The sequence below is a fragment of the Pseudoalteromonas sp. SCSIO 43201 genome (assembly GCF_023716725.1).
Classification (GTDB): domain Bacteria; phylum Pseudomonadota; class Gammaproteobacteria; order Enterobacterales; family Alteromonadaceae; genus Pseudoalteromonas; species Pseudoalteromonas peptidolytica.
Genome location: NZ_CP072683.1, coordinates 1,598,432 through 1,713,774 on the forward strand (window position 1 = coordinate 1,598,432; position 115,343 = coordinate 1,713,774).

A 115,343-nucleotide genomic window follows, 5' to 3' on the forward strand; every position below is an offset into this window, starting at 1 on the left:
ATAGCAAAACCTGATTTCAAATAATAAGTACAACACTTATAGAAATACGCATTTTTCGCTAAAAATCAAGCAATATTACTGCGACTTGTCAACATGTAAAGTACCATCGTGAGACTGTTTAGCTTGAGTTAAAAAAGAAACCAAATAAGCAGGCGTTATTATCTTCAAAAAGCGATTATTGAAATTGTGCGCTTGTCGCATAATATCAATTGGAGGGGGCGCATTAGTTGCGAGGGAGAGTGTATCGATTGCTATGTTACGAAGGATAAACGCTAAGTGGCCGGCTCTATACTCACAGCAAGTTACATACCTAAAAGAGGTCAACACGCTAATTCTGCACTGAGGAACATGGATTTTTTATGCAGGTAATATCTTAGGTTACGGTTGAGGCTTGCAGTAGCTTTTTATACTTTGCAGGGGTTATTTGCATGATTGATTTAAACTCTCGGATGAGATGGGCTTGATCGGCGTAGTCACACTCAAGGGCAAGTTGGGCAAGATTTATGTTTGGGTTTTCTTTTAATCTCTGTCTTGCTTGTCGCGCTCTATAGATGCGTGCGAGATGCTTTGGGGTGATCCCACAGTGGAGCTTAACTTTTCTTTCTAATTGACGTTTACCGATTGGAGTTTGAGTATATGCTTCATCGAGAGGTGTTAATTTTGCGATATGACTGAGTAGAGTTTGTGTGTACAAGGCTGAGTGATGTTGGGGTACTTGCACTGAAAGCATTGGATGTAGCAGCGTCAAAAGTAACTCAAAACTAGCATGAGATTGCAGGCTTTCGACCATAGTTGCTATTTTACAGGGGTCAACTAGAGGATGGTTAACTGCTTCTAAAAATGCAAACCCAGCAGGCTTGAAACGGATACCGCAGAAGCATGTCGCTTCCGAATAAAATACTTTTACTGACTTTGTTGCTGTTGGCTGAATATAAAAAGGAGCAGTGACTCTGTTATTATTTAGCCATACTTCACCACTAATGGGGATGATGATGCCATTAGCACCATCACTTGGTAGCCATGCTTCGCCCTGAAGCGATGTTTGTGCAAACCAAACAGCTTGCACATAATTTGCTATTTCACCCTCTGGGCGATACATACTAAGACATAAATCAGTTATCATTAAACTCAACTGTTGGTTTAAACATCTTAACTATGCGATTCCAGCTGTTGATAGCGTTGATCGCAATAGTTAGTGTTACTAGGCTCTTGTCGTCAAACTCAGACGCTAACTCTTGGTAGAAAGTATCTTCAATTACCTCTGCGTTTGTCAACTTTTCGCATAGCGAAAGCGCTAATCTCTCTTTAGTCGTGTAAAATGTCATGTCTTTCCATGCACTAAGACCGATAATACGGTTTGTTGACTCACCGCTATCAGTAGCTTGAGTTGTGTGCATTGCGATACAAAATGCGCATTGATTTAGCTGTGATGCTCTAAGTTTTACAAGCTCCCAAATTTTAAGTCCGAAAGTGGCTTCGGCTTGTTGTTTAAGTAGCTCTTCCTGACCTAATAAATGTTGAATTAATTGTGGTGCTTGATTGAAATAATCTGCTCTTTTCATTTTTTGTTTCCCTCTGAATTGGTTATGCGGCCAGTGTAGTGACCAATAAGAGGAAAAAATTGAAAAAAAACGTCTTTGTGTAAAATAAAAAGCAGTTCGCAAACAATGTAATTTCTTTACCTCATCCATGTTTTCATTACGTCTAAGGTAAATTAAAGTAGGGTAAATCAGAGCAATGTGCCAGATGAGTCTATATTTAGGATCATTAATGGTATTGATATATATCAGAATAAAAAGGATGTAGTTGTTGTAATGCGAGAATCCACACCAAATCAGAAGCTGTATCGGTTGCCAATTTTAGACAGGATATGGAGCGAAGCAAATTGCCAAGTTATGAACAAAGAGCAGCGTTTTGTGCCAGTTGATTTTGCGCTTGCTAAAACCGTTTTTGACATCATAGGTATTAGTCAGGATCAAGCACATAAGTTAAAGTATCAGTATGCGCATAACTATACACAGTTTGTCGAAGCGATTATAAAATTAGCACCACAAACTACGGAAAAAGTCGAATTACTACAGCATATTACGTGTGGAGCTTCGTGTCCGCAAAGTTACCATAATAAACTAAATACGGTAAAACAGATGGCTGATGTATTGTCTGCCGACGATCTAGCATGCTGGAATACAAACGGCTATGTTGTCGTCAAAAATGCGATTAGTCCATCAAACTGCCAGCGTGCCCTAAGCGTGATTTGCGATTTTTTAGACGTTGATATAAATAATCCCGATACTTGGTATAACTTGGATGGTGATAAGATCAGTAAAACGATGGTACACCTAGTACAACATAGTGCTCTAGAAGAAAACAGAAACGCGGCAAGAATACATAAAGCCTTTAGTCAATTATGGCAAACTGAACGCCTACAAGTATCTGCTGATAGATGCGGTTTTAACCCACCTGAAACCGTAAATGATGTTTATCAGGGGACTGACCTTCATTGGGATCTCGATTTTTCTCAGCCGCTCTCTTTTGGCACCCAGGGTATTTTGTACTTATCAGATACATCTAAAGACCAAGGTGCCACTACGGTTGTACCAGGGTTTCATCATAGACTTGCCAATTGGCTCGATGATATGCCATTTGATCCCAATCAACCTCGTCCAGATTATTTTCACCAACAAGGTTCTCAAGCAATTGCTGCTAATGCAGGTGACTTGGTAATTTGGCATCATTTTTTGCCCCATGGCGGCAGCCCGAACAAAGCCACCATGCCAAGGATCGTACAATACATTAATATGCAACCGTTACCGACGGTTTAAGAGGTGAAAAAATCTAAATTTAACAGTTTTTACTCTGAGTGAACTTAGTGTTAACATCACTGATGTAATGAGCGTTGCAGTTAACGTCATAAATAGTTGATATAACACAAGGATCTCCGATGCGACTTGCTTTTTTTAGTATATTTACAACTAAAAGTCCAACAAATGGCGCGTTGCGTAAACTAGATAGGAATAGCCTTAAGCAGCTCAACTCACTGGCAGAGAGTAGTCCGGGTTTTGTGTGGTACATGGGTGAAGATTGCGAGTCTGTGGCAGCGACAGATTTATTTGGTTGTACTGATGTGCTTGTTATTTTGGCTGTCTGGCGCTCAGAGAGAGCCTTGAGGGAATTTATGTCTCACTCTCTTTGCCAAAAGGTGTTTAGCCGTTCAACCGTCTTTTTAGATGGCTCAGATCCAGAACATTACGTTGTTTGGCGCCTAGAAAATGATACGCTACCTACTTTACATGAAGCTAAGGCGAGACTTGATTATTTACGTCGTTTTGGTAGTTCAGACTATGCGTTCAATTGTAATGGATATAGCGAATATCAACTATCATCGCAACAGGATCTGTTGGCGTGACATCTTGAAGCCATAAAGCGCATTGCGCTTTTTATGCCGTATAGTTGTAGGGATATATTAGGGCTTGTTGGCCCACAAGGATGTGGGGTAAGGTGATTTTGCTGGAGCACAGAGTCTTTATCGCCTGACTCACACAGCATAACAATGCTACGCAGGTGCTGCCTTCTATAAATACTAGTCAAACTGCTGCAAAAACAAATTTGAGGGATCAACAGGCCCTAGTATTGACCAGAGTAAGTGCCGTAGCTTACTTACTCTGGTTGGCTTAATACTATTTCTAGTAGACTTTACAAATCAGTCCTTTTAGATAAAAGCCCTCGGGATAGTTACCTGCAATAGGGTGATCAGCTGCTTGGTTTAAACGCTCCATGATAAGTAACTCTCTTCCTGCATCCAAAGCGGCATCTGCAACGACTTTTTGAAACAGGTTTTGTTCCATTAAGCCCGAGCACGAAAATGTTAACAAAGTCCCGCCTGGCTTTAGAATTTGCATCGCAATCATATTGATATCTTTATAACCACGACATGCTCCAGTAAGTTGTGCTTTGCTCTCTGCAAATTTGGGTGGATCCATTACGATGGTATCAAATTGACGGCCTTCATCTCGATATTGTCGCAGCAATTTGAACACATCTTGTTTAACAAACTCTGCCCGTGAAATATCTAACGCGTTGTGTTCGACATTTCGTTTTGCGGTGTCTAGCGCTGGTTGTGATACATCGACGTTAATGACCTTAGCACAGCCACCACGTAGCGCATACAGGCCAAAAGTGCCCGTGTAGCAAAAGCAATTTAGCACTTCTTTGTCTTTAACAAATCGCTCAAGGGCTGCTCTACTATCTCGCTGGTCTAAATAAAACCCAGTTTTGTGTCCAGAAATAATATCGACTTCAATTTTTAGGCCATTTTCATTGATGGTAACTGGATTTTTGGGCGCATCCCCTAGAAGGGGCCCGGTGATTTTGTCTAAGCCTTCTTTTTTGCGTACATCTACATCAGAACGCTCATAGACATGGCATTCAGGGAACAATGACTTAAGCGCCATGACAATTTCGCCTTTGTGACGCTCTGCACCAGCACTGAGTAATTGACAAACCAAGTAGTTATCAAATTTGTCAATTGTTACTCCAGGAAGGCCATCTGATTCTGCTGCACATAGACGAAATCCAGTTAACTCACCTTCATCGATGACGTACTTGCGTGCGTCTAGCGCTCGAGAAAGTTTTTGCTCAAAGAAGGCTTGGTCAATATTTTGTGATTCATCAAAAGTCCAAACTCTGGCTCTGATCTGTGAATCAGGGCTGTAAGCTGCAGTTGCAAGGTATTTACCATCACTGCTGTAAATTTTGACGATATCGCCAAGTGCTGGCTTACCTTTGACTTTTTTAATAGCCTTAGAAAAAACCCAAGGGTGCTTTCTGTTCAAGGATTTTTCTCTGCCAGGTTGCAGGTATAACGCGCAAGTCATAAATTTTCTCTAATCTTTCTTGATACCTGCCATTTTAGAGAAGGGTGTGGCAACATACAATGAGTAATCTCCACTCACCTAATTGAATGCTTGTACTTAGCAAATTGATATAGCGTATGATTTACTTCATGAGTCAAACCAAATATAAGGCTTGAAAAGCAAAACCGTTTTGATAGAAAGTAGATAAAAGTTGAGCTTAATGACACTGAAAATACCAGAACTAGAACAAGCATGTGAAGCGTTCATGCTGACAACGCCTTGTGCAGATACAGCGCACGATCTCTCCCATATCAAGCGTGTAGTGCACGTGGCTAAATTAATTTGTGACGGTGAAAAAGCCGATCCTGCTGTAGTGATCCCAGCAGCTTGGCTGCATGATTGTGTCGCAGTTGCAAAAAATCATCCTGATAGACCGCTTGCCTCAAAGCTGGCGGCGGACAAGGCGATACAGTTTTTGGCCTCATTGAATTATGATCCATCTAAACTCGACGCAATTCATCATGCAATTGTCGCGCATAGTTTTAGCGCGGGCGTTGCGCCCACAACACTCGAAGCAAAAGTGGTTCAAGATGCTGATCGTATGGATGCACTGGGTGCTATCGGTATTAGCCGCTGTATGAAAGTGGGTGGTGCAATCGCTAGAAATCTTTATCATATTGATGATCCGTTTTGCACACAAAGAGTGGCGGATGACAGTAAATACACCTTAGATCACTTTTTCATTAAGTTGTTACACATCAAAGATAATATGCATACAAAATCTGCATATCAAGAAGCTGAGCGTCGAACTCAATACATGTTAGATTTCCTAGCGCAGCTTCAATCAGAAATCACTCGCTAGCTAAGCGCTTAAGCGGCAGTAGCCTCTGATTCTATTAACTATATCTGATAACCAGCCAATTATTGTATTGGCTGGCATACCATTATACTAATGGGGTCGTAAAGACCACCTATCTGGTCATTTTTTTAACAAAGACCACCACAAATAATGCAAGTGAAAAGCTTCCAGTAAATGCCTCGATTGCAGCGATCAGCCTAGAAATTCCCACAGGTGTGATATCGCCATAGCCTAATGTAGTAAAAGTGACGACGCTAAAATAAAAACTATTGAGTAGTGCTGTGACATTATCTGATAAACTGTTGGTTAAATTTAACTGCATGATTTGATCTTGGAAAGAAACACCGAACAAGAAATAACAAAACGCACAGGTGATTATCATCCCAAGGCTAAAGCGGATAACGTTCTCTGGCTTTTCACCATAGCCACACAATAGATCAACGAAACTAGATATTAGGTGACGCTTTGAATATCTAGGGTATTGCGCATGGCGCATACGTAGCTCTTTATACGTAAAGCGCCCAACCATCTCAAAAAGCCCTTGGTTTTCGGCACCTTTGCGCAGCAAGCGATAGATTTCTTCAGACTGTAAAAACAAATCTTCAGCCTCCTCCGTTGCTCGGTTTTTACGGGCTTCTAACGCTTGCTGTTCTTGTAATAATTGCTCTCCAAGCTCCATATTATCTATGCGTGTATTTTCTAGTTTTACGCCCAGCAGGTTAGTGTTCTCTAGGTTGCAGCAGTGGAGACTTGCTTCTCTAAGATCAGCTTTCATGAGAGAAGCATTCTTCATGGTGTTATTGAAAAGGTGAGCACCTTTTAAGTTGGCTCGGTAAAAGTTGCTGTAAGATAAATCATAGCCGTGATGATGCTCGAAGTTTACTAAGTTGAGTCCTTCTAAATTTGCTCGCTTCAGTTCCAAGCCTTGCAGCAGTCCGCCACGCTTTGCATAACGCTCAAGCTTTTGACTCAGCTCTAAGCCGCTTTTATCAAACTTATTATCATGCCAAAAGCAGTAACCTGAGCCCATATCTATTTCACTGCACTTCTTTCCCTCAGGTGACACATATTGGCAAGTAGGTTTTTCAGCCATTGGTTGCCTAATCTAAAGTACCTTTTCACTAAGCGTAGCAGCAAAAAATAATATTTACGGTGATTTGACTAAAAATCTTTCCAATTTCTAGTGTGTTAGAAATTTATAGATAACCATAAGAGCTGAATAAGCGAAGCGTTGTTGTGTCAATTAGGTCAGTGAAATGACTTTAGTGACTAACTCATACTATACTACGCGCTTTCAACAGCAGAGAGTCTAATTTCTTGCAATATCTGTTAAAAAAAAGCCGAAAACGTAAGACCGTGGCCATAAAAATAAAGTCAGGTAAGGTCATAGTTTATGCACCAGAGCACATATGTGAACAATGGCTTTATAGCTGGGTAAACAGTAAATCAGATTGGATTGCATCAAAATTGGCGCAGGGCGTTGAGCATACAAAGAATAGGCCTCTTACTACGAACAAAATAGCAATATTTGGTGATAAGTTTACGATCATCAAACAAGCGCAGGCGCTTTCATTTATCGACTTTGATAAAAAGACATTGAATTTAGATGAGAGCAAAGATAGTTGGGGTGAGCTTTTAAAGTTATTGGAAATGACATTAAGTGACTATCTCGATATGGCTATCGCTAAGTACCAACCTGATATTAATGCTCAATTTGATACTTTAAAAATAAGACTATACAAAAGCCGTTGGGGAAGCTTTTCCTCAAAAGGAGTAATTGCATTTAATACCTTATTGGTTGGTGCACCCAAATGGGTCATTGAATATGTCGTGGTACATGAACTGTGTCACTATCATGTCATGGCGCATAACTCCTCGTTCTGGAGTTTGGTAAATATCCACTACGGTGAAAAGTACCAAGATGCACGTAAATACCTTAAGGAGCATGGCAGAGCATTAATGATTGAAAATTAACTTGTTCATATCAATCTCGTCTTTTTGGTCTAACTTTTCCGGCTCTTGCTAATAGCTTTTTGAATGTCGGGCACTCGAAGTGACTGGGAGCTGGACACTTTGCTGCGTGGTAAAGTCCATCCCTAACAGCGCTTAAATGCTTGATGGTATTATCCAGCTCTTCTGCTTTCTTTTGTAACTTTACGCGGTCTATATCGATGTCGCCTTGTGGCGTAAACATTGTTGCGATTTCATCTAACGAGAAGCCTGCATTACGGGCTAAGGTGATTAATGCTAGACGCTCAACAGTTGAAGGTGCAAAAACACGTTTTAAACCTTGCCGTCCAATAGAGCGGATCAAGCCTTTTTCTTCATAATACCTAAGTGTAGACGCAGGTAGCCCTGACTCTTTTACAACCGCACTGATATCCATCAATTACCTTGACTTAAAGTTAGCTTTAACTTGTAGGATAGCGTGGAAAGATCAAAATAAGGAGTGAAAACGTGGAAAAACTAGAAATTTTGTTACTCGCATCCGTTATTGGCATTGGCGCTACAATTGTTATGGACATATACGGTGCTCTGTTAATGCGAATATTTGCGATTGCGCGATTGGACTATGCCTTGCTCGGTCGATGGGTTGGGCACTTTTTAAAAGGAAAAGTGAGCCATAATGGAATTGCTCGAAGTGCGCCTATTGCAAGAGAAACCATACTGGGATGGTTGGTTCATTATGTAACTGGGGTGGTTTTTGTATTTTTATTTCTTGTATATCAAGGAAAGGCTTGGGTTTATAATCCAGACCTTTGGTCTGTTCTGGCTTTTGGTGCGTTAACAACTGTTTTTCCCTATTTCATTATGCAGCCATGCTTTGGAATGGGGATCGCGGCATCTAAATTACCTAACCCACAAAAAGCGAGAGTAAAAACGTTAGCTACGCATCTAGTTTTTGGTGCTGGGATGTATTTCAGTACAATTGCTCTTACTTCATTCTGAAGTTATGCAATATATTCTTAATTTTGCTAAGGCTTTTTTGAATGGATGGTGGAGGGAGCTGGATTCGAACCAGCGAAGGCAGAGCCGTCAGATTTACAGTCTGATCCCTTTGGCCGCTCGGGAACCCCTCCTAGATGGAGATATGCTTTGAAAAATGGTGGAGGGAGCTGGATTCGAACCAGCGAAGGCAGAGCCGTCAGATTTACAGTCTGATCCCTTTGGCCGCTCGGGAACCCCTCCATATTTTTAAAGCGTTACAATTTGTCAATGGTGGAGGGAGCTGGATTCGAACCAGCGAAGGCAGAGCCGTCAGATTTACAGTCTGATCCCTTTGGCCGCTCGGGAACCCCTCCTGAACAAATTGTAGGTGTTGTTTGATGGTGGAGGGAGCTGGATTCGAACCAGCGAAGGCAGAGCCGTCAGATTTACAGTCTGATCCCTTTGGCCGCTCGGGAACCCCTCCTAAACAACGGCGGTGATAATAACAAAGTTTTTTTCGAAGTAAAGAAAAGTACTAAAGTTTTTCTGAAAAATGTCGATATATTCTTAAACGGTAAAATAATCGGTTGGAATACATGCAAATTGATGGCATTTTAATCTCAGAGTCGCAACTAGGATCAGCGTTGAACGTTTGTGTTCATGAAACGCGTTCAGCTGACTTTGCAATGCTGTTGTCTATGTTATCAACAGACGCACTAGATTTTAGCCAATTTCATTTACCAAAATCCGAACAAAGTGAGAAAGACAGCTCCGAGGCAGCGTTAAAAAGGCAATTTGAAATTGGCCCTCAAAAACCCCTTGCTTCTGAACAGTACAATATGCTTATTGGGCAGCATAATGCACAGCTCATTGCTTCTGGTGCGATGACAACATTCAGGCTGAAAGAAAACTTACACCCCGAGCCTCTTGCAGCGCGAAATGACAAAAAACATATTCCACTGGAAGTTGTTGAAAACCTTGAACCTGCAGCTAAAAATAGGCTTGCTAAATCGTTGGGTAAGCTCACGCTTGTGGCAGACAAACAACTAGATGCTGCGGCATTTTATGATCAGGTCGCAGCGGGGGGAATGCAAGAAATGCTGCGTACTAGTGCCTAAGCTCTGTGAAATCTCGCGGATCTGTTCACACCACCTTGTACATTTTGCCCTTATTTTACCGCACCAGCATCAATACCAATAAAATAGCCTAGTTATCGACAATATTTCCTTACTTTAAAATAGCTTTCTTGATTAAGACAATTGGTGTGCGTCCACTATTTTTAACTCAAATAGGTCAGCTTGAGCATGCAATAAGACTCATCATTATAGGGTTATGGCAAGCTGAGGCAAATACGCGGGGCTGAGATTGCTCAAGTGGCATGGCACTTTTTGTACTTCTTATTACTACCACACGGACAAAGGTCATTCCTCCCAACTTTAGTAACTGGTGTGTCATAAAGCTCACCGTCAACGTATTTCCATGCTCCTTGTTCAACGATAAAGTTTGACCTTTCATGTAAGGTATAGAGACAATTTTCAGCAATATAATATGCTTTGAACTCAACAACTCCCGATGGTTCATTTGCTATTTCTTCGAGCACCTCAAGTTTGATGAACTTGGCATAGTCTGCAAAAGCAGCAATATCTCCAACACTATTATCAGGCCGTTTTGCGGAACTATATGTATTATGGATGTAATCTGCATCTTTAACACAATACGCACTGTAGCGAGAGCGCATTAATTTTTGAGGTGTTTCTGCGGTTTTTACACCAGTTATATAGGGTTCACAACATTGTGAATATGAAGTAGAAGAGTTGCAATAGCAAAACATAGTGACATTTTATCTGAGGTTATGTCTCGCTATTGTAGCGTTTTACATACCTTGAAAACAATGGATTATGACATCAGAAGCCGGAAGCTGCATCTCTTTGATTGCCTTCGCTGATGAAAAGTCTTTCCACAATACGACCGACGCAAAGTTTCCGTTGCTGATAGCACTTTTAAGCACGTACTCAAGGTCATAAATATGTTTTTTCCTAATCACTAGTAGCTTACTCGTATCAACAGAACCACTCTCTAGTAAAGATTTGTTAGGTACGTTGTCCGGAGCGATGAGCAATGTCCAAGCATGCTTGTTTTGGCATGTATGTAAGACTTTTAGTAGCGCAAGACTTGCGGTAATTTCATCTTCTACCCACACTTCATTTATGCGATTTGCTGCATTGTACGTAGTAGGTGTTGCGATGAGAGATGCGTCGGTACGTAACATAGTTAACTTACTGGCTATTTATACAGTATATGTATACAGTAGTTTATACAGTTGTTTAATGCAAGAACAATTGTGAATTTTTTAGACAACTCTACCCAGGCAGCACCAAGTTCAATGCGTCGAACGCAAGCTTTTTTATTTAACCTTAGATTATTTCAATAATCAGTGGTTTGGATATGCAAAGAGGTAACTTATAGTTTTTAAATAACTCTTAATTGACTCTCTTGTTTCAGCTGTTGAAGTATTAACCATCTGAAAATAAAGATATAATAAGTCTATTGTGTTTTACATTGCTAATGTTTGTGGATGCCAAAATATCAATTAAGTCAGTCAAATTGTTTCTACGGACGTGTAATAACGGTGGGTGTACGACAGACAACATAGGTTAAAGTGTTAGATATTTTGCAGTGACTGTTTCTTAGTATGACGCATTTGAAACCGTCACTGTGGCGCGTGAGTCAGTGAGTTCGTTTGCAATAGCTAGCGGCTTATATGCTGAAGTTGATGAATTTGTTCGTAAAGCGTTGCCGCGTAACATTGGGCATCGCGATAGCGTTTAGTTGTCAGAAACCTTCTCACATCCTGTAGTACTTGCTCAGCCCCTTTATGACCTTGGCTACTTGCCAGAGTAAGCCATGCTGCTGCATGAAACGGACTAGGTGGAACGCCTTGACCTTTCATAAATAGTAATCCCAAAAAGAACTGTGCTTTTAATTCTCCCGACATGGCTGCTAAACGTAGCCACTTTGCTGCAAGTGGAAAGGACTTTTCTTTTAAATAATATAAACCTTTCTTCAGCGCTTGTGCATTATCAAGGGTATCTGGAAATTTTGCATCTGCTGTTAATGGTGAAGTGACAAATTCAAGCACATTCAGCAGCTGCTGCTCTAAATCATGATTTGCTGAGTTATCAGTGCTGTTTTGATCCATATCTATATTCGCAATAATATTTATAAGCAGAGTGTAGCTGAATTTTAACTAATTTGTCCGAGTTTTAAAGTGATTCGTGTTAAAATCCAACCACTTGTTCCTCTAAACCGTAAATTATACTTATGCTCGAACGCTTATTTTCACTACAAGCCATGCACACCAATGTAAAAACGGAGGTGATCGCAGGCTTAACGACATTTGTCACCATGGTTTATATTGTCTTTGTTAACCCAGCAATGCTTGCAGAAGCAGGTATGGATCATGGCGCTGCTTTTGTGGCAACTTGTATCGCAGCTGCAATTGGTTGCTTTATCATGGGGTTATGGGCTAATTACCCATTGGCATTAGCGCCAGGTATGGGGTTAAATGCTTTTTTCACTTATGGTGTAGTACTTGGCATGGGATACACGTGGCAAAGTGCCTTAGGTGCCGTTTTCATGTCTGGCTGCCTTTTTTTGTTATTGAGTATATTCAAAATAAGAGAATGGGTAATTCAAGCAATACCTCTCGTTTTAAAACGCGCGATTGCAGCTGGTATTGGCGCATTTTTGGCCTTGATAGCGCTTAAAAATGCGCAAATTATTGTGGCCAGTCCTGCCACCTTAGTGCAACTTGGTGATATTACCTCTCCTGGACCTTTATTAGCCATTGCGAGTTTCTTTGTTATCGCAGCGTTGATGTATCGCGAAGTTAAAAGCGGCGTTTTGATTAGCATTTTGCTAGTAACCGTTATTGCATGGTGGATGGGCTTGGTTGACTACCATGGAGTCGTAGATATACCACCAAGTATAGCGCCCACTTATATGCAGTTAGAGTTAAGCGGAATTTTTGAGCTCTCAATGCTAAGTGTTGTTTTTGCATTCTTATTCGTAGATTTATTTGATACCAGTGGCACACTTGTGGCAGTTACTCAAAAAGCGGGGTTGTCTGATGAACATGGCAGAATGCCGCGTTTAGGTCGAGCGCTTTCTGCCGATAGCACGGCAACAATAGCCGGCTCGGTTCTTGGTACGTCAACGACAACATCGTATATTGAGTCGGTCTCGGGAGTCTCAGTAGGCGGGCGTACAGGCTTAACTGCCGTTGTTGTTGGTTTATGCTTTTTGTTAATGATGTTTTTTGCGCCTTTAGCTCAAATGGTTCCTGCTTATGCGACTGCCGGGGCAATATTGTATGTTTCTGTCTTGATGCTGCAAAACTTAAAGCTGATTAACTGGGATGAAATGAGTGATGCTATACCTGTGAGTGTCGTGTTGTTAATGACGCCGCTGACGTTTTCTATTGCTCATGGCATCGCATTGGGCTTTATTTCCTATACAGCGGTAAAATTGATGTGTAATAAAGCCAATGAAATAAGTATCAGTGTCTGGATATTGACCTTTTTGTTTATTATCAAGTTTGCAGTGACATAACCAACACGCAATATATAACTAATTAACTTGAGGTTAGGATAAGGAATGAGCTAATTCATTGTTGCTAGAGCACAGCTTAGTTTTGTTCCTTGTCTAGACCTGAGAGTTTTAGGGAAAACATCGCTTCCGCTAAGGTAGCTACATTATATAGACAAGGCGAGTTTACGCACCACTAGTTGGCTGTTAGAAGTGAATTTAACGCAGTCAGCGCTAACTGGCTGCTAGAAAGGTATTAATTATCAGAAGCTCAGGTTTATTAGTAAAAGGCTGGATTGCCAACCTTTTACTTAAAACTCTGGGATCACCACTTCTTCTTAGGCGCAAACAAAACGTCTAAATCATCTTGTTCTTGTTCTGCTTTCTTTTTCACAGCCGATGCGTTAGAGGCTCTAAGCTCGCTACTTATCTCTTCCAAATAGCTTTCAAGCTGTGCTTTTTTTTCTTTTACATATTCGTCGTTATGTGAAACTGCACATATTGTCGCGTATGCTTTTTCAAAGTATTGCCTAGCAGAACCGACCATGTTTGCAGTACGTGCTGAGAGGCCTCGTTTGATTTGACTTTCTACATTTATTCTCAGTTGAAAGCGCTCAAGCCTCCGATCTTCATTTACAAATAGCTGCGTATCAACTTTACCTTTACTGTGCTCAGAGCGAAGTAACTGACGCAGCTTTTTTATCCCTTGGACTAAAGAGATAATTTGTTTGTCGTTATCGGGTAGGGCAATAGTATCAGAGTCTGCGGTCTTTTCAGGTGTAGAGTTTAAACGCTCTTGAGACTCGTGTAATCGACTTTTTAACTCTTTTGATGTTGGCGACAACTCCACCATCGCCGCAAGTGCATCGTGCACTCGACGCTGAATAATCCGAATCATCGCTTCAGACATCGGGATATTACTGCCATTCATAATGACGTCTTCGGCTTCTTCTATTACGCGCTTTTGCTTAGCAAGCTCCTTGCGCCTCTCTGCTTCTTGTTTCTCTTTATGTTGCTGGATTGCGCTCACCCACACAGCTATGACGATAAGTGCAACAATCAACATTATTATAATCGAAACAAACATACTGAAATCTCTTTCATGCAAACAACCAGTCTAATTTTTTTATCTTACATGAATTCTTACTATTCTGAACAGGTTTACGACAATTCAACGAAAAAAAAGATAAGGAATTCATCATTTTTTAGTATAGCTGATGCTAACGCGCATGCTTAATTTTAGTAAAATATAGTTGAACACTAAACAAAGGGCGTTTGAAGACTCTGAGCGTGCCCAGAAAACGAAAAGCAAAATTGAACAGGAAAATAAAGATATTTACACCTCCTCGTCTACCTCATTATAAGCAAATATGCTAGCCTAGAGCTTAAGTGTTTAAAATGTTAACGTGTCGTTTTATCCTAATAGCATTTGATTTCGTTACATTAAATGTTCATGCAATGACTTGGTATCAAAGCCCAATAAGGTAAAACAGTATATTTTCTAAACCGACGCAGAGGTGATATCCGCTTTAAAACTACTAGCCGTTTTCAGTTTGTGAATTAACACCTTACGTAGTTATGACAAAGCAATGGTCCTTACGACTGACCGAAAAGCCAAGCACGTGCACTGTGTTGTTGTGGGCGAACAACAATACTATACGCTAAACTTAGCAAACTTATATAAGTCAGCCATTGGCTGATACCCGACTTAATAGAGATCATAAGAATAAAAGCAATATGAAATTACAACAATTGAGATACATCGTCGAAGTGTTGAATCACAACCTAAATGTGTCAGCAACGGCGGAAAGCTTATATACTTCTCAACCAGGTATTTCGAAGCAAGTACGTATGCTCGAGGATGAGTTGGGTGTACAAATTTTTGGCCGCAGTGGCAAACATCTAACACATGTAACTGGGGCGGGAAATGAAATAATTAATATTGCGCGCGAAATTTTGAGTAAAGTTGAGGGAATTAAGGCGGTCGCAAACGAACATACTTTGCCGGATCAAGGAAAGTTAAATATCGCGACAACGCACACTCAGGCTCGCTATGCGTTGCCTCCGGTTATACAGGGGTTTATGCAAAAATACCCAGCGGTATCTTTACACATGCATCAAGGCACACCTCAGCAAATTTCTGATGCAGCGGCCCGGGGCGATGCTGATTTTGCGATTGCGACGGAAGCTTTGCACTTATATAGCGACTTGGTCATGTTACCCTGTTACCATTGGAATCGAAGTATTGTGGTCGCTAAAGATCACCCATTGGCACAAAAAGGTAAAGCATTGACGGTTCAAGATGTAGCGAAGTACCCGTTGATCACCTATGTTTTCGGTTTTACAGGTCGCTCTGAGCTTGATAAAGCATTTAATGCACATGGATTAGAGCCACATATCGTGTTTACTGCGACAGACGCTGATGTAATAAAAACCTATGTTCGTTTGGGGTTGGGGGTAGGTGTATTGGCCTCTATGGCATTGGATGAAAAGTCAGACAGCGATTTAGTTTGTATCGATGCCAGTCACCTCTTTGAAGCTAGTACCACAAAAATTGGCTTTAGAAAGGGAAGTTTTTTAAGGGGGTACATGTATGACTTTATTGAGCGGTTTGCTCCACATTTAACAAAGGATGTTGTTGAGCGGGCAAGTTTACTACGCAATCAGGATGATATTGATAAGCTATTTGAAGGCGTTACATTACCGGTTAAGTAATGCACCTGACCTTGCATAAAAGCTTATACTTGGCTGCAGGATCTGTAATTAGCGCAAATAAGGTATGCTCGTGCTCATTTATACCAATTGTCTTAATTAAGTGATGTATTTTGAGGCGAGAAAGCCTTGTCGATAACTTCGCTTCCGCGTCTTGCTCACGCCAAGGTATAGGTAAGGTCAAAATTTTGCTACTTAGTTGTTCTAAAAAGAAATTTTTAACGTAGTCAGCGTCAGATTTGACCCTTCAAATTGAACAAGTATTAAGACTAATCGGTATAACACTGAACACTGCTTTTCAACTTACGAGTAAAACAGGGAAGGGCAGTGTTTTTCGTATTGTTTTTGAAAATACGAAGCAAGCTTTTTTATTATAGTTGCGTGTAGCGAAGGGGGGCTCAAGTCACTTAAATACTTTGTGCTTCCCCTTCATAAAGATGGTTACTCGTACGGGAGAGGATCCGTAGCATTGTTAAGCTCAAACGCTTCAAGGCGCTCTTGACATGCTCCACACTTTCCGCAGGCTTTCTCACGTCCATTGTAACATGTCCAAGTGTCAGCGTAATCTAATCCCATCTCTAGTCCGTCTGTTAAAATATCAATCTTCGAGTTGTTAAGGTACGGGCTCACGATTTCAACAGCGTCGTAGTTTGCGATGCGGCAAACATCATCCATTTTTTTGACAAACTCAGGACGGCAGTCCGGGTAAATAGCATGATCACCAGAATGCGCACCGTAAAATACTTTACTCGCCTGTAAAGAAACCGCATATCCAACAGCAAGAGAGAGTAAAATCATATTCCTATTAGGCACAATTGTGCTCTTCATGCTTTCCTCTTCATAGTGTCCCTCGGGGACTTCTATGTCATCGGTTAAGCTCGAGCCTGCTAGCAATTGGTTTATCGCTGAAATATCAACAACCTTATGAGCGACGCCAAGCTTTTTACAAACATTCGCGGCGACTCGTAGCTCTTTTACATGTCGTTGACCATAATTGAAAGATAATGCGTAGACTTCATGCCCCTCGTTGACGGCCTTGTTTAATACGGTGTAAGAATCCATTCCGCCAGAATAAATTACGACAACTTTTTCGCTCATAGGTGTTTTGCCTCGATTTTGATAGAGGTTTACTTCAGGGCGCGATATACTACACGGCCGCTGGGTAAATAACAATTTTCTAGCGGTAATTTTCGACAATTTTATCTTAAACACGGGGCCATTTTGTACAAGGTTAACGAAATATTCGAAACAATTCAGGGGGAGGCTAGCTTTACAGGTACACCTTCGATCTTTCTCCGTTTACAGGGATGTCCCGTAGGTTGCTCATGGTGCGATACAAAACAAACATGGGAAACAAACGATACGTTCATCGTTTCCTTAAGCGAAACAGTTGAAAAAAAGGCAGATTCAGAGTTTTGGGCAAATGCCAGCGCCGATGATATTTTGGCTACATTCGAATCGCGAGGCTATCAAGCAAAGCATGTTGTTATCACCGGTGGTGAGCCTTGCATGTTTGATTTGAGGCCATTGTGTACCTTGCTTCATGATAAAGGGTATAGCACACAAATCGAGACCAGTGGCACTTTCGAAATTTTAGCCCCTAAAGAGACATGGGTGACAGTATCGCCAAAGATTAATATGCGTGGCGGTTATAAAGTGTTGCCAAGCGCGATGGCTCGAGCAGATGAGATTAAACATCCTGTCGCGATGCAAAAGCACATTGAAGAGTTAGAGCGATTATTTAAAGACACTAATATTGAGCCTAAGTTAGTTTATCTTCAACCTATTAGTCAAAAAGCAAAAGCGACTAAGTTGGCGATTGACAACTGTAAGGCAAAAAACTGGCGTCTGTCTGTTCAAGTTCATAAATACCTTGGTATTAACTAACTAATTACCCCGAGTACAGGTTAACTAGCAGCAATCCATAACAGTCAGTTTGACACATATCACGTGAATATACTTCTAATTAGGCATTTATTGGTGTTGATTTGACTACAAAATGTGTAGGCTCTTTGGTATGAGCAAAGTGATTAAAAGACTTTGGCTTCAAATTTACGATGATAATCAACTGTTTTTTGATAGCACGGAAGCTGCTAGTTAGCTAAGTCTCCATACCAATGACTTTGCTTTTAATAAATTACTAGTATTAATAGCATTCACTACTAACCATATCGATCATCCTTTGTGTTTCACCACTATTTTCGAATTGATAAAGGTTGCGATTTATGTCCTTAAGTAATTCACGCCAATGGGGTTTTTGCTTACTCAATGCAAAATAGAGATGGTTGTACTGAATTGGGGGAGTAACATTTTCGATATTTCGCAATAACTCTATTTTTTCTGAACGCGGTAAATCAGAATAGTTAACCGTAAATCTAAGGACTTTAGGATCTCCGATCACCAAGTTAACACGCTTTCCAACTAGCAGCTTTACAAGCTGTAAGTCGTTTACAGCTTCAACAGTAATAAACTCACCATTGTCCATCATAGCATCAAACTCAGGGGTATTTTGATAACCTCTGACCACCCCGATGAGCTCATTCTTGACTGAATTTAAGTTACCATCAAATCTATCTTCTTCACCACGGCGTTTAAGAAACCCAATCTCACCGCCAGGAAATGCGTTAGATAATGCGAGTAACTCTCGACGAGTTTTGTCTTTGTGATTATCCGATGGCGCTGAATCTTCAATATAATACTCAGGAAAGAGAATATCGGCTTTGCCTGTTTCAACGGCTCTTACTGCTCGTGCCCAAGGTAAAAACTCAACAAAAACTTGATAGTCTAAATCTGTCAGAACGGCCACCGCAAATTGAAAAGCCCATCCTTTATTACACAGATCCGCACCGATGTATGGTGGCCAATCGAGTGTAACAAGGTGAATGAGAGGTTTTTTGGCTTTTTTATTATATAGATAGCCACCTTGATATTTCTCACCTGCAACAATTCTAAACTGTCCCTCTTTAAAGTAGGCTACATTCAAATTCTCGGCGTAGCTGCTGTTGTTTAGAAAGAAAAGAAATACAAGAATGAAGGCTCTAACCATGATCTAAACCGTAAAAGTAAAAGATAGCTAAAGTGTAGTGAAGGGAATTAAAAGGAACAACTTAAAAAATAAAAGGGCACCTAGGCCCCTTTATTTTGATATATACCGCTGTTTACCTATTGCACTAGTTCTTGCTCAGAGAATGTATCTGCAAATAGAGGACTGGTAAGGTAGCGCTCTGCGGCACTTGGTAATATAACAACAATATTCTTATCTGCATTTTCAGGTAATTCAGCAATGCGCTTGGCGGCAACAAGTGCAGCGCCAGAAGAAATACCAACAAGGATCCCTTCATCTCTCATTAGCTGATGAGCCATGGCAATAGCGTCTTCGTTAGAAACCAACTCGACTCCGTCGATAAGCTCAAGGTCAAGGTTGCCAGGTATGAAACCTGCGCCAATACCTTGGATTTTATGAGGACCGGGTTTAACTTCTTCGCCTGCCAATGTCTGTGTTATCACAGGTGAGTCAGAAGGCTCGACTGCAATTGATTTAACATGTAAGCCCTTTTCATTTTTAAGGTAGCGAGAAACCCCCGTGATTGTACCACCAGTACCAACGCCTGCGACGAAGTAGTCAATATTGCCCTCTAGCGCTTCAAAAATCTCTGGACCTGTCGTCTCAAAGTGGATTTTAGGGTTTGCTGGGTTTTCAAATTGTTGAAGCAGAATGTACTTATCAGGGTCACTTGCTTGGATTTCATTTGCTTTTTCGATAGCACCTTTCATGCCTTTTGCACCCTCAGTGAGTACTAAGTTTGCGCCAAGTGCTTTTAACAGTTTACGACGTTCAAGGCTCATTGTATTTGGCATCGTTAATGTTAACTTATAGCCTCGTGAAGCAGCAACAAAAGCCAATGCAATACCTGTGTTGCCTGAAGTAGGCTCAATTAGCTCTTTACCTTCCGTTAATAGTCCAGATTTTTCAGCTTCCCAGATCATAGAAGCACCAATACGACACTTTACGCTGAAGCTTGGGTTTCGCGCTTCAACTTTTGCGTAAACGTTACCACCAGAAACGCGGTTAATTTTTACTAAAGGCGTATTACCGATAGTGAGACTGTTATCTGAGTATACTTTAGTCATTTGTGTTCCCTAATCTAGGTTTGCTTGTATTCCATCACTTTACTGCGCATTTCACAAAATAAAAGGAAAGATTGGCTATAAGATATATCAATTTTGCTTATAGCCAATTGTTATTTAAGAGTGCTTTTTTACATCAACCAGGCATAACTAAACTTCATGAAAATACGCTTATCGTCTTTAATGATTTTAGATAAATCATCATCTTGGAACCCATGATCAGAATAACCTGCAAAGAATACCGTTTGAGGATTTAACTTGTACGAGTACAGTAGCTGCGTACTTAGACTCTTATAGGTTGCGTCAACTTCATTGATATAATTATTGGGGTTTCTCGATATGTTAGTGTTGACGATGGCCAACCGTAAGTAGCTATTTCTATTAAATTGATAAGTTAATCTGACATCGGTTAAGTTGGCTGAATATACATCAGCACCTTCAGCATTCATTTTCTCATAGGTATGTCGAAACCTAAGTTCGAAGTGCTTGCCAATATTGAGGTTAATAACGGGTCGAACAAAAGTTAGATCGCCAAGTCTGTTATTCGCTAAATCAACGCGATTACTTTTACTTAGCTTTAACCCTGCAAAGATACCAGCCATTGGCTTTAGCTCCAAATAAGTCCATTGCGAGTTTTCGGTGAATAAGCTGGTGTTACCATCAATCGCTATGCGGGTTTCGTCATGTCTTAATCCAGTACGCTTTCTATGTTCCACACCGAAATCAATAAAGCTTTGGAGTGGTCCATTAATTGAAAAATTAGTTTGCACTTCCTTTTCTAGTAGTTCACCGTTCTCATTATGAGAAATATCCCAATCACCATACCATTTTGCTCGATTCCACCAGTTTTGCTCAGTGCCATACCAGCGATACTCTCCTCCAAATACAAACTTATTGAAATCTACTTGAGTGATAAACCCCATGTCTGTTCTTACGGCAGCATCGCGTGACTGATAACTTGAGAATGCTTTCCAGTGTTTTTGGTTATGTTCATAATTTAGGTAGTAGCCTACACCACGCGCATCATCATCTGTTACGCGTAGTACGCTTTCTGTTAAATCACAGTTAGCAAGAGTGCTGTCACATAGGTAATCTACAAATTGTTGGTCATATTGGGTATCAGAACCAAACAGTTGTAACTCAAATAAGTCACTTTTCGTTGGTTTATATTTTGCGTCAAAACTTGCCACTTGGTTCTTGTATGTTTCACTCTGCCTCGTTGTTGATGTAAGCCCAAATGAAAAAGCTTTATTTACGTCACGACGATATCTAAGTGCCATGTTTTCGCTTTTGCGTTCCAATGAGACCACACGAGAGCCCAGATTTCCGGGAATGACAACATTGAGTTGCTCGTCATTCGTAATAAAGCCAGCAAAAGTGTGGCCGCTTTTGTTGCCAGTTAACTTTACTCCGTAGTCAGGTGCTGAAATGTTACGTGTATGGATCAGGTTTAGGTGTGATGAGAAATAGTCTGAGTTATCCAAAAAGAAAGCGCGTTTTTCGGGAAAAAATAAGCTAAAACTATTGTTAACACTTAATTGACCAGTGTCAGCTTCAACTTGGGAAAAGTCAGGATTTAGCGTTGCATTGAGAGTAGTGTCGGGGGTGATTGCCCACTTTATGTCTAGGCCAGGCTCAATATTGTGCTCTTTTTGCCATGGTTTTGCTTTGCCTTGTTCAATATCGCGAGTTTCTTGGCTATTACCGACTAAAGTGGGAATGATCGCGATATCACTGCTTTGCTTCGCTTTGGCTAGCCCTTGATATTTAGGCATTTGGCAAATCCAACAGGGATTTGCATGTTGCAGTGTCATGCTAGAGATCCGTAGTCGTTCATTTCTAGGAAAAAATCGTAGAAACTCCATCGCCATGGTTTTGTTACCAGTTGAATTACTAAAATTAAGTACACGCAGTGGTATCTCAATTTCTACTATAAAACCATCTTCGTTTATTGTACCAGCACTATCCCATATACCATTCCAAGAGCCGTTCTCACTTTTTGTCAGCTCATTTTCAATTGAATCTTGCTGTACTCCAAGAGGGTTGATAAAAAACTGATAAGCGCTTTGTGCGTTATTGAAGGAGTCTATTTTGATCCCGACTAAGTCGTCTTCCCACGCCCTGTCTCTATCCCTGTAAAATGCCCTGATCAAGTTTGGGTTTGGATCTTTTGCATCATAAGCAACGAATAGTGATTGACCGTTTTCATAGATATAGGCTCTTGTCTTTACTGGACTCTTTTCATTTTCATACGGCCAAGTGACGTTGTTGATATCAATTTTTAGCGCTTGATGCCAGACATTATCATCAATGAGCCCATCGATTTTGGCAGCCTGTTGAATAAATGGGATTTGATTGGTGTTCAAGGCGGATACTGGCATAGACAACAAAAGTGCAGCGAATGAGCAGGTTACAGCTTTTAACATAAGGACAAAAGTAGATTACAGAGACTGAATACTGCTTATTAGATGATATGCAATAAAGAGAAACAATTTGTTTTCGTTGGGTTGCAATTATTTACGTTAGATAGCTACTCAGTATACATAAAATGTACAAATTAGTTTATCTCTATCGAATTAATAGCAAAATGGGTCAAAAACATGTTAAAACAGCGTCTTTAAAAATATGCTAGGAAGTAATCTATGTCTCTCGTATTAAAGCTAGTGGCGGGTATCGTTGCTGGTATGTTGGCAGGGCTTTACATGCCAACAGTGTTGGTCGAGCTGTTATACACTTTTAAAGTCATCATAGGGCAACTCATTAATTTTACAATTCCTCTGATAATCCTGTTTTTTATCGCCTCTGGCATAGCAGGCTTACCAAAGGGATCGGGTCATCTTCTGGGTAAAACAGTAGGTTTTGCATATAGCTCTACTGTTATTGCCGGAACTTTGGCATTTTTACTCGTTAATGCCTTTATCCCATTTTTTGAAGGTGGAGTTGCTTATCAAGTTGTTGAGGAGTCTCATCTTACGAGCTTCATCAATATAGAAATCCCACCGCTGATGGGGGTAATGACTGCTCTGGCTAGCGCTTTTATTTTTGGTATCGCGATGAGCCAGTGTGGCTTGAGTAATTTAAAGCAGGTCACTGACGAAGCAAGGGATGTTATTGACATGTTGCTTGCCAAAGTGATTATCCCTGTTTTGCCATTCTATATTGCTGGGGTGTTTGCTGAAATGGCGGTAGCAGGAACTGTTTTCGATACCTTAAGCACTTTCGGTATTGTGCTGTTAGCAGCAATCGTGATGCACTGGTTATGGCTTAGCGTGCTGTTTTTGGCAAGTGGTGTCTTGCTGGGTAAAAACCCCATAGAGCTAATAAAAAATATGCTGCCTGCGTATTTTACAGCGATAGGAACCATGTCGAGTGCTGCGACAATTCCTGTATCACTGCGTGCGAGTAAAGCAAATAACGTGAATGATGAAGTAGCAAATTTTACTGTACCATTGTGTGCGACTATCCACCTGTCAGGCTCTACAATTACGATAGTGACCTGTGCCATGGCTGTGATGCTGCTATCACCTGAGATGGTTGTGCCGTCAATTACTGAAATTTTGCCGTTTATTTTTATGTTAGGGATCGTCATGATAGCTGCTCCTGGGGCACCGGGCGGCGCTGTTATGTCTGCTTTAGGACTATTAACATCGATGCTTGGATTCGATGAAGGGGCTGTCGCATTAATGATTGCTTTGTATTTAGCTCAAGACAGCTTCGGTACTGCATGTAATGTGACTGGTGACGGCGTTATTGCGCTTTGGGTCGACAAATTTTCCAAAAAAGATTAATCAAAAACACCGCTATCGCTATTAAAATCGATAGCGGTGTTTAAATTATATGCAAACATTTCTTCAGCTCTTAACAATTTAGTTATTTCATATCAAAATTGTATTTTTCTCTTGTTTCTATCGTTATGCTTTTAAAAAATATGTGGTAACCTCATGCTTCAGGAAGTGAAGTAATAGGTTGCTTTGCTCCGTTTATTAAAATATATGTAGAGGGTGTGCCATTGATTAATGTGCTTTTAGTTGATGATCATGAACTTGTCAGGACTGGCATAAAACGCATTTTAGATGATGTGCGTGGTTTTAAAGTTGTCGGAGAGGCTAAAACAGGTGAAGAAGCTGTAACTTTTTGCCGCCAAAGCGAGCCTGATATAGTACTTATGGACATGAACATGCCCGGTATTGGTGGATTGGAAGCGACTAAAAAGATTTGCCGTTATTGTCCAGATGTCAAAGTGATTGTGCTGACTGTACATTGTGAGGATCCATTTCCAAGTAAAGTGATGCAAATAGGTGCGCACGGCTACCTGACCAAAGGAGCTGGGCCAGATGAAATGATTAACGCCATTCGTGCTGTTAATGCAGGACAGCGTTATATCGCACCTGAAATCGCGCAACAAATAGCACTTGCTCAATTTAGTGGTCGAAATGATGAAAATCCGTTCCAATCATTATCTGAAAGAGAATTACAGATAATGCTTATGATCACAAAAGGTGAAAAAGCGCAAAATATAGCAGACCGTTTAAACCTAAGTTCTAAAACAGTAAATAGTTATAGATATAGAATGTTTGAAAAACTCAATGTTAACGGTGATGTAGAGTTAACCCACCTAGCGATCCGCCATAAAATGATAGATATTGACAGCAATCACTAAGTTCATTTTTTAAATGACAGTATTTGACTCTCAATCTTTTCTAAAGACATTAACGACAGAGCCTGGCGTATACCGCATGTATGATGTGGATGGTCAGGTTATTTATGTTGGCAAAGCAAAAAACCTAAAAAAGCGTGTTTCAAGTTATTTTCGGGCGAATATCATCGACAGTAAAACGAGGGTATTGGTCGGAAATATAGCGAGTATCGAAGTTACCCTGACAAACACAGAAACAGAGGCGCTATTACTAGAAAACAACCTAATCAAAAAATATCAGCCTCGATATAATATCTTACTAAGAGACGATAAAAGCTATCCTTATATCTTTTTGAGTGCTCACCAGCATCCAAGGTTGGCCTTCCACCGGGGGAGTAGAAAGTTAAAAGGTGAGTACTTCGGGCCATTCCCCAGCAGCTCTGCGGTATCTGAAAGTCTTCGGCTAATGCAAAAAATTTTCCCAGTAAGACAATGTGAAGATGCTTATTATCGCGCTCGGAGTAGGCCTTGTCTGCAGTACCAACTAAAAAGGTGTTCTGGTCCATGTGTCGGCAAAGTCAAGGATAGTGAATATCAAGAGCAAGTATCCATGGTACGCCAATTTTTAACTGGTCGCTCGCAAGATGTGATAGCTGCACTTGTAGAGAAAATGGAGCAAGCAAGTATTTCACTTGACTTTGAAATGGCTGCTAAATATCGAGACCAAATCGTATTGCTTCGGCAAATGCAAGAGCAGCAGTCTATTGCTGGCAATTTTGCAGAGCTGGATGTTATTGGTTTTGAGCAAAAAAATGGCTTAGTTGCAATTCATGTACTTATGATCCGAGAACACAAAGTGCTAGGCACTAAAACGCATTTTCCCAAGGTGCCTAAAGATTCAGGTGCAAATGAGGTTCTCACTGCATTTTTAGGACAATACTATATTTCATCTGGCAATCAATCGCGAATTGCAAAAGAAATTGTTTTGCCGTTTAAGGTTGATGATTACGTTGCACTAGAAGCTGCTTTAGGTCAGGTATCGGAACGCAAAGTAAGCTTTAAGTTTAATGTGCGTGGTGAGCGCGCCCAGTATCTTGCATTGGCAAATAAAAATGCTCAAAACAGCATTGAAGTAAAACAAAGTGCACAGGATTCGATCACAAAGCGCTATGCAAAACTAAAAGAGGCAATAGGGCTATCTGACATTCAAAGAATGGAGTGTTTTGATATCAGTCATACCATGGGAGAAAATACCGTAGCATCTTGCGTAGTGTTTGACGGTCAAGGGCCAAACAATAAAGAATATCGCCGTTATAATGTCACAGGGATTACGCCAGGTGATGATTATGCAGCTATGGATTTTGCGTTAAAAAAACGCTACGGCAAAATGGCTGATGAGAGCAAAGTCCCTGATATTATCTTTATTGATGGTGGTAAGGGGCAATTAGGTAGGGCTGAATCATTTTTTGCAAGTTGGCAACTTGATAAAATGCCTATTTTAATCGGTGTTGCAAAAGGCACGAGTAGAAAACCCGGTTTGGAGACGCTACTGATTGATGGTGGCCGTAAAACTATCAATGTAGCCAGTGACTCTCCGGCATTACACTTGATACAACATATCCGCGACGAGTCTCATAGGTTTGCAATTGCAGGACACCGTAACAAAAGACAAAAGCAAAGAACACAGTCAATGCTGGAAGAGATAGAAGGAATTGGTCAAAAACGACGTCAAGCACTACTTAAATTTTTAGGAGGCATGCAGGGAGTTAAATCTGCAAATATACATCAATTAAAGCAAGTTCCTGGGATCAGCCCTGACATGGCTGAAAAGATATTTAATCATTTGCATGACAAAGCTTAAGCAATCATGCGAACATAGAAAAAAAGACAATACCAAGTAGTTATGTGGAATATTCCAAATACGCTCACAGCATTTCGGTTGCTGCTCATTCCTGTATTCGCAGTCGTTTTTTATTTACCATATTCATGGGCATTTTTTGCCGCCGCGTTTATTTTTTGGTTAGCTTCAGTTACTGATATCCTTGATGGATATCTGGCGAGAAAGCTTGAACAGTCAACACCGTTTGGTGCTTTTCTTGATCCAGTTGCTGATAAAGTGATGGTCAGTGTTGCACTTGTTATTCTTGCCACACACTATAATGATTACTTTATTACAATATCAACGCTGGTGATAATTAGTAGAGAAATCGTTATATCTGCATTGCGAGAGTGGATGGCGGAACAAGGCAAGAGGGGAAGTGTTGCAGTGTCCTGGTTAGGTAAATTCAAGACAGCTGCGCAGATGCTCGCAATCATCGGGCTAATTTGGCAATTCTCTGATTGGATGACAATGCTAAGTTATGCGCTTTTAGCTATTGCTACCATACTAACTTTAGTTTCTATGGTGCAGTATCTATATGCTGCGAAAGGAGAATTGACTAATTCTTGACTGTTATAGTCTATTAACTCATCGGTTTAGATAAAAATTGAGCAAACGATTAAAAACATTCATTTTTTATGTTGACGCGTACAAGAACTTCTGTAGAATGCGTCCGTGTTGAGAGGGCAGTGTGTCATCGAAATGAAATTTTGATAACACTTCCTAATGATAAAAGTTTAAAGCTAGATAAATAATTTAAATAGTTTTAAATGTTGGAATGCGAGTATAGCTCAGCTGGTAGAGCGCGACCTTGCCAAGGTCGAGGTCACGAGTTCGAACCTCGTTACTCGCTCCAAACTTGGCGGAATGGCAGAGTGGCCATGCAGCGGATTGCAAATCCGTCTACCTCGGTTCGACTCCGGGTTCCGCCTCCATTTTCTCAACACTCCACGTGCGAAAGCAAGCCCGATGCCCGGGTGGTGGAATTGGTAGACACAAGGGATTTAAAATCCCTCGCTGGTAACAGCGTGCCGGTTCAAGTCCGGCCCCGGGCACCATTTATAGTAAAGCTACTATAAATGATTTATGGAACGCGAGTATAGCTCAGCTGGTAGAGCGCGACCTTGCCAAGGTCGAGGTCACGAGTTCGAACCTCGTTACTCGCTCCAAATTTGTTTTCGAATGCCCGATGCCCGGGTGGTGGAATTGGTAGACACAAGGGATTTAAAATCCCTCGCTGGTAACAGCGTGCCGGTTCAAGTCCGGCCCCGGGCACCATTTATAGTAAAATTGCTATAAATAATTTATGAAATGCGAGTATAGCTCAGCTGGTAGAGCGCGACCTTGCCAAGGTCGAGGTCACGAGTTCGAACCTCGTTACTCGCTCCAAATTTGGCGGAATGGCAGAGTGGCCATGCAGCGGATTGCAAATCCGTCTACCTCGGTTCGACTCCGGGTTCCGCCTCCATTTTCTTATATCCACATGCGAAAGCAAACCCGATGCCCGGGTGGTGGAATTGGTAGACACAAGGGATTTAAAATCCCTCGCTGGTAACAGCGTGCCGGTTCAAGTCCGGCCCCGGGCACCATTTATAGTAAAAATACTATAAATGATTCATGGAACGCGAGTATAGCTCAGCTGGTAGAGCGCGACCTTGCCAAGGTCGAGGTCACGAGTTCGAACCTCGTTACTCGCTCCAAATCTAATCACATCGTTTACTTTTTACCTGATTTCCTTACTTTAGTGCTAATTCATACCAAATAATCATCCCTGGTTTATCTTTAAAGGGATTAATCTTGATGGTGGTTTGAGGTAATACTAACCCGTTTAATTATTGCTCAATATAAGACACTTCTAACGTAGTTAGCATCAAATTGACCAATTATAAATGCCGATTCTTTGACTGTGTTGCGTCTCCTAGACTTATATTAGCTTTTTACATCTTGAGACCTGCCAAAAAATGTGGTTTGGCCGTTTTGGCTAATTTACCCATTAGCGCTTTTTAACTTGTTTCAGATCCACCGGTTTCTTCATTCACCCCGTATTTAAAACTTGTCTATCGCTAATGAATGAGTACTAGAGCAGTTTCAACTGGGAAATATATTTTTAAGGACAGCAAATAAAGTTGCTGTCATTAAGAAAGTGCTTTGAAATTCACTAGCCAAGTAGATGAAGCATTGTCTTATAAGGTGCTCAAGTTAACTCTAAAGCCAACGCTTAAACAATTAAGTAGCTCAGGACTTATTTAAGAAGGGCTTTTGCATTGATAACTCACTATTTGCAAGCGGATAAAGTGAAAAAATGCTTATAAGCAATAATAATGACTTCCTTTTAGCCCTTTTTTGTATATTAAAGTGTCAAAAATAGACGTTTCGCTTTATTTTTGCTCGAACAAACGTTTTTTCGCAATTTTCTTTAAAAAAAGGGTTGCACTTAAATCGGATCTCCCTATAATGCGCATCCACCGACACGGGGAGCAACGCTGAAAAGCAACGAGCCAACGAGTCGGGAGTCAAATAAAACTTGAGTTTGAATGCTTCGAAAGAAAATCAAAATTAAGTGTTGACAACAAGTGGGAAATGCTTAGAATGCACAACCCTCAGCGCTAACGGCGCAGCGATGATAAGTCATCGTACCGGGTAACCGGAACTGTTCTTTAACAATATGAAGCAATCATCTGTGTGGGCACTCGTACAGATTGAGTTCTAACAGCAGAGTCTAGTTCGCTAGATGACGCAAACAAATTTAGAGTCTCAATTGAGCTGAGTGACCAACAGAATAAACATAGTTTATTCAGCGCAGTCAATTCGATACCGAAAGGTATCAAAATCAGAATTCAATGAGCATGAAACTTAGTTTTCAAAAAAACTTTTAATTGAAGAGTTTGATCATGGCTCAGATTGAACGCTGGCGGCAGGCCTAACACATGCAAGTCGAGCGGTAACATTTCTAGCTTGCTAGAAGATGACGAGCGGCGGACGGGTGAGTAATGCTTGGGAACATGCCTTGAGGTGGGGGACAACCATTGGAAACGATGGCTAATACCGCATAATGTCTACGGACCAAAGGGGGCTTCGGCTCTCGCCTTTAGATTGGCCCAAGTGGGATTAGCTAGTTGGTGAGGTAACGGCTCACCAAGGCGACGATCCCTAGCTGGTTTGAGAGGATGATCAGCCACACTGGAACTGAGACACGGTCCAGACTCCTACGGGAGGCAGCAGTGGGGAATATTGCACAATGGGCGCAAGCCTGATGCAGCCATGCCGCGTGTGTGAAGAAGGCCTTAGGGTTGTAAAGCACTTTCAGTCAGGAGGAAAGGTTAGTAGTTAATACCTGCTAGCTGTGACGTTACTGACAGAAGAAGCACCGGCTAACTCCGTGCCAGCAGCCGCGGTAATACGGAGGGTGCGAGCGTTAATCGGAATTACTGGGCGTAAAGCGTACGCAGGCGGTTTGTTAAGCGAGATGTGAAAGCCCCGGGCTTAACCTGGGAACTGCATTTCGAACTGGCAAACTAGAGTGTGATAGAGGGTGGTAGAATTTCAGGTGTAGCGGTGAAATGCGTAGAGATCTGAAGGAATACCGATGGCGAAGGCAGCCACCTGGGTCAACACTGACGCTCATGTACGAAAGCGTGGGGAGCAAACAGGATTAGATACCCTGGTAGTCCACGCCGTAAACGATGTCTACTAGGAGCTGGGGTCTTCGGACAACTTTTCCAAAGCTAACGCATTAAGTAGACCGCCTGGGGAGTACGGCCGCAAGGTTAAAACTCAAATGAATTGACGGGGGCCCGCACAAGCGGTGGAGCATGTGGTTTAATTCGATGCAACGCGAAGAACCTTACCTACACTTGACATACAGAGAACTTACCAGAGATGGTTTGGTGCCTTCGGGAGCTCTGATACAGGTGCTGCATGGCTGTCGTCAGCTCGTGTTGTGAGATGTTGGGTTAAGTCCCGCAACGAGCGCAACCCCTATCCTTAGTTGCCAGCGATTCGGTCGGGAACTCTAAGGAGACTGCCGGTGATAAACCGGAGGAAGGTGGGGACGACGTCAAGTCATCATGGCCCTTACGTGTAGGGCTACACACGTGCTACAATGGCAGGTACAGAGAGCAGCGAGCTAGCGATAGTAAGCGAATCCCTTAAAGCCTGTCGTAGTCCGGATTGGAGTCTGCAACTCGACTCCATGAAGTCGGAATCGCTAGTAATCGCGAATCAGAATGTCGCGGTGAATACGTTCCCGGGCCTTGTACACACCGCCCGTCACACCATGGGAGTGGGTTGCTCCAGAAGTGGATAGTCTAACCTTCGGGGGGACGTTCACCACGGAGTGATTCATGACTGGGGTGAAGTCGTAACAAGGTAGCCCTAGGGGAACCTGGGGCTGGATCACCTCCTTATACGATTTAGAACTTATTTGTTCGAAGTGTCCACACAGATGATTGTTGCTTGGCCTGATGGCTAAGTAATATTTGCTCTTTAAAAATTTGGAAAAGCTGAAAAATTAAATTCTGATAGATAACGTAAAGTTATTTATCGAGTTTTCGAAAGAAAATGCCGATTAATCATTTAGTTGATTAATTAGCGTCTACTTTAGTATTCAATATTAACTTCTGGCGAAGTTAAACTGTCTTTAGCAGTACAACTTAAAACTATTTTGGGTTGTATGGTTAAGTGACTAAGCGTACACGGTGGATGCCTTGGCAGTTGGAGGCGATGAAGGACGTACTAACTTGCGATAAGCCTAGTCAAGCCAGTAAGAGGCGCTTGAGACTAGGATTTCCGAATGGGGAAACCCACCTGCTTGCAGGTATCGTTAACTGAATACATAGGTTAACGAGGCGAACGCGGAGAACTGAAACATCTAAGTACCCGTAGGAAAAGAAATCAACCGAGATTCCGAAAGTAGCGGCGAGCGAAATCGGAGCAGCCCTTAAGCTTTAGTGTAGTTAGTGGAACATGTTGGAAAGCATGACGAAACAGGGTGATAGTCCCGTACACGACAACTTATCAAAAGTGAAATCGAGTAGGTCGGAGCACGTGAAACTTTGACTGAATATGGGGGGACCATCCTCCAAGGCTAAATACTCCCAACTGACCGATAGTGAACCAGTACCGTGAGGGAAAGGCGAAAAGAACCCCTGTGAGGGGAGTGAAATAGAACCTGAAACCGTGTACGTACAAGCAGTAGGAGCCTACTTGTTGGGTGACTGCGTACCTTTTGTATAATGGGTCAGCGACTTATATTCTGTAGCGAGGTTAACCATTTAGGGGAGCCGTAGCGAAAGCGAGTCTTAACTGGGCGCTTAAGTTGCAGGGTATAGACCCGAAACCCGGTGATCTAGCCATGGGCAGGTTGAAGGTCAGGTAACACTGACTGGAGGACCGAACCCACTAACGTTGAAAAGTTAGGGGATGACCTGTGGCTAGGAGTGAAAGGCTAATCAAACCGGGAGATAGCTGGTTCTCCCCGAAATCTATTTAGGTAGAGCCTCGGACGAATACTTACGGGGGTAGAGCACTGTTAAGGCTAGGGGGTCATCCCGACTTACCAACCCTTTGCAAACTCCGAATACCGTAAAGTACTATCCGGGAGACACACGGCGGGTGCTAACGTCCGTCGTGGAGAGGGAAACAACCCAGACCGTCAGCTAAGGTCCCAAAGTGTATGTTAAGTGGGAAACGATGTGGGAAGGCTAAAACAGCTAGGAGGTTGGCTTAGAAGCAGCCACCCTTTAAAGAAAGCGTAATAGCTCACTAGTCGAGTCGGCCTGCGCGGAAGATGTAACGGGGCTAAACATACCACCGAAGCTACGGCTGCGTACGTAAGTATGCGGGGTAGGGGAGCGTTCTGTAAGTGGCTGAAGGTGTGCCGGGAGGCATGCTGGACATATCAGAAGTGCGAATGCTGACATGAGTAACGATAATGCGGGTGAAAAACCCGCACGCCGGAAGACCAAGGGTTCCTATCCCATGTTAATCAGGGTAGGGTGAGTCGACCCCTAAGGCGAGGCTGAAGAGCGTAGTCGATGGGAAACGGGTTAATATTCCCGTACTTGGTATGAATGCGATGGGGGGACGGAGCAGGCTAGGCAAGCATGGCGTTGGTTGTCCATGTGAAAGGCTGTAGGCTGGCGACTTAGGAAAATCCGGGTTGCCAAGGCTGAGAGTCGAGACGAGCCACTAAGGTGGTGAAGTTGTTGATGCCCTACTTCCAGGAAAAGCCTCTAAGCTTCAGTTCATACTGAATCGTACCCTAAACCGACACAGGTGGTCAGGTAGAGAATACTAAGGCGCTTGAGAGAACTCGGGTGAAGGAACTAGGCAAAATTGTACCGTAACTTCGGGAGAAGGTACGCTCTTACTTGTGAAGACTTCGCGTCGTAAGCAGGCGAGAGCCGCAGTGACCAGGTGGCTGGGACTGTTTATTAAAAACACAGCACTGTGCAAAATCGTAAGATGACGTATACGGTGTGACACCTGCCCGGTGCCGGAAGGTTAATTGATGGGGTTAGCTTAGGCGAAGCTCTTGATCGAAGCCCCGGTAAACGGCGGCCGTAACTATAACGGTCCTAAGGTAGCGAAATTCCTTGTCGGGTAAGTTCCGACCTGCACGAATGGTGTAACCATGGCCACGCTGTCTCCACCCGAGACTCAGTGAAATTGAAATCGCAGTGAAGATGCTGTGTACCCGCGGCTAGACGGAAAGACCCCGTGAACCTTTACTACAGCTTGGCACTGAACATTGACCCTACATGTGTAGGATAGGTGGGAGGCTTTGAAGCGCAGACGCTAGTTTGTGTGGAGCCGACCTTGAAATACCACCCTTGTAGTGTTGATGTTCTAACTTAGGCCCCTGAATCGGGGTTGAGGACAGTGCCTGGTGGGTAGTTTGACTGGGGCGGTCTCCTCCCAAAGAGTAACGGAGGAGCACGAAGGTTTGCTAAGTACGGTCGGACATCGTACGGTTAGTGTAATGGTAGAAGCAAGCTTAACTGCGAGACAGACACGTCGAGCAGGTACGAAAGTAGGTCATAGTGATCCGGTGGTTCTGAATGGAAGGGCCATCGCTCAACGGATAAAAGGTACTCCGGGGATAACAGGCTGATACCGCCCAAGAGTTCATATCGACGGCGGTGTTTGGCACCTCGATGTCGGCTCATCACATCCTGGGGCTGAAGTCGGTCCCAAGGGTATGGCTGTTCGCCATTTAAAGTGGTACGCGAGCTGGGTTTAGAACGTCGTGAGACAGTTCGGTCCCTATCTGCCGTGGGCGTTTGAGAATTGAGAGGGGCTGCTCCTAGTACGAGAGGACCGGAGTGGACGAACCGCTGGTGTTCGGGTTGTGATGCCAATTGCATTGCCCGGTAGCTACGTTCGGAATCGATAACCGCTGAAAGCATCTAAGCGGGAAGCGAGCCTCGAGATGAGTTCTCACTTTGACTTAGAGTCAACTGAAGGGCCGTTGAAGACTACAACGTTGATAGGCGAGATGTGGAAGTGCTGTGAGGCATTAAGCTAACTCGTACTAATTACCCGTGAGGCTTAACCATACAACGCCAAAGTGGTTTAGCGACAGAAGTTAATAGACTGAAGTAGACAAAGAATTTAATAAGCTTTTTCCAGATTTATATTAATGAAGGATACTTCATTAATGAACAGAATTTCCTGATGACCATAGCGTTTTGGAACCACCTGACCCCATGCCGAACTCAGAAGTGAAACAAAACAGCGTCGATGATAGTGTGGGCTTCCCATGTGAAAGTAGAACATCGTCAGGGCCTTATTAGAGAAACCCGTTGCAGCAATGCGACGGGTTTTTTTCATTTGTAGTAAAGTACTTCCATGTAGTATTTCCCCTTCGCGTATCCATGCGCTCACTTCCTCGAACTGGAAGCGTTACTTCGGTTTCTTGTCACCCAAACTCAGAAGTGAAACAAAACAGCTCGAAGGCGAGCCCCGCGAAGGGTCGGTCCCGGTCAATGATAGTGTGGGCTTCCCATGTGAAAGTAGAACATCCTACTTCGTAGCGAGCCAGGGCCTTATTAGAGAAACCCGTTGCAGCAATGCGACGGGTTTTTTTGCTATGTGGGATTTGAAAAGAAAACCTCACAAGATAATCAACACCTCGCGAGGTAAACTCGCTCCCACCACGACACCAACAAAGTGCTGCACTGGTAGGAGGCGGTTTACCCGCCGAGCTGTTGGGTCTCTCAAACAAAAAGAATAAAACAGTCTACTCTGTAACATCGCGAAGTAAACTCGCGCTCACCACAATATCGACAAAGTGTTGTATTGTTAGGAGGCGGTTTACCCGCCGAGCTGTTGAGTCTCTCAAACAAAAAGAATAAAACAGTCTACTCTGTAACATCGCGAGGTAAACTCGCTCCCACCACGACACTAACAAAGTGCAGCACTGGTAGGAGGCGGTTTACCCGCCGAGCTGTTGGGTCTCTCAAACAAAAAGAATAAAACAGTCTACTCTGTAACATCGCGAGATAAACTCGCTCCCACCACGATATCAACAAGGTGCTGTACTTTGTAGGAGGCGGTTTACCCGCCGAGCTGTTAGGTCTCTCAAACAAAAAGAATAAAAACATCCTACTTTGTAACATCGCGAGGTAAATTCGCTCCCACTACAATATCAACTTCATTGTCGAGTCAGATTTTTACTCTTTTATGTGATAAGTTTGATGTAAACTACTAAGCTTCATTATGATTGTTTAAGCTGGCGCGATAGGAGTATTTGTGTGCTACAGGTTGCATTATTGCTTTCTGCATTTGTTGTGTTAACGCCTAACGAGCTATTCAAGACACTACAGGCTATTCAGGGAGCAAACGCGTCTAATCCGAGCGAAGCTTTGGAAATATATACCAAGGTACAGCCAGTCCTGCCTAAAACCCCTTCAAAAGGGTTATACGAAATTCATTTAGCCGGCCTCAAGTCAGGAATTAGAGCAAACGATGTTGGGTTAATCAAAAGTATTATTAACCTTTTCTCAGAAAATAAAGATTGGTTACATTATTTAAACTATGAGAAAGGTGAAATAGCCACTTATCTTGCTATTTATTTTAGAAGGACCGGTAAGTTTGAGCTGGCAGAGAAGAGCTATGAATGTGCAATTCGATTTTCGACAAATGAACAAAAGCAAAAGATCATAAATAACTTAGCTGTACTATATCGGACAGCGGGTCAGTTGGATGAAGCTGAAGAGATTCTTGATAGAGCTCTTATCGAGTATAGGGAAGAGGAACACATTAAAGCAGCGTTACATAATAATTTAGCGAACGTATATTTTGATCGGGCAAATTATGAAAAAGCGGCTGAGTTGTATCGGCTGGCGTTTCTACACCATCAAAAGTCGGGGGAGAACTACGAGGCCAGCTATGTTGGCCTGAACCTACTCAATAGCTATATTGCGTCAAAACAATGGCAGGGCTATCAGCGTTATGTCAATACAGTGAAAATGCGCGTTGATCAAACCCAAGACAGCGAGTTAATAACAGTATTAATGTGGCAAGAACTTACTGTTAAAAGAGCAGAGCAGGTTGCTGAGTTGAATCAAGAACAGCAAGTTTTTTTATTAGACTCCCTTCCTATGCTTATGAAAACAGAGTATCACCACAACATAACAAGGTATGTGTCACTGCTACAGTTGCCGAAACTAACTACGCTATATCAAGATTTCGCCACTTATAAGAACCTAAGTGTCAGAAAACTAGATGATAATAAGCAGTCTCTAGATCTCGTTTTGTCTTGGTGCCAAGAGGGAATTTAGTTCAGTGTCGGCTACAAGAAGCATAAACGCTAGTAGCCGCTGCATCATGGGTACTGGGTTTAGAAAGTCCATGCAAGGTGTAATTGTGGAACGGATTCGTTGGTATCTGTACCAAGTTTGTTGTGCCAATACTGCCATTCCACACCTAACATCAGCTGATTATCTGGCATCCCTAACGCATAGCCGAGATCCCATTGAAGAATTGGTTGTGCGAGCAGCCAGCCTTTAACATCATTACCAAGCTCGTTTTCTCGCTCGCCAATATATTCTACATGGCCAGTAAGATAGAACTTTTGTTCGCCTATTTTGAAAGGATAGCCCCATGCAAGATCTATCATCCAACTATCACTTTCCTTAGGAGCGCCGCCATGACTGATCCCTTGGCTATCGTCTTGATAGAGAGTAAATGTAGATGAGAAAAAGTTGAACCCTTCAAAGTTCCAGTTCACTTTGACACCAGGTAAGTATTTCATCACTTTAGCATCTCCAGCTGCATTGAAGCCCATTGTTAGGCTAACGTCAGCTATAGCGTCAAAAGAAGACTTAAAATCAGCAATCTTTGACATGGAGAAGCTTGAATACCACTCCCCATAAAAGTCACCATCTTGATAGTCATCAGTGAGATCATCTTTACTGTAATCGATAAAAAAGAAGTTATCACCATAGCGATAGCCTGAAGCATGTTGAAGCGAATAAACGGTTGTGGTTGCTTCATTTTTGCTAAAGGGATTTTTAAAGTCGCCGTGGTTGACGTGCAGCTGTGTAGTGCTCCAATCAGCGGCATAGCTAAGTGAGCTAACAGCAAGTGAGGATAAAGTAATGAGCGTATTGAGTTTCATTTATTAATTCGGATAACATTAAAAATGAAAGTATAACAAAAGCGCCCTAAGTTGGGCGCTTAAAGTAAATAAATTATGCTTTATTTCTTCTTAGGCAAATAACACAAATGGCAGTGAGCGCTAGAATAAAACAGTAATAAGATGAACTAGATACATCCCACGGGCTGATTTTAAAAGTAGCACCGAGTAACAGTGCCTGTGCACCATAGGGTAAAGAACCCTGCATAACGCACGCAAAAATATCGAGTAAGCTTGCAGAGCGCTTAGCTGAAATGTTTCCGTCTTCAGCTAGCTTTTTAGCAACAGGGCCAGCAACAATAATACTTACAGTGTTATTTGCAATACATAGATTACTGGTTAATACAAGCGCTGCAATACCGAGTTGATCAGCGACTTGGCGGTGCCATTTAGCAATGATACTGGTAATTTTTTGGATTTGCTTTGCTAAAAAATCGAGGCCGCCATTGATACGAATAAACTCGGATAGGCCACCAATGAATATAGATAGTAAGAAAATCTCCTGCATATCACTGAAGCCTTTGTAGACGTCATTTAGGAACGCTGCGCCTTGGTAGTCACCCACAAAACCTATGCAGCCAGCAAACACAATACCACTAAAAAGAACAACAAAAACATTAATCCCAATCACAGCCAAGACCAAGATAAACGCATAGGGTAAAACTAATAGCCAATCAAACGGTTTGGTTTCTACAACCTGCGGCTCTGGGGTTAAAAATACTAATAGCAAGACAGTCAACAACGCAGCAGGTAGGGCTATCTTTAGATTCTCTCTAAATTTATCTTTCATTTCACAGCCTTGGGTTCGTGTGGCTGCAATTGTGGTGTCAGAAATAATAGATAAGTTATCGCCAAACATTGCACCCGATACTATAGTGCCGGCCATCAGTGCAGGGTCGATCCCCGTTTTCATCGCCACTGCAACAGCAATAGGGCCAATCGCACCAATTGTGCCCATGGAAGTTCCCATTGCAGTAGAGACGACAGCGGAAATAAGGAAAAGGCCAGGTAATAGGAACGCTGGAGGAATAAGTGACAAACCTGCGTTAACCACAGCATCGACACCACCTGTTGCACTTGCAACGGCTGAGAAAGCACCTGCCAATAAATAGATGAGGCACATGGTGATGATGTTGCTGTGTCCAGCGCCTCGAATAAACGTTTCGACACTGCGGTTTATGGTATCTTTATTGAGTAAAAAAGCCAAAACAATGGCGGGTAGAATAGCAACGGGCGCTTTTAATTGATAAAACGCATAGTCGACGCCCTGTGATTGTAAATACAATCCTGCGCCAAGAAAAATCCCTACAAAGGTCAGCAGTGGCAATAATGATAGTTTTGCCTTTGTTTGATTGTAATTTGGTTGCATAGCACTCCCCAACATAAAGCACAGCCAATAATTGGCTGTAAAACCGCAAAACACGCCTAATAAGATGAAGTTTTTTCAACCCTAATAGGTTAGCGAGCGCGGCAGTTTATATGTTTAGACGTCTAAAGTCTAATGTTTTATTATTTTCAACTTGACTGACTATGACATACAGATACGGTAAACTCTACTCCTGCAAAAACGCATTTCTACATATCCGGTTAGCCATAATTGCTACCATTCGGATAATTAATATCGTAAAAATAAGGGTGACACATGACAAGAATAGGTATTTATGGTGCGAATGGCAGAATGGGACTTGCATTAATTGAAGCTTGTTATTTATCGCAACAAGCTGAGCTGATCTGCGCTTTCGTTCGAGAAAGTTCACAATACCTTGATAAAGCAATTAATCAATTGCAGCCAAAGGCAGACACAAATATTCGTTTTAGCTCTGAACAAGATACGCTTGAAAATGTTGATGTATTAATCGACTTCACTTTACCTGAGGGAATGAAGCAACACCTATCAGCCGCGATTGCTGCTAAAAAGCCAATGGTGATCGGTACCACAGGTCTTACTACAACTGAAATGGAACTGCTAGTTGAGGCTGCAAAGGAAATACCTATTGTCTTTTCTCGTAATTATAGTGTGGGTATTAATCTTCTCCTTAATTTAGTGCAAACAGCGGCACAGAAGCTTGCTGACGAGATGGACATTGAAATCTTTGAGGCACACCACCGCCACAAAATCGACGCTCCGTCAGGTACCGCACTGGCTATTGGTGAAGCGATAGCTGAAGCTAAAGGCTGGCAGCATGACGATGTTGCGGTTTATGACCGAAGTCACAGCCATGAAGCGAAATCACAACATGAGATTGGTTATTCGGTGCTTAGAGCGGGTGATATAGTAGGTGAACATACCGCTTACTTTGCAACAATGGGGGAAAGACTCGAATTAACACATAAAGCTGCATCGAGATTGACCTTTGCATCAGGCGCTGTAAGGGCTGCGCAATGGTTAAAAGATAAACCTGCAGGCCTTTACGATATGCAAGATGTCCTAGATTTAAAGAAGTAAGCATATCATTTTGCGGCTTTAAAGTAAAAAAAGAGTTTAAAGGCTTATTTTTGTAATTTTGGTGATTTTAATTAGACGAAATGTGATTCATGCTGTAGACTATAACGAATTTGCCAAAATTTTAATAACTGCGTGTTACCAAGCGCTTTGTAGACGGGATGTTGAGCGTTTTGCTTTCGCCCGTTTTTTACTATCTAGGAGGTTAACTTGACTAAATCCGCTCTGTTAGTCCTTGAAGACGGCACGGTTTTTCGTGGTACTGCTATCGGTGCTGACGGTATGTCAGTCGGTGAAGTAGTATTCAATACGTCAATGACGGGGTATCAAGAGATCTTAACGGATCCTTCATACGCGGAACAAATCGTTACGCTCACTTACCCACATATCGGCAACACCGGTACTAACAGCGAAGATGAGGAAGCGGACAAAATCTGGGCAAAAGGCCTAGTGATCCGTGACTTACCACTGCTTGCGAGTAATTTCCGTAATGAACAGTCATTAAGTGACTACTTAAAAGAACGCAATATCTTAGGGATAGCAGATATTGATACTCGTAAACTCACTCGCATTCTTCGTGATAAAGGAGCCCAAAATGGTTGTATTATCGCAGGTGATGAAGTTGACGAGCAACAAGCGCTAGAAGCTGCGCAAGCATTCCCTGGCTTAAAAGGGATGGATTTAGCAAAAGTAGTGACAACAGAAACTCAGTTTGAATGGCGTGAATCAAGCTGGACTCTGGGCGAAGGTTTTAAAACACTTCGCGCTGAAGATGAAAAGTTTCATGTTGTTGCCTATGACTTTGGTGTGAAAAAGAACATTCTCAGAATGCTAGTTGACAGAGGCTGTAAACTAACAGTTGTTCCAGCAGAAACCTCCGCTGCTGATGTCCTAGCACTCAACCCTGATGGCATCTTCCTATCAAACGGTCCTGGTGACCCTGAGCCATGTACTTATGCCATTGACGCGATAAAAGCATTTTTAGAAACAGACACACCTATTTTCGGTATTTGCTTAGGCCACCAGTTATTAGCACTCGCTTCTGGTGCAAAAACAGTGAAAATGAAGTTTGGTCACCATGGTGGCAACCACCCGGTTAAAGACTTAGATCGTGACGTTGTGATGATCACAGCACAAAACCATGGCTTCGCTGCTGACGAAGCAACGCTTCCTGATAACCTACGTGCAACGCATAAGTCTTTGTTTGATGGCACACTGCAAGGGATCCATCGTACTGATAAGCCTGCGTTTAGCTTCCAAGGTCACCCTGAAGCAAGCCCAGGTCCACATGATGCAGCACCGTTATTCGACCATTTCATTGAATTAATGCAATCTCGCAACGCTTAATTAGACCGGAGTAATAATGCCAAAACGTACTGACATAAAAAGCATTCTGATTTTGGGCGCAGGCCCAATTGTTATCGGCCAAGCCTGTGAATTTGACTACTCTGGTGCTCAGGCCTGTAAAGCGCTGAGAGAAGAAGGATATCGAGTCATTCTTGTAAACTCGAACCCTGCAACGATCATGACTGACCCTGAAATGGCTGATGCAACGTACATCGAACCAATTCACTGGGAAGTTGTTGAAAAAATCATCGAAAAAGAAAAGCCAGATGCTGTCCTTCCTACGATGGGTGGTCAGACAGCACTAAACTGTGCGCTTGATTTAGACAAGCATGGTGTACTTGCTAAGCACGGTGTAGAGTTAATTGGTGCGACGGCAGATGCAATCGACAAAGCAGAAAACCGCGAGCGTTTTGATATCGCGATGAAAAACATTGGCCTTGAGTGCCCTCGCGCAGAGATTGCACACTCAATGGATGAAGCAAAAGACGTGCTAACGCGTATCGGCTTCCCATGTATCATCCGTCCTTCTTTCACCATGGGTGGTACCGGTGGCGGTGTTGCTTACAACATGGAAGAATTTGAAGAAATCTGTACACGTGGTTTAGACCTTTCACCAACTAATGAGCTTCTAATTGATGAGAGCTTACTAGGTTGGAAAGAATATGAGATGGAAGTTGTTCGTGACAAAAACGACAACTGCATCATTGTATGTTCTATTGAAAACTTTGACCCCATGGGTGTTCACACAGGTGACTCAATCACTGTTGCACCAGCACAAACATTAACTGACAAAGAATACCAGCTAATGCGTAATGCTTCGATGGCGGTACTACGTGAAATTGGTGTTGAAACAGGTGGTTCAAACGTTCAATTTGGTGTGAATCCAAAGGATGGCCGTATGGTTATCATTGAGATGAACCCTCGTGTATCTCGTTCATCTGCACTAGCCTCAAAAGCAACGGGTTTCCCAATCGCGAAAATTGCAGCAAAATTGGCTGTGGGCTACACGCTTGATGAGCTACAAAACGACATCACTGGTGGCGCGACACCGGCGTCATTCGAGCCTTCAATTGACTACGTTGTTACCAAAATCCCTCGTTTTAACTTTGAGAAGTTCGCTGGTGCAAATGACCGTCTAACGACTCAGATGAAGTCTGTTGGTGAGGTTATGGCGATTGGTCGTAACCAGCAAGAGTCTCTTCACAAAGCACTTCGTGGTTTAGAAGTGGGTGCAACAGGTTTCAACCCGATTATTGCACTTGATGCGCCAAACGCAAAAGAAACCATCATTCGTGAGTTACGTGAGCCAGGTGCTGAGCGTATTTGGTACATTGCAGATGCAATGCGTCACGGTATGAGCGTTGAAGATGTATTTGAGTTAACCAAGATTGATCGCTGGTACTTAGTGCAGATTGAAGACATCATTAAAGATGAAACTAAGATCGCAGAAGCGGGTCTTGCTGGTCTTAACAAAGATTTCCTTCGTCGCCTCAAGCGCAAAGGTTTCGCTGATGCGCGCATCGCTGAGATTGCAGGTGTTTCTGAAAAAGAAATCCGCAAGAAGCGTCATCAGTTAGAAATTCTACCTGTGTATAAGCGTGTTGATACATGTGCAGCAGAATTCAGCTCAGACACAGCTTACATGTACTCAACTTACGATGAAGAATGTGAAGCAGCACCTTCTGAAAAAGACAAGATCATGGTTATCGGCGGCGGCCCTAACCGTATCGGTCAAGGCATCGAATTTGATTACTGTTGTGTTCATGCTGCACTTGCAATGCGTGAAGATGGCTATGAAACTATCATGGTTAACTGTAACCCTGAAACCGTTTCAACCGACTACGATACGTCTGACCGTCTATTCTTCGAGCCAATCACGCTTGAAGATGTACTAGAAATCGTACGTGTTGAGAAGCCAAAAGGTGTTATCGTTCAGTACGGTGGTCAAACACCACTTAAACTAGCACGTGACCTTGAAGCGAATGGTGTGCCAGTAATTGGTACTTCTCCAGATGCAATCGACCGTGCAGAAGACCGTGAGCGTTTCCAGCAACTTGTTGAGCGCCTTGACCTTCTTCAACCTGAGAACGCGACAGTAACTTCTCTAGAAGAAGCGGTTGCTAAGTCTCAAGAGATCGGTTTCCCATTAGTTGTTCGTCCATCATACGTATTAGGTGGTCGTGCTATGGAAATCGTATATGACGAAGATGACTTACGTCGTTACATGACTGAGGCGGTATCTGTATCTAACGAAGCACCAGTTCTTCTTGACCGCTTCTTAGATGATGCAATCGAAGTTGACGTTGATGCTATCTGTGATGGTGAAAACGTGATTATTGGCGGTATTATGGAGCACATCGAGCAGGCGGGTGTTCACTCAGGTGACTCAGCATGTTCATTACCAGCACACTCTCTATCGCAAGATATTCAAGACGTTATGCGCAAGCAAGTACGTGACATGGCGCTAGAGCTTGGTGTTGTGGGTCTAATGAATACTCAGTTTGCTGTGAAAGATGGCAAAGTATACCTAATCGAGGTTAACCCTCGTGCAGCACGTACAGTACCGTTTGTTTCGAAGGCAACGGGTGTTGCACTGGCAAAAGTAGCAGCGCGTTGTATGGTTGGGCAGTCTCTTGAAAGCCAAGGTGTAACAAAAGAAGTTATCCCTCCTTATTATAGCGTGAAGGAAGTTGTACTCCCATTCGCTAAATTCTTAGGTGTTGACCCAATGCGTGGTCCAGAGATGCGCTCTACGGGTGAAGTGATGGGTGTTGGTGAAAACTTCGCCGAAGCATTCGCAAAAGCCCAATTAGGTGCATCAAACACTTTACCACGTGGCGGCCGCGCGCTACTATCTGTGCGTAATGGTGATAAGGCACGCGTCGTTGAACTGGCTAAGACAATGAAAGCCATTGGTTTTGAGCTAGATGCAACGAATGGTACGGCGAAAGCGCTTGAAGAAGCGGGTATTGAAGTACGTCGCGTAAACAAAGTATTCGAAGGCCGTCCTCATATTCTTGACCGTATCAAGAATGGTGAGTACAGCTATATCGTTAATACGACCGAAGGTCGCCAAGCTATTGAAGACTCGAAGGTGTTACGTCGTGGTGCACTACAGCATAAGACTAACTACACCACTACGCTAAATGCAGCGTTTGCAAACTGTACAGCGAATGCAGCTGACGACAGAAGCTCTGTAAACTCTGTTCAAGAATTACACCAGCGTTTGAACTAAAAAGAACAAAGCCAGAGCATATGCTCTGGCGATGAGTGAGATACTTATGCAATCAATTCCGATGACAGTGCGAGGCGAAGAATTGCTTCGTGAAGAACTGAATCATTTAAAAAAAGTTGTTCGCCCAAAAATTGTTGCAGACATTGCAGAAGCACGTGAACACGGCGATTTGAAAGAAAACGCTGAATATCATGCAGCAAGAGAGCAGCAAGGTTTTTGTGAAGGCCGTATTCAAGAAATTGAAGCGAAACTTTCAACTGCACAAATAATTGATGTAACTAAAATGCAAAATAACGGCAAGGTTATTTTTGGCAGTACGGTTACTATCGTTAATGTGGATACGGACGAAGAAGTTAGCTACCGCATTGTTGGTGATGATGAAGCAGATATTAAAAATAACTTAATTTCTGTTAACTCTCCAATTGCGCGTGGATTAATTGGCAAAGAGCTAGATGATACAGTGAATATTCAAACGCCAAATGGCCTAGTTGAGTATGAAATCATCGAGGTTGAATACAAGTAATCCTTTTCAATTAAAAGTCCGTATTTTGAAAAATACGGGCTTTTTTGTTACCCACCTTGTCATACCTCTTCCTCACCTCTATGAATATGGATGCACAGGTGTTCACTTAATACTATGTTATCAACAACCTCTTCTCGTTTATTAAGATTAATTGGTATTAATCCAGTTAATTGATGTAGCTTCTTACCCCGTGTCTCAGTCACTGAACTTAAACGAGTCTGAACGCTCACTCAGAACTTAGCTGTAATGTCATGTAATTGCTAATTATGCAAAACCTTCTAGGGTTTGTGTTAATCCTTGACACGGAACAAAAATGAGGAGGTACATGTGCCATTTGAAATGGAACAGTTTAAAACTGAAGGATTTGAGCTTTTTATATCAAGTTGGAAAGAGAGGCTAGCAAGCACAGGAATTCATCAAGAGTTACCCAGTCAAAAGCATGAGTTTTGGCGCACTCTACGACTAAGATCCACAGTGGATCTCAGCAAGCATAGCGCACTTCTCCAAGGGGTTAGCTTGGCTAGGTACGACACATACCTCGTTCTTACTGCTTTGTTGTACACCAATAGCTTGTTTGAGAGTAAAGACCTAATTATCGGCCATAACTTGCCAGGACACTTTTTTAATGACGCTAATCCAGCTCAGCAGTGTTTTTCTCGAGAATTGCTTGATTCTCTTAATCTCAACCAGCCGCTTTGCTTAATCGATGAATACTTCGAGAATTTTGAGATAAATACAATATGCTATGAGCAATTACGCAAGGCCGTTCCGACATGGCACGATGCGTTTCATGAGCTGGAAGCCGTAACAAATTTCACTTCGGCGCCACGCTCAGCATCCCAGCTTCCTAGTAGTTTATTATATTTTATACCGCAGCTATTTTCTGAAAAGCAGATTATTGAGCAGTGTAATCATTTATCCGCGCTTTATTGACTCAAACTTTAGGTAGAGAGTGTTAATACCAATTTGACTTAATACTTGCTCAATTTGAAGGAGTAAATCTGACGCTAACTGCGTTAAAAAATTTCTCATTTAGAACAACTAAATATCAAAATTTTTGCCTTGCCTACACGGATGTAGGTACCTTGGCGATAGCAGGACGCGGTAGCGGAGTTATCGACAGGATTTTCTCGCCTCAAAATAGACTACTTAATTAAGCAAATTGGTATAAAGGCCACATAAAACTTGCGGCTAAAAAAGTATAAGTTATTCGAAGTCCGGTTTGATGAATATGAGGCATTTTAGCTTTTTGGCGATAGTTGAGTACCTAGCCACAGAGTGTGAATAGGGGGATAAACTTGCATGCAAATTAATTAGCCGATGATGTAACAATTGACACAGTTTGAAACGAATTTACTTTAGACTTTTTTGCTGTGCTTGCTACACTTTATTTGTTCCCAAAACCAATTAGACACCGATCCCTAAGCATTGTGATATGGATCGGTATCTTTATTTATAGGATTAGCATGAGTTTATTAAAAAGTGCACTTATTAAGACTTTAAAAAGTAAATCTACTCAGCAGGTCGCTTCGGTCGTGCTTGATAAAGCATTGAAGCAGGGAAAGGAGTTCATAGACTCACGAAACACGCAAATGAAAAGTGAGACTGATGAGTTAGTATTGGGACTTCAGCACCTATTAGTGCAGAAGCCAACGGATGGTATTTATTCCATTTCGCTTTCAAACTGTAAAATTAGAGTTAAAATATCATCAGGTGCCATCGCCCAAATAGATAAAATTTAAAATATTCTCCTTTTCTGTAAATTTCTATTCCTCACCACCGTCAGTTAACCGATTTATCTTTATTTAACCAAGGGTTGGGTTTAAATGCTCGAAACTTGATATGTACTGTAATCTGGTAGTCTCAATGACAAATTATGACTGAGCTTATGCTCAAACTTTAGGTCGGGATAAGCAGTTAGTTAGTCAACTTAGGTGCCTCAGCGCAATATTGCTCTAGCCAGAAGTGATTTCTTAATATATGGCAAATTTGTACATCAAAAGCAGCTCTATTCAAGCAAAACTAACGCTGTAGTACGCGATAATGGTTTCCTTTTTGGAAACAGTGGAGGTGGTATTGTGATTTCTACTTCGCGCATTTGAGCCCCTCCAACCAAGATATAAATCACCTCACTATTCCATAATGTTATATAAAATATATTGTATACATTGTGTATTTAATGTTAGAAAAATAAAACCCAATCGGATAGACCCGTTGGGTTTGGATACACAACATAAAGGTAACTTATGAAAACAACAAAATTTACGTCAGTCATGGTCGCGTTAGCAATGGCAGGAGCGGTAAACGCCCATCAAGAGTCAGAGCGATTATTTAAGCCATTAGAGGCGTCGAGCCAGGCAAAAATTAATATCTCGCATGGTCATGAACACAACGCCAAACGGGATAAAGCGCCGGTCGCCGAGAGTGAAGCTATGCAAGTTAGCCCATTACTCGCCGCACAAACTTCTCAAGTCAATACATTTAATGCTGACCGCAGCGAGCAGTCAAGCGTTTGCGACTTAGCTAGTCTGGCAAATGCCAACAGCAGTCAAATTGTTGCTGAAGTCAAGCTGCAAGGGGCAAGTTGTATCAATGCGCTATTTTCGGCTGAAAGCAGTACTCAATCAAAAGTGTTTACTTCTGATAAAATGTATGCCGCTGCGCAAAGCACAAAAGCGCTTTCTCAGAGCTACGCTGGCAACGGTAGCTCTGATCTAGAAGCTTTATACTTATTTATTCGTGCGGGCTTCTACGTCGAGTTTTACAACGACCAAGTGAGTTTTGCAACTTGGGTAAAGCCAGCTGTGAAAGAGGCTTTGGATGCGTTTGTAAATAATAGCCACTTTTACGATGACAATGATGCACATGGCAAAGTCTTAAGCGAAGCAATAATCACCATGGACTCGTCTGAGTTGCAAGACAGCTACCTGCCAGTAGTGAAGGCTTGGCTAGCAAAATGGAATGAAAGCTATGGGCAGAAATGGAATATGCGAAGCGCGGTAAATGGCATTTTTACGATTTTATATCGTGGACAATGGAATAGTAACTTCGTAGCCCAGGTAAAAAATGATCAAGAGCTAGTCCAATTATTAGGTAACTTTACGGCGCAAACTTGGATGATAAACTCTGATTCACAATACCTCATTATCAATGCTGCAAGCGAACTGGCAAGACTAAAGCTATATGATGGTGCAGCAATACAAGACAACGTAGACAATCAACTAGTGTCACTATTTTCACGCTATGAGAGCTATGGCTTTGGGGATGGAGTATGGTTGGCTGCGGCTGATGTTGCAACGTATTACTCGGATTGTAGTAAGTTTGATATTTGTGACTTTGACAAAGAGCTAGAAGCGAAAGTTTTGTCACAGCAGCATAGCTGTAGCGACACCATTAAAATACGTGCACAAGAGTTAACACCCGTACAGCTGACATCTGCTTGTGAAAAAATGGAAGCAGAGGAAGTGCGTTTCCACGATATGCTTGAGACAGGTCGTTCACCCGTAGCAGACGATAACAATGATTTTCTTCAGGTTAATATCTTTAACAGTAGTTCAGACTATAAAAAATATGCTAAAGCCATTTTTAAAATAAGCACAGACAATGGTGGTATGTATCTGGAAGGGGATCCAAGCGATGTGAATAATATTGCTAACTTTGTTGCTTACGAGGCAAGCTATGCTAAACCCGATCACTACATCTGGAACTTAGAGCATGAGTATGTGCATTACCTTGATGGTCGTTTTGACTTGTATGGAGGATTTAATGCCCCAACCAAACCAATCGTGTGGTGGAGTGAAGGGGTTGCTGAATACATCGCAAACCTTAACGACAATCTAGCTGCTATCGATACGATTCAAGATGGCTCCACCTATACGCTAGCTGAAATCTTTAGCACCACTTACGATGGATTTGACCAAGATAGGATCTATCGTTGGGGATATTTAGGTGTCAGATTTATGTACGAAAGACACTTTGATGAAGTAAAGGCAATGCGACAAGAAACCAGAACCGCAAATTGGGATGGTTATCAAGAGCGTGTCAATCGTTGGGCGTCTCAGTATCAGTCTGAATTTGTGCAATGGTGTAATAGTTTGGTTGATGGCGGACAAAATAACGCGCCGACATCACAAATTAATGGCCCATATACAGGGACTGCTGATCAAGACATTCAGTTTTCGAGTCAAGGAAGCATAGATCCAGATGGTGACACATTAACGTATCTTTGGAGTTTTGGAGACGGTAGTGAGAGCAACATCGCTAATCCCACACATCACTATACTCAACCTGGTGAGTATCAAGTAAGTCTTACGGTTATGGATCCTGCCGGTTTAAGTCATGTAAGTAATACGATTGCTTCCATAAGTGCAGCGTCATCAGAAAAGTTACGTTCAGGAAGTCCAGTAATTATTTCAGGTGAACAAGATGAACAACTTGCCTTTTCCATTGACGTTGCTGCGGGTGTAGACAAATTAATTTTGACGACATCTGGAGGAACAGGAGATGTTGATTTGTATGTAAAAGCGGGAACAGCGCCAACATTCAATGAATTTGATTGCCGGCCTTATAAATCTGGTAACGAAGAAATATGCGAAATTGCTACCCCGGAAGCCGGCACTTATTACCTTATGCTACATGGTTACAATCGCTTTGAAAATGTTCAGTTATTAGGAGAGATCCAAACTAAGTCAACGGTTGAGGATATGTGCAAGTCTCAAGGTAGTATATCCAATGGCAGATTAACAGCCGGTAAAACGGTGTGTCTAGGTAGCCAAGATCCGATGTGGTTTAGCCTTGAAAATGTAAGTGCACAGCAATCAATTGTAATACAAACTGTCCATGGCAGCGGTGACTTGGGGCTTGAGTACAGTAATGGGGGATGGCCAAATGGTAGCAATGTGGAGGCTAGCTCTTTTAATCAAGGTAATGTTGAATGTATCGAGCTCGATGCACAATCTTCGTATTGGGGATATATAAAAGTATCAGGTGCCCCAGCTGGTGCATCAATCAAAGTATCGTATAACGCGGGGAGCTGCAATTAGCTATAAAAGGGTAATCGACTATAATGTTTGAGGAGCTTTATGAGCTCCTTTTTCGTTACCCAGAGAATGATGTGACAGTTTTACTCAAAAGAGGCTAGGCTGTATTGATAATATAATACCAATTAGACTTAATACTTGCTCAATTTGAAAGTGTAAATCTGACGCTAACCGCGTTAAAAATGTCTTATTTAGAACAACTAAATAAGACATTTTCCTTGCTTACTTGGATGTAGATACCTGAGCGAGAATAGAACGCGGTAGCGGAGTTATCGACAAGATTTTCCCGCCTCAAAATAGATCACGTAATTAAGATAATTGGTATAAGTGCTGTGTGAGTGATGAGGCCTGTGGTGTTAAAGATAGCTTTTCTTTCTATTTTTCTATTTCTGTTAGGGTCGTTTCCAGCATATAGCGCTCTGCAACAGACACTATATGTGTATCATAATAAGCCGCCATACATCACAGACTTAGACGCTCGTGAAGGCCTCTATTTTGATATTGTCAGGCTGATAAATAGCCATGCGACTGAGCTACAGTTTGACTTGCGATTTATTCCCCGCAAGCGTCTGGATAAACTGCTTCAAGAAGCACAGTTACCAGGCTTTATATTAGGGGTTAACCCAGCTTGGTTTGGGGACATAAAAAAACAGAAGTACCTTTGGAGCAGCCCATTAATGTATGACACGGATGAATTCGTATCGCATATTGAACATCCGTTTGAATATTATCATCCAAGCTCGTTGTCTGGCAATTTGGTCGGTACAATCGCTGGTTACTATTATCGATACCTTGATCAAAAAAATGAATATTCAAAAGTGCAAAGAGTAGATGTTAATTCTGAGGAAGCCTTGCTTGAAATGGTGTTGAAAAAACGGGTTAATGTTGCCATTGTCAGCCGCTCGACCACAGAGTATTTAGCCACTAAAAATGGTTGGAAAGAGGTGTTTTACTTTTCTCAAAATCCACATGAGACATATTACCGAGCGATTATGGCACCAGAGTCACTCAAAGCAGAATTTACGTTACTACAAGATGCACTAGACTCTGAGTTATTTAAAAAGCAACTTGTGACATTGCTAAAAAGTTATCATTTAGTCTACTGAAAAATCAAACTACAGTGGTGCCAAGTGCATGCTAACGTGCAACATCAATTTTAACTACAACATGAGCGCTAATCGTTGAGTGTATAACGGGCGGCATTAACGCTATTTTTCGAATCACGACAGCTGGGCGTTACGTTACCAGCTACCTGTATTTTCCATCGATTTCCACGGCTCTTGTGGTGGTAGTGCATCACCCTGTTGCAGTAATTCGATCGATATACCATCAGGTGACTTGATAAAGGCCATGTGGCCGCACCGAGGAGGCCTATTTATAATTACGCCGGCTTCTTGCAGTTTATGGCAAAGATCGTAAATATTTTCAACGGCAAAAGCCAAGTGCCCAAAATTACGACCGCCATCATATTTTTCGGGATCCCAGTTGTAAGTTAGCTCAATCGTGGGTGAAAAGCTCTCTCGCGCTTGCTCTGCTTGCTCAGGGGCTGCAAGATAAATCAAACTAAAACGACCTTGCTCACTGTCATACCGCTTTACCTCAATAAGCCCCAATAGATCACAATAAAAATTAAGTGACTCATTTAGATCGCTTACACGAACCATGGTGTGTAAATATTTCATTACTTATTCCTTCTGGGTTACTAACATCAATTTTAAAGCTTTACCTCATGGATTAAAAGCGAAGGCTTAACTTTATAAAAATGAGGCGGATTTCTGGCAATTTCTACATCGGGTAGTTAAGCTTTTTGACGATGGATAACGAATTAAAAGAAGGTGCTCGATGATGGCAGAACTTCCAGAGGTAATTGATAGCATGACAGACATCGTATCATGCTTAAATACAAGTGAGTCTTTGGAGCATTTTTTATTAAATGTTCACTGTATTGTGCAAAAAATTACCTATGCCGATAATTTTTATGTTGTGTTGCAACGTCAAGATGGCTCATTTGAGTTTCCTTATTTTCATGACGTCAAGGATAGTATTTCACTAGATGAGTTAAATAATTTAACTACAGCTGAGTTAAACAAGACGCTGACCTATTATGCGCTTAGTTCAGATAGCGTAAAAAATTACACCGAGCACTCGCTAAAGGCACTCACTTCCACAGGTGTTATCGATATGCTAGGGAGCTTTCCCAAACAGTGGTTGTGTTTCCCATTAATGAATAAAGACAAGCATTTAGGTGCTTTTGTACTCCAGTCTTACCGCCGTCAAGATGAATACTCAGACAGCATGGTAGATCTTTTATACACGGTGAGTCATGTAATCGCTTCTGCAATGGATGCTTTTGCAAACCAGCAAGCATTAATTGACGCCAATCAAGCATTAAGAAAACACGAATTAGAGTTAGAAAAAACCGTACAAGCGCGAACCTTCGAACTTCAAGCGAGCCTGTCTGAGTTGCAATCAGAAATCGACAAACGCAAAGCGCTTCAAGAAAAGCTGGAATTTGATGCCTATCACGACAATCTCACGCAGCTTGCCAATAGAAAGTATTTGTTAAATGAGTTACAAAAATTATCTGCGCGTTCATCTCGTCAGCCAATTAATGTGTACCTAGGATATTTAGATTTAGATAATTTTAAACCAATCAATGACACTCATGGTCATCATAGTGGCGATGAAGTGCTGGTACATGTTGCTAGAAGATTGCAGGAGACATTAAGGGAGTATGACTTTGTATGTCGGATTGGTGGAGATGAATTTGTGTTTGTTATTAATGAAAGCATTGCATCAGACATGTTATCTCGATTAACAGAACGTATTCGCACTGAGGTTAACCAAGATATTTTGTTGAGTAATGGTCAGCTTGTACAGGTTGGTTGTAGTATTGGAGTGGTGATTGCTGAAGGGGTGAGCGTGAGTGCTGAGTCGTTGTTAAAAAGGGCGGACAATGCACTTTATGAAGCAAAGAAACAAGGTAAAAATCAGGTCTCATTTAGCTTTGAACCACGCTGAACTTGAGATTAAGATCCTTATATTTATCATGTTTTTATAATTTCTTTTGGTGATTGCATGTTGGCCTTTGCTTTACGTTGGTGATTGTTTTAGGATCAAGCTTTACAGATAAAACACTTGCATTCTATGACCATTAGGCTGATCTTTATTGCACTTATTTGCTTTACCTTGACGGCAAAAGCTGTTGAAGTTCAAAATCTATATGAGACTTCACTGACCGTTAGCGATAAATCTCGTGCGACACGGGCTAAAGCGAGCCAACAGGCGCTGTTAAAAGTATTACAAAAGCTCACCGGTAAAGCTGACGATTTTTCCCATTCGGCAATTCAGTCAAGCCTAAGGCGGATCTCGGACTACATGTTGAGATATGAATATTACGACATGCAAGGCGCAACGAAAATAAAGGTTGAATTTGAGCCGGGGAAAGTTGAAGAGCTGGTTAGAGAAGCAGGCTTACCTCTTTGGGGAAATCGACGCCCTATGATTGCTATTTGGATGGTAATTGAAGACAACTTTCAGCGTGATTTCGTGACACAAGAAAGCTACCCCCAATTAGAACGATTAATTTACGATACCGCTGATGAATGGGGAGTGCCTGTTGTTGTCCCCTTGATGGACTTGGTAGACCGAAGTAACGTTAGTATTGCTGAAGTATGGGGAAACTTTTCCAACGAAGTGGAAGCTGCATCACGTCGGTATGAAGCCGAACGTGTTATTACTGCAAGGTTGTTTCAACCTCCTCATACCAGCTCTTGGCAATTAGATTGGCGTTATACTGATGCAGAGCTTTTTGAACCTGAGCAATATGTTGGCGATAAACAGCAAGTGATCATTGATATGATAAATTATGTATCTAGTACCTTGGCTCAGCAATACGTAATAGATCCCAATCAAACGCAAGATGTGCACCGAACAGTGATTACGGTCGATCAATTATTATCCTTTGCTGATGTTGAGCATGCAAGGCGTAGGCTATTGTCTATGAGCACAGTGATGGATGTTGACGTCATCTATCGAGCAAAAACGGCTGTCAAGTTTGCCATTGAGCATACTTCAACAGTTTCTGATTTGCGTAAAACAATAGGCTTAGAGCAGAGCTTTAAAATATTCGTTGACCCTAGGGCGTACTACCAAATTGCCGATGATGGTAATTTAAAATATAACTGGGTGGGTCGCTAAGATGGAATCGCCACGTCAAATGGCATTGCCCGTCACATTACCTGATGACGAAACATTTTCTTCTTATTTCGGTGGTGAAGCTTCCTTAGAAGTAAGCCACCTAAAAAATGGGCTAGCTCAGCGCTCAACGGGGTTTCAATATACTTATTTGTGTGGATTAGCAGACTCTGGCAAGTCGCATTTACTCTATGCTACTTGTATCGAAGCTCAGGAGTTAGGGCTTTCCACTATTTTGCTGTCATTGCGAGAAGTACTCGACTTCGGCCCTTTGGTGCTTGATGGTTTAGACGCCTTAGATGTTGTGTGCATCGATGATGTCCATTTGGTTGCTGGGAACGAAGCATGGGAAAAAGCATTATTTAACTTTTTCAATCGCTTCAACGAAAAAGGTAAGTGTCTAGTGGTGACTGCAGACTTACTTCCTAATATGCTAAACCTGTCGTTACCAGACTTAGAATCGCGCTTGACGTGGGGTACGACATTTCAGATCCGCTCAATGAGTGATGATGACAAAGCCGAAGCATTGGTAAAAAGAGCGTATATGCGTGGCCTTGAACTTTCAGATGACTGTGCTCGATTTTTGCTCACTCGGCTAAGCCGTGACATGCGAGCACTGCTCGATGTACTAGACAAACTTGATCACGCATCCATGGCAGCGCAAAGAAAGTTAACGATTCCTTTTATAAAAGCGACTTTAAAGCTGTAACAGGGCTAGAATATCGCCTTGCAATTCAGTTATCATAAGAGATTAAATAACAGCAAATTACCTCAGCAAAGATCAGGTAGACAATGAATTTAGAAAATATTTTAGCGCAAGCGCTCGAAGCCGTAGAGCAGGCAAGCGAAATTGCGCACCTTGAGGAAGTTAGAGTTAACTACCTTGGTAAGAAAGGTGAGATCACCGGTCTTCTAAAAACGCTAGGCAAACTAGCGCCGGAAGAGCGTAAAGACGCAGGTCAAGTGATTAACCAAGCTAAAACCCAAGTACAAGATGCGATTACGGTAAAACGTGAAGCGTTAGCAAATGCAGCACTTGAGCAGAAGTTAGCCGCTGAAACCATCGATGTGACCTTACCAGGTCGTACTATGCCTGCTGGTGGCCTTCACCCAGTAACTCGCACTATTGAACGAATTGAACAATTCTTTGGTGAGCTAGGATTTGCTGTTAAATCTGGCCCAGAGGTTGAAGATGACTTTCATAACTTTGACGCGCTAAATATTCCTGAGCATCACCCAGCGCGTGCTGATCATGATACTTTCTATTTCAATCCTAAATTGGTACTGCGTACACAAACCAGTGGTGTTCAGATCCGTACAATGGAAGCAGAGCAACCACCTTTACGTATTATTTCGCCGGGCCGTGTTTATCGTAACGACTACGATCAAACACACACACCGATGTTCCATCAAGTTGAAGGCCTGATGGTAGATACTGACGTTAGCTTTACTGAACTGAAAGGGATCTTGCACGATTTCCTACGTAATTTCTTTGAAGAAGATATGGAAATTCGTTTTCGCCCTTCATACTTCCCATTTACAGAGCCTTCAGCAGAAGTAGATGTAATGGGGAAAAATGGTAAATGGTTAGAAGTGCTCGGTTGCGGTATGGTGCACCCGAACGTATTGCGTTCGGTAGGCATTGATCCTGAAAAATACACAGGTTTCGCCTTTGGTATGGGGGTTGAGCGCTTGACTATGTTGCGTTATGGCGTAACTGACTTGAGGGCTTTCTTCGAAAACGATTTAAAATTCCTAAACCAATTCAGATAAGAGCGACAAAAGTATGAAATTCAGTGAAAAGTGGTTACGCGAGTGGGTTAATCCAGCAATTGATACTGATGCGCTATCTGAGCAATTATCAATGGCTGGTTTAGAGGTTGATGGTGTAGACCCTGTAGCTGGTGACTTCCAAGGGGTTGTTATCGGTGAAGTAGTTGAGTGTGAACAACACCCAGATGCTGACAAACTTAGAGTGACAAAAGTAAACGTAGGCGAAGACGAGCTACTAGATATTGTCTGTGGTGCCGCTAACTGCCGTGTAGGTTTAAAAGTAGCGGTTGCTAAAGTGGGCGCAACGCTGCCTGGTGATTTCAAAATCAAGAAAGCTAAACTTCGTGGTCAGCCATCACATGGTATGCTTTGTGCGTTCGAAGAGCTGGGCATGGCAGAAAGTTCAGACGGTATTTTAGAGCTACCGATGGACGCGCCAATTGGCCAAGATATTCGCGAATACTTTGGCTTAGACGACGTAACTATTGATGTTGACTTAACTGCAAACCGCAGTGACTGTTTAGGGATCAAAGGTCTTGCTCGTGAAGTTGGAGTACTAAACAGTATCGATGTAACAGAAGTGGCTATCACGCCAGTTACTCCAACAATTGATGACAAAATCGCTATTGAGTTAGTAAACAGCGAAGCATGTCCACGTTACTTAGGTCGAGTGATCAAGGGCGTTAACGTTAACGCAGACACTCCATTATGGATGGTTGAAAAACTGCGCCGTTGTGGCGTGCGCTCAATTGACCCTGTGGTTGATGTTACTAACTACGTTTTGCTTGAGTTAGGCCACCCGATGCACGCATTCGATTTAAACCAAATCGAAGGTGGGATCAAAGTACGCAACGCCCATGAAAATGAAGAGCTGGTATTATTAGATGGCAATACGGCGAAGCTTAAGCCATCAACGCTGCTTATTGCAGATGACAATAAGGCACTGGCCATGGCAGGTATTTTTGGTGGTGAGCGCTCTGGTGTTAATGAGCAGACAACAGACATTTTATTAGAAAGTGCCTTCTTTGCACCGTTGGCAATTGCGGGTCAAGCGCGTAGCTATGGTTTGCATACTGATGCGTCGCACCGCTACGAGCGTGGTGTAGACCCTGTACTGCAGCGTGACGCAATGGAAAGAGCAACAGGTTTGCTGCTTGAAATCGTTGGTGGTGAAGCTGGGCCGATTGTTGAAGCGGTATCAGAAGCAGATTTACCAAAAGAGCGTGAAGTGACTTTACGCCGTGAGCGTTTAGATCGCGTTATCGGTTATCATATCGAAGATGCTAAAGTATCTGATATCTTAACGCGTCTTGGTTTAGCGGTAACATTTGCAGGCGGCCAGTGGCAAGCAATAGTACCGAGCTATCGCTTTGATATCAGCATTGAAGAAGATTTGATCGAAGAAGTGGCTCGCGTATTTGGCTACAATAATATTCCAAATGTGGCGCCAACCGCGGCGTTAAAGATGACAGATCATCAAGAAGCGCGTTTGCCAGTAGCGCGTTTTAGAGATGAGTTAGTAAGTCGTGGCTACCAAGAGGCGATCACCTACAGTTTTGTTGATCCAAAAGCTCAGCAGTTGTTGCACCCACAATCTGATGCATTAATCTTGCCACACCCAATTTCAGTGGAAATGTCGGCAATGCGCGTAAGCTTGATGACGGGCTTAATCAATGCGGTTTCTTATAACCAAAATCGTCAACAATCACGCATTCGCTTGTTCGAAACTGGGCTGAAGTTTATTAAAGATGACAGTGCAGAAAACGGTGTACGTCAAACGGCTGTAATTGGTGGTATTGCCTATGGTAATACACATAATGAACACTGGTCTGTGCCTTCACGTAAAGTGGATTTCTTTGATGTAAAAGGCGATGTAGAAGCATTACTGACACTATGTAATGATAAAGCACGTTTTAGCTTTAAAGCCGAAGCGAGTGATGGCTTGCACCCAGGCCAATCAGCTGCAATTTATGCAGATGGCAAAAAAGTCGGTTTTATCGGTGCAGTACATCCGCAGCTATTAAAGCCGTTAGAGCTTAAAGATACGCCATATGTGTTTGAAATTGACATGGCTGCTTTAGAAAACCGTCTGCTTCCTGAAGCGGTAAGCATCTCTAAATTCCCATCAAATAGAAGAGATATTGCTATTTTAGTTGCAGATGACGTAAAAATAGGCGATATTTTAGAGTGCATTGAGAAAGTTGGCGGAAATCAATTAGTTGACCTAAACTTATTCGATGTGTACAAAGGGCAAGGTGTTGAACCTGATCATAAGAGTTTAGCTATTGCTCTAACATTGCAAGCGGTTGATAGAACACTCGAAGAGAAAGACATCAACGCGGTTGTAGAAAACGTGGTGGCCGAATTGGCCAAACAATTCAATGCATCGTTGAGGGACTAGATATGGCGCTTACTAAAGCCGACATAGCTGAACACCTATTTGATAAACTGGGGATCAATAAGAAAGATGCCAAAGACTTAGTTGAAGCGTTTTTTGAAGAAATCCGCTCAGCGCTAGAAAACGGCGAGCAAGTAAAGCTCTCCGGGTTTGGTAACTTTGACCTTCGCGACAAGAAGGAACGCCCAGGTAGGAACCCAAAAACTGGGGAAGATATTCCTATCTCTGCGCGACGCGTGGTAACTTTTAGGCCAGGCCAAAAGTTAAAAACCCGTGTTGAGGTCGGCACAAGCAAAAACTTGTAAAAGTAAAAAAGCCTTGGTAGCGATACCAAGGCTTTTTTTAATTCGAAATAGTATCGTCATATACGCACGCTACACTCTGCGCCTTGTCGCATTTTGTGTAGTGAGAAGTATATGCGAGGAGCACACTCCTTAAGCAAGTTGTTAAAGAATATCTTTATTGCTTGGCTTTCTTGTAGTTTTGTTTTTTCAATAGCGACTTTATTCAGCTATGTACACCTAAAGGAAACGGCAAAGGCGAACCTAGCTACCGTAGTAAACCGAATTGTCTCCGATATTGATAAAGAATTTACCGTTGTTGACGACACACTCAAGTATGCAGTAGATCTCTCTTTAAACTGTGATCCGCACAGTCTTCATCATATGCGCAGGCTAGTATTTGAAAACCCTGGTATGAGCGAAATAGGGGTTATAGATCCCAAGGGTAAACTCATCTGTAATTCGTTTGGAAGATTGACTCCCCCCGTCAATACTAGCGCGCCTTTAAAACAGTCTGGTTTGAGATATTATGGCCCCATTATTACTGATTATTTGGAGCTACCAGCATTTGTTCTTGCCCGTACTCGAGATGATGGCTATGAGGTAAACGTGCTGATGCCAGATCATTGGCTGAAAAGAATGTTAGACATATCAGCTCATCATGATACTAATTTTGCAGCTTTAGTTGATAACACGACAGGCGTACCCATCTTTCTAAACGGTAATTATTCACTGCCGATCCGCCAGAAACTTTTTCCAGCTAAAAACCGACAAGCTGTAGAAGGGCACTTTGACGATGGCGCTGTTAAGTTTGCTTATATTTCCGCAATCCCTAGTTTGCCGCAGTTAAGTTTGATCATTGCCAAAAACGACGACCGCTTGGTCAAAATGGAATGGATCTGGGGGCTACTGTGGGGGGTCTTGTATTGCTGCTCTTGGGGTGGGCTAACCTTTCTGTTAATTAACTATGATAAACGTCAGCTGAGCAGTAAAACGCAAATTCTACGAGCACTTGCAAATGAAGAGCTTTTCAATGTTTATCAGCCACTTGTATGTGCTCAGTCAAAAAGTATTGTTGGCGTAGAAGTATTGATCAGATGGCGCCACCCGTTAGAAGGTGTTTTGGGTCCCGCTTATTTTGTACCAGAGGCCGAGAGAGATGGCACCATACTGGATATTTCAATCGCCCAAGTGGAAGAGGCAATACGAGACTTAAGCGAGATCTTATTGCAGCAACCGAAGTTTAAAGTGTCATTTAATGTCAATGGCTTATTACTTGGATCAAAGCGATATATTGATACACTGCTTGGCGCAAAGAAGCATATTTCATCACTCACCATTGAGTTAACTGAACGAGATGTGCTGACACAGGCACAAACCAAAACGGTCTTAAATGAACTTAAGCGTGCAGGCATTGAGATAGCTATTGATGATTTTGGTACAGGTTATAGTGGCTTACAGTATTTACAGAGCTTCCCAATAGATTTACTCAAGATAGACCAAAGCTTTGTAGCTTCGATAGGCCTAGACACACTTCAGTCTCCAGTACTCGCGGCTGTAATAGATATGGCGGAAAAGCTCGATAAGAAACTAATTGCAGAAGGAGTCGAAACACAGGCTCAGGCGGATTATCTGCAAAGTCGGGGCGTCAACATTCATCAAGGATGGTTATATTACCAAGCGCTCGAGCTACCTCAGCTAAAGCATGAGATGAATAAGTGATCCGTCCTAGCATGGACTGACACTATTTGAAATTAAAACGCTCAATGAACTTCATCGGGCGTTTTGTATTTTAGTTACTGGAAAATGTATCACCCAACGGGTTAGATGTTAGCTCGGTTATCAAACATGGCCTTGTTAGCATTGTAAGGCAGGTATCTTGCGGCTAATTGGCGCAATCAAGTTAGAGGCAACACCGATCAAAGTAGAACGCACGAGTTAGCAGCTAGATAACTTTTCAAAATCAATTAGTTAACCTGCTTAATTGCTCAGGCTAGCGGCCTCTGTACGTATAAAAAATATAATTGCTTATTAAGGCAAATTTAGGTGTAATGAATACATAATGAGCGCTGAGCAATGCAGGGAAAGCTTACATAACACTAGCTAGGAAAGTGAGAGCCTCCAAAAAAAATTCCCTTAGCATAAATAACACCAACTCTGAGACATCGAGCGGGTAGCAGCTCAGTCCAACAAGCGATTATGCAACACAAACTGCGTGTCGCATAAATACTAAAGTGTTATGAGCTTTTACCACTGTCAACCTCCCAGTAAACGGAGTGCAGTTTCTCCTCAAGAAAGTCGATGAATACTTTTACTTTCTCTGGTATGTGTCGCCTTTCTGGGTACACAGCAAAAATGCTGTGATCTGGTAAGTCATAGTTAGCCAACACTGGAACCAACTGACCTGTATTGAGGTATCTCTGAACAATAAATGTTGGCATTTGACAGATCCCTAGTCCTTGTAAAAGCATCTCACATATAGCATCACTGTTGTTTACTATGAAATTTCCAGTAGGTTCAACCTTGAGTTTTTTATCTGCTTTAAAAAATGTCCATTCAACACCCGCTTGAAATAAACTGTAATAAATACAATTGTGATCTTTCAAGTCGTGCGGGGTGTTGGGAATACCAGCTTGTTGCAAATACTCAGGGGATGCACATACAACACTGTTGCACTTAGCTAATTTCCGAGCAATTAGGCTTGAATCTTTTAATTCTCCTATCCGAATTCCGACATCGTAAGCACCAGCGATCATATCAACAACTTGATCATCCATACTTAAAATGACTTTTATATCAGGGTACAGATCTAGGAACTCTTTTAGGTGAGGAGCTAGGTGTAATCTGGAAAAAGTCATTGGGGCATTAATCTTTAATGTGCCTTTAGGCTTGCCTTGATTTAATGTCGCAGCAGTAATGCCTTGTTGAGCTATGTATACAGAATTACGAGCGTAATCTGAAAACTCTTCGCCTGATTCCGTTAGTACCAACTTGCGAGTACTCCGATGGAATAACCTTGTACCAAGGTTATCCTCTAAACTAGATATACGTTTGCTCACGGCTGACTTTGTCATTCCAAGGCGCTCAGCTGCTAATGAGAATGAGCCTGCTTCTACCACTGCAACAAATATTGGGATTGCGGAAAAAACATCTTTCATTGGTGAGTTTTACTCAACTTAGTTGTGATAATCTAGCTATTATACATCAATTTGTTGTTAATTATAATGCCCTCATCAGAAGAGGAAAATTTATGTTAAAACAAAGTGGTTTAGTTTTAGTAGCTATTTTTAGTGGTCTGTTACTTGCGTTAATGATCAGTGTTAATGCCGAATTAGCAAGTACTACGTCTGCATTTCAAGCATCTTGGATTGCTCATGGGGTTGGTGGCATTACAGCGTGGTTTCTTTATTCTGCATTCAAAAAAAATCACGCTCGTGCAAACCGACCAGAAATCAAGAAACAGTACTGGTTTGGAGGTGTTCCTGGTGCTTTAACAGTAGTTTTTGCATCAATGACAGTACAGAGTTATATCGGTCTGACAGGAACTTTAGCGTTAGCGCTCATTGGGCAATTTCTTCTCTCATTAATTCTTGAACATTATGGTTTGTTAAACCAACCCAAAACTAAGGTTACTATAGTCAACTTGTTGCCCACATTGCTGGTTGCAGTTGGGTCAATTTTAATAATTTACGGTAAGGTAGAGATGTAATGGAATTTATATTACTAGGTCTTCTTAACGGGTTTTGTATCACTTTAAGTCGAGTTTTGAATGGCCAGCTTAGTGTGCGTAATGGAGCTTTTCATGCTTCATTTGTGAATCATGCTGTAGGGTTTGCTTCATTGTCCTTATTGTTTATATTTGTAGCTGAACCAGTAAATGCATTACCTCAAGACCTAACTTTATATGTCGGGGGAGTTATTGGTGCGTTGTACGTAGCAGTGAATAGTTTTGTTATGGTTAGGCTTGGATCAACAAATTCAATAGTATTAGTTGTTGCTGGACAAATGCTGTTTGGGTTGTTCATCGAGGTTTATAGTTTCGGCTTTGAACAAGTTGGGGCGCAGCTTATTGGAGTTGGTTTAGTTGTCATTGGAGTTTTCTTCAAAGGACGATTAAGCTTCCAAAATAAGTAAGTACAACTACTCAAGTACGCTCATAACAAAGCATTTAAGAGTGATTCCCAACGCTTGGAATTTTTGGTGCCATCGTTGGGTTTCGTGTTTACGGTGGTATGGTTAAGTTCAGTGGTAGCGTTGCTCACACCTTAATGCGTGCGTTAGAGTTTCTTGCATGCCATACGATAAAATTATAGTCAGTGAAAATGGCCAAGAGTTCCCATACTCAGAATCATTTGATGGTGAATCATATTACTATGAAATTAGCATTTTCTTTGATGATCGTGATGGTGAGTTGTTTATTTCAAAATGGGGCTCTCATATAGCTTTCGACGATGATGATAGTTGGCTTGATTTTAAGATTGCACCTAGCGATTTCTTTCCAAATCAAAAAGAGTTAAGTCACGGTAATATTCTGAGTTATATGAATACATTACTGGAAAGAGAATCTGAGGGGCGAGTTATACCAAAGGAAGAAGTAGAGGAGCACTACCAAAGATATTTAAAATCAGAGTAGTGAAACTCTAACAAGAGACTATGGCGTCAATAGCTAAATTTTAAACTTTTGGCGCTTCCCACATTGCCCCGTTTCTGGCCATCGAATTTACGATCACAATCATCTTTCTGACACAGGCAATGAGTGATACTTTTTTGGGTTTTCCGGCAGCAACTAGCTTTTCATATTGGGATTTGAATACGGGGTTTGATTGAATCGTAGACATCATAGCCATGTATAAAACGGTCCTTACTTGATGGCGACCACCTTGTATTTTTCTGGGACCTTTGAAGCGAAAAAAAGCCGGAAAATAAAAAAGAGCGGCTTAGCGCCGCTCTATGCTGATATAGCTGTATTAAATCACTTCAGCAAAATAACAACCAAAGGCGCTCAACTGAAGTACATTGTTAGTAATGCTGCCACTTTGATGTTTGACGTCGCATTCTGACAGTGTTAGCTCAGGTAAAGTGAACGCCTGCTGGGTATCTGCTAAGTTAAAGACACATAACAAGGTTTGTTCATCCACTTTTCGATAGAAAGCTAATACCGGCTCTGGCGTGTCGATAAACTCAATTTCACCAGTTTTTAGTGCAGGTTGTGCGCCTCGCCATCTCAAAAATGCTTGATAGTAGCTAAGTGTTGAGTTGTTATCCTGTACTTGTTCATCAACTGCTCGCTCGCTATGTTCATTGGACACAGGGAGCCAAGGCTTAGCTTCTGAAAACCCAGCGTGTGGTTTGGCTTTTGTCCACGGCATTGGTGTACGGCAGCCATCACGACCTTTAAAATTAGGCCAAAATGTGATCCCGTATGGGTCTTGCAACTCTTCAAATGCCACCGCAGCTTCACCAAGGCCAAGTTCTTCACCTTGGTACATACAAACACTTCCTCGTAGCGAACCGAGTAGGGCAGTGAGCATTTTTACTTGTTCGTTATTAACTAGGCTGTTAGTACTCCAGCGACTTGCGACGCGTTCGACATCATGATTAGCAAATGCCCAACATGGCCACCCCTCGGTCATGACAGATTCGAGGCGAGATACGGTGTCTCGAATATATTTCGCACTGTAGTCGCGGGTGAGAAGTTCAAAGCTATAGCCCATGTGCAGCTTATTATCATCTGCGGTGTACTCAGCCATAGTTTGTAGCGAATCTTCTGAACTTATTTCTCCAAGGCTAACGGTTCCTGGATAGCGGTCAAGCAGCGCGCGGATCTCTTCCATAAATGCCAAGTTTTCAGGCTGGGTATTATTGTAATAGTGGTACTGGAAAGCATACGGGTTGTCTTCGCTAAAACCTCTTCCCTGACGTAACGCAACTGGCTTTGCCGGGTTATCTCTTAATTGTTGGTCATGAAAGCAAAAGTTAATTGCATCTAATCTAAAGCCATCAACACCTTTTTTCAGCCAGAACTCAACATTATCTAGGACAGCTTTACGTACATCTGGATTATGGAAATTAAGATCCGGCTGCTCAGTCAAAAAATTATGTAAGTAATACTGACAACGTCTAGGCTCCCATTGCCAAGCAACACCGCCAAAGATAGACAGCCAGTTATTAGGCGGACTGCCGTCAGGTTTAGCGTCAGCCCAAACATACCAGTCAGCTTTATCGTTGATTTTATTTTCACGACTTTCGATAAACCATGGATGTTGGTTTGAGGTATGACTCAGGACTTGATCAATGATTATCTTAATATCACGCTCGTGAGCTTGGTTAATCAATTCATCAAAATCTTCAATCGCACCAAACATAGGGTCTACATCACGATAATCGCTAATATCATAGCCAAAATCTTTCATTGGTGACTTGAAAAACGGTGAGACCCACACCGCATCTACGCCAAGAGATTTGATGTAGTCCAGACGATGGATTATTCCTTTTAAGTCGCCGATACCATCTGCATTACTATCTTGAAAACTGCGAGGGTAGATTTGATAAATAACTGCACCTTTCCACCATTCATTATTACTAGCCATGTACATTCTCCGGCTGCTCACCTTATTGCTTTGTGGTTGTGTTGCTTACTAGTCTTGATAAGCACCACTATATTGTGGCAAAGAATACGTCATGGTTTTTAGGCTGTAAAAAACCTGCATACGTATGCAGGTTTTGCATTGCGGGATAAAGTAAAGTCCAAGCAAGATATATTTCTGTCAAAAGACTTTACCAATTAGATGTAATTGATTTGATTGTTCTGTATTTATTGGGTCTAGCTGTGATTTATTGGTAAGACCAATTTAAGCTTGGTGGGCGAATACACAACAGCTCCGATATTATAGAGGTATAGCAAATGACCGTAACGCATTTGGGTTAAAATTTAGTGAACTTTACACCGAATAAAATTAACGAGAGGACTAATAACCTTTAATCATAAAAAGTTATATATTTCATTTGGTTAGGTTTTGTTTTCGTAAACTACCTGTAAATTTTATTAAAATACACTAGCTTTGAATACGTATGCACAAAGTTGTTTGCAAATTTAATCAACCGCTAGTATTTACCAGACAACAATAGTGCCAGATTGTTTTTTCATCAAATTGCACGCCGATGAGCAAATCGCACAATATAATATGGTTAATTGGGATAAAACATTATGTCTAAGTTCAAACCGAGTATGCTAACACTTGCACTGATTGCAGCGGGTGTGAGTCACGCAGCTCCAGTCGAAGATAACGCCGTTGACAAAGATGAAAATGTAGAAGTGATAGAGGTTCGTGGGATCTCGCGCAGTATTATCGCTTCTATTGATAAAAAAAGGTTCAGCGATACGGTCTCAGAAATAGTTGATGCTGGAGATTTGGCGGCTTTACCAGATGTTTCTATTGCAGACTCGTTAAGCCGTTTACCAGGCATAACGGCTGTTAGAGCAAGTGGACAGTCTTCTCAGTTAAATATCCGCGGAATGAATGGCGACTTTATTCAAACGACACTCAATGGACGCGAGCAAGCCAGCACTAGTGGCTATACTGCTGGTAGTCGCTGGATCTCGTTTGACCAATACCCGTCTGAGCTAATTAATCAAGCTGCGGTCTATAAGTCTCCCAAAGCTTCTCTTGTTGAAGGCGGGGTTGCAGGAACGGTAGAGCTAAAAACCGCTAATCCACTTGATGCTGAAAATGAGCATAACTTTAATTCTTCAGTTAGATATTCATACAACGATGCTGCGTCTGATGTTGGTGCTGATTCTACAGGAGAGCGCATAAGCTTTTCTTATCGTGGTAAGTTTCTTGATGAGACACTGGGCTTTGCAATAGGGGGAGCTTATTTAAATCAACCTAATAATGCCATCGATATTTCTGCACATGCCCCAACTCGCTCCCAAGATTTTGACGGTGATGGTAATGAAGAACGCTCGGTTAACGGTTTTCAATATCGCTCGGCAAAAGGAAGCGATGAGAGGCTTGGCCTGTTAAGTACTTTGGTTTATCAACCAACAGACACATTCAAGGTACAATTTGACTATTTTCACTCAAAATTTGAATCGGAAGATAAAAAGAGCGGTTTAAATATTGAAGGCTTTTCAAAAGATCTGAACTCTCTGTATTCCATTGACAATGCTGTTGTAAAAGATGGTTTCTTGGTTGCCGGTGACGTGACGATTACCGACCCTACAGGCCCTTGGGTGGAAATGCGCTCTGAGGATCAATCTACAGATTCGACGACAGACAGCTTTGGCTTAAACTTGCAGTACACCACTGACACTTGGGAAATAGCCCTTGACATCGCACACAGTGAAGGCGAAAAAACGCGAAGAGATATGATTGCCTCTATGCACGCCTACGAGTTCGGTACGGCGACACTGGAAGATGGTACGCTGGTAAATACATGGCAGGAATTAAGAAACCAAACGTTTTCTTTTGAGCAAAGAGAAAAAGACTCACCGTTTTTAACTTTGGGTAATGGCTATACCGATCTTTCAAATATGCGCTTGGGAGACTGGGAGCAATTTCCACATAAGTATACGGATGAGTTGGACAGCGTAAAAGTTGACTTCAAATATTATATTGAAAATAGCTTTATTTCATCGATTGAGGTTGGCGCACGTTGGTCAGACCGAGAGTTTACCGATCAACGTTCGACGTTTAGATGGGGCGCTCGTGAAGGGCAAAATGGTTATCAGCTACCTGATGGCACTATTGTCACGAATAAAGGCTGTGAGTTTAATGATCAAAACCACCCATGTATTCCTCACGATGTGACGGGGTTTGTCTCGCTTAGAGAGACGCGTGGCTTCCAATACTTAGAGTTAGACCTTGAAGGTATCGCTGATCAGGTCTTTGGGCCCGGCAATTATGACGCGCAACAAACTTGGGGTCATAACTGGACTCTTATTGAAAGTGGTGCGGTTAAAGAAGAAGTACTTGCAGGTTACATCATGGCCAACATAGACACCGAAATCGCAGACATTCCTGTGACTGGTAACTTCGGTGTAAGAGTTGTTAGAACTGATACTAAATCTATTGGGATCCAACAGATCCAAGGTAATGAAGTAGGTGATTCAATCGTGGATGATAATGGTGTTGAAAGAACGGATTATCGCCATGTCAACTATGGTCCAGAGTACACTGACACACTACCTTCATTAAACCTGAACTTCAGAGTAAGTGACACCGACCAAATCAGATTTGCAGCAGCAGAGGTGATAGGTCGACCGCCTGTCTATCAGCTAAGAGGGGGCGCAGGCTCATGGGCTGATACGGCAAATGATGGTAAAACTCCTCGTTACAATGTGTGGTCAAAAGGTAATCCAAATCTAGACCCATTTAGAGCAACTCAAATAGATTTGTCATACGAGCGCTATTTTGAAGATGGTGGTGCTTTTGTTGCAGCTTTATTCTGGAAGGATATTGAGTCATTAATTGAAAGTATCACTTATCAAGAAGGTGAAGTCGACTGGGCTGATATTGGTCTGGAAGTTCCGGAAGGATTTGTGGCTGGTCAGTATCAGACCACACAAAATAATGATCAGGGCGGCTATGTCCGAGGTATCGAACTTGCCTACACGACAATGTTTGATAACTTACCGGGGATTTTTTCCGGTTTAGGCTTCAATGCTAACTATTCATATACCGAAAGTGAAACCACCGTTGATGGTGGCGGTAACTTCCCAGATCAACAGCTACCACTGCCTGGTTTGTCTAAAAATGTCTGGAGTGCAACGGTATTTTGGAACATTGATTCATTCACAACTCACTTAAATATTCGTTACCGTGACGAGTACGTTTATGAGGGGGCGTCACCTGGTGGGTCATCGTTAGCATGGGCTGATGAATATACGGTAGTCGATTGGCAAGCATCATATAATTTTGAAAATGGCTTAGAGGCTGTGTTGCAAGTAAATAACCTGACTGACGAACCGAATACGACAAATTATGGTACAGCTCTGGCGACAGGGGAATACAAGGAATTTGGTCGCCAGTATTATCTGGGCTTTAACTATAGTTTTTAATCAATAAGAACTTGATAGCCACCAAAGTAAACCCCTGCTTTGGTGGTTTTTTTATAATCGCTGAAGCAGTAGTTGATTGCTATCATCTATTTTCTAACAAGGCGTATTTATACCAATTTGACTTAATACTTGCTCAATTTGAAGGAGTAAATCTGGCGCTAATAGCGTTAAAAATTTCTTATTTAGCACAACTAAATAACAAAATTTTTGCCTAGTTATCGACAAGATTTTCTCGCTTCAGAATAGACCACTTAATTAAGAAAATAGGTATTACTCAGCTTTTTATAAGCAATGTTAACAGTGTTAAGGTATGAAGAAGATGAAAAGCCAAAAAATAGTGATTTTAGGTGGCGGAACTGCTGGTTGGATGGCTGCAAATATGATGGCTAAGAGTTGGGCAGATAAAGCGATCGAAATCACCGTTGTTGAGTCTTCCAGTATCGGTATTATTGGGGTTGGTGAGGGATCAACACCACAATTTAAGGGCTTTATGGATTACCTTGGTATTTCGGAAGCTCAATGGATGCCAGCTTGCAACGCGACATACAAAAATGGGATCCGATTTATTGATTGGTCAACGAAAACCGGATTTTCCAGTTACTTTCATCCTTTTCCCGCACAGCCAGATGACTACTCTGCACCTGCATTTTTTCATAATAGCTTCGTGAGGCGTAAGGCAATTGATGTTGAAGGTCATCCAGACCACTTTTTTTTGGCCACTCATTTAGCGAACACAAATAAGTCGCCAATTGCTGCACAAAACTTTCCGTTCGAAATCAATTACGGCTACCACTTTGACTCAAGTTTGTTGGGAGAGTTTTTGGCACGTGAAGCCGAAAAGCGCAATGTAAAGCATATTGATGCAACAATTTCAGATGTGAGAAAGCATGTGAATGGTGACATTGCGGCACTTGTTACCTCACAGGGCGTAGAAATCGCTGGAGATATTTTTGTCGATTGCTCAGGTTTTAAGAGTTTACTGCTACAACAAGCACTTGATGTCGGTTTTGAATCATTTGGCAATAACTTGTTTAATGATGCTGCGGTGGTATTAGCAACCAAACAAGGCGATATCATTCGCTCTGAAACGCAGTCGGTGGCGCGCAAATACGGATGGTCTTGGCATATCCCATTAACCAACCGGACAGGTAATGGCTATGTATATAGTCAGCGCTATTGCGATAGAGATCAGGCCGAAACAGAGTTAAGGGCCGCACTGGGTCTACTAGACTCAGACGTTGAAGCTCGCCATATAAAAATGAAAGTGGGTCAAGTGAAAACCCACTGGAAAAATAATTGTATTGCTGTTGGCTTATCTCAAGGGTTTATAGAACCATTAGAGGCGACGGCTTTACACATAGTTCAAGAGACTGTGCAAAGCTTTATAGAGTGTTATCAAGAGGCAGGATTCACGGATGGGAATCGCGACAAACATAACCATTCGATCGCAACGCGCTATCAAGCCATTAGAGATTATATTGTTGCCCATTATCGTGTAAATAGTCGCACGGATACACAGTATTGGCTTGATAATGCAAATAATAACAACCTATCTCGCTCACTATTTAATGTGCTGCAAACTTGGGTGTCAGGCAATAATTTATCGGATGAATTGGCGCGCCAAAATATTGATCAGTACTACCCATCGGTTAGCTGGCACTGTCTGCTTGCAGGCTATGGAGTCTATCCAGATCAGGCTCAGCTCAAACCAGGCAACGCGTTAGCTAAGCAATATAATATCGAAAAAATTGAAGATTACTTGAGACGATGTGGATTGAATTTTAAAGCACATCGGTTGGAACTAGATGCGCTTGCCTCAACTTTTCATAAATAACCAGACCAAGTTACTTGAAGGTAACCGACTATTAGCATCGAGTTCAACACAGTGAGCGTTAAAAAGGCATTTATTCTAAGTAGCTTAAGTTAAATATTGCTTAACAGCGCTTATCACTAGTCATAAAGCCTGAAGAATAACGATGAGTAGTTCTGTGAATACGTATGCAGGTCGTTCTAAATAAACAGTGAGGCAAGTAGACTCTGTTAAAACAGCAGTATGACAACATTATGAAAAATAAATCTTTATTATTGGCTGTTTCAGCCCTTTTAGGTGGTGCAGTGAGTATAGCTGGCTGTAGCCCTGCGCCTATCGACAAAAAGTCACAGCAGATGACGCTACAACCTGAGGTTGTGCCATTGAGTAAGCCCGTCGTGTATCAGGTATTTACTCGGTTATTTGGTAATACTAAACAAGTTAATAAACCTTGGGGAACACTAGAAGAAAATGGTGTAGGCAAGTTTTCTGACTTCACTCCAACGGCGCTGCTGGCGTTAAAAAGCATGGGGGTAACCCATGTTTGGTATACTGGCGTGCTTCATCATGCACTTGTCACTGACTATAGTAAATATGGCATTGGTCAAGATGACCCAGATGTGGTGAAAGGCAGAGCTGGCTCACCTTATGCAATCAAAGACTACTATAACGTTGACCCTGATCTTGCTAATGACCCCTCAGCACGTCTTGCAGAGTTTGAGGCGCTAATTAAACGCACCCACGAGGCGGGGCTTAAAGTCATTATCGATATTGTACCAAATCACGTTGCCCGTAATTATCAATCTTTAGGGGCACCAAATGGAACGATAGATTTTGGCGATAATGATGACACGCAAGTCACTTATGCGAAGAACAATAATTTTTATTATGTCGTAGGTGAAGCATTTGAAGTGCCAAGCAGCGATGATTATCAAGTGCTAGGTGGTGATGTACACCCTCTTGCTGATGGTAAGTTTACTGAAATTCCGGCGAAGTGGACAGGGAACGGCGCTCGATCAGCAAAGCCAGATATCAATGACTGGTATGAAACCGTCAAAGTAAACTATGGGGTTAAGCCTGATGGTAGTTATGATTTTGACCGCCTACCAGATGAATATGCAGACAAGGGCTATCAAGCACACTTCGAATTTTGGCAACACAAATCGCTGCCAGACAGTTGGTATAAGTTCCAAGCTATTACCCATTTTTGGCTAGAAAAAGGGGTGGATGGTTTTCGTTACGATATGGCTGAAATGGTGCCAGTAGAGTTTTGGAGCTTTTTAAACTCATCGATTAAAACAAAAAAACCGGACGCATTTTTGCTAGCTGAAGTATATAACCCAGCTTTATATCGGCCTTATATCAAACAAGGGAAGATGGATTACCTTTATGATAAGGTTGGTTTTTATGACACCCTAAAAGCCTTAATGCAAGGAAAAGGAGATGCTCAAACTGTATTAGATATTCATCAGTCAGTTGCGGATATTGCTCCGCATATGCTGCACTTTTTAGAAAACCATGATGAACAGCGGATCGCAAGTCCTGAGTTTGCTGGAGATGCACTTAAAGGTAAACCTGCCATGGTGGTAAGTCATCTGATAAGCACAGCTCCGTCTATGATCTACTTTGGTCAAACGGTAGGTGAAGATGGCTCGGAACAAGCAGGGTTTGGCAGTCCTAGCCGTACCAGTATTTTTGATTATATTGGGGTGCCCGAACATCAAAAATGGATGAACCACGGTAAGTTTGATGGTGCATTGCTGAGCGAAGAGCAAGTATCGCTGCGCAACTACTACATTAAGCTTTTGAATCTGGCTAAGCAACCCGCGATAGCTGCAGGGCAATACAGTCCAGTGGCTACACACAGTGATGACCCTATCAATACTGAGAAAATAATGGCATTTGGCCGCAAGCTAGGCCAACAAAAACTGCTTGTTATCAGTAATTTTGACGCACAACAATCTCGAACTGTAACAGTGCACTTGCCTGCAGATTGGCAAGGTCGCTACAGCGATATTCTCGAGGCGCACGCGAATTTACAATTACAACAGAGTGAAGTTGGCGAGCAGGTCAAAGCCACAATTACCCTTGCACCACTGGCGAGTGCGGTATATCAACTAGAGAAGTAATCTATGCAACAAGAACAACAAAAACCACAACTCAGTTTTTGGCAGATATGGAACATGTGCTTTGGCTTTCTAGGGATCCAATTTGGGTTTGCATTGCAAAATGGCAATGTTAGCCGGATTTTTCAAACGTTAGGTGCTCAAGTCGATGACATTCCTATTCTGTGGGTTGCTGCGCCACTAACAGGCCTTATTGTTCAACCTATTATTGGCTATTGGAGTGACAGAACTTGGGGTAAGTTGGGACGCAGGAGACCTTTCTTCCTGTGGGGCGCGATTCTCACGACGTTGTCACTGTTTATTATGCCAAATTCACCAACCCTTTGGATTGCAGCCGGTATGTTATGGATCATGGATGCGTCAATTAATGTGACAATGGAACCGTTTCGAGCGTTGGTTGGCGATAACCTAAATGAAAAGCAGCGTGCCAACGGTTATGCGATGCAAAGCTTTTTTATTGGCGTTGGAGCTGTGGTTGCGTCAGCCTTACCTTGGATGATGACCAATTGGTTTGATGTCAGTAATACAGCACCAGCAGGACAAATTCCTGAATCGGTAAAATATGCTTTTTATTGGGGTGGGGCGATCTTATTCGTTACGGTGATGTGGACTATTGTCAACACAAAGGAATATAGCCCAGAGCAATTAGCTGCATTTGAAAAAGCGCAAGCTCATCAGCCGCAAATAAGCACCGCAAATGTACAGGTCAACTTTTTAAAAGGCGCTGTAATAGCGGGTGGTTTTGGTGGTTGTGTGTTACTTGCTGTGGCGATAATGAAGCTTGAAAAGGAGCTTTATTTATTGAGTGGCTTATTAATTGCGTTTGCCATGGTATTTGCCGTAGCTCATGTAATGCAGCGAAAGCAAAGCGTAAATAATGGCTTTTATCATGTTATTTTTGATCTATTCACGATGCCAACAACCATGCTGCAACTTGCAGTGGTGCAATTTTTTAGCTGGTTTTCTTTATTCGCGATGTGGATTTACACCACTTCCGCGGTAACGAGCTTTCATTACGGTACTTCGGATGTAACCAGCAAACTTTATAATGACGGTGCAGATTGGGTTGGAGTGCTGTTTGCGGCTTACAATGGTTTTGCGGCCATCGCTGCAATGGTGATCCCGTTTATGGTGAAGCGTATCGGGCTTAAAGGGGCGCATGCTGCAAACCTGTCACTTGGTGCTGCTGCATTAATCAGTTTTAAATTTATCGGTGACCCAACACTACTGTGGATCCCCATGGTTGGGATTGGCTTTGCTTGGGCATCAATTTTGTCACTACCTTACGCCATGCTGAGTAATGCACTTCCGAGTAGTAAAATGGGAGTATTTATGGGCATATTTAACTTTTTTATCGTTATTCCACAATTACTCGCTGCCAGTATTTTAGGACTTATTTTGCGCCACGGTTTTGACAACCAACCGATATTTGCACTGATTATTGGGGGCGTATCGCTTTTACTCGCTGCACTAGCTGTTTCAAGAGTCACGATTAAGGCTCAATAAGGAGAACAACATGATTAAGTATTCAACAATTGCACTTGCGCTTGTCAGTGCGGGTCTTATTGGTTGCGGTACTCAGCAATCAGCAATCGATTCACATTCAGCACCGGGTGCCCCCGGTGCCAAACCTTATTGGGCTTACTCAGGTAAAACAGGTATTGGCACGTCTTACGAGGCTTATCAAAGTGGGCAATATAGTGATGCAGCTTCTACCAAAGCTGTGTCAAAGGTATGGTTTTCGCTTGCTAAAGGCATGATCACAGAAACTATGTTTGGTCTTATCCACCAAGCGCAAATTAAAGACATGCAGTTTATCATTGTTGGTGATGGGTTTGTGGTTAAAGAATCGGATACAGATAGCTTGGATGTGACCATAGATTACCTGCACAAGGATGATAGTGGCCGTCCACTGTCTCTCGCCTACAAAGTGGTCAGCAAAGATAAGCAAGGTCGCTTTACGCTTGAAAAGCATATTTTTACAGACCCTGAAAGGCAAACGTTATTTGTTAGAGCAAAGGTGGATAGTAAGTTAAACGCTGTTAAGGCGTTTGTGAACGTTAATCCTTACGTCAATAACAATGGTTTAAATGACTTTGCAAAAGTAACAGATCAAGGGCTGTTAGCGTGGGAAGGTGATAATTATTTATCGTTGCAAAGCAAAACGGGGTTTGTTGAAGCTTCTGTTGGCTTTACAGGCACCAGCGATAATTTATCAATGCTGGAGTCTACAGGTAAGTTAGCTCAAGCTTATACCACCACAGGGGAAACGTCAGGGAATGTGAACTGGCTGGCAAATTTAGGCACTATTAGCGGTAGTAATACCTTTGATTTAACCTTGAGCTTTGGTCACTCAGCGCAAAAAAGTTTTGCCGAAGGCGCTGCTTCTCTAGCTAAAGGGTATGGGCAAGTATTGGCAGATTATAATGGTGAAGGAGAGGCGATAGGGTGGCAAGACTATATCACCAGCCTTAAACCACTTAACTCAATGACCGCTAACACAACAGATAATGGCAAGCTCTTGTATACCAGTGCACTTGTATTAAAAGCACAAGAAGATAAAACCCATGCAGGCGCCTTGATCGCATCATTATCTAACCCGTGGGGAGATACGGTGCCTGCAGAGCAAGGCCATACGGGTTATAAAGCAGTATGGGTACGCGATTTTTACCAAGTGGCAATGGCATTTTTAGCGATGGGTGATGAGCAAACAGCACTAACTGCATTTGAATATTTAGAAAAAGTCCAAGTCACGGATAAAACACCAGGTAACCAAGGTGATACGGGGTGGTTCTTGCAAAAGACCCATGTTGATGGTGAACTTGAGTGGGTGGGCGTACAGCTTGATCAAACTGCAATGCCAATTATGCTAGCATGGAAACTGTGGCAAGCAGGTGTCCTAAGTGATGAGAAGTTGGTGTACTGGTACAACAAAATGCTCAAACCGGCTGCCAACTTTTTGGTTGAAGGGGGACTGGCGAAAATACTATGGAATGACACACAAATCATGCCTCCAGCAACTCAGCAAGAGCGTTGGGAAGAGCAAAATGGTTACTCCCCATCAACTACGGCTGCCATCATTTCAGGCTTAGTCACAGCAAGTGACATTGCTAAGTTAGCTGGTGACAAAGCTGGAGAAGAAAAGTTTCTAGCAACAGCACAGCAGTATAATCGTGAAGTTGAAGCCTTAATGTTCACCACCGAAGGTAACTTACAGAGTAAGCAAAGTGATGGGCGTTATTTCTTCCGAATTGGTCAGGATAAAGACCCGAACTCGAGTACACCATTAAACGCAAATAATGGCCGTCAAGGTATGGATAAGAAACAGATCATTGATGGTGGCTTTTTGGAGCTTGTGCGTTATGGGGTAAGGGCGGCAGATGCGCCAAGTATTGTAGCAACAATGCCTGAATATGATGATGAAACGATTGCAGAAAACTTGAGAGTAAAATACAGCTTTAAATTTGATGGCGATGTGAATAGCTACCCGGGTTATCGCCGCTATGGTAATGATGGCTATGGCGAAGATGAAAAGCGCGGAACAAATTATGCTGAAGGCGGACAAAATACTGATGGTCAGCGCGGTCGGGTATGGCCGTTTTTCACCGGTGAACGGGGTCATTATGACATTGCATTAGCACTGCTAGACGGTGAACTGAGTATCGATGAGCAGAGCAAAATAAAAAATACTTATGTTAAAGCGATGGAGCATTTTGCTAATGAGGGCATGATGTTACCAGAGCAAGTATGGGATGGCGTGGGTAAGAATACCTTTGAATATACGCTCGGTGAAGGAACTAATTCAGCGACACCACTAGCTTGGACACACGCAGAATACGTAAAGTTGGTTCGTTCACTACAAGAAAAACAAGTGTGGGATCACTACCCAATTGTAGATAATAAATTGCAATAACGAATACAAGCGATAAAAATGCCAAGGTTTACCTCGGCATTTTTATCGCGACTGTTACCGTGAAGACTGTCTGATAATCAGTTTAGGTGGCAGTAGTGTATCGGCTACTTGTTCTCCTCTGATCAGCCGAAGTAAATTATCAACCAGCATTTGACCTGCCAGCGTGGTATTTTGCTGTACTGTTGTCAAAGATGGAGAGACATAACCGGCCGCAGCTATGTTGTCGAAACCAACAACATGTACGTCGTGCGGTACGCGGATCCCAGCTTCTTGTAGCGCTTTGATAGCGCCAATTGCAATAAGATCACTGGCGGCAAAAAGCGCATTGAATGTCACGTTATTGGCAATAAGTGAGCGGGTCGCATGGTAACCTGAGTCTTCTGTGGAGATGGCATTGGCTATTTTACGATCGCTGACTTCGATCGCCTTTTGCTTGAGAGTATCTCTAAAGCCCTTAAAGCGAGCGAAAAATTCAGGACTATGATCCGAAGCATCGCCAATAAACGCACAATCAGTCCTAACCATTTCAATTAAATGCTTAGCGGCCAATGCACCACCGCCATAATTGTCGCAGCTCACTGTTAGATCAGGGCGATCATCAACAGATGCGCCCCAACAGACGAATTTAGTGTGATTGTCGAGTAGGGTTTGTAATTTCGATTGGTAGTCGATGTAATCACCGTAACCCAGTAAAATAAGGCCATCAGCGCGATGACTATCTTCATAGTCAGCGTGCCAATCACTGCTGGTGGATTGAAACGAGACTAATAAATCGTAACCTTCTTTTGCACATGCGCGAGTAATACTGCCCAGCATACTTAAAAAGAAAGGATTGATCTGTGATTCATCCTCCGTTGGGTCTTCAAATAGTAATAGTGCAAGTGTGCTACTTTGTTGGGTACGCAGGTTACTGGCGTTTTTATCGACTTTATAATTTAGCTTTTTTGCAATCTCATGGACACGGCGGCGTGTTTCTTCGTTAACCAACGGGCTATTTCTTAAGGCGCGTGACACGGTAGATTGTGATACGCCTGCATAGTGGGCAATATCAAATGAAGTTGCTTTACCTTTCATGTTTTTCTCAACGCTTTGGACTGTGACATTGTCAGCCATTGAGAATTTTTTTCAACCAATTTAAGAGAATTTGCAAATTTTTATTGATACAGTCTGACACCGGTGTCATAATGTCGGTGTTTTATCATTTTGTTGTCAAAACGTATTTAGCTGCCCTATGCCAAGGGCAGCATTTTTTTACCAATTAATTCAATTTAGGTAAGAGCAAAAGCCAAGGCGTGCAAATTTTGGCTAGCTGAGACAATAAATTGCAGGACGTGTGCTGGCAGCCCTGATGTTAGCCCAAGCATAATCGCAGTGATAAAGAGATAATAATATGAGCCAGACAACAAGCCATTCATCCGTGCCGTTTGAACCGATTGTCGTTGCCGACATCGGGGGAACAAATGCTAGATTTGCTATAGTGTCAGATTTCGACACACAAACTAATCGTTTTTCAATCACTCACCAAGTTACTTTTCCAAGTGCTGAATTCCAATCTTTTGAAGCCGCTATCCAAAAATATTTAACTGAGTTACCCATCCCACAACCACGCCGAGCGTGTTTAGCGGTTGCAGGTCCTATTAAGTCTCAGCAAGTACACCTAACTAATCTTGGTTGGCATTTTAATTCTGAAGACATTCAATCACAGTTTGACTTTTATGAACTGGCGGTTATAAACGACTTCGCCGCGTTTGCGTATGCTTCACCATATTTAGCATTAGAGAAAAACCTTGTAATTAAACAAGGCCAGCCAGAGTTAGGGGCAAATATTGGGGTGATGGGACCCGGAACTGGTTTTGGGGCTGCGTGTCTTGCGCGAGATATTAACGGCAGTGCAGTGATGAGCTGTGAAGCTGGGCATATTTCACTTGCACCGGTGACCGCTTTAGATAAAGAATTATTGACCGTCCTTCGTGCCAGCATTCAGCATGTCTCTGTTGAGACTGTATTTTCTGGCCCCGGTATCGCGAGACTTTACAAAGCCATGGCGCAAGTGCGTGGTGAGCAAGCAAAAGACTTAAACGCTGCGCAAGTCAGTGCTCTTGCCAAAGAATGTAAAGTGTGTGACGCGACGCTTACACATTTTTGCGACTGGATGGGCAGTGTAGCAGGCGACTTAGCGCTGACTTTTGGTGCTTTAGGTGGCGTTTATATTGGCGGTGGGATATTGCCTCGCATGCAGACTAGATTGCAAGCAAGTAGCTTTGTTGAGCGCTTTACTGAAAAAGGCATGATGTCGCAGTATACCAGCCAAATTCCAGTAACTTTGGTGGTGCAGGATAATATTCCACTAATTGGTGCTGCGGCTTGTATTCACGAGCGACGAGGATCGTTAAGGTAGGCCAATGAAAAAAGTAACTATCAATAGCGTTGCTGAGTATGCTGGAGTGTCAAAAAAGACAGTTTCTCGGGTTCTGAACAACGAACCTAATGTCAGTCCGGCAACTCGCGAAAAAGTGCTAAAAGTTTTTGAAGAATTAAATTATAAACCAAATCCAATCGCGCGGGGTCTGGCACAAAACCGCAGCTTTATTATTGGTTGCCTCTACGATAATCCATCAAAGAGTTACATCACGCGCGTGCAAAGTGGTGCGCTTGAGGCATGTCAAAAACACAGTTACAACTTATTGATCCACCCATGTGAACTGCGTGGTCAAGACCTTATTGATAACGTTGAGCAGTTACTGACGACTTCAAGATTAGATGGAATTGTACTTACCCCACCATTTTCAGACTCCAAAGAGCTGATAGCTTTTTTAAAGCAGCGAAAAATTCCGTATGCACGTGTCGCGTCGGCAATTGAAGGAGATGACTCCATTTCGATTAGAAGTAACGATGAACAGGGCGCGTTTGAACTTACAGAGCACTTGATTAAGTTAGGTCACACCGAAATAGCATTTATCAAAGGTCACCCAGATCACAGTGCCACAGAAAATCGTTTTTCCGGTTATCAGCGCGCGATCGCAAAGCATGGTATAGATTTTCAGCCGCGTTTAGTCGCAGAAGGTAACTTCAGTTACCATTCGGGTGCAGACAGCGCAAAAGCGATTTTAGATCTAGACCCTAGGCCGACCGCTGTTTTTGCTTCAAATGACTATATGGCGGCTGCCGTTTTAAAGTTGGCTACGCAACGTGAAATTAAAGTGCCGCAACAATTGTCTATTGCAGGCTTTGATAATGCGCCGATCGCTCGGCATATTTGGCCTGGACTAACGACCATTGCACAGCCTGTCGAAGAGATGACACGTATTGCAGTAGAGGAGTTAATAAAGCATATTTCGCAGCCGCAAGAAACGCCATTTCAACATGTACTTGAAGCTAAACTCATTACTCGAGAGTCGACCCAAGCGCGCTCGAACTCATAACATTTTCAATTTTTATACTTGCCCCAAAGCCCAATGCTTAGTCATTGGGCTTTTTATTTTCGCTGTTCTTAGGAAAAATGTTAAATACAGCGCGTTCAAGTAATCCTCAGGTTTGTATCGCATTAATGAAGCTTGTTGACCCATCAGTTATACCAATTTGACTTAATACTTGCTCAATTTGAAGGAGTAAATCTGACGCTAACAGCGTTAAAAATTTCTCATTTAGAACAACTAAATAGCAAAATTTTTGCCTCGTTATCGACAAGATTTTCTCGCCTCAAAATAGACCACTTAATTAAGCAAATTGGTATTAAGCTGCATATCGTCATGCTAAGGCCAATTGAGAATTTAACTCTACAATAGTGATTATGATCAGACATTAGAATAATTATTTTTGTCATAATAATTAACAATAAAATCAAACAACAAACGATTCTTGTTACACAGATACCAGTTGAATTTCTAATGGTTATAATTTGGTCATTTTAAAAAGTTAGACTAAATTTATAAGAAAGGTTGACACCGGTGTCAGCTTTGTGAGTAAATATAGTGACACCGGTGTCAGGTTGGGGTGAGAGACAACCTGATAGCGTACCTTTGAACGGGTAAATCAAAGCAGCTCTGTACAAGGATTGCCACGAATGCTGGTAATCGTGCAGAGCCTTTTTCCTCTAACACTAGAGAGTCAGTATTATGTTGCATCCACGAATTCAGGAAGTCACCGAACGCGTCATTGAGCGAAGCAAAGCAACACGTCAAGCCTATTTAGCTCGAATCCAACAAGCAAAAAAACAAACGCGCGTACGAGCAGGACTGGGCTGTGGAAATCTAGCACACGTGATGGCTGCATGTTCAAGCAGTGACAAAGCACGTCTGAAAGAAGACGAACAACCAAATTTAGCAATTATTAATTCGTACAATGACATGCTGTCGGCGCACGAACCATATAAAGAATATCCAGATTTAATTAAAGCAGTGGCAAATAAGTTTGATGCGACTGCACAAGTGGCAGGTGGTGTACCTGCGATGTGTGACGGGGTGACACAAGGCCGCGATGGTATGGAACTGTCTTTGTTCTCTCGCGACGTAATTGCCATGTCAACAGCGGTGGCATTATCGCATGATGTTTTCGATGGAGTTTTCTGTCTTGGCGTATGCGACAAAATCGTCCCAGGATTATTAATCGGCGCGTTATCTTTTGGTCATTTACCTATTTTCTTTTTGCCAGCAGGCCCAATGCAGTCGGGGATCCCAAATAAAGAAAAAGCTCGTATTCGTCAAAAGTTCGCTCAAGGTCTAGTAAGTCGGGATGAGCTACTAGAAGCCGAAAGTGCTTCCTATCACAGTGCTGGTACTTGTACTTTTTATGGCACAGCAAATTCTAACCAGATGCTAATGGAGATCATGGGTCTTCATTTACCTGGTAGTTCGTTTATCAACCCATACACTGAGCTAAGAGATGGCCTAACAGCGAGTGCAGTTGAGACCATGTTGGCGCAACTGCTCGATGGAAAAAGTGGCAATGTACTTGCGGACATCGTGAGTGAAAAAACCGTTATTAATGGTTTAGTTGGTCTATTGTCTACTGGTGGTTCAACTAACCATGCTATCCACTTGGTGGCGATGGCAAAAGCGGCAGGTGTGCAAATTACCTGGAAGGATATGGCCGACTTGTCTGAAGTGGTGCCGTTATTAACGCGTATTTATCCAAACGGGCATGCAGATGTAAACCATTTCCAAGCAGCAGGGGGGATGGGCTTCTTGATGCGTGAATTGAGAGATGGCGGCTTCTTACACAATGACGTCAAAACAATTGTGGGCGAAGGACTTGATGCTTACACCATGGAACCATTGCTGGATATTAACAGCAATGTGATCATTAGCGATAACCAAGGGCCTGCTAAAGTGAAGTGGGTACCAGTGCCTGAGAATTCGCTAGATGAAGAAGTGCTTCGTCCAGTCGCAAATCCATTTAATAAGCAAGGTGGCTTGCAATTACTCAGTGGTAATTTGGGTAAAGCGGTGATTAAAGTATCTGCGGTACAAGAGCAGCATCAAACTGTGACGGCGCCAGCAAAGGTATTCAGTTCTCAAGGTGAATTACAAGAAGCCTTTGCTGCTGGCAAGCTTAACCAAGATTTTATTGCCGTGATTAAAGAACAAGGCCCTAAAGCGAAAGGTATGCCTGAACTTCATAAACTGACACCAGTGATGGCTACACTACAAGACCAAGGCTTTAAAGTGGCAATTGTCACCGATGGTCGTATGTCTGGTGCTTCGGGTAAAGTACCAGCAGCAATACACCTTGCGCCTGAAGCGGTTGAAGGTGGTGCAATTGCTAAAGTGCACGAAGGTGATTTGATCACTCTAAATGCACCTAAAGGCGAATTAGTGCTACACGTCTCTGATGAAGAAATGGCACAGCGTGAATTACAGCTATCACCACAGTCACAGACATTTGGTACAGGCCGAGAGCTATTTTCAGGATTTAGACACATAGTGAGTAGTGCAGATCAAGGCGCATGCTCATTTGGCATCGAAGAATAATAACAGTGGGAATGAGGGTGAGCATGAGTATTAAAGAGATATTGTCAGCAGCACCAGTGGTTCCGGTTATCGTTATTGATAACCTAGAAGACGCGGTACCGCTTGCTAGGGCATTGTTTAATGGTGGCTTGCGAGCACTTGAAGTTACACTTCGCACACCGGTGGCAGCGCAAGCGGTGAAAGACATTAAAGCGGCTTTACCAGAGGCCTATGTCGGTACTGGCACGGTAATGGATAAAGCAACTTTCAATGCTTCTGTAGAAGCCGGCGCTGATTTTATGGTCAGCCCTGGCGTAAATGACGAATTATTGGAACTGGCAAAGTCTTCAAGTATTCCATTCCTTCCAGGTGCCGCAACGCCAAGTGAGGTGATGAAACTTGCAAGTCATGGTTTTGAATTCTTGAAATTTTTCCCAGCAGAAGCTGCAGGTGGTGCACCAATGCTTAAGTCTATTGGCGGACCAATTCCACAAGTAAAATTCTGTCCAACGGGTGGTATTTCGTTGGCAACTGCACCTAAGTATTTAGCACTCGACAATGTGGTATGTGTGGGCGGTACTTGGATGCTTGATAAAGCGCTTATCGCAAACAAAGACTGGCAAGCCATTGAAGCGCTTGCAAAACAAGCAAGTGAAGTAAAATAGATTAGGGGACAGTTATCATGATTAATATCGCAATTAATGGCTATGGACGTATAGGTCGTAATGTACTTCGCGCACTATACGAGTCAGGTCAGAATAAAGACATTAAAGTTGTTGCCATTAACGATCTTGCACCTGCAAATGTAAATGCGCATCTAACTCAGTTTGACTCAGTACATGGCCGCTTTCAAGAGCAAGTCGTACTGAATGATAATACACTGGTTATTGGTGGAGATGAAATTACGCTAACGCAAGAGCGTGATCCTGCAAACTTACCATGGAAAACACTGGATGTTGACGTCGTGCTTGAATGTACGGGGTTGTTTACTTCTCGCGAAGCCGCTGCAAAGCACATTGAAGCGGGCGCTAAGAAAGTGATCGTTTCTGCACCGGGTACTGATATGGACGCAACGGTTGTTCATGGCGTTAACAGTGAAGTACTTAATGCTGAGTCAACGATTATTTCTAACGCATCTTGCACCACAAACTGTCTTGCGCCTATTGCAAAAGTGTTAAACGACACTATTGGAATTGAGCAAGGTAGCATGACGACTATTCATGCTTACACGAACGACCAGAACTTATCTGACGTATACCACAAAGATTTGTACCGCGCTCGAAGTGCAACACAATCGATGATCCCAACAAAAACAGGCGCAGCAAAAGCAGTAGGCCTTGTGCTGCCTGAGCTGGCGGGTAAACTAGACGGCATGGCGGTTCGCGTGCCAACTATCAATGTATCGCTAGTTGATTTAACTTTTGTTGCGAAGCGCGAGACGTCAAAAGAAGAGGTCAACGCGGCAATTAAAGCAGCTGCTGAGGGCGTAATGAGTGAAATCCTAGAGTACAATGAGCTACCTCTGGTTTCGATCGATTTTAATCATAACCCAGCTTCTTCGGTATTTGACTCAACGCAAACCAAAGTTGATGGCAAACTTGTAAAAGTGATGGCTTGGTATGATAACGAGTGGGGTTTCTCTTGCCGCATGTTAGACCAAGTGAAGGCACTAGGTACATTCTTATAATCAGGATTAATTTCTGACCAAAAGCTCTGTTAATCGCAGAGCTTTTTTGTTTTTACGAGAAAAATAACCATTCTGCCTTATCAATTGGTATAAGTCCCTTGAGGATTGGCAGCGTATATGGAAAAATTCACACACAAATACCAATAACTCCAAACGAGGATTTAATTATGCGCATCATCTTGCTAGGCGCACCGGGTGCAGGTAAAGGTACTCAAGCTCAATTTTTAATGGACAAGTATGGGATCCCTCAGATCTCTACAGGTGACATGTTACGTGCCGCAATTAAAGAGGGAACACCACTGGGTCTTGAAGCGAAAAAAGTCATGGATGCCGGTCAATTGGTGTCTGATGAAATTATTATCGGCTTAGTCAAAGAGCGCATTGCTAAAGAAGATTGTGCAAACGGCTTCTTGCTTGACGGTTTTCCACGTACTATCCCACAAGCTGATGCAATGAAAGAAAATGGCATCAATGTAGACCATGTCATCGAGTTTGACGTTGCGGATGAGATCATTGTTGAGCGTATGAGTGGTCGTCGTGTACACCCAGGTTCTGGCCGTGTTTACCACATTGTTTACAATCCGCCTAAAGTTGAAGGCAAAGACGATGTGACAGGTGAAGACCTTATCATCCGTGATGACGATACAGAAGAAACAGTACGTAAACGCCTAGCAATTTATCACGAGCAAACTAAGCCACTTGTAGATTACTACAGCGCTGAAGCGGACGCCGGTAACACGCAGTATCACAAACTTGATGGTACTCAAGCTGTTGATGCGGTCAGCAAGCAGCTTGGTGAGCTTTTAGGCTAAAGTTTACAAATCGAAATAAAAAGGAGCTAATTTTAGCTCCTTTTTTAGTATATTAACCTCGCAACAAAAAGAATATTTAAGTCTCCTAAAAAGGTAAAAGTTTCACTCTACATGCCCAAGCTCCAGTTCTAGCGAGCAGTTTGCTAGCAAATCCAGACTGGCCTAGCAATTTCCATAGATTAGCAGGTGTTACGGTACAATTGCTTCCTCTCAGCTAGATATAGTGAAGGTTTTCAGCAGTAATAGTTGGTTAAGTTTGGATCCTGGTGATCCACACCTTCACAAGGTGTTGTATTCATCCAGAGAGATTTTTTAATTAAAGTAGTTGTTGAAAGCTTAAAAAAAGCTGTATGCAGTATACCTTAGAGCAACTAGCGGATAGGGGCTCAGGTCGTTTACTCGTCACCTGAGTAACAAGTCTTTCTAACGCAAATTCATACTTTCCGTATTAAAAAACAGGACAATTTAAAAGCAAATGTTTGCTAACTATCTCAATGTTGTTATTATTTTTTTACTTGCAATGTAAGCAAGTTGAAAATTCAGATTGTCATTAAGGATAAAAAAATGAAATTAAAAGTAAAAAAGAAAAGTATGTTAAACCTATCTGATAACAAGTCATTAAACCAAAAACTGACACCACAAGTTGCGGGAGGCGGATTTACTTCCAGTTGGTTTAAAGAGTTAAGTAAAGCATATTGCGACATTGCAAAATAACTTAAACCATGGGTGATAGAACAACTAGGTAGGCTTCTCTTATAGTGTAAAGATAAGACTTGCCATTAAGGGTTGATATATCTACATGATTTGGAGCGTTTTAGCTCCTTTTTCACTTTATTTCTTGCTTAGAGATGAGCATAAAGCCGTATGACATTCGTACTATCCTATTGTTTTGATTAGTCACAAAACTTCTTATTTAGAACAGCTTAGAAGCAAAATTTTTGCCTTGCTTACAGGACGTAGTTACCGAGGTAATAGCAGGACGCGGGCGCGGTGTTATCGACAAGACTTTCTCGCCTCAACATAGACCTCTTAATTAAGATAATTGGTTTAAGGCTGTTATAGCAATGGTGTTAATCGATAGTGGGAATTACGGCTAAGAGGCTCTCAATGGAAGTTAGATGATATAAGTCGAGCTATGAGCTTTTTACGCGTTTAAGCTCGCCTCATATCACCTTTAATAAAGCTTAATTGGAGTTAAGTTCAAACTCTATTCTGATGGAAGCGCCACCATCATATATACCACTGTCTATCAATTGTTCGTATGTTTGGCGTTGAAACACATTGATAAGGTCAATGTAATTACCTTCATGATTATAATCGTAAAGGTTAAATGAGAGGTACATAGAGCTTTCATCCATCGTCTCATCAGTGAGAATATCACCAAATTCCAAATCAGGGATTGTTCCTTTAGCTTCAGAGTTGATATACCAACTTACCGCACCATGCTTGTAATCATTAAACCCTATCATATATTGTACTCTGTCAGCACTGGGTACAGCGTTGGTGTAATCATAAGATAATACGTTACTATTTGATGATACTAGGGCATTAACAAAGCTGTTTGAAAACTCATAACCAACATCGTAGGCCGAAATCTTCTGCGGTTGATCTAAGTGACCATTTTCGTCGATATGCTGATATGCAGTATTAAAGCTCTTAAAGTTACCCTCTGCAAAGCTGTTTTCCTCAAAGCTTGCAAGAGAAAGTAAGTTGGTATCTGCAATAGAGGGGTAGATATAAAGATTATCTTTGGTTCTATATGAAACTTGATGAAAAACAGAGCGGTTATCAATGGCACCACGTATGTTAACAGTCCCCATACTATGCTCATCAATGTGTGAGTAGTCGACTTTAACGCCTTGATGAATAAAGTCAGACTCTTTTACACTGATTGCTCCGGAAGAGAGATCAAATTTCGCCGCTTTTGAGCCGCCAAAGTATGGCGTTTTGATTGAAAGATAAGCGAGTTTATCCTTGCTACACATTGGCAATACGTCATCAGCAACATCAATATGAATTGGGCGGCGATTTACCCCCTCCAAAATAGCATCAGGTGCAGATATTTTAAGTTCAGAAATATCGACTTGCGCCTCATATGTACATGAACAAGAGTCATCACTGTTATAAAAACTGAGTCTATCTAGTGTTAATCCGTTAGAAACATCAAGATACGTGTCGACATAAGTCACCTTTTCACCATCATTGTTTTTCATTGGTATTATGACAGAGATATGTTGTGTCCCTTGGGGAATATCGGTATCTATCTTCCCTTGATTGTCAGATTTTGTGGTACCGTTTACGGCACCATCAAGTTTATGGAATACAACATCAAAAGCTGGTTGAGTGGCTTCACCGCACGAGTTAGTCACGCTAGTCATTGTTGTGAATTTTGCTAGAGCAGCACTGCTGCTTCCTGAACCTTGTGTACTGTTGTTATTATTACTACCGCCACAAGCTACTAATGAAGAGATAAGCGTAAGCGCGATGAGTGTTTTTGTAGTTTTCATTGATTTAGTCCATTATTGAATCAGTGCAGATGCTACCCAAAATCAGGAACAAAGTATAGCGCTGTTTCGGACTTATCCTTGATAATTACTATATAAATTAATCGATTATAAACTTGTACTGTTTTAGAGTAAGAAGCAAAAAAGATTTCTACTTACTATGTAATCTGGTGTTTGGATGCTGGCTAAATCATTGCTTCATCTACATACCTTATTCCAAATTAAACACTTCTTTGAAATGATCCCATAAGCCCAGTGATTCACCAGCAAAGATATCAATACCTAGCCAAGACTTTAATAAGTAAAGCGCAACAAACAAGATCCCAAGCAAAATAACACTGAAGACAAGTAGCGTGATTAAAAAAACGATAGCGGCGGTAACACGTTCGCTCGAGCTTAGCTTGCGCCTGTTTACACCGCCAAGGAAAACAAAATAGAAACTCCAGGGTAAGAATGGCAGTGCTAATGTCGGCCTAAAGTCAATCTTATGGTTGTTCCAACTACGCGTATCCATTGCTTTTTGTAGTGCTTTGCGTTGTTTGTAACTAAAGCTGGCAGCTATATCAGGATCCATTTTCTTTAACAGTTGCCGCACATGGGTATATTCTTGATCTGATTTATTTACAGCCATTTAGTCTCCTTTTATGATGAAATAAGCCATGTAATGACAGCTGAGCTTTGTGTGGGGTACCTGAACAGAAGGCTTTTAGGCTGATCATGATCCCATTTTTACGGATTACTTCTCGCTTGCTTCAAAGCTAGGATTAACTGTTCCCCAAACTCTCAGGCTTTTTTAGCCACTGCTCGGGTACTATTGATGAATAGCCATTACAGTGCCGGTTTTATAAATGGATGCGGTAGTATGTTCGATGAGCGATAAAAGTAAGCCTGCTCACCTATTGTCCAAAATGTTAGTTACTTATTACATATAGTGTAGTTCGACATATCTTACTATCAATATTAACGGTCAATCTAAAATACTGAGCTTGGGTGGGGTGCAACAGCTTCGTTTGGATTAAAGGGGGGAGGTTGATTTGTAAGCTATTACAACGATAAACACATTGGAGCTTATTGTTTTGTAGAGCTAAATATCATAGCTTACCTAACCTGCAGAATGCAGGCTAGGCAAATTTGCACATTAACTTCCTTACGCCTTAGCAGTAAAAATGGCGCGAAGTGGAGCCGGATAGCCTTCTATCGTTTTGTTTGGGTCATCAGGGTCTAAGAAGTCAGCAAGCGACTCTGTTTCCATCCACGGGGTCTGGCGCTGCTCGTCCAATGACGTCACATCCCGGTTAACAACTTTAATGTCTTTGAAGCCAACTCGCTCCAGCCATAAGGTTAGTGCATCACAACTTGGAATAAACCATACGTTACGCATTTTTGCGTAACGATCGGTGGGCACCAATACCGTGTTAACATCCCCTTCAACGACGAGAGTTTCTAGTACCAACTCGCCGCCTTTGCGTAGTTGAGCCTTAAGCTGAGCTAAAAAATCAATCGGGGAACGACGGTGATACAAGACACCCATCGAAAAAACGGTATCAAAGGCTTTAAGCTCTGGCAATTGCTCTACACCAAGCGGTAATAGGTGAACATTAGGGTCTGGATTATAGTGCTTGATAGTTTGAAATTGACATAGAAATAGGTCAGATGGATCTATACCGACAACCAGTTCTGCACCTTCACCACGCATACGCCAAAGGTGGTAGCCTGAGCCACACCCAATATCTAGCACATTGCGGCCTTTTAAATCGCTAATGTGTGGTAACAATCTATCCCACTTCCAATCACTGCGCCATTCTGTGTCAATATGTATACCATGCAGGTGAAATGGCCCTTTTCTCCAAGGCATCATACGCTTAAGAAGGTGTGTCAGTTGCTTTTGGTGACCTTCGCTGATTTCTTCTACCGTGCCAATTTCAACTTTTGTAGTGATGTTGACATGCGAAGTAGAAATGTCAGGTAAGTTTTTAAGTACTTTTTCCCATTTTGGCCAGTCTCCATGCTGAGCTTCTTTTTGCCAATGACTTAGCTGCGCAGGAAGTGTTTCGAGCCAATGGCTCAGTGGTGTCTTTGCTATGGTAGCGTAAAAGTCAGTAAACCAATGATTCATAATTGCCTCTATTTTATAGCTACCAGTGAGCAGAAGTTAAAACATTGATACCAGACTTGAGTTTGACTAAAGCCAATATCTTCTAATCTTGTCAAATGTGTGCTCAAAGAGTCTGTGCGCATCACGTTTTCAATCGCCGTACGCTTTTGGCTGATTTCCAATTCGGAATAGCCATTATGACGTTTAAAGTCATGATGGAGATCGATCAATAAATTGTCTTTAATGTCATTTTCCCCACGAATTTTTTCGCTCAATAGTAATACACCACCGGGTTTTAGGCCCTGATATATCTTCTCAAGCACCGCATTGCGGTTTTCTGGTGGAATAAACTGTAGCGTGAAATTCATCGCAACCACCGAGGCGTTATTAATTTCTATTTCATTAATGTCGCCTAAAATGACAGAGACGGGCACATCAGATTTAAAGCCTTTTAAGTGAAGTTTACAGCGTTCAGTCATTGGCGCAGAATTATCTACAGCGATAATGTGACAATTTTCTTTGTCGATGTTTCTGCGCATACTTAATGTTACTGCACCTAAAGAGCATCCTAAGTCATATAAATTGGAGTTGCTTTGTGTATATGCACCAGCAAGTTTACCCATTGTACTGACTATCGTTGCATATCCAGGCACGGATCGCTGGATCATGTCTGGAAATACTTCGACAACATTTTCGTCAAAAGTAAAGTCTTTTACTGCTTGCTCAGTGGCATAAATACTGTCTTTGCCCGTCACATCAAATCTCTCTTTGAAAATAATCTCGCTATTTTAGCATTTTATGCTGGATAGTCAGTGATAAATTCAGTAGCTTGGCTACTATTAATGATAAGAAGTAAATATGAGATAAAAAATGGCGAAAAACAAAGTGATTAGCACAGAAGATATTCTTTCAACTCTATGCCACTCGGTAACAGAAGTGCTGTCGTCGGCAAGCGGCAATCAAATAAGCTATTCTGCAATGGTACAAAAGATTACCCGTACTTGTATGAGACCAGATATTGGCTGCTTTGTACTGTTTGATGGTGGATTTACCGGTTTAGTTGTGACCAATTTTACGGCGCAAGCTGCGATGGAAGTTTATACTGACTATATGCGTAACATGGGTATGCCTGAAGACGAAATTGCACATAGCCATTTGTCAGATGATGTTGCAAATGTTTTAGGTGAGCTGATGAATCAAATTGTTGGTGATTTTACCAACAAGGTTCGCGAGCAGCTACATACATCTATCACACAAAACCAGCCCAAGATGATGGCGATTAATAAACAAGTACAAATCTCAGTTGATACGACCATGGATCGACCGCAAGCGCGGCGTGTTACTTTTACCACGCAAGGTCAAAATATTTTCTATCTTGAGTTAGCGATGGATAAGACTGAGTTTATTAAACTTCACGACTTTGACATTGCAGAGTCTGTAGATCCAGATGATATCATTGCAAGTCAAGCGGATAAAAAGACGTCAACAAAAGCTGCACAGGAGCAAGACACTGCTGATGATGATTTTATGGATCAATTAGGTCTGTAAACGGGTAGCACTTTTTTATTGTTGCTGTGTAGACTCTGCGGCCAAGTTACCATAAAGATGCACATGTCATTACGTATGTAGCTGCGCCTATGGTGGCTGGGTTGCACGATTGCAAAGCATTATATAGCAGTCAAACAAGTTTGATGAGGTAATGGCTCTTGTCATTACTTACTCAAATGTCAGACTGAATAGTCATCTACGCTTTTTTTGGGCTATGTTTTGGCTGAGGTGTTAAGCTCTCGATAAAAGTGCTTTTAATGCTGAGTTATATTGGCAGATGTACTGTTTGCTGTGTCTTAGGCTGAAGTAGTAAGTCTTTAGCCTTTTTCAGTTTTTTCCCTTGTTTGGCTTAATGCAGTAGAGGGCGCAGAAGTAATAATTGGATTGTTGAATTAGTGGACGGAGCCCTTATCGATATTTAAGTCTTTAGCTTCCTCAACACGCTTTATTGACGTTAACATCATGTATGCCTCATTAAACTCGAAGCGTGCAATAGCCGTTTTTAGCTTCTGTAACTCTACCTCCGATAAATAGCTACTGGCCGTTATGGTATCGACTAACTCAGTCGCTTGGGTATCGTAATCTCTCAGTGCTCTAGCCAATTGTATTAGCTCCTCTAGCTGACTACTCTCGCTCTTCGTCACGCTGTTAGTGGCCTCCGATTCTATTACTTTATCTTGCTTGCGACGTAACTGACATTGCCCCAGCGCATATTTTACGTACTTGATAAGCTCATCTATTTCTTGTGCTTTAGGTGGATTAATATCAAGTGAGGATTCAATTTTTTTGAATTCAGTGACTAATTTTACAATAGATAAATTAGCACTTGCGCCTTTTAAGGCGTGAAGCATACTTTGTGCAAGTTCCAAATTTTCGATTGCCAATGCTTGTTTTAAGTTGATGAGCTCTTCAACTTGCTGTGAAAGAAACTTTTCAAGAATATCAAAATAAACTTTTTGATTTCCGGCAGCACGGGCAATACCTTCTAAAATATCAATACCGTTAAACTCAATAGTTTCCTCTGATACAAAAGTTGATGTCGTGGTCACGATGTCGTTTTGTAGATCGTCTGGCTCAAGTGGTGGTAGCGAGTGGTTGACTTGCGTATATTGTAAAATACGCTCTACTAATTGCTTCACGTCAATGGGTTTAGTTACGTGATCATTCATTCCAGCATCAATACAAATTTGTATGTCCTCTTCCATTGCATTTGCCGTCATCGCCAGCACAGGTAAGGTATCTTTATCATACTCTTTTCTGATCTTTTGCGTAGCAGTGATACCATCCATTATTGGCATTTGCATATCCATTAGCACAATATTAATGTGCTTGCTTTTGAGTCGCTCAATCGCTTCTTTGCCATTATCCGCAATTACGACATCTGCACCAAAATTTGACAGTATTTCAACTGCAATTTCTTGATTTACAGGTTGGTCTTCGGCGACTAAAATCACAATTCCCTGTAACACATCATTAGGTATGGATTGCGCTTTTTCGACAACACTTCCCCTTACTGTGGTTGAACCAAAAAGTGCTGTTTGTATGATATCGATAAGGTTTGATGGATTTATTGGCTTCAATAACACGCCATCAACTAAACTTGCCTGGGTGTCTGTCAGGTGCAATTCTCGTCCATAAGCCGTGACTAAAATTATTTTACTCTTTAACTCAACAAGTTGAGAGTGAATTTTGCCAATTAATTCTATACCATCTAATTTTGGCATGTGCCAGTCAACAAAAATAAGGTCCGGCTGCTCCTTGGTAAGTATAAAGTGGTTTAGCGCTTTATTGGGATCTTGGTAAGCACTGAACTGCATTCCAAAGTTTTTCAGCATGCCGCCTAACACATCTAGTGCATGTTGGTTGTCATCGATGATGATGGCTGTTGATTTTGATAAGTAGTTAGAGAGGGGTTTTGTTTTATTAATCTCATCGCTAATCTCCATTTCTAGGGTAAAATAGAACTCGGAGCCTATACCTTCTTCACTTTCTACGTAGATCTCTCCTCCCATGAGTTTGACTAGTTGTTGTGAAATAGTTAAGCCTAAACCAGTACCACCATATTTCCTCGTAATTGAATTATCGGCTTGAGAAAATGATTGGAATAAGTTTCTCTGCTGGCGTTTGTTCATCCCAATACCAGAGTCTTTAACACTGAACTTCATTTTGGCAAGCGTAGTGGTGCAACTCACCAAAGTTACTCGGATCACCACTTCACCTTTGTCGGTAAACTTGACAGCATTCCCTGCGAGGTTGATAAGGACTTGGCTTAATCTAAATTGGTCACCAATTACACAATAAGGCACTTGAGAGTCGACATCAAAAACTAACTCTAGTTGTTTCTCTTGTGCTTTTACGCCGATAATAGTGGCAACACTATCGAGTAATTTTTCAGTTGAAAAAGCTTGGTATTCTAGTTCTACTTTACCTGCTTCTATTTTTGAGAAATCTAGAATGTCGTTAATAAGCCGCAGTAGCTGTTTAGCAGCAACATCTATTTTAGAGATATAATCATGCTGTTTTGCGCTTAATTCGCCCGATAATGCCAAATGGGACATCCCTATAATTGCATTCATCGGTGTTCTTATTTCATGGCTCATATTTGCCAAGAACTCGCTTTTTGCTTTTGCTGAATGTTGTGCAGAGTCTTTTGCTTCAATGAGCTCACGCTGTAATTGATTACGCTCTGAAACATCTAAGTACATACCCACGATACCTATTACATCGCCATCCTCATTGAAAAATGGCGCTTCGTATACGATTAATTCGCGCGCGTTTTCTTGACCATCTAGTAATAACACTTCATAGGTTTGCTCGTGTGATGAACGAATGATTTCAGCGGCTTTCGATTCAAATAAACTAGCTACCCCTAAATCAAACACTTCGTCTATCCTGGCACCAATAACATCAACTTCAAATTGGTCAAGGAGAGTTAAAAATGCTTTGTTAATACCCATAAATACACCTTCAGTAGAACGGTAGTATGTGGGGTTTGGGATGGCATTTATGATGTGATGAGTGAGTTCTAACTGCTCGCCCAAGGCGGACTCTGTTTTTTGTTGTTTCTCCATATTTTCGTTAATGACCAAAGCCAAACTTAAGTCTTTACAGAGATACTCCAAAGCATCAAATTGACTCTTACTTAACGTCTCTGCACTACCGATAAAAATCACATAAACAACTTGGTTATTTATTGTCAACGGCAAGGTATAGCGCCCTTGTATTTTTATCTCAAGATGCTTTGCTTTAAGCCACAACGGCTCGATAAGTATTTGAGATGTGTTTTGATAGGCACACTGAGTTAAACTTGATTCAATTACAGAATAATCCAGCGTAACTCCATGTGCACGGCACAAAGAAAAGGTTTGAGCATCTTGGTGTATATATAAAGCAGTACAAGGTGAATTAAACTCGTTGGCAATAAATGAGAGCGCATGCTCAACAATTGCGCTTGAGCCTGTGATTGATTTTAGTTCTCTATTATACCTTTCGATTATTGCAGCTGAACGTAACTTTTGATTTTGTGTAGCGGTAGTCTGATGAATCGAACGGATCAGTTCTTGGATTTCAGCATCTCCTTTGGAGAAGGCCAAATCAAGTGTATCAGCACGTTCGGATTGGTTTTGTAAGCTTCTGATTATGCTGTATAACGGTGAAAAATGCTTGGCTCTCATATACCAAATAAAAGCCGCTAAACAGACGGCAACAAAAAAGATAGTTAACGAGACGGCAATCAGTAATTGAAGTTGTTGATTATGTACTTTTTCAATCTCAGTGTTTGCCAATATCGGCAGCTTGTCTATGGCGAGTCTATATGTCTCAGGGAAGCTAAGTTGTGCCTGAGGATCAGAAGCGAAGTGAGAAGCTAAACTTTTTTGTGCTTCGTATAGCTGATCCAGCATAAAAGGCGTAGGGGGCCTTTTTGGAAATTTCAGATTATCTAGCCATTTTGTATCCCGTTCTTTTACGTACATCTCTAGCGATAAATGGTTTTGATAGGAAGTCCTCAAATCGTCTGCAATCAAGCGTTGTGATGTAGTGGCGTGAAAGAGCAAAGCTGCGCCGCCAAGTACGCCTAACAAAGCGAATAGGGCGATCCAACTTAGTAACGCTTTTGAAGACATAAGCTATTATTTATGCGTGAATTTATATTTAACCATAGTCGCGATATATGATTTCTCAAGCTATGCTGTTAAAAGTGTCCTGTTCAGGGAGTGGGTAACGTGAATGGCTGATATTTTAATTGTTGATGATATGCCAGAAAACCTCCAAGTATTACAACTTATTCTCCGTAAAGAGGGGTTTAAAGTGCTAGCGGCAAGGGGCGGAGATATTGCCCTCAGCATCGTTAAGAAACATCATCCAGCCTTAATAGTCACCGACATTAAAATGCCAAATATGTCTGGCATCGAGCTCTGTAAAACGTTGAAATCGAACGCAGTGACAGCCGGCATTCCAGTTGTCTTTGTTAGCGCTTACGAAGACAGTGAGAGTTTAGTTCAAGCACTTTCCGTAGGTGGCGTGGATTACATCACCAAGCCGTACAAGCCAAGTGAGATCATAGCGCGAGTTAACACCCAATTTAAATTGATTGAGGCGCAAAAATTAGCGGTTAAACAACAGCTATCGAACACTATTAATCAGATGATGATAGGTATTGCACATGAACTCAACACACCACTTGGCACAAGTATTACCTCGTCTAGCTATTTAAAAGAGATAGCACAAAACTTACAACAAGCATTGACATCACAAACGCTGACACAAGCACATTTAGTTGATGGTTTTGAGCAAATGAAAGAAAGTTGCGAGTTGTGTATACGCAATTTAGAGAAAGTAGCAAAATTTGTCAGCCTACTAAAATCAATATCGCAATCAGAAAGGGGCTGTGTTCGTGCGCCTACAAAGCTGTTTGATATTGAGAACCGCTTACGCAACAGTTTTTCGAAACAGAATGTTAAAATCGAATTTATTACAGAAATCGCAGCTAATTTATATGTTGATGGTCAGGCGTTACTTGAAGTGTTTGAGAATCTAATTGAAAACTCGATAGCACACGCGTGGTGTTCACCTGAACATAGTGTCACAATTAGCTGTCAACACCTTGATGAGCTGCTTCATATTTCTTATATTGACTATGGCGTGGGTCTAAAAGGTATTTCAACAACTGAACTCCTTAAACCTTTTATTACGACAAAACGAGGTAACGCTGGACATGTTGGATTGAGCGCCAATTTAACTGCTAACTTGATTTCAGGGGCGTTACAAGGCGAATTTGACGTAGATAATACTCCACTAGGATTGGAGTGGCGGATCCGTATTCCGGTTAGTGCACCTGATTGTGATTGATCTGTGTCAAAGTAGTGAGCTCTATTAGGAAAAGCGGACATAAGTCCTTATGTCATCGCCGCTAATTCAATAAGCTCGCTCGCTGTTAAAACGTAATCTGGAAAAGTCACCTGCTATGTATTGAATTAGCGTCACTGACTTATCTAAGAATTATCGACAACACGATCGTATAAGGGCTTTTTTAGCCTTTGCTGTTGCTGTTTTGAGAGGTAAGATTTGATTTACCCCTCAAGCATAAACCCCTAGGTTAACAGACCCGATAACATACGCCTTACCTTCTACTAGGTACGCAGTGTTGAGATGACACGGGAAGTGCGTTATTTACCGAAACAATGTGTTTAGGTAAATAACCATGAATTACTAATAATTTTGGTGGAACCATTATGCAACAGTTACCTACCGTAGACTATCAATCGCCAAATGCTGCGAAAGAATTTGTAGAGTCATTAAGAAATACCGGTTTTGGTGTATTAAAGAATCATCCAATCCCTCAAGAGTTGGTTGAGTCAATCTACAAAAATTGGCAAGAATTTTTTAATTCAGAAGAAAAGCATCAATTTCTTTTTAATAAAGAAACACAAGACGGTTACTTTCCACCAGAGGTGTCAGAAGTAGCAAAAGGCTTTACCGTGAAAGATATTAAAGAATACTTTCATGTATATCCAAAAGGTCAAGTACCAGCTCAATTAGAATCTGAGATCCGTGAATATTATCGTTTGGCGAATGAGTTTGCCCAAACGTTATTAAGCTGGGTTCAATCAGAAGCACCAGAAGAAGTAAGAGCAAAGTTTTCGATTGATCTAAAAGACATGATCAGTCAATCAGAGCAAACGTTATTGCGTATTCTTCATTATCCGCCAATGACAGGTGACGAAGAGCCCGGTGCTATTCGTGCAGCCGCTCATGGAGACATTAATCTATTAACCGTGCTTCCTGCAGCAAATGAGCCAGGTCTACAGGTACAAAGACAAGATGGCAGTTGGTTAGATGTGCCATGTGATTTTGGTTCATTGATCATTAATATTGGTGATATGCTACAAGAAGCATCTGGTGGGTATTTCCCTTCTACTATTCACCGAGTGATCAATCCAACAGGCAAAGCATCGACTAAGTCACGTATTTCACTGCCACTGTTCTTGCACCCAAGACCAGATGTAGTGTTATCAGAACGATACACGGCTGATAGTTACTTACAAGAACGTTTGAAAGAGCTAGGTGTTAAATAACCTCTGTTTTGAGCGTAACACTACTCAGTGGTGCTAGCTTTGCCTAGTGCCACTTTGGTTTTTCACTCGAAAGGCTGAACTCATTTCTTTCTCTAATTTCTCATCCTCGGTTATATTATTTCTGTAATTTTTGCTGTTTTTCCCTGACAATTTGCTCAAACTATGCAATATTCATTTTTTCAAAATGAATAAATTTCTTGAAAAAAATAATGACAACGCTGTCATTTGTTGTGTAACATCAATTCAACATGAATAAAAAACCGCGTCTAACGAAAATAATAACGTGGTGTAATCCAGAATAGAGTAGGGGTCTTTACATGATGGCTAAACAGGTTAACCAAGACCAACTATACATCGGTGTCGATGGTGGTGGAACAAAGTGCCGTGCAACTATTTATTCTCTTCAACATGGCATTTTGGGTACCGGTCTGGGAGGCCCTGCTAATCCCTTACATGGATTAGAGCGCACACTTGAATCTATTATGGTATCGACTCAAATGGCATTACAAGATGCGGGACTTCGTGTTGAGCAGGTTCATGAACTTAATGCCGGCCTTGGTCTCGCAGGTGTTAACTTGCCGCTGCTGTATGACAAGATTATGCAGTGGGAACATCCATTTAAACAGATGTTTCTTACCACTGATTTACATACTGCATGTATTGGGGCACATGAAGGTAGTGATGGTGCGGTCATTATTACGGGGACCGGTTCTTGTGGTTTTGCTTTGGTCAATGGCAAAACGGTCAACTATGGTGGACATGGTTTTGCTCAAGGCGATATGGGCAGTGGCGCATGGATGGGGCTAGAAGCAGTTAAAGCTGCCTTACTTGATCTTGATGGATTAGGTGAGAAAACAACGTTGAGCCAAGTATTATTAGATCATTTCAGTGCTAAAGATGCGATGGGAATTGCAGAGCAAATGGCAGGGCAACCTTCAAGTGGCTATGCAAAACTTGCCCGATATGTGTTAGATCAGGCTAAGCAAAACGATGACATCGCACTTTCAATAGTGAAGTCTGGTGCAGGATATATCAGCCGCTTGGCGAAGCGTCTGCTTGAACTGAATCCACCCAGATTGTCTATGATCGGTGGGTTATCTGAACCATTACAAGCTTGGCTTGACCCAGAAATCGCAAAGCAAGTCCAACTACCTAAGCAGCCGCCTGAAATGGGGGCTATTTACTTTGCTATTCAAAGTACAGGTCAAGAATTACAAAAGGCGAACTAATGACGACTCAATGTTACTTTGCTCCAGAGCTTTTTGATGGCGAAAGTTTTAGGAAAGATGTTTACTTCAGTGTAAATAAAGGTCGAATTGAACATGTTAATGAATCGCAGGTGATCGATGCTTTGACATTATCAGGACTAGTTGTACCTGGTTTTATTGATGTTCAAGTTAACGGTGGTGGTGGCGCATTTTTTAATGCAGAGCAATCCACAGAGTGTCTAGAAAAAATAGTCAGTGCACATGGGAAATTTGGCTCTACAGGGCTGATGCCTACACTTATCACAGATAGAATTGAAGTGATGCAGCAAGCCGCCGACGCCACTGCACAGGCTATTGCAGCGGGTCAATCAGGTGTGCTTGGGATCCACTTTGAAGGTCCTCATTTGTCTCATCCTAAGAAAGGCACTCACAGCGAACAGTTTATTCGGCCAATCTCAGAGGAAGAATTTACTGTATACGGCCGTCAAGATTTAGGGATCAAGATGGTTACTTTGGCACCTGAAACTGTTCCTCTTAGCGACATTGAACGTTTGATTGCACTTGGCGTAAAAGTGTGTATTGGGCATTCAAATGCAGATTACGAAACAGCAAATGCAGCACTTAACGTTGGTGTAGATGGATTTACTCACCTTTTTAATGCAATGTCCGCATTTACCTCACGCGAACCTGGTGTGGTTGGAGCGGCGCTATGGGATGACAATAGCTGGTGTGGTTTGATTGTTGATGGTCATCATGTGCACCCATTGTCCGCACAGCTTGCCATTCGTACTAAGCAGCGCGGTAAAGTAATGCTTGTGACAGATGCTATGCCACCTGTTGGTACAGATGACACCGAGTTTGACTTTTTTGATGGTAGGAAAGTGATCCGTACAGGCGATCGTTTAAACTCAACAACAGGAGAGCTTGCAGGCAGCGTATTAGATATGGCAAGTGCGGTACGTAATACTGTCAATACGCTTAACGTGAGCCTAGCTGAGAGTTTACGTATGGCTTCCCTATATCCTGCACAGTATCTTGGTTTATCACAAAAAGGGCATCTAAGATCGGGTGCTGATGCCGACTTTGTGGTACTCGATAGACGTAACTTGCTTGTTGAGCAGACCTATATCGCAGGGCAGGTGATATAACTGTTTTGTAAATGATTCATGGGCGAAATGGCCTTGTAGATTTCCCTGATAAAACCCCGCAGCTGTATCGCGGGGCTTTGTTTTTTATGTTTAGCCGATATTCGATATGGATGGTTCAATAACTAGAGCTGGTAAACCAATTAGTCTTAATACTTACTAAGTTTGCAGACGTAAATCGGTCGCTAACTTCGTTAAAACTTCTTATCTAGAACAACTAAATAGCAAGATTTTTGCTTAGTTATAGACAAGTTCTTTTCGTCTCAAAATAGTAAGCTTAACTAAGATAACGATTGGTATCGCTTCGATTTACTTTATGGTGGGATAGCGATTACACGCATTGTGAATACACCTTACAGTCAGTCGGTTAGTTTGATTGAGCTACCCATCGTTATGTTTCAAACGGATAAATAACTATGGCAACTAATAATAAACCAAAGCGACTTGCGTCTTTGGACGCCTTGCGTGGCATGGATATGTTCTGGATCTTAGGTGGCCAGTCAATTTTTGCTGCACTATTTGTATTGACCGGATGGCAAGGGTGGAAAGCTTTCGAAGCACATACGGCCCACAGCCCTTGGCATGGTTTTACTTTTTATGATCTTATCTTTCCACTATTTATCTTTTTATCAGGTGTAGCAATGGGCTTATCGCCCAAGCGTATTGATCATCTACCTTTTAAAGAGCGTCAACCGTTTTATATCAAAGCACTGAAGCGCCTCTTATTACTGTGTGGTTTTGGCGTGCTATATAATCATGGTTGGGGTACGGGGATCCCAATGGATCCAGAAAGCGTTCGTTACGCGAGTGTCTTAGGTCGGATCGCGTTTGCTTGGTTCTTTTGTGCTTTACTGGTTTGGCACACTAGCTTGCGAACGTTGGCCTATGTAGGTATTGGTATATTGTTATTCTATTGGATTTTGCTTTGCTTCATTCCTGTCCCCGGTGGACAAGCCGGCGACTTAAGTGCAAACGGTGTGGGTAGCTGGAATGCGTTTATCGACACGTATCTACTTCCAGGGATCAGTTATCAAAATCGTCCGGTTGACCCAGAAGGTGTGCTATCTAGTTTACCTGCCATCGTTAATGCTATCGCAGGGGTATTTGCAGGTCGTGCAATTGCTAATGCACACACTCAAGGTGAGTGGAAAACGGTAGCTATTCTAGCAGGCTCTGGGATCGTTGCGTTAGCACTAGGTTGGATTTGGGATATGCAGTTTCCTGTTAATAAAGAGTTGTGGACGAGTTCATTTGTGCTCGTAACCGTGGGCTGGAGCGCGATCCTGTTAGCAGTATTTTATGCGGTTGTAGATATACTGAATTTTCAGCGCTGGGCGTATCCCTTTATTATTATAGGAGCCAACTCTATTATTATTTATTTGGCGTCGAGTTTAGTGGACTGGAGCTTTATTAGTAAGAGTGTGTTTGGTGGGATTATTACTGCTGTACCGGCTGCATGGCAGCCGCTAATGGCTGTTTTTGCGTTATTGGCAGTGCAGCTTCTGGTGCTTCACTGGATGTATAAACGCCGCATTTTTGTAAGTGTATAGCGGCCCTCGGTGGTTATCAGCAGCTCAGGTTAATTAGTAAAAGTGCCCACTATTGTGGGCTTTTTTATACCTGCTGAATGTATAGCGTAAAAAATATCCATGTTTTTTTTCACTTTTGCTTTACAAGAGAATTATTTCTGATAATAATGACAGCGTTGTCATAATGGTGATAACCTAATGCTGTGTATCCCAATTAGGTTCGATCTGACCTTGTCTTGATTGCACGCGAGACAGGGTTCAGATCCCATTTTATTCTAATCATCTCAACATTTGGTTAATCGTATGCAAGTAGTCATTTTAAAAGACGCTGCCGAAGTGGCAGCATATGGTGCAGACATTTTTACAACGCAACTAAAGCGTAAAGCTAACTCTGTGTTGGGATTAGCAACTGGTTCAACACCAGTAGCTTTGTATCAAGAATTAATTAAGCGTAATCAAGCAAATGAAATTAGTTTTGCTGAAGTTACCAGTTTTAACCTAGATGAATATTTAGGTTTAGATGGCTCACATCCACAAAGTTATCGATATTTTATGCAGCAGCAGCTGTTTGACCATATCAATATTGATAAAAGTAATACGCACGTTCCCCCTGGTGACGCAAAAAATCCAATTACGGCGTGCGGCGAGTATGAAGCGCGTATTAAGTCAGCTGGTGGAATTGATGTACAGCTTTTGGGCATTGGCAGAAATGGCCACATTGGCTTTAATGAGCCATCGTCAGGATTAACTTCACGTACTCGCGTAAAGACCCTAACGAAAGCAACAATTGATGATAACGCGCGTTTTTTTAAAGCTGATGAGTACCAGCCTCATTTATCCATCACAATGGGTATTGGCACTATTTTAGATGCTAAAAAGGTGGTGTTGCTAGCAACAGGTGAAAACAAAGCTGATGCTGTTGTTGCGATGGTAGAGGGGCCGTTAACTGCCGCATGTCCGGCCTCAGCGCTACAAATGCACCGAGATGCAGTGATCGTTATTGATGAAGCTGCGGCATCTAAGCTAAAAGACATTGAGTTTTATAAGCATATTGAAAACGAGAATCAAAAGTTGCTGGATTATCTTGCCTCTCTGTAGTGTGAAATCACACTGTAGTTTTCGAAAGCCCATTTATGGGCTTTTTTTTTGCCAGCATCTTTGCGCTGTGTTAGTTTTAATCTCTCTAAGAGATGGCTAATTTGGTCCGAGAAATGAGGGAATAGGGGCTTGTTGTATTACACTCAAATGACGTTAGACAGAGCATCTAACGAACGAAAAGATAAAAATTGGTTATTGTCCCAAATGGGCGATAACAGTCGCTGGCTATTAATTCAGGACGACGCAAATTTAGTGCACACTCAAGCTAACGCATTACATTATCTTTCTCGAGCAGATGTTTCCGACTTAGCACTTCAAGATGCGATATTTTTAGGTCGTGATGAATCGCACAGTTACTTTGCTCTTGATGTTTCTAAGCAACGAGACAAACTTTCTTTTATTGATGCTGAGTTTGAGTTTATCGACATGCGTCAGGTAGGTCGCAATTTGCCAAAACAGCAAGGCTCGATAGGAGTGCTTGCCCGGGGCTTATGTTACTGGCATAAAACCCACTGTTTTTGTGGGCGCTGTGGACAACCTAATAAAATGGTTGAAGCAGGTCATGCAAGGCGCTGTGTGAATCCAGAATGTCGACATATGACGTTTCCCCGTACAGATCCTGCCGTTATCATGCTTGTAACGCATGTATTCCCCGATGGTATTGAACGCTGCTTATTGGGTCGTCAGGCCATTTGGCCTGAGGGCGTATTTTCAACACTGGCGGGGTTTGTGGATCCGGGGGAGACTTTAGAGCAAGCAGTAATAAGGGAAGTGATGGAAGAAGCGGGAGTTGAAGCATACGATGCCACTTATATTGCCTCGCAGCCATGGCCATTTCCGTCTTCACTTATGCTCGGATTTATCGCAAAAGCGAAAACCACAGAAATCTTCGTGGAGCAAGATGAGCTTGAGCAGGCTAGATGGTTTTCACGGGCGGAGCTTAATACATTTTCAGAGTGGGGCGATACCAAGCCCGGCTATAAACTGACCAGAGAAGACTCTATCTCCAGATATTTAGTTGAATACTGGCGTGCACAACCAGAAGAGTAATTATGAAAAAGCATACAAAAATTGTTGCTGCTGGAAGAAAAGCAGAATATACAGCAGGGGTGGTAAATCCAGTCGTTCAGCGCGCTTCGACTATAGTGTTTGAAAGCGTTGCTGAAATGCAAGAAGCAATAAAAGGTCGTGGCCATCGTACACTGTTTTATGGTCGGCGAGGCACCAACACCCATTTTGCTTTGCAAGATGCCATTGCAGAGCTTGAAAATGGCGCGGGTTGTGCCTTGTACCCGTGTGGGGCAGCAGCAATTGCACAATCGCTCTTGTCGTTCTTGAAAGCCGGAGACCATCTACTGATGGTGGATACCGCTTATGAACCCACCAGAGATCTCTGTGACAAGTTACTGAAGGGTTACGGAATAGAGACCACCTACTATGATCCAATGATTGGCGCTGGTATTGACGCGTTAATTCAAGACAATACCAAAGTGTTGTTCTTAGAGTCTCCAGGTTCAATCACGATGGAAGTACAAGATGTGCCAGCGATGGTTGAAGTTGCAAAGCGCCGTGGCGTTATCACTATGCTTGATAATACGTGGGGTAATGGCTGGCAGTTTAGGCCACTTGACCACGGTGTTGATATTAGTATTCAAGCAGCAACAAAATATATTGTTGGACATTCGGATGTAATGATGGGCGTAGCCGTTGCAAACGAGCGTTATTGGCCCGAATTGAGAGAACACTCTTATTTATTGGGGCAATGTACCTCCGCAGATGATGCTTATTTAGCGCTGCGTGGATTACGCACTATGCCCGCGAGATTAAAACAACATGAACAGTCGGCAATGACTGTGGCCAAATGGCTTGACGCACATCCACTTGTCGACCACGTTAGACACCCAGCTTTTGAAACTTGCCCCGGTCATGAGTTTTTCAAGCGCGACTTTGATGGCAGTAATGGTTTATTTTCAATTGTAATGAAAGAAGGTAGCCAAAAAGCGATTAACCGTTTCTTGGATGCCTTATCCCATTTTAAAATGGGCTTTTCATGGGGGGGATACGAGAGTTTGGTTACAGCCAATAAAACCATGGAGCATTTGCGATCAGCCACAGGTTGGACACTTGGTCCCGTTATCCGCCTTCACATAGGTCTTGAAGACGTAGAAGACTTGATAGAAGATTTAGAACACGCACTTAAGGTCTACGAACAAAATCTTGGTAAACCTTAAAACCTCGGCTCAACTTATCGGTATTGGGTACTTCATTTTAAAAGAGGTACCTCGGATTTATTGAGCCACAATAACTCTTGGATCAAGACTGAAAACTGTGGAGAGCAATACCAGTTTGGTGCAGTTTAAGCGTAAAGCACAGGGAACTTTCAGAGGGTGGATATGTCTAAGAGCTACGTCATAAAAGTATTGCAAACTGAATTCAAGGAAAGGTGATGAAATTAAACAGACTGATTATGTTACCGATAATCTCACTCAGCGCTTGTGTAGTAATGCCTGTTCAAGATACTGGTCACACCAACAAGTGCGAGATTTCATCGGATAGAAAAACCCTAAAGATAGTAGATGTTGCAGACGAAACTAATACGTATTATTCCGTGAGTGGAATTATTTTAACGCCAATACTCGTTCCTACTACCGCAATTCTTTCGGGGACTTATATGCTGATAAATAATACCTATCGTCTTGGGGAAGAGACGATAAAATGCGAAAGCAAATCTTAAAAGTAACTACAGACTTGTATAATTGTTGCGTTGTGTTTTGGTTTAAGCACTGCGCAATGCTCCAACTATTTAAACCAGACACCCCAACTATTTAAACCAGACACACACCACTAATTTGCACCTTGATGAGATACCGCCTAAGCTTTGAATCTATACTCAATGGATTGAGGAAACCAAACGATGGCGACTGCCCGTAAAAGACAAATCAGTTTAACCGATATTTAAACCAGACACCCAACCGATATTTAAACCAGACACCCAACTATTTAAACCAGACACACACCACTAATTTGCACCTTCATGAGATGCCGCCTAAGCTTTAGCTCTACACTCAATGGATTGAGGAAACCAAACGATGGCGACTGCCCGTAAAAGACAAATCAGTTTAACCGACACCAAATATTATCACTGTATCTCCCGTTGCGTCAGGCGCGCCTTTCTGTGTGGCGAAGATAAACTTACCGGAAAATCATACGAGCACCGCCGGGACTGGGTTGAAGAAAAGCTATTGATGTTGGCTTCCATATTTTGTATTGATGTTTGTGCTTATGCCGTGATGAGCAATCATACCCACATTGTTTTATATGTTGATGACAACAAGGCGAAACGTCTGTCCGATGAAGCGATAGTGATACGATGGCACAAGTTGTTTAAAGGTAATGGGATAAGCCAAAAATTTACTGAAGGTGAGCCACTCAATGAGTCGGAGCAGTTGATATTAGATGAGCTGGTTGATAAGTACAGGGAAAGGCTGGCCGATATTAGCTGGTTTAGGCGAGTACTTAACGAAGACATCGCCCGCCGAGCAAATAAAGAAGACAATTGTACAGGCCGTTTTTGGGAAGGACGGTTTAAATCCCAAGCATTACTGGACGAGGCTGCATTGGCCGCTTGCCTCGCTTACGTAGACTTAAACCCCATTAGAGCCAACATCGCCGCAACGCCTGAAACCTCAGACTACACCAGCATCAAAAAACGCATCGACCACGCGAAGCTGGGAAAGCAACCAAAAAGCCTACTGCGCTTTGTGGGCAGCCCACGAAAACATATGCCAAAAGGCCTGCCTTTTGAACTCAAATCCTATATTGAATTGGTTGAACTCACAGGCCGTTGTATTCGAGACGACAAGCGAGGCTATATCTTTGAATCTCAGCCCATACTCACTCGACTCAATATAGAATCTGAGAACTGGATAAAACTCACAACACAGTTTTCTCAGGTATTTCACGGTGCAGTTGGTCGAGAGCGAACAATAACCACTTACTGTGAAACACTGCAAAAACGACGACGAACAAACCTAACAAACTGTGAGCGCTTGTTGGCTTAGTAAAACTCACATTCTCAATTCTCGAATTTCTTAAAGCTGCATTTACAGCGCTTTGTTGTGCGCGATAACCCGGTTTTAGTGTAGAGATACGCTCAAGTGCTAAAAAATAACCTATCGATACACGCTTTTGACCAAAGTGATGGAAGTGCTTTCATACATTTTTACTTTACGTCCTCAGTTTGGATATTAATAGTGTGATGGGTGGCAGGATATTATCATCTTACTTTACGTCCTCAGCTTGGATATTAATAGTGTGATGGGTGTCAGGATATTAATAGTGGACAGCCACCGATTGAAAAACGGGTAACTGTCAGATCAAGTCTGAGCTAGTACATATAAGTCAGTGGATTGCTAATAACTCAGCTATTGGTAACGTCGTAGTCTCAGGTAATGTAACTAATCTAGGGCGTAAACTATTAGCACTGGTCGAGTTAGAAACTTACTCATAACAAGCGTTTTATAGTGACTCGCAATGTTCGGCAGCTTCGTTTCGCTCAAGTATAGCCAAGCGCTGTTCACACCTTAACTTGCTTGTTTGCCCATAGAAGTTTTTATACGAAGTTCGTCTAATACAGGCGACGTCCTAAAACGTTTCTGTCTAAATACAAGTTAGGTGAGCACCTGTTGCCGCAATTGGATTTAAGATATGACATTGCTGTTGAATGGCCGAGTTTGGCACTTATATCTGATTAAGCCCTAGTAGATAAAGTTAAGACTTATTATCCTTCAGAATGAAGATGAGTAATTAGGATCAAGCCAAGGCTTGACCCTAATTCTTTTAGTGTTGTGGCTGTGGTGGGAAGTTTGCCAGTAACTCCGAGATGGTTTTGTTTATTGACTCTGTTCTTTTTTCTGGTGACTGGTGGCTACGTAAACGGCCTTCTTTCGCACCGCGCCATATCAGCTGGTTGGACGCTTTATCTATCATGTCTACAACTAATGTGCCCACTTCATACTCACGGGTTGTAGTTTGTGTTTGCCAGCCAAATCCCCAATAATTCCAACGCGCACCATAGGTGGTGTGTAAAGAGTCTGATTCAATTTTGGTATCCACTGAAGCATGGTAATTAACCAATAAGTCAGCCGACTGCGGATCGGTGAGGGTGAAACCCTGTTTACTCATTTCTTGTTGAATGGCACTGCGGATCCGCTTTTCCATTAAGTCATTCACTTGATACTCACGGCCTTCATTTTTCAGATCGGCTTCGGGCGACCAGGCATAGGTTTTGTAGTTAGCGAATTGTACAGACTTGTCATAATCCCAATCAGGGGTTTTGGCGCAGGCCGCTAACATTAACACCAAAGCGGCGATAACAATATTCTTAAACATGTGTCTTTACTCCTTAGTGGGATGTTTACTCTACCTTAACGTGTTAAGCTGTTAATTGATAGAGACAAAGCATCCCTTGATCATTGCCTCTAAGACCTTAACTTGGAATTAATGTTCCACCTCTATCCAATCTTTTTCGTCTACCCAGTTTTGGCTTCCATGTGCAACACTTCGGATAGGTACCAAGTAGTCACAGCTGATCTGTGGTTTAACCGAAGCAAAAATAGGTACAAACCCAAAGCTTAGCGCAGTTTCGATGATGGCTTTTTGGTTTTGTGGGTCTATATCTGCGGCTTCATCTATGTAAATAGGGATACGATACATCGCTTGCTCTTGATCAGATAATAGGTAGCGAATAAATAGCATGCCACATAAAAGTTTGATTGTGATCCGAGTACCGTTTGAACCTGCCGAGTCAATTTTATCAAAGTGCTCGGTTTCACCCGCACGGTTGACGACTTCAAAGCGAATATCAAAGAGATCGGTGAGTGTCAATCCCGCTTTATCACTTGCAAGTTTAATGATGTGATCTTTCGCCTCGTTAACCGATTTTTCTGAGCTCGGCTGCTCGCTCAGTAGGTCTAAGCTTTCGCCTTTTTCGTATAAATCTGACGTGCTAATAATAGTATCTATGCTATCGACTAACATTTTACGAGGGATCACATTGATCTTAAACGCCTGCAAGTTAGAGATCCGATGCTGGCTTATACCTTTATTAAAACTGTTCATTTCACGACGTAAGCGCTCTAAGTCTTGACGCAGTCCTTTGATGGTTGCAGCCACCTCAGTGAGCGCGACACGTGCTTGTTTATCGACGGCATCTCGCTCGTTATCGAGGTTGTGATACGCGCTGATCAGTTTTTGGTACTTAGTGTTAGCGTCAGATTCGTTTTCAAACTTAGTGATCCCCGCATTGTAGATATGCAAGTAGGTATTACGCACGTTAACGTCTAAGTTTCTAAGTTCATTACATTCTTTGTTAAACTGATGGATCACCTCTGACAGGTTATCAAAATCCAGCGTAATTTCGATTTCGTACGGTGCCAACTTACCCGAATATAGGTCTAGTGTGTGGTCGATACGCTCTGACTTCACTTGCTTTAGGCGGTCGGCTTGGCGCACCAACAAGTCTTGCTTGCTTTTAATGATAGAGCGGCGGTCTGAAATTGAACCAGCATTACGTTGAATATCATGTAAATATTCATCAACTTGCTCTCGTTCCATCTCTAGCTGCTCTTTGAGGGCTTGTTGAGCATCGACCGATTGCAACATGGTTTGATATTGCTCAAAGCGTTTCATGGCTGCTTCGGTAGCCATGAGCTCATCATAAAGCGCATCACGTTCTTTTTGCTTTTCAGCGACGTTTGCAGCTACTTCACGCTGTTGCTTTAAGTCATTAAGCGATTGTTGCAGTGACTCTAGCTGTGCTTGCAGCTGGGCTTTATTCTCACCGCTTTGCATTTGCACTGGACTGAGCTTTTTCAACTTAACAGTAGCGCCAGGTACTTTAAGCTCTCCACCTTGAACTGATTTAGACAGTGACTCTAAAAACGCGCCAAAGGCATCTTCGTCGGTGATGCTAATTTCACCCTGAGAGGTGGTTGAAAACGATAACAAATCTGGATTTAAAATTCGTGATATCTCTTCTACTTCTTTTAAAGACAGATCTTCACGCATACGAGTAAACAAGTTGAACTCAAGATTCTTGAGTTGCAGTTTTAAACTCTTAATTTGCTTTTGCGTTTCGTTGATACGGAAATCAAGAGTATGCAGGCTTTGCCCCTGTGCACTATTGATAGAGAAGGAAAGTTGCTCATATTCCTTTTTCAACAGCGTTAAATTGGTTTTAAGCGTTGCATGATTGGTCAGTTCAAATTCACGTTTTAACGCGTGGAAATCGGTAAACCATTGCTCTATTTGGGTTTGCTTACGCTCGATATCGCGAGACTGTTGGACGTACAGCTGCTGCTTAGACTCAAATTCACGCTTCTCTGCTTCGATATCTTCCAGCTGTGTTGCTAATTCCGCAATTTGCTCGTTGTGATAGTTATCATATTCGACCAAAGCTAAATCGAGTTTTGGTGCGTATGCCGCCAATTTACCTTTTAACACAGCCTCATTTTCAAGCATTTTCTCAAGGGCTGAAATTGGCTCTTGCATTGACTCCAGCGCATTTAGCTCACGGCGAGCGCGGTTGACCTTATCAAAAGCGCGACGCCAGACTTCATAAAAGTCGACTTTCGAGTTCGACATATGGCGCTCGAACACCTTGAGCATAAAGCGTTTTACGTCTTGCGCGCCGAGTTTATGCAGATTCAAAATACGGCGGAATATTTCTTTATATACAGGCGCATCTTGGACATTATTCAGTGGGATCATCTTCAGGTTGATATCACCATCAAATGGCGTGGCTCCGCCTGTGAGTAGGGCATTGAGTTCTTGTGCTTTTAGCTCTACAGGTTTTAGCTGCTTTTCCTGCAAATGATTAAATAGCTTAGTGTACTTGATGATACTTTTACCTTGGGTGTAATCATCAAGATTCAGCTTGCCTTGATAGCAAAAAAACTGGTGTGCGTAACCGGCAATTTTGCCAAGGCCTGCAACGCCAATAACGACATCGCCGTGAGGGAGGTTAGCTTCTAGCAGAATATAGGATTGATCTGACGAAAAATAGAACTTACGCGTTTCCTCTAAATCGTGACCGTCCCACTCTGTCAGCCTTAAATCGTTGATAAGTGGGAACTGCAAGGCATTGATCACTGAGCTTTTACCAGTGTTATTAGGCGCACAGATAGATGCACTTTTATCCAGAGGAATGACACACTTCGCATATCCGGCGGTATTTAATAATGCTAGTTTACTTAAGCCGTACAACTGCTCGCTCATAGCTCGTCCTCAATATCATATTGTTCTTCGTTTACTTCCATTAGCGCGTCAATGTAGCGATAAATCGGTGCAAGTAGCATAAAGCCTTGCTCAACCTCACGGGCAAGACCCAGTCTTACCATACGCAAAAATACGTCCTTTCTAAGATCTGAACCCGAAAAAATCTCAAGCTGATCAAACAGGTGCTTATTGAGTTGTACTATGGTCTGCATTAGCTCCAAATCACAGCTTTCATCAAATAGTACGCGAAGCGGATCTTTACCTTGGTTGGCGTAGTGCTCGATCAAGATATAAATGGTTAGGGCAATCGCCCGGGAGATTTTCCCCATATTTGGCGTGCTTTCATCACTTGCAAGGTAATAAAAGCCTCTAGCATCATGTTGTAAGTCATGGCCTAGTGCAGCAAATAACGCTTGATAGCTTTCTATTTGCTGGTCTAGCTCTTGCCAAAGAGTCGTGTCTTGTTCGCTAATGTGATACCCGCTCACCAGTTTCTTGTTGATGGCTTGGAGCTCATTGAGCATATCTAAATTAATTGTTGTCATCATGCTAATCTTGTTTTGCTTTGGCACTAAATGGATATAAAGAAAAAGTATGTGATGCGATAGTGATCTTACTTTTTTGCTGCTCCTGACTTAAGGTCAAATCTGATTCGTTGATCAGCTTTTGATAAAGGAATAGCATTTCGTCTGCTTCAAGATCAGGATAGCTATCGCTTAAAAAGCCCAGAAGTGCTTGGCGCTTTTTACCTGTTTGTTGAAATCTTGTTTTTACTGCATGGTAATCTGGGATGGTTGGGCTTTGATATGCAGGTACATCGTCGTGATCGGGCAGCTGATACTCTTCATGCTCAAATTCAACAAGACTTGCCATATAAGCCACCATGTGACGCTTTTGCCCAAGATTAAAACGTTGAATATCTGAAACAAATTCTGGTTGAACTGGTGAAAGTAACCGGTCAACGCCGCGTTTTCTAATTTGTCCAAGGACTTTAGAGGCTTGTCTTGTAATGAGTGTATTACGGCGCAGCTCCTCTCTCAGTGGCATTAGTAGGTCGGCGCTGCGGCTTAAGCTCTCTCTACCAATGAGGTGCATATCTAAAATTCGTGTTCTGAGTTGCTCCAGCATACGTTTATCTGCAGCGCCACGGCCCAATTGTTCAATCTCGTCAATTTGTTCACTGACCTGAAGCTCTATCTGATCAAAGCAGCGTTGGAACGGGCCATGAATATCGACCATTTCCAACATCGGCTCGATATATTCGTCAAACGCTTCCAATACCGCTTTATACCTCATGCCAAGAGACAGCGTGGAGGTGTCAGACTTAGCTTGTTCAACCAAGTTCATGATAGCGCTTTCGTTATGTTCGAACAGCTTAACAATTTTACGAACGCGTTCGTCCATAATTCGACTAAAACGGCGTAGTTCAGAGTAGTCGGCTTCTTCACCAGCTTGCGCTATGCGGTTGCCCAGACGTTCTAGGTCTTTTATCAAAACGGTAATTTCTTCCGCTAAGCCTAGGCTCTCTTCTTGCAGTAAAAAGCTTGCAAAATCAGCAATCGCCCGATTGATCTCCAGCTGGGAAGACTTTGCTAGTGGAATAATTATTTCTTGTTGGAGTAATCGATTGGTTTCTTTATAAATTCGCTCACTAGACCAGCTAGGGTTTTTCTGTTTTAGGATGTTTTGTACATCTTTAAGGCTGAAATCAGCGAGCTTAAATCGTTTAAAAAGTAGTTCCAATACGCTCCAGTGCTCATTTATGGTATTTAATAATTTTTTTGCTGGGATCATAACTTTCCAGTAGGTAGTAGAGAAGTTACATTACTACTTCATCAATTTGTCACAAAATGTTTATCGTACGTAGCATGGGAACTATGATGGTGCTAGAATCCGCCGCGAAAACGAACCCACCCTTTGTTACATTTAATTACAGGTTGTTTACGCATTATGGTTACGCCCATTATTCTAACCCTGATAGCCATCGCTTTTATACTGATCGTTATAGAAGATATTATTCATGTAAACAAGGCCAAAACCACGCTTTTTTTTGGTACTTTATGTTGGATTATCGCCTTTATCTCTCCAATTCATGGTCAAAGCCCAGAAATTGTACAAATTGAGCTAGATCATAACATCCTAGAAATTGCCACATTATGGCTGTTTTTGATGGCGGCGATGACATTTGTTGCCTACCTAAACTCTAAAGGATTCATCCAAAATATTGTTCACCGGATCATGCCAACCCATATTAGCGAACGCAAGCTAATGTTTTTAGTTGGTGCCTTTGCATTTGTGTTTTCTTCAATATCGGACAATATTACCGCGACGCTTATTTCATTAGCTGTAGTCATGTCTTTAAAACTAGACCCGAAAAAGCTAATAAAATATGCGACCTTAATTATATTTAGTGTTAACTCCGGCGGCGTGTCTTTGATAACTGGGGATGTTACTACTTTGATGATATTTTTGGCCGACAAAGTCACAATCCCTGATCTTTTATTGCTGATCATGCCGTCTATGTTGAGTGTATTCGTGCTGGCTGCCATGCTTTCTATTGGTATGAATGAAAAAATTACCTTTGAAAAGGCTGAATTACGCAGAATTGAAAAGACCGACATTACCATTGCACTTATTTTCTTATCGACGATTTTCGCAACATTGTTCTTGAGCGTTCAATACCATGTACCGCCAATGTTGACTTTCCTATTTGGCCTGTCCTTGATGTTTTTAATGGCACAATTTTTAATGCGCAAAAAGGACGTGAATAAAAAAATCATCGACTATATTCGTGAAATTGAATACGACACCTTGTTGTTCTTTGTTGGTGTATTGCTCTTAGTTGGTGCGTTAAAAGAGGTTGGTGTACTGTCTAAGTTTACTGATTTATATCTATACCTTGCGCCAGAGTATGCAAACTATTTGGTTGGTTTGATGAGTGCTGCGGTCGATAACGTGCCATTAACCGCTGCATTATTAAAAGCAGATATTATCATGACCCCTTCACAGTGGTTGACTTTTACCTATGCAACAGGGGTAGGTGGTTCCATGCTTATCATCGGCTCTGCGGCAGGGATCATTGCGATGAGTAAGGTCAAAGCGTTGACTTTTTCAAGTTATCTCAAAATGAGCTTCTATCTACTTATTGCTTACACTGTCGGCTATAGTGGGGCATATTTCGCAGGCCAACTTATTTAGCTTGAACCACATATATTTTCACCCTTTTGGGACAAGTTTTTTATAAATTACTTGACACCTAGACGGCTAAAAGATAATTTTCTCACATCGCCCGCACTTATTGCGGGCTTTTATTTTGCTTTTATTCATATTTGCAAAGGCAAAATAAACAGAAGAGGCGCGATGCTTAGGTAGTTAGTGTGAGGTGACGAGACCAATGACCACTAGTGAGGGAAGTATTCGCCGAGGAGAAGCGTTGCTCGTCGCGACGATTCTTCGGTTTACGAGGCTGAATCCTCGGAACTGTCACCGTATTGGTGGAGAGCTTCTGGCAAAGGTCATTTCAAGCGTTCGTCTTTCTAGAAATCCCATGCCGAGTTCTCCTTATAAAATTTGACTGTGCCATCGGTCAAGAGGAGAGAAAATGAATTCGCAGTATGTTGTAGCCAAATTTGGCGGTACCAGTGTCGCTGACTTTGAAGCTATGTCTCGTTGTGCTCACATTGTTCGTGACAATCCATATATTCGAGTAGTGGTTGTTAGCGCATGTGCTGGCGTAACCAATCACCTTGTAACGCTAACTCAACAAAAGGAAGATGAAGCCGGGCGCAAAGCAGTTGTTGCAGCGGTTGAAAACATACAGCAAGCGATTATCGACAAAGTATCTTTGGATGCTGACCTTGCTGAAGGTTACAAACAAACATTTTCTGAATTTGAGAGTTTAGCCAGTTTGCCTGCATTGAGTCGGCAACAATGTGATGAGGTGCTGAGTTTTGGCGAGCGTTTTTCTTCCTACCTGTTCACGCAAATTTTAAGAAACCACAATGTCAAAGCATCTCGTTTTGATGTTAGAAAAGTACTCAAAACTGATAATCAATTTGGTAAAGCGAATCCTAATGTAGCTGCCACACGTGAAGCTGCGAAGGCTAACCTTGTTAATTTGCTGGATGATAGTGTTCAGGTAACACAAGGCTTTATTGGCTGCGACCAATACGGTCAAACAACCACACTAGGTCGTGGTGGTTCGGATTACAGTGCTGCACTGTTAGCAGAAGCGATAGATGCTTCTAGTGTGCATATTTGGACCGACGTAATTGGTATCTTTAGTACAGACCCTCGCTTGTGTGAAAAAGCGAGGCCAATTCCTCGTTTGAGTTTTGATGAAGCTGCTGAAATGGCGACATTTGGTGCAAAAGTGCTACACCCAGCAACTATTTTACCTGCCAGCCGCAAAGGGATCTCAGTGTTTGTCGGGTCGAGCCGCGATCCACAAGCAGGAGGAACTTGGATTGAAAAAGAAAAAACTGCTCAAGCGGGGATCCGTGCAGTAACTCAACGTAAGAACCAGATCTTACTGACACTGAAAAG

Annotated in this window: 84 protein-coding genes, 13 tRNA genes, 3 rRNA genes, 1 pseudogene and 1 riboswitch (1 of these 102 cut by a window edge); of the genes and pseudogenes, 68 read left to right on the forward strand and 33 right to left on the reverse strand. The window is 42.1% G+C overall.

Features of this window, described 5'->3' with window-relative positions:
- Window positions 1-373: 373 nt before the first annotated feature.
- Window positions 374-1,123, reverse strand: coding sequence for a helix-turn-helix domain-containing protein (locus tag J8Z24_RS06900; protein ID WP_125254316.1), 750 nt, complete (start codon window positions 1,121-1,123; stop codon window positions 374-376).
- Window positions 1,113-1,562, reverse strand: a complete 450-nt coding sequence (locus J8Z24_RS06905; protein ID WP_125254315.1) for a carboxymuconolactone decarboxylase family protein — start codon at window positions 1,560-1,562, stop codon at window positions 1,113-1,115. Before J8Z24_RS06905 ends, J8Z24_RS06900 begins: the two co-directional genes overlap by 11 nt.
- A gap of 177 nt (window positions 1,563-1,739) precedes the next feature.
- Here J8Z24_RS06905 and J8Z24_RS06910 point away from each other — a divergent pair, with 177 nt between their 5' ends.
- Entirely contained in the window at window positions 1,740-2,822 is a 1,083-nt protein-coding gene (locus J8Z24_RS06910) for a phytanoyl-CoA dioxygenase family protein (RefSeq protein WP_252095508.1), read from the forward strand.
- Between the two features lie 119 nt (window positions 2,823-2,941).
- The gene (locus J8Z24_RS06915; RefSeq protein WP_176033926.1) at window positions 2,942-3,406 is read left to right on the forward strand and encodes a DUF3291 domain-containing protein; all 465 of its coding nucleotides are present in this window, start codon (window positions 2,942-2,944) and stop codon (window positions 3,404-3,406) included.
- Between the two features lie 277 nt (window positions 3,407-3,683).
- Here J8Z24_RS06915 and J8Z24_RS06920 read toward each other — a convergent pair whose 3' ends face one another.
- On the reverse strand, window positions 3,684-4,874 hold the full coding sequence (locus J8Z24_RS06920) for a class I SAM-dependent methyltransferase (RefSeq protein WP_176033925.1): 1,191 nt from the start codon (window positions 4,872-4,874) through the stop codon (window positions 3,684-3,686).
- Window positions 4,875-5,073: 199 nt separating this feature from the next.
- Between J8Z24_RS06920 and J8Z24_RS06925 the strand changes: the two genes are divergently transcribed.
- A complete protein-coding gene (locus J8Z24_RS06925; protein ID WP_125254312.1) occupies window positions 5,074-5,715 on the forward strand; it encodes an HD domain-containing protein in 642 nt (213 codons plus the stop codon).
- 109 nt (window positions 5,716-5,824) lie between these two features.
- Here J8Z24_RS06925 and J8Z24_RS06930 read toward each other — a convergent pair whose 3' ends face one another.
- Complete coding sequence (locus tag J8Z24_RS06930; protein ID WP_125254311.1) at window positions 5,825-6,805, reverse strand: ion channel; 981 nt, start codon at window positions 6,803-6,805, stop codon at window positions 5,825-5,827.
- A 263-nt stretch (window positions 6,806-7,068) separates the two neighbouring features.
- On the opposite strand from J8Z24_RS06930, the gene J8Z24_RS06935 reads away from it, so the two are divergent.
- Entirely contained in the window at window positions 7,069-7,686 is a 618-nt protein-coding gene (locus J8Z24_RS06935) for a M48 family metallopeptidase (RefSeq protein ID WP_244297263.1), read from the forward strand.
- A 10-nt stretch (window positions 7,687-7,696) separates the two neighbouring features.
- Here the strand turns inward: J8Z24_RS06935 and J8Z24_RS06940 are convergent, their stop codons facing one another.
- Window positions 7,697-8,098, reverse strand: a complete 402-nt coding sequence (locus J8Z24_RS06940; protein ID WP_128729711.1) for a helix-turn-helix domain-containing protein — start codon at window positions 8,096-8,098, stop codon at window positions 7,697-7,699.
- 71 nt (window positions 8,099-8,169) lie between these two features.
- On the opposite strand from J8Z24_RS06940, the gene J8Z24_RS06945 reads away from it, so the two are divergent.
- The gene (locus tag J8Z24_RS06945; protein WP_128729712.1) at window positions 8,170-8,661 is read left to right on the forward strand and encodes a DUF2938 domain-containing protein; all 492 of its coding nucleotides are present in this window, start codon (window positions 8,170-8,172) and stop codon (window positions 8,659-8,661) included.
- Between the two features lie 46 nt (window positions 8,662-8,707).
- On the opposite strand, the gene J8Z24_RS06950 is transcribed toward J8Z24_RS06945, so the two are convergent.
- From J8Z24_RS06950 to J8Z24_RS06965, 4 genes are all read right to left on the reverse strand, one after another.
- Window positions 8,708-8,792 (reverse strand) — tRNA-Tyr (locus tag J8Z24_RS06950).
- A gap of 24 nt (window positions 8,793-8,816) precedes the next feature.
- Window positions 8,817-8,901, reverse strand: a tRNA-Tyr gene (locus J8Z24_RS06955).
- 28 nt (window positions 8,902-8,929) lie between these two features.
- Window positions 8,930-9,014 (reverse strand) — tRNA-Tyr (locus tag J8Z24_RS06960).
- Between the two features lie 25 nt (window positions 9,015-9,039).
- Window positions 9,040-9,124, reverse strand: a tRNA-Tyr gene (locus J8Z24_RS06965).
- A 112-nt stretch (window positions 9,125-9,236) separates the two neighbouring features.
- Between J8Z24_RS06965 and J8Z24_RS06970 the strand changes: the two genes are divergently transcribed.
- Window positions 9,237-9,758 (forward strand): VC2046/SO_2500 family protein, encoded by a 522-nt coding sequence (locus J8Z24_RS06970; protein WP_176033940.1) that lies wholly within the window; start codon window positions 9,237-9,239, stop codon window positions 9,756-9,758.
- 251 nt (window positions 9,759-10,009) lie between these two features.
- On the opposite strand, the gene J8Z24_RS06975 is transcribed toward J8Z24_RS06970, so the two are convergent.
- From J8Z24_RS06975 to J8Z24_RS06985, 3 genes are all read right to left on the reverse strand, one after another.
- Window positions 10,010-10,471 (reverse strand): YchJ family protein, encoded by a 462-nt coding sequence (locus tag J8Z24_RS06975; RefSeq protein WP_252095509.1) that lies wholly within the window; start codon window positions 10,469-10,471, stop codon window positions 10,010-10,012.
- A 42-nt stretch (window positions 10,472-10,513) separates the two neighbouring features.
- A complete protein-coding gene (locus J8Z24_RS06980) occupies window positions 10,514-10,909 on the reverse strand; it encodes a hypothetical protein (RefSeq protein ID WP_125254306.1) in 396 nt (131 codons plus the stop codon).
- Window positions 10,910-11,389: 480 nt separating this feature from the next.
- The gene (locus J8Z24_RS06985) at window positions 11,390-11,839 is read right to left on the reverse strand and encodes a tetratricopeptide repeat protein (RefSeq protein WP_125254305.1); all 450 of its coding nucleotides are present in this window, start codon (window positions 11,837-11,839) and stop codon (window positions 11,390-11,392) included.
- Window positions 11,840-11,961: 122 nt separating this feature from the next.
- Here J8Z24_RS06985 and J8Z24_RS06990 point away from each other — a divergent pair, with 122 nt between their 5' ends.
- Complete coding sequence (locus tag J8Z24_RS06990) at window positions 11,962-13,251, forward strand: NCS2 family permease (RefSeq protein WP_176033939.1); 1,290 nt, start codon at window positions 11,962-11,964, stop codon at window positions 13,249-13,251.
- Between the two features lie 301 nt (window positions 13,252-13,552).
- Here the strand turns inward: J8Z24_RS06990 and J8Z24_RS06995 are convergent, their stop codons facing one another.
- A complete protein-coding gene (locus J8Z24_RS06995) occupies window positions 13,553-14,314 on the reverse strand; it encodes a hypothetical protein (RefSeq protein WP_125254303.1) in 762 nt (253 codons plus the stop codon).
- 650 nt (window positions 14,315-14,964) lie between these two features.
- On the opposite strand from J8Z24_RS06995, the gene cysB reads away from it, so the two are divergent.
- Complete coding sequence (gene cysB, locus J8Z24_RS07000) at window positions 14,965-15,942, forward strand: HTH-type transcriptional regulator CysB (protein ID WP_125254302.1); 978 nt, start codon at window positions 14,965-14,967, stop codon at window positions 15,940-15,942.
- 438 nt (window positions 15,943-16,380) lie between these two features.
- Here the strand turns inward: cysB and queC are convergent, their stop codons facing one another.
- On the reverse strand, window positions 16,381-17,037 hold the full coding sequence (gene queC, locus J8Z24_RS07005; protein WP_252095510.1) for a 7-cyano-7-deazaguanine synthase QueC: 657 nt from the start codon (window positions 17,035-17,037) through the stop codon (window positions 16,381-16,383).
- Between the two features lie 123 nt (window positions 17,038-17,160).
- On the opposite strand from queC, the gene queE reads away from it, so the two are divergent.
- Window positions 17,161-17,826: a 7-carboxy-7-deazaguanine synthase QueE gene (gene queE, locus J8Z24_RS07010; RefSeq protein WP_128731057.1), complete on the forward strand. Its 666-nt coding sequence runs from the start codon at window positions 17,161-17,163 to the stop codon at window positions 17,824-17,826.
- A 259-nt stretch (window positions 17,827-18,085) separates the two neighbouring features.
- Here queE and J8Z24_RS07015 read toward each other — a convergent pair whose 3' ends face one another.
- The 3 genes from J8Z24_RS07015 to J8Z24_RS07025 all read right to left on the reverse strand — a co-directional run bounded on the left by J8Z24_RS07015 (window position 18,086) and on the right by J8Z24_RS07025 (window position 22,493).
- Window positions 18,086-18,985 carry a substrate-binding periplasmic protein gene (locus J8Z24_RS07015; RefSeq protein ID WP_125254299.1) on the reverse strand — a complete coding sequence of 300 codons (900 nt, stop codon included), beginning with the start codon at window positions 18,983-18,985 and terminating at the stop codon, window positions 18,086-18,088.
- Window positions 18,986-19,101: 116 nt separating this feature from the next.
- Window positions 19,102-20,070: a cysteine synthase A gene (cysK, locus tag J8Z24_RS07020; RefSeq protein ID WP_176033911.1), complete on the reverse strand. Its 969-nt coding sequence runs from the start codon at window positions 20,068-20,070 to the stop codon at window positions 19,102-19,104.
- A gap of 128 nt (window positions 20,071-20,198) precedes the next feature.
- Window positions 20,199-22,493 (reverse strand): carbohydrate binding family 9 domain-containing protein, encoded by a 2,295-nt coding sequence (locus tag J8Z24_RS07025; RefSeq protein WP_252095511.1) that lies wholly within the window; start codon window positions 22,491-22,493, stop codon window positions 20,199-20,201.
- A 216-nt stretch (window positions 22,494-22,709) separates the two neighbouring features.
- On the opposite strand from J8Z24_RS07025, the gene J8Z24_RS07030 reads away from it, so the two are divergent.
- The 17 genes from J8Z24_RS07030 to J8Z24_RS07110 all read left to right on the forward strand — a co-directional run bounded on the left by J8Z24_RS07030 (window position 22,710) and on the right by J8Z24_RS07110 (window position 36,367).
- Window positions 22,710-23,855 (forward strand): dicarboxylate/amino acid:cation symporter, encoded by a 1,146-nt coding sequence (locus tag J8Z24_RS07030; protein ID WP_128731060.1) that lies wholly within the window; start codon window positions 22,710-22,712, stop codon window positions 23,853-23,855.
- Window positions 23,856-24,076: 221 nt separating this feature from the next.
- Window positions 24,077-24,727, forward strand: a complete 651-nt coding sequence (uvrY, locus tag J8Z24_RS07035) for a UvrY/SirA/GacA family response regulator transcription factor (RefSeq protein ID WP_125254295.1) — start codon at window positions 24,077-24,079, stop codon at window positions 24,725-24,727.
- 13 nt (window positions 24,728-24,740) lie between these two features.
- Complete coding sequence (uvrC, locus tag J8Z24_RS07040; protein ID WP_252095512.1) at window positions 24,741-26,564, forward strand: excinuclease ABC subunit UvrC; 1,824 nt, start codon at window positions 24,741-24,743, stop codon at window positions 26,562-26,564.
- A 42-nt stretch (window positions 26,565-26,606) separates the two neighbouring features.
- On the forward strand, window positions 26,607-27,152 hold the full coding sequence (gene pgsA, locus J8Z24_RS07045) for a CDP-diacylglycerol--glycerol-3-phosphate 3-phosphatidyltransferase (protein WP_125254293.1): 546 nt from the start codon (window positions 26,607-26,609) through the stop codon (window positions 27,150-27,152).
- Between the two features lie 210 nt (window positions 27,153-27,362).
- Window positions 27,363-27,438, forward strand: a tRNA-Gly gene (locus J8Z24_RS07050).
- Between the two features lie 5 nt (window positions 27,439-27,443).
- A tRNA-Cys gene (locus tag J8Z24_RS07055) sits at window positions 27,444-27,517 on the forward strand.
- 36 nt (window positions 27,518-27,553) lie between these two features.
- Window positions 27,554-27,640: transfer RNA gene (locus J8Z24_RS07060), tRNA-Leu, on the forward strand.
- 35 nt (window positions 27,641-27,675) lie between these two features.
- Window positions 27,676-27,751 (forward strand) — tRNA-Gly (locus J8Z24_RS07065).
- A gap of 22 nt (window positions 27,752-27,773) precedes the next feature.
- Window positions 27,774-27,860 (forward strand) — tRNA-Leu (locus J8Z24_RS07070).
- A gap of 35 nt (window positions 27,861-27,895) precedes the next feature.
- Window positions 27,896-27,971, forward strand: a tRNA-Gly gene (locus J8Z24_RS07075).
- A 5-nt stretch (window positions 27,972-27,976) separates the two neighbouring features.
- Window positions 27,977-28,050: transfer RNA gene (locus tag J8Z24_RS07080), tRNA-Cys, on the forward strand.
- A 34-nt stretch (window positions 28,051-28,084) separates the two neighbouring features.
- Window positions 28,085-28,171 (forward strand) — tRNA-Leu (locus J8Z24_RS07085).
- Between the two features lie 35 nt (window positions 28,172-28,206).
- Window positions 28,207-28,282 (forward strand) — tRNA-Gly (locus J8Z24_RS07090).
- Between the two features lie 1,173 nt (window positions 28,283-29,455).
- A 16S ribosomal RNA gene (locus J8Z24_RS07095) occupies window positions 29,456-30,988 on the forward strand.
- 268 nt (window positions 30,989-31,256) lie between these two features.
- Window positions 31,257-34,141, forward strand: a 23S ribosomal RNA gene (locus J8Z24_RS07100).
- 114 nt (window positions 34,142-34,255) lie between these two features.
- Window positions 34,256-34,369 (forward strand): 5S ribosomal RNA (gene rrf, locus J8Z24_RS07105).
- Together the 16S, 23S and 5S rRNA genes form the textbook arrangement of a ribosomal RNA operon.
- 969 nt (window positions 34,370-35,338) lie before the next feature.
- Window positions 35,339-36,367: a tetratricopeptide repeat protein gene (locus J8Z24_RS07110; RefSeq protein WP_252095513.1), complete on the forward strand. Its 1,029-nt coding sequence runs from the start codon at window positions 35,339-35,341 to the stop codon at window positions 36,365-36,367.
- A 59-nt stretch (window positions 36,368-36,426) separates the two neighbouring features.
- Here the strand turns inward: J8Z24_RS07110 and J8Z24_RS07115 are convergent, their stop codons facing one another.
- Entirely contained in the window at window positions 36,427-37,206 is a 780-nt protein-coding gene (locus tag J8Z24_RS07115) for a nucleoside-binding protein (protein ID WP_252095514.1), read from the reverse strand.
- A 73-nt stretch (window positions 37,207-37,279) separates the two neighbouring features.
- The gene (locus J8Z24_RS07120) at window positions 37,280-38,593 is read right to left on the reverse strand and encodes a Na+/H+ antiporter NhaC family protein (protein ID WP_252095515.1); all 1,314 of its coding nucleotides are present in this window, start codon (window positions 38,591-38,593) and stop codon (window positions 37,280-37,282) included.
- A gap of 273 nt (window positions 38,594-38,866) precedes the next feature.
- On the opposite strand from J8Z24_RS07120, the gene dapB reads away from it, so the two are divergent.
- From dapB to J8Z24_RS07160, 8 genes are all read left to right on the forward strand, one after another.
- Window positions 38,867-39,670, forward strand: a complete 804-nt coding sequence (dapB, locus tag J8Z24_RS07125) for a 4-hydroxy-tetrahydrodipicolinate reductase (RefSeq protein WP_147391124.1) — start codon at window positions 38,867-38,869, stop codon at window positions 39,668-39,670.
- Between the two features lie 207 nt (window positions 39,671-39,877).
- Window positions 39,878-41,014, forward strand: coding sequence for a glutamine-hydrolyzing carbamoyl-phosphate synthase small subunit (gene carA / locus J8Z24_RS07130; RefSeq protein WP_147391123.1), 1,137 nt, complete (start codon window positions 39,878-39,880; stop codon window positions 41,012-41,014).
- 16 nt (window positions 41,015-41,030) lie between these two features.
- Window positions 41,031-44,249, forward strand: a complete 3,219-nt coding sequence (carB, locus tag J8Z24_RS07135) for a carbamoyl-phosphate synthase large subunit (RefSeq protein WP_252095516.1) — start codon at window positions 41,031-41,033, stop codon at window positions 44,247-44,249.
- Between the two features lie 46 nt (window positions 44,250-44,295).
- Window positions 44,296-44,772 (forward strand): transcription elongation factor GreA, encoded by a 477-nt coding sequence (greA, locus tag J8Z24_RS07140; protein WP_125253230.1) that lies wholly within the window; start codon window positions 44,296-44,298, stop codon window positions 44,770-44,772.
- A 327-nt stretch (window positions 44,773-45,099) separates the two neighbouring features.
- Window positions 45,100-45,705 carry a hypothetical protein gene (locus tag J8Z24_RS07145; protein WP_147391121.1) on the forward strand — a complete coding sequence of 202 codons (606 nt, stop codon included), beginning with the start codon at window positions 45,100-45,102 and terminating at the stop codon, window positions 45,703-45,705.
- A gap of 533 nt (window positions 45,706-46,238) precedes the next feature.
- Complete coding sequence (locus tag J8Z24_RS07150; protein ID WP_147390501.1) at window positions 46,239-46,514, forward strand: hypothetical protein; 276 nt, start codon at window positions 46,239-46,241, stop codon at window positions 46,512-46,514.
- Between the two features lie 504 nt (window positions 46,515-47,018).
- Window positions 47,019-49,814 carry a collagenase gene (locus tag J8Z24_RS07155; protein WP_252095517.1) on the forward strand — a complete coding sequence of 932 codons (2,796 nt, stop codon included), beginning with the start codon at window positions 47,019-47,021 and terminating at the stop codon, window positions 49,812-49,814.
- A gap of 350 nt (window positions 49,815-50,164) precedes the next feature.
- A complete protein-coding gene (locus tag J8Z24_RS07160) occupies window positions 50,165-50,917 on the forward strand; it encodes a type 2 periplasmic-binding domain-containing protein (RefSeq protein WP_176033621.1) in 753 nt (250 codons plus the stop codon).
- Between the two features lie 135 nt (window positions 50,918-51,052).
- Here J8Z24_RS07160 and J8Z24_RS07165 read toward each other — a convergent pair whose 3' ends face one another.
- Entirely contained in the window at window positions 51,053-51,493 is a 441-nt protein-coding gene (locus J8Z24_RS07165) for a VOC family protein (protein ID WP_128731049.1), read from the reverse strand.
- A 160-nt stretch (window positions 51,494-51,653) separates the two neighbouring features.
- Here J8Z24_RS07165 and J8Z24_RS07170 point away from each other — a divergent pair, with 160 nt between their 5' ends.
- From J8Z24_RS07170 to J8Z24_RS07200, 7 genes are all read left to right on the forward strand, one after another.
- Window positions 51,654-52,832, forward strand: coding sequence for a GGDEF domain-containing protein (locus J8Z24_RS07170; protein ID WP_252095518.1), 1,179 nt, complete (start codon window positions 51,654-51,656; stop codon window positions 52,830-52,832).
- 117 nt (window positions 52,833-52,949) lie between these two features.
- A complete protein-coding gene (locus J8Z24_RS07175; RefSeq protein ID WP_176033622.1) occupies window positions 52,950-54,011 on the forward strand; it encodes a DUF2066 domain-containing protein in 1,062 nt (353 codons plus the stop codon).
- A gap of 1 nt (window position 54,012) precedes the next feature.
- Window positions 54,013-54,717, forward strand: a complete 705-nt coding sequence (gene hda / locus J8Z24_RS07180) for a DnaA inactivator Hda (RefSeq protein ID WP_125253222.1) — start codon at window positions 54,013-54,015, stop codon at window positions 54,715-54,717.
- Window positions 54,718-54,800: 83 nt separating this feature from the next.
- A complete protein-coding gene (gene pheS / locus J8Z24_RS07185; protein WP_125253221.1) occupies window positions 54,801-55,781 on the forward strand; it encodes a phenylalanine--tRNA ligase subunit alpha in 981 nt (326 codons plus the stop codon).
- Between the two features lie 13 nt (window positions 55,782-55,794).
- Window positions 55,795-58,182 (forward strand): phenylalanine--tRNA ligase subunit beta, encoded by a 2,388-nt coding sequence (pheT, locus tag J8Z24_RS07190; protein WP_176033623.1) that lies wholly within the window; start codon window positions 55,795-55,797, stop codon window positions 58,180-58,182.
- 2 nt (window positions 58,183-58,184) lie between these two features.
- Window positions 58,185-58,484 (forward strand): integration host factor subunit alpha, encoded by a 300-nt coding sequence (ihfA, locus tag J8Z24_RS07195; protein WP_099641651.1) that lies wholly within the window; start codon window positions 58,185-58,187, stop codon window positions 58,482-58,484.
- A 111-nt stretch (window positions 58,485-58,595) separates the two neighbouring features.
- The gene (locus J8Z24_RS07200; protein WP_252095520.1) at window positions 58,596-60,182 is read left to right on the forward strand and encodes an EAL domain-containing protein; all 1,587 of its coding nucleotides are present in this window, start codon (window positions 58,596-58,598) and stop codon (window positions 60,180-60,182) included.
- A gap of 515 nt (window positions 60,183-60,697) precedes the next feature.
- On the opposite strand, the gene J8Z24_RS07205 is transcribed toward J8Z24_RS07200, so the two are convergent.
- The gene (locus J8Z24_RS07205) at window positions 60,698-61,618 is read right to left on the reverse strand and encodes a LysR family transcriptional regulator (RefSeq protein WP_176033625.1); all 921 of its coding nucleotides are present in this window, start codon (window positions 61,616-61,618) and stop codon (window positions 60,698-60,700) included.
- 92 nt (window positions 61,619-61,710) lie between these two features.
- On the opposite strand from J8Z24_RS07205, the gene J8Z24_RS07210 reads away from it, so the two are divergent.
- The 3 genes from J8Z24_RS07210 (at window position 61,711) to J8Z24_RS07220 (ending at window position 63,093) form a co-directional block, all read left to right on the forward strand.
- Window positions 61,711-62,169 (forward strand): DMT family transporter, encoded by a 459-nt coding sequence (locus J8Z24_RS07210; RefSeq protein WP_176033626.1) that lies wholly within the window; start codon window positions 61,711-61,713, stop codon window positions 62,167-62,169.
- On the forward strand, window positions 62,169-62,594 hold the full coding sequence (locus J8Z24_RS07215) for a DMT family transporter (RefSeq protein WP_147390492.1): 426 nt from the start codon (window positions 62,169-62,171) through the stop codon (window positions 62,592-62,594). The genes J8Z24_RS07210 and J8Z24_RS07215 overlap by 1 nt, the downstream gene beginning before the upstream one ends.
- Before the next feature lie 157 nt (window positions 62,595-62,751).
- Window positions 62,752-63,093 carry a hypothetical protein gene (locus tag J8Z24_RS07220; protein WP_147390491.1) on the forward strand — a complete coding sequence of 114 codons (342 nt, stop codon included), beginning with the start codon at window positions 62,752-62,754 and terminating at the stop codon, window positions 63,091-63,093.
- A gap of 40 nt (window positions 63,094-63,133) precedes the next feature.
- On the opposite strand, the pseudogene J8Z24_RS07225 reads toward J8Z24_RS07220, so the two are convergent.
- Window positions 63,134-63,367 (reverse strand): annotated as a pseudogene (locus J8Z24_RS07225) (IS110 family transposase); the annotation flags it as partial.
- 60 nt (window positions 63,368-63,427) lie between these two features.
- Window positions 63,428-65,050, reverse strand: a complete 1,623-nt coding sequence (locus J8Z24_RS07230; protein WP_252095521.1) for an alpha-glucosidase — start codon at window positions 65,048-65,050, stop codon at window positions 63,428-63,430.
- A 617-nt stretch (window positions 65,051-65,667) separates the two neighbouring features.
- Between J8Z24_RS07230 and J8Z24_RS07235 the strand changes: the two genes are divergently transcribed.
- The 5 genes from J8Z24_RS07235 to J8Z24_RS07255 all read left to right on the forward strand — a co-directional run bounded on the left by J8Z24_RS07235 (window position 65,668) and on the right by J8Z24_RS07255 (window position 76,372).
- Window positions 65,668-68,523 (forward strand): TonB-dependent receptor, encoded by a 2,856-nt coding sequence (locus J8Z24_RS07235; protein WP_252095522.1) that lies wholly within the window; start codon window positions 65,668-65,670, stop codon window positions 68,521-68,523.
- Between the two features lie 319 nt (window positions 68,524-68,842).
- The gene (locus J8Z24_RS07240; protein WP_147391099.1) at window positions 68,843-70,357 is read left to right on the forward strand and encodes a tryptophan halogenase family protein; all 1,515 of its coding nucleotides are present in this window, start codon (window positions 68,843-68,845) and stop codon (window positions 70,355-70,357) included.
- Window positions 70,358-70,587: 230 nt separating this feature from the next.
- Window positions 70,588-72,462 carry an alpha-amylase family glycosyl hydrolase gene (locus J8Z24_RS07245; RefSeq protein WP_176033629.1) on the forward strand — a complete coding sequence of 625 codons (1,875 nt, stop codon included), beginning with the start codon at window positions 70,588-70,590 and terminating at the stop codon, window positions 72,460-72,462.
- Window positions 72,463-72,465: 3 nt separating this feature from the next.
- On the forward strand, window positions 72,466-73,965 hold the full coding sequence (locus J8Z24_RS07250) for an MFS transporter (protein ID WP_176033630.1): 1,500 nt from the start codon (window positions 72,466-72,468) through the stop codon (window positions 73,963-73,965).
- 10 nt (window positions 73,966-73,975) lie between these two features.
- On the forward strand, window positions 73,976-76,372 hold the full coding sequence (locus J8Z24_RS07255) for a glycoside hydrolase family 15 protein (protein WP_252095523.1): 2,397 nt from the start codon (window positions 73,976-73,978) through the stop codon (window positions 76,370-76,372).
- Window positions 76,373-76,426: 54 nt separating this feature from the next.
- On the opposite strand, the gene J8Z24_RS07260 is transcribed toward J8Z24_RS07255, so the two are convergent.
- Window positions 76,427-77,446: a LacI family DNA-binding transcriptional regulator gene (locus J8Z24_RS07260; protein ID WP_128730164.1), complete on the reverse strand. Its 1,020-nt coding sequence runs from the start codon at window positions 77,444-77,446 to the stop codon at window positions 76,427-76,429.
- Window positions 77,447-77,762: 316 nt separating this feature from the next.
- Between J8Z24_RS07260 and glk the strand changes: the two genes are divergently transcribed.
- The 7 genes from glk (at window position 77,763) to J8Z24_RS07295 (ending at window position 85,533) form a co-directional block, all read left to right on the forward strand.
- On the forward strand, window positions 77,763-78,770 hold the full coding sequence (gene glk, locus J8Z24_RS07265) for a glucokinase (protein WP_128730162.1): 1,008 nt from the start codon (window positions 77,763-77,765) through the stop codon (window positions 78,768-78,770).
- Window positions 78,771-78,774: 4 nt separating this feature from the next.
- Window positions 78,775-79,794, forward strand: a complete 1,020-nt coding sequence (locus tag J8Z24_RS07270; protein ID WP_125253207.1) for a LacI family DNA-binding transcriptional regulator — start codon at window positions 78,775-78,777, stop codon at window positions 79,792-79,794.
- A gap of 693 nt (window positions 79,795-80,487) precedes the next feature.
- Window positions 80,488-82,341 (forward strand): phosphogluconate dehydratase, encoded by a 1,854-nt coding sequence (gene edd, locus J8Z24_RS07275; protein ID WP_125253206.1) that lies wholly within the window; start codon window positions 80,488-80,490, stop codon window positions 82,339-82,341.
- Between the two features lie 23 nt (window positions 82,342-82,364).
- The gene (locus tag J8Z24_RS07280) at window positions 82,365-82,985 is read left to right on the forward strand and encodes a bifunctional 4-hydroxy-2-oxoglutarate aldolase/2-dehydro-3-deoxy-phosphogluconate aldolase (protein ID WP_252095524.1); all 621 of its coding nucleotides are present in this window, start codon (window positions 82,365-82,367) and stop codon (window positions 82,983-82,985) included.
- Window positions 82,986-83,002: 17 nt separating this feature from the next.
- A complete protein-coding gene (gene gap / locus J8Z24_RS07285; protein ID WP_128732661.1) occupies window positions 83,003-84,007 on the forward strand; it encodes a type I glyceraldehyde-3-phosphate dehydrogenase in 1,005 nt (334 codons plus the stop codon).
- Between the two features lie 167 nt (window positions 84,008-84,174).
- A complete protein-coding gene (gene adk, locus J8Z24_RS07290; protein WP_125253203.1) occupies window positions 84,175-84,819 on the forward strand; it encodes an adenylate kinase in 645 nt (214 codons plus the stop codon).
- A 564-nt stretch (window positions 84,820-85,383) separates the two neighbouring features.
- Window positions 85,384-85,533 carry a ubiquitin family protein gene (locus J8Z24_RS07295; protein WP_176033633.1) on the forward strand — a complete coding sequence of 50 codons (150 nt, stop codon included), beginning with the start codon at window positions 85,384-85,386 and terminating at the stop codon, window positions 85,531-85,533.
- A 470-nt stretch (window positions 85,534-86,003) separates the two neighbouring features.
- Here the strand turns inward: J8Z24_RS07295 and J8Z24_RS07300 are convergent, their stop codons facing one another.
- The 4 genes from J8Z24_RS07300 to cmoA form a co-directional block, all read right to left on the reverse strand.
- Window positions 86,004-87,326: a hypothetical protein gene (locus J8Z24_RS07300; protein ID WP_252095525.1), complete on the reverse strand. Its 1,323-nt coding sequence runs from the start codon at window positions 87,324-87,326 to the stop codon at window positions 86,004-86,006.
- 208 nt (window positions 87,327-87,534) lie between these two features.
- A complete protein-coding gene (locus J8Z24_RS07305; protein ID WP_125253201.1) occupies window positions 87,535-87,954 on the reverse strand; it encodes a hypothetical protein in 420 nt (139 codons plus the stop codon).
- 516 nt (window positions 87,955-88,470) lie between these two features.
- Window positions 88,471-89,439 carry a tRNA 5-methoxyuridine(34)/uridine 5-oxyacetic acid(34) synthase CmoB gene (gene cmoB, locus J8Z24_RS07310; protein ID WP_147390308.1) on the reverse strand — a complete coding sequence of 323 codons (969 nt, stop codon included), beginning with the start codon at window positions 89,437-89,439 and terminating at the stop codon, window positions 88,471-88,473.
- Between the two features lie 8 nt (window positions 89,440-89,447).
- Complete coding sequence (cmoA, locus tag J8Z24_RS07315; RefSeq protein ID WP_147390307.1) at window positions 89,448-90,173, reverse strand: carboxy-S-adenosyl-L-methionine synthase CmoA; 726 nt, start codon at window positions 90,171-90,173, stop codon at window positions 89,448-89,450.
- A 115-nt stretch (window positions 90,174-90,288) separates the two neighbouring features.
- Between cmoA and J8Z24_RS07320 the strand changes: the two genes are divergently transcribed.
- Window positions 90,289-90,966 (forward strand): DUF3334 family protein, encoded by a 678-nt coding sequence (locus J8Z24_RS07320; protein ID WP_125253198.1) that lies wholly within the window; start codon window positions 90,289-90,291, stop codon window positions 90,964-90,966.
- A gap of 392 nt (window positions 90,967-91,358) precedes the next feature.
- On the opposite strand, the gene J8Z24_RS07325 is transcribed toward J8Z24_RS07320, so the two are convergent.
- Entirely contained in the window at window positions 91,359-95,090 is a 3,732-nt protein-coding gene (locus tag J8Z24_RS07325; protein WP_252095526.1) for a response regulator, read from the reverse strand.
- 103 nt (window positions 95,091-95,193) lie between these two features.
- Between J8Z24_RS07325 and J8Z24_RS07330 the strand changes: the two genes are divergently transcribed.
- The 9 genes from J8Z24_RS07330 (at window position 95,194) to J8Z24_RS07370 (ending at window position 106,582) form a co-directional block, all read left to right on the forward strand.
- A complete protein-coding gene (locus J8Z24_RS07330; RefSeq protein ID WP_176033636.1) occupies window positions 95,194-96,315 on the forward strand; it encodes a hybrid sensor histidine kinase/response regulator in 1,122 nt (373 codons plus the stop codon).
- A gap of 383 nt (window positions 96,316-96,698) precedes the next feature.
- On the forward strand, window positions 96,699-97,541 hold the full coding sequence (locus J8Z24_RS07335; protein WP_125253195.1) for an isopenicillin N synthase family dioxygenase: 843 nt from the start codon (window positions 96,699-96,701) through the stop codon (window positions 97,539-97,541).
- 317 nt (window positions 97,542-97,858) lie between these two features.
- Window positions 97,859-98,770 carry an N-acetylglucosamine kinase gene (nagK, locus tag J8Z24_RS07340; RefSeq protein ID WP_252095527.1) on the forward strand — a complete coding sequence of 304 codons (912 nt, stop codon included), beginning with the start codon at window positions 97,859-97,861 and terminating at the stop codon, window positions 98,768-98,770.
- Window positions 98,770-99,897 (forward strand): N-acetylglucosamine-6-phosphate deacetylase, encoded by a 1,128-nt coding sequence (gene nagA, locus J8Z24_RS07345; protein ID WP_176033637.1) that lies wholly within the window; start codon window positions 98,770-98,772, stop codon window positions 99,895-99,897. Before nagK ends, nagA begins: the two co-directional genes overlap by 1 nt.
- 413 nt (window positions 99,898-100,310) lie before the next feature.
- Window positions 100,311-101,444 (forward strand): transmembrane glucosamine N-acetyltransferase NagX, encoded by a 1,134-nt coding sequence (gene nagX / locus J8Z24_RS07350; protein ID WP_176033638.1) that lies wholly within the window; start codon window positions 100,311-100,313, stop codon window positions 101,442-101,444.
- Window positions 101,445-101,726: 282 nt separating this feature from the next.
- Entirely contained in the window at window positions 101,727-102,521 is a 795-nt protein-coding gene (gene nagB, locus J8Z24_RS07355; protein WP_045988699.1) for a glucosamine-6-phosphate deaminase, read from the forward strand.
- 147 nt (window positions 102,522-102,668) lie between these two features.
- The gene (gene nudC / locus J8Z24_RS07360) at window positions 102,669-103,571 is read left to right on the forward strand and encodes an NAD(+) diphosphatase (protein ID WP_176033640.1); all 903 of its coding nucleotides are present in this window, start codon (window positions 102,669-102,671) and stop codon (window positions 103,569-103,571) included.
- Window positions 103,572-103,573: 2 nt separating this feature from the next.
- On the forward strand, window positions 103,574-104,752 hold the full coding sequence (locus J8Z24_RS07365; protein ID WP_176033639.1) for a cystathionine beta-lyase: 1,179 nt from the start codon (window positions 103,574-103,576) through the stop codon (window positions 104,750-104,752).
- Window positions 104,753-105,610: 858 nt separating this feature from the next.
- Window positions 105,611-106,582, forward strand: a complete 972-nt coding sequence (locus J8Z24_RS07370; RefSeq protein ID WP_252095528.1) for a transposase — start codon at window positions 105,611-105,613, stop codon at window positions 106,580-106,582.
- A 778-nt stretch (window positions 106,583-107,360) separates the two neighbouring features.
- On the opposite strand, the gene J8Z24_RS07375 is transcribed toward J8Z24_RS07370, so the two are convergent.
- The 4 genes from J8Z24_RS07375 to J8Z24_RS07390 form a co-directional block, all read right to left on the reverse strand.
- Window positions 107,361-107,912 (reverse strand): DUF4136 domain-containing protein, encoded by a 552-nt coding sequence (locus J8Z24_RS07375; protein WP_128732012.1) that lies wholly within the window; start codon window positions 107,910-107,912, stop codon window positions 107,361-107,363.
- 108 nt (window positions 107,913-108,020) lie between these two features.
- Window positions 108,021-110,798 carry an Mks condensin complex protein MksF gene (locus J8Z24_RS07380; RefSeq protein ID WP_176033586.1) on the reverse strand — a complete coding sequence of 926 codons (2,778 nt, stop codon included), beginning with the start codon at window positions 110,796-110,798 and terminating at the stop codon, window positions 108,021-108,023.
- The gene (locus J8Z24_RS07385) at window positions 110,795-111,343 is read right to left on the reverse strand and encodes a condensin complex protein MksE (RefSeq protein WP_125254401.1); all 549 of its coding nucleotides are present in this window, start codon (window positions 111,341-111,343) and stop codon (window positions 110,795-110,797) included. Before J8Z24_RS07385 ends, J8Z24_RS07380 begins: the two co-directional genes overlap by 4 nt.
- Before the next feature lie 4 nt (window positions 111,344-111,347).
- On the reverse strand, window positions 111,348-112,592 hold the full coding sequence (locus tag J8Z24_RS07390; RefSeq protein WP_125254398.1) for an MksB family condensin complex protein: 1,245 nt from the start codon (window positions 112,590-112,592) through the stop codon (window positions 111,348-111,350).
- A 156-nt stretch (window positions 112,593-112,748) separates the two neighbouring features.
- On the opposite strand from J8Z24_RS07390, the gene nhaD reads away from it, so the two are divergent.
- Window positions 112,749-113,996, forward strand: coding sequence for a sodium:proton antiporter NhaD (gene nhaD / locus J8Z24_RS07395; protein ID WP_252095529.1), 1,248 nt, complete (start codon window positions 112,749-112,751; stop codon window positions 113,994-113,996).
- Between the two features lie 144 nt (window positions 113,997-114,140).
- Window positions 114,141-114,311, forward strand: a riboswitch (Lysine riboswitch).
- 88 nt (window positions 114,312-114,399) lie between these two features.
- Window positions 114,400-115,343, forward strand: partial view of a lysine-sensitive aspartokinase 3 gene (gene lysC / locus J8Z24_RS07400; RefSeq protein WP_252095530.1) — the 5' portion only. Its footprint extends 403 nt past the window's final position; the window shows 944 of its 1,347 coding nt (coding positions 1-944); the start codon lies at window positions 114,400-114,402; its stop codon lies beyond the right edge, outside the window.

What these genes read in the sequence shown, in the direction of transcription:
- J8Z24_RS06985 (WP_125254305.1), bottom strand. Translation starts at nt 11,839, where the DNA reads ATGGATCAAAACAGCACTGATAACTCAGCAAATCATGATTTAGAGCAG.
- J8Z24_RS07305 (WP_125253201.1), bottom strand. Translation starts at nt 87,954, where the DNA reads ATGGCTGTAAATAAATCAGATCAAGAATATACCCATGTGCGGCAACTG.
- J8Z24_RS07260 (WP_128730164.1), bottom strand. Translation starts at nt 77,446, where the DNA reads ATGAAAGGTAAAGCAACTTCATTTGATATTGCCCACTATGCAGGCGTA.
- pheS (WP_125253221.1), top strand. Translation starts at nt 54,801, where the DNA reads ATGAATTTAGAAAATATTTTAGCGCAAGCGCTCGAAGCCGTAGAGCAG.
- nagA (WP_176033637.1), top strand. Translation starts at nt 98,770, where the DNA reads ATGACGACTCAATGTTACTTTGCTCCAGAGCTTTTTGATGGCGAAAGT.
- J8Z24_RS06905 (WP_125254315.1), bottom strand. Translation starts at nt 1,562, where the DNA reads ATGAAAAGAGCAGATTATTTCAATCAAGCACCACAATTAATTCAACAT.
- J8Z24_RS07150 (WP_147390501.1), top strand. Translation starts at nt 46,239, where the DNA reads ATGAGTTTATTAAAAAGTGCACTTATTAAGACTTTAAAAAGTAAATCT.
- J8Z24_RS06995 (WP_125254303.1), bottom strand. Translation starts at nt 14,314, where the DNA reads ATGTTTGTTTCGATTATAATAATGTTGATTGTTGCACTTATCGTCATA.
- J8Z24_RS07300 (WP_252095525.1), bottom strand. Translation starts at nt 87,326, where the DNA reads ATGAAAACTACAAAAACACTCATCGCGCTTACGCTTATCTCTTCATTA.
- J8Z24_RS07230 (WP_252095521.1), bottom strand. Translation starts at nt 65,050, where the DNA reads ATGGCTAGTAATAATGAATGGTGGAAAGGTGCAGTTATTTATCAAATC.
- pgsA (WP_125254293.1), top strand. Translation starts at nt 26,607, where the DNA reads ATGTGGAATATTCCAAATACGCTCACAGCATTTCGGTTGCTGCTCATT.
- gap (WP_128732661.1), top strand. Translation starts at nt 83,003, where the DNA reads ATGATTAATATCGCAATTAATGGCTATGGACGTATAGGTCGTAATGTA.
- nagK (WP_252095527.1), top strand. Translation starts at nt 97,859, where the DNA reads ATGATGGCTAAACAGGTTAACCAAGACCAACTATACATCGGTGTCGAT.
- J8Z24_RS07215 (WP_147390492.1), top strand. Translation starts at nt 62,169, where the DNA reads ATGGAATTTATATTACTAGGTCTTCTTAACGGGTTTTGTATCACTTTA.
- J8Z24_RS07120 (WP_252095515.1), bottom strand. Translation starts at nt 38,593, where the DNA reads ATGCAACCAAATTACAATCAAACAAAGGCAAAACTATCATTATTGCCA.
- J8Z24_RS07255 (WP_252095523.1), top strand. Translation starts at nt 73,976, where the DNA reads ATGATTAAGTATTCAACAATTGCACTTGCGCTTGTCAGTGCGGGTCTT.
- J8Z24_RS07365 (WP_176033639.1), top strand. Translation starts at nt 103,574, where the DNA reads ATGAAAAAGCATACAAAAATTGTTGCTGCTGGAAGAAAAGCAGAATAT.
- J8Z24_RS06915 (WP_176033926.1), top strand. Translation starts at nt 2,942, where the DNA reads ATGCGACTTGCTTTTTTTAGTATATTTACAACTAAAAGTCCAACAAAT.
- J8Z24_RS07015 (WP_125254299.1), bottom strand. Translation starts at nt 18,985, where the DNA reads ATGGTTAGAGCCTTCATTCTTGTATTTCTTTTCTTTCTAAACAACAGC.
- J8Z24_RS07025 (WP_252095511.1), bottom strand. Translation starts at nt 22,493, where the DNA reads ATGTTAAAAGCTGTAACCTGCTCATTCGCTGCACTTTTGTTGTCTATG.
- hda (WP_125253222.1), top strand. Translation starts at nt 54,013, where the DNA reads ATGGAATCGCCACGTCAAATGGCATTGCCCGTCACATTACCTGATGAC.
- J8Z24_RS07220 (WP_147390491.1), top strand. Translation starts at nt 62,752, where the DNA reads ATGCCATACGATAAAATTATAGTCAGTGAAAATGGCCAAGAGTTCCCA.
- J8Z24_RS07165 (WP_128731049.1), bottom strand. Translation starts at nt 51,493, where the DNA reads ATGAAATATTTACACACCATGGTTCGTGTAAGCGATCTAAATGAGTCA.
- uvrC (WP_252095512.1), top strand. Translation starts at nt 24,741, where the DNA reads ATGACAGTATTTGACTCTCAATCTTTTCTAAAGACATTAACGACAGAG.
- J8Z24_RS06925 (WP_125254312.1), top strand. Translation starts at nt 5,074, where the DNA reads ATGACACTGAAAATACCAGAACTAGAACAAGCATGTGAAGCGTTCATG.
- J8Z24_RS06970 (WP_176033940.1), top strand. Translation starts at nt 9,237, where the DNA reads ATGCAAATTGATGGCATTTTAATCTCAGAGTCGCAACTAGGATCAGCG.
- J8Z24_RS07205 (WP_176033625.1), bottom strand. Translation starts at nt 61,618, where the DNA reads ATGAAAGATGTTTTTTCCGCAATCCCAATATTTGTTGCAGTGGTAGAA.
- J8Z24_RS06980 (WP_125254306.1), bottom strand. Translation starts at nt 10,909, where the DNA reads ATGTTACGTACCGACGCATCTCTCATCGCAACACCTACTACGTACAAT.
- J8Z24_RS07330 (WP_176033636.1), top strand. Translation starts at nt 95,194, where the DNA reads ATGGCTGATATTTTAATTGTTGATGATATGCCAGAAAACCTCCAAGTA.
- J8Z24_RS07030 (WP_128731060.1), top strand. Translation starts at nt 22,710, where the DNA reads ATGTCTCTCGTATTAAAGCTAGTGGCGGGTATCGTTGCTGGTATGTTG.
- carB (WP_252095516.1), top strand. Translation starts at nt 41,031, where the DNA reads ATGCCAAAACGTACTGACATAAAAAGCATTCTGATTTTGGGCGCAGGC.
- J8Z24_RS07375 (WP_128732012.1), bottom strand. Translation starts at nt 107,912, where the DNA reads ATGTTTAAGAATATTGTTATCGCCGCTTTGGTGTTAATGTTAGCGGCC.
- greA (WP_125253230.1), top strand. Translation starts at nt 44,296, where the DNA reads ATGCAATCAATTCCGATGACAGTGCGAGGCGAAGAATTGCTTCGTGAA.
- J8Z24_RS07210 (WP_176033626.1), top strand. Translation starts at nt 61,711, where the DNA reads ATGTTAAAACAAAGTGGTTTAGTTTTAGTAGCTATTTTTAGTGGTCTG.
- cysK (WP_176033911.1), bottom strand. Translation starts at nt 20,070, where the DNA reads ATGACTAAAGTATACTCAGATAACAGTCTCACTATCGGTAATACGCCT.
- nagB (WP_045988699.1), top strand. Translation starts at nt 101,727, where the DNA reads ATGCAAGTAGTCATTTTAAAAGACGCTGCCGAAGTGGCAGCATATGGT.
- J8Z24_RS07320 (WP_125253198.1), top strand. Translation starts at nt 90,289, where the DNA reads ATGGCGAAAAACAAAGTGATTAGCACAGAAGATATTCTTTCAACTCTA.
- J8Z24_RS07335 (WP_125253195.1), top strand. Translation starts at nt 96,699, where the DNA reads ATGCAACAGTTACCTACCGTAGACTATCAATCGCCAAATGCTGCGAAA.
- J8Z24_RS06975 (WP_252095509.1), bottom strand. Translation starts at nt 10,471, where the DNA reads ATGTTTTGCTATTGCAACTCTTCTACTTCATATTCACAATGTTGTGAA.
- ihfA (WP_099641651.1), top strand. Translation starts at nt 58,185, where the DNA reads ATGGCGCTTACTAAAGCCGACATAGCTGAACACCTATTTGATAAACTG.
- nagX (WP_176033638.1), top strand. Translation starts at nt 100,311, where the DNA reads ATGGCAACTAATAATAAACCAAAGCGACTTGCGTCTTTGGACGCCTTG.
- J8Z24_RS07240 (WP_147391099.1), top strand. Translation starts at nt 68,843, where the DNA reads ATGAAAAGCCAAAAAATAGTGATTTTAGGTGGCGGAACTGCTGGTTGG.
- J8Z24_RS07155 (WP_252095517.1), top strand. Translation starts at nt 47,019, where the DNA reads ATGAAAACAACAAAATTTACGTCAGTCATGGTCGCGTTAGCAATGGCA.
- J8Z24_RS07250 (WP_176033630.1), top strand. Translation starts at nt 72,466, where the DNA reads ATGCAACAAGAACAACAAAAACCACAACTCAGTTTTTGGCAGATATGG.
- J8Z24_RS07380 (WP_176033586.1), bottom strand. Translation starts at nt 110,798, where the DNA reads ATGAGCGAGCAGTTGTACGGCTTAAGTAAACTAGCATTATTAAATACC.
- nhaD (WP_252095529.1), top strand. Translation starts at nt 112,749, where the DNA reads ATGGTTACGCCCATTATTCTAACCCTGATAGCCATCGCTTTTATACTG.
- dapB (WP_147391124.1), top strand. Translation starts at nt 38,867, where the DNA reads ATGACAAGAATAGGTATTTATGGTGCGAATGGCAGAATGGGACTTGCA.
- J8Z24_RS06930 (WP_125254311.1), bottom strand. Translation starts at nt 6,805, where the DNA reads ATGGCTGAAAAACCTACTTGCCAATATGTGTCACCTGAGGGAAAGAAG.
- nudC (WP_176033640.1), top strand. Translation starts at nt 102,669, where the DNA reads ATGACGTTAGACAGAGCATCTAACGAACGAAAAGATAAAAATTGGTTA.
- queC (WP_252095510.1), bottom strand. Translation starts at nt 17,037, where the DNA reads ATGAGCGAAAAAGTTGTCGTAATTTATTCTGGCGGAATGGATTCTTAC.
- J8Z24_RS06940 (WP_128729711.1), bottom strand. Translation starts at nt 8,098, where the DNA reads ATGGATATCAGTGCGGTTGTAAAAGAGTCAGGGCTACCTGCGTCTACA.
- J8Z24_RS07170 (WP_252095518.1), top strand. Translation starts at nt 51,654, where the DNA reads ATGATGGCAGAACTTCCAGAGGTAATTGATAGCATGACAGACATCGTA.
- J8Z24_RS07245 (WP_176033629.1), top strand. Translation starts at nt 70,588, where the DNA reads ATGAAAAATAAATCTTTATTATTGGCTGTTTCAGCCCTTTTAGGTGGT.
- J8Z24_RS06920 (WP_176033925.1), bottom strand. Translation starts at nt 4,874, where the DNA reads ATGACTTGCGCGTTATACCTGCAACCTGGCAGAGAAAAATCCTTGAAC.
- pheT (WP_176033623.1), top strand. Translation starts at nt 55,795, where the DNA reads ATGAAATTCAGTGAAAAGTGGTTACGCGAGTGGGTTAATCCAGCAATT.
- J8Z24_RS07235 (WP_252095522.1), top strand. Translation starts at nt 65,668, where the DNA reads ATGTCTAAGTTCAAACCGAGTATGCTAACACTTGCACTGATTGCAGCG.
- J8Z24_RS07390 (WP_125254398.1), bottom strand. Translation starts at nt 112,592, where the DNA reads ATGATCCCAGCAAAAAAATTATTAAATACCATAAATGAGCACTGGAGC.
- cysB (WP_125254302.1), top strand. Translation starts at nt 14,965, where the DNA reads ATGAAATTACAACAATTGAGATACATCGTCGAAGTGTTGAATCACAAC.
- J8Z24_RS07270 (WP_125253207.1), top strand. Translation starts at nt 78,775, where the DNA reads ATGAAAAAAGTAACTATCAATAGCGTTGCTGAGTATGCTGGAGTGTCA.
- glk (WP_128730162.1), top strand. Translation starts at nt 77,763, where the DNA reads ATGAGCCAGACAACAAGCCATTCATCCGTGCCGTTTGAACCGATTGTC.
- adk (WP_125253203.1), top strand. Translation starts at nt 84,175, where the DNA reads ATGCGCATCATCTTGCTAGGCGCACCGGGTGCAGGTAAAGGTACTCAA.
- J8Z24_RS07385 (WP_125254401.1), bottom strand. Translation starts at nt 111,343, where the DNA reads ATGACAACAATTAATTTAGATATGCTCAATGAGCTCCAAGCCATCAAC.
- J8Z24_RS07200 (WP_252095520.1), top strand. Translation starts at nt 58,596, where the DNA reads ATGCGAGGAGCACACTCCTTAAGCAAGTTGTTAAAGAATATCTTTATT.
- J8Z24_RS07115 (WP_252095514.1), bottom strand. Translation starts at nt 37,206, where the DNA reads ATGAAACTCAATACGCTCATTACTTTATCCTCACTTGCTGTTAGCTCA.
- J8Z24_RS07325 (WP_252095526.1), bottom strand. Translation starts at nt 95,090, where the DNA reads ATGTCTTCAAAAGCGTTACTAAGTTGGATCGCCCTATTCGCTTTGTTA.
- J8Z24_RS07370 (WP_252095528.1), top strand. Translation starts at nt 105,611, where the DNA reads ATGGCGACTGCCCGTAAAAGACAAATCAGTTTAACCGACACCAAATAT.
- J8Z24_RS06990 (WP_176033939.1), top strand. Translation starts at nt 11,962, where the DNA reads ATGCTCGAACGCTTATTTTCACTACAAGCCATGCACACCAATGTAAAA.
- J8Z24_RS06900 (WP_125254316.1), bottom strand. Translation starts at nt 1,123, where the DNA reads ATGATAACTGATTTATGTCTTAGTATGTATCGCCCAGAGGGTGAAATA.
- J8Z24_RS07295 (WP_176033633.1), top strand. Translation starts at nt 85,384, where the DNA reads ATGAAATTAAAAGTAAAAAAGAAAAGTATGTTAAACCTATCTGATAAC.
- J8Z24_RS07280 (WP_252095524.1), top strand. Translation starts at nt 82,365, where the DNA reads ATGAGTATTAAAGAGATATTGTCAGCAGCACCAGTGGTTCCGGTTATC.
- cmoB (WP_147390308.1), bottom strand. Translation starts at nt 89,439, where the DNA reads ATGAATCATTGGTTTACTGACTTTTACGCTACCATAGCAAAGACACCA.
- edd (WP_125253206.1), top strand. Translation starts at nt 80,488, where the DNA reads ATGTTGCATCCACGAATTCAGGAAGTCACCGAACGCGTCATTGAGCGA.